Here is a 111,931-nt window from a genome sequence, read left to right on the forward strand (position 1 = left end):
CCTGGCGAAGGTGACCTTGCCGGAATAGCTGCCGCCCGCCCGCTTGGCGCCCTTGAGCAGGGTCGCCACGGTCGCCGGCTCCGCGACGTTCACGAGCTGCCCGAACCAGCCGCCGACGTCGCCGGTCATACCGTCCGGATCCTTGTACCAGCTCTTGCCCTTCGGCATCTTCTCGCGGCTCGACCCGCCCGAGGAGTAGCTCGTGGTGCCGATCCGGATCGTTCGCGCCGGGGCGAAAACGCCCGTGGAACCCGCGCCACCGTCCGCCTCGATGCCCGTCGAGCTGATGTCCGAGGCGACGATCCCGCGCTTGCCGAATTGGAAGGAGCCGGTCCGCCGAAGGAAGGGACTTTTCTCGCCGTCCGAGGTCATGGTGCTGAAGTCGGTGAACTTCACGCCCTTGCCCGTGACGAACTGGCTTTTCAACGCCTTGACCGGGTCCGCGGGAGCGGCCTGGGCAGGGGCCGCGGCCACGACCGTGATGGCGGCGGCCATCGAGATGCCGGCGATTACTCGCTTCATGTGAATTCCTTGGTCACCCGGTATGAAAAGGACATCCTGCCGGACCTTGATCACGACCACATCTCGGGGGTACGCCTGTCCACCGGCCGCCGGGGCACGATGTCCATCGGTCGGCGTTCCGCTTGCTTCCTGCCGCGACCTGCGGAAGGCATCCAGGAGGCACACCGCCTCCTCATCCACCGTGAACGGATGTAAGTTCCCCGCTCACCCGATGTCCGGCCCGACAGGCCCGGATCGCCGGACCGGCCGCCGAGCGGGTCCTGCCGGTGCCCGTCGGGCCGAGAAGGCTCACGTCGTCTCTCCGGTGAGTCCGCTTTCAGCGCGGCGGTGGATCGGAGCGTGGACGGTCGTCGGCGAGGGTGGCCCGGAGCCGGTCGTGTTTGAACTGGTATCTGGCTCCGGCGGTGCGCAGCACATGACGTCGGCGGGCGTCTTCGAGGAACCGCATCCCACGCAGGGGGAACAGCCTCCGCATCCGGAGCTGGGCGAAGAGCAGGCCGGTGCGCCAGATGTCGGAGATCGCCGCGACGGAACCGAGGGCGATCATGATGCCGAACCCGGCGGCGGTGACGATCCCGGCCGTCAGGCCGTGGGTACGGCCGTTCTGGAAGCCCAGCGCCACGCCGATGGGGATCGCGGCGCTGCACGCCACCAGCAGGGCGCGCCGGCGGTCCAGGCGCCAGCGCATGCCGGGAGTGGGCGGGGTGTCGATGTCGGCGATCGGACGGGCCACGCTGACCATGAGCCCGAACCCGAAGGCGGCGATCAGCCCGGCGAACGTTCCGTGCAGTGGTGTCTTGCTCACGCCGTAGGCCAGCCCGATCGGCCCCCCGATGGTCGCGGCGGCCAGCAGATCGGCGCCGCCCGGACGCAGCCTGCCCCACCGGGAGCCGGTGCCGGACGTGGGGCGGACGCGGGTGGCCGCGTGCCCGGCGGCGACCGCCGCGACGATCCCGGAGGCCAGGCCGTACGGGTAGGTGCTCTGGTTGCCCACGGCCATGGTCACCACCATGAAGATCGCCAATCCGGCCGCGGTGTTGAACGCCGGGCGCGGCCGTCGGCGCAGCAGGCGGGCGGGCCGTCCGCCGAAGGCGGTGCCGAGCCTGTCCGTCCAGCCGGGAGGGGGATCGCGCAGCTCGGAGACCAGGCCGGTCAGTAACCCGAAACACCCGCCCATGAGGGCGCCATACCACACGCCGAACGACGTTCCGGTGTCACCGGCGACCGTGTACCGGCCGATCGGGCCGAACACCACGGCGCCGATCCCGCTCATCAGCAGCGTTCCGGCAAGGGCGTTGATCAGGCAGCGCTCCCACATCGGTGCCCAGTGGTGCATCCGCCACCATGCCAGGTCGCCGCGGCCCATCCGGGTGGCCAGGAAGCCGAGCCACCTGCGGGCCTGCTCCGCCGAAGGGCCGGGCCGGTGGGGCGGGTAGGCGGTGGGAACGACGCGATCGAGCAGGTGGTCCTCGGCCTGCTCGCGCGTGGTGAAGTGATCCGGCCGGAGCAGGTCGGCGGCGGCGTGCGGGTCCTCGCGCAGGAGGGTGAGGGTCAGCGGCGTGTCCAGTGCCCGGCTGACCGGGTCGTCGGGGTGCTGCCGGAGCCGGTCGATCAGCCGGCTCATGGGATCGTCATGGGCGGGCGGGTCCGGCCGATGGTCCTGCAGATATCTGATCGCCTGCTCGCCCGCGACCGGCAGGAGCTCCACCGCCGCGGCGCCGTGCAGCGGCCTGGTCTCGGCCTGTACGGCGGTGGTGAAGTCGTCGGTGCGGGCCAGCACCAGCAGCCGGAAGGAACGGCGCTGCCGGTTGATGCGCTGCAACGCCTCCACCTGGCGGGGCCGGTCCATCTCGTCGAAGCCGTCCAGGAGCAGCGAGACCATGCCGTGGCGAACCAGTTCGCCCGCCGCGTCCGGGCCGTATTCGGGCGAGGCGAGGAAGGTGTAGGCGGTGGCGAGTTGCCGGGCGAACCAGTCACCGAGACCGTGACGCCGGGGATCCCAGTCGCAGGCGTTCAGCAGCACCGGAACCGGCGTGCTCATGGCCTGCGGGAGGGGCAGACGGACCCGATGATCCAGCGCCTCCAGCAGTAACAGGATGGCCGTCGCGCTCTTGCCGGTGCCGCGGTGACCCATGACGACGATGCGGCCGGAGCCCAGCCCCGCGTACAGGTCGAACAACCCGGCCAGCTCACCGCCCTCGACCGCCTGTGCCGTCGCCTGCCGGGTGCCGGGCAGCGGCGTGAAGCGGGGCCGCTGCGGATCGTCCAGAGCCACCCGCAACCGGCTGGCGACGGGCCGGGAGGTTCTCACCCAGCGCGGTGGGATCGGCGGCGGGTTGTCCAGTCCGCGATCGGCCGCCTCGTCCTCCCACTGCGCCCGCAGCTTTCTCGCCAGCGCGTTGGCCGCCCTGGCCAGCCGGACGCGATGCTCGCTCTCAGCCGCCGATCCTGAAAGAAGAATGTCGCCCGGATCCGAGCAGCATCGTTCCTGAGTGAAGGGCCGGGGGAGGGCGGTTATCTCCGGACGCCTTTCCTCCGGCAGGCCGGGTTCGGACTCCTCCTTCGTGTCACCTGCCGCGTCCGCCGTTTCATTACTTCCATCGGGTATCGGCTCAGAGACACCGCGCGCGTCCGTGCTGCGAATGGCGGCGTTGACGGTGTCGTACGCCCTGGCTTCGGCGGGCACGGCCCTCCCCGAGCCGGCGGTGGCCGATTCGCGCATCGTCCACGCACGATGAGCGCGACGCGCGAGGTCGAGGAAGGTGGTGTGCTCGCCGTGCTCGACGTCCAGTCCCGCTCGGACGAGCACGGAGGAGATCAATGTCTGGCGCGGGAAATGCCGTTCCTTGCGCCAGTGTCCGACAGTGGAGGGGCTCAGGTCGAGCGCCTTGGCGAGGTCGATGTCCAATGGCTTTCCGTCGCCGTCACGACGGGTCTGCCGTTGTTTCACCTGCTCCGAGCGTCGCGCCGCCTCCTCCACGTACCCGAAGAAGCGGCCGAAGAACTCCGTAATCGTGTCATCTTTTTCGCTCGATGTCCGATTAGTTCCGACCATGCCTCGTTCGACTCCCTGGTTCTCTATGGGCAAGTCAGGACATTTCTCATCCACCGTATCGCGTCCCGGTGCCTCGCCGCTTCTCCCGCAGAACACGTCCGGCCACCGCCCGCAAATGCGATTGCATTTGCAATGCAATCACGTTCGGCCAGGTCACAGGTGTTTCCATTTGCATTTGAGTTGTATTTCGCGAAAGGTCTTTACGATTCGAGCCGGGCGATGATCTCCTTTCTCGGGAAGCAGTCGGACGGCATTCGGCTGAATGGTCCGACCCGGGCGGTCGAAACGCCCGGCCGTCGAGAACGCCGTCCGCGTAGGAACACAAAAGGAGAACTAAAATGCAGAGCACAGGAAAAATCAGATGGGCCGCCGCTTCGGTCGCGACGGTGGCGGCTCTCGCCGGCAGCCTCACGTTGACGGCATCCGCGTCCGCCGAGACCGCCGTCACGCCCGCGGCGAGGACGGCGGTGGCGCTCCAGGCCAAGGTGTCCGCGGTGCCGTGCGGCCTCACCCACTCGACGGGTGACCTGCCCGGCGGCCCCCTGAAGATCGTCTACTACTCGATCCGCAACTGCCACTCCTACACGGTCCAGCGCAAGCTGGACATCGCCGGGACCACGGACGGGTCGTGTCACACCATTCCCGGCGGAGGGACCGTTTCGTCGTCGCGCGTCATCGCGGGCTGGGCGAGCGTCAGAGGGATGAAGGCCTGCTGAGCCCCCGCACCAGGCGCTGAGGGCGTGACTCATCCGCTGCCGGCCGGATGAGTCACGCTCCACCCCCTCGTCCCTCACCGGCCCGATATCCGGTGGCGTCCCCGGGCGCCGGTGGTGAGGATTCCGGTATGTACATCCTCCTGGAGACCGACCGGCTCGTGCTCCGCGCGTTCACCGAGGCCGACACCGACCACCTGCTCGCGCTGGACAGCGACCCCGAGGTGATGCGCTTCATCAACGGGGGTCGTCCGACGAGCCGCGAGGCGATCCTGACGAAGACCCTGCCGCGGCTCCTGCACGACCATCCGTGCTTCGGCACCCGCGGTTTCTGGGCCGCGGAGGAGAGGACCACCGGGGCCTTTCTCGGCTGGTTCGGGTTACGCCCCCTGGACGACCACGATCCTCGCGTGGTCGAACTCGGCTACCGGCTCAACAGGTCCGCCTGGGGGGCAGGTCATGCGACGGAGGGTGTGCGGGCACTGATCCACAAGGGGTTCACGGACCTCGGCGTGGAGCGGGTGACCGCGAACACCATGGCCGTCAACACGCGCTCCCGGCGCGTGATGGAGAAGGCCGGTCTGTCGTTCGTCCGGAACTTCACCGAGGACTGGCCGGAGGTGATCGAGGGTTCCGAGCACGGCGACGTCGAGTACGAGCTCACCCGGGCCGAGTGGGAACGGCTCCGGCGGCCCGGCGCGACGGTGTCACCGTCACGGGCACGTTGACGTTCACGCCGAGTTCCGCCGCGACGCGCGCCGCCCGGGACCCGGTTCGTTCCCGGCCCGCGTCTCAGAGCCTGCCGAGCCCGCGGGCCAGGACGGTTGCGGTCTTCGCGATGGTCGGGTCGTCGGTGGGAAGACCCGGGGTGCGGTTGGTGTAGATCGCCATGATGACGGGGGCCGCACCCCTGGCAGGCCAGATGACGGCGATGTCGTTCCCGCCGCCGAACCCGTCGGAGTTGGTGCCGGTCTTGTCGCCGACGGTCCACGTCCCGGGCAGGCCCGCCCTGATGCGCTCGTCGCCGGTCCTGTTCGCGAGCAGCCAGGCGACGAACCGCTCACGGTCCTTCGCGTGCAACGCCCGGCCGGTCGTGAGCACGCGCAGGTCGCGGCCGATGGCCTCGGGGGTGGTGGTGTCGTGCTTCTCCTTGGGGGTCCAGTCGTTGAGCCCGGGGTGGCGGCGGTCCATGCGGGAGACCGGATCCTTCAGTCCGCGGAAGTATCTCGTCAGGCCCGCGGGCCCGCCGACCAGCGTGAGCAGCAGGTTGGACGCGGTGCCGTCGCTCTGGTTCATGGCCGCCTCGCACAGCCGGGCGACGGTCAGGCCGTCCTTGAGGTGCTTCCCGGTGACCGGCGAGTTGGGCGTCATGTCGGCGGCCGTCCACCTGACGACCCTGTTCATCAGTCCCGGCTCGGAGGTACGTGCCCTGTGCAGCACGTTCGCGCACAGGGGTGCCTTGAAGGTGGACAGCATCGGGAACCGCTCGCCCGCCCGGTACGTCACCGTCCTGCCGGTCGCCGTGTCCAGCGCGTACGCGCCGATGCGCCCCCTGAAGGACCTCTCCAGCCCGCGCAGCTCCCTGCTGACCCGAGCCTGCCCCGGACCCGCGACCTCCGTCCGTGCCGTCCCCGCACCCGTTCCCGTCTCGGTCGAGGTCGTCCCCGCGCCGGGGATGTCACCGGACGACGGCTGCTGCGGCTTCGGCGGTGTGGCGGATCGGGACGGGGCCGACGGTCCGCGGTCGGCGACGGTGGCCGTGCACGCGGAGAGCGCGCCGGCCACGATGACGGAGGTCATCGTGACGGCGATCGGCCGGAGGAACCGCGCGTGATCCATGGTCTGTAGGACGTGCGGGGAACCGGCGGGGTTCCTGGTCCCGGCCGGGCGTGCGGGCGTCACCGATGCCCGCGCGCACGACGCCGAGGACCGGAGCGGCCCCGTGCCTCCCCCGTCGGGCCGACGGGGGAGACGATCACAGACGCTCACGCGGTCGGCCGCTCGACGACCTGAGGTCGGCCACGAGATCCGTCGCCCGACGGGGGAGACGGTCAGGCGGCCGGCTGCTCGTCGATGGAGTCGACGCGGTCGGGGTAGAAGGCGACGTGGTCCTTGATCTCGGCGACGGCCGGGTGCGGCGACTCGTAGACCCACAACGCGTCCACCACCTGCTTGCCGTCCACCGTGACGGTGTAGTAGCTCGCGTCGCCCTTGAACGGGCAGTAGGTGGCGGTGTCGGTCCGCTCCAGCAGCGAGCGGTCGACGTCGTCGATCGGGATGTACTGCACGGGCGGGTACGACGCCTCCTGCAGCGTCAGCACGCGCTGCGAGTCGGCGACCACCCGGCCGGAGACAGAGACGACGACCCGGGCCGGGTTCTCCGTGATCGTGATCGGATGCTTGGCGCTGGGCTGAAGAACGGGCTTGTCGGTCATGGCGGGCACCCCTTTCTCTCGGGACCAGTCTGCCGCAGCCCGGATGCGGGCCGTCGGCCACCGTCCCCGGGACCGCCCGTGGCACGGACGGGGACGGGTCAGGCGGGGCCGACCCCGGAGATCTGGTAGCGGGCCACGTCGGCGTCGCGGATCATCGCGGACCGGTCGTCCTCCGGGCCGGAACCCCGGAACGCCTCCAGGGCCTCCTGTGACTCCCACCGCTCGTAGACGTTGATCCGCCCGGTCTCGACGAGGTCGGCGCCGAGCGTGAAGTCGAGGCAGCCGGACGCGGCGCGGGCCTGCTCGACCACGGTCACGCACCCTCGCAGGTAGTCGTCACGGGCGCCGGGGTCGACGCGGATCCAGCCTGAAACAATGATCATGCCGCCACGGTACGGCCCGCCACCGACAGGATCACCGCCGGACCGGAGCCGGTACGCGGGGGCGGAAGGGCGGACCTCCGAACCGGTCGCGCATATCAGGCGCCCGCGGGGCACGTAGGATCCGACGGCCGGGCAGGTACGGCGGAGACGAGGACGGCGAGGGCACGGTGTGAGTTTTGATCTCGGGGTCTGGCTCGGAGCCGAACCGCTCACCGCGGCCGAGGCCCTCCGCCGGTACCTCCTGCGGACCGGGAGCGAGATCGCCTGCGGTGAGCCGAGTCCGGAGGTGGCGGCCTTCTACGAGGAGCTGACGTCGGTCTTCCCCGACCTGACCGCCGAGAACTACGCGACCTCGCCGTGGTCCGAGCCGTTGAGCGTGGGGGAGGACTTCGTGCTGATGAGCGCGGTCTTCCCCCGGGCCGGGGAGGTGTGCCGGGTGGTGCTGGAGATGTCCTGGCGGCACCCGTTGGTGATCTTCGAGCCGTAGGGGTGCCTCACCGGCCGTCGCGGGCCCTTCGCGCCGTACGGCGCGAAGGCACTGGGCTGCACCGGGTGACGCCGGGCGGCGCGGTGAGGCGCGGTGAGGTCGCTCAGCGGCTGACCGCGTCGCCGGACGGGCGCAGCAGGCCGAGGTCGGAACGGCGGGGAAGGCTCTCCCAGTCTCCGTCGGCGGTGACCGCGAATGCCCCGGCGGCCGACGCCGTGGCCAGGCGCTCCTCCGGGCCGGCTCCCGCGAGGGTCTCGGCGATCCAGCCCGCGGCGAAGGCGTCCCCCGCGCCCACCGGGTCGACCTCGGTGACCCGGTGCGGCTCGGCGTGCCGTACGACGCCGTCGGAGAGTTCCATCGCGCCCAGCGAGCCGCGCTTGACGAGGACGTGGCGCGGGCCGAGGTCGGCCAAGGCGCGGGCCAGGGCGAGCTGGTCGTCGCCCTCGACGACCAGCCGGGCCTCGGCCTCGGTCGCGAACATGACGTCCACCGTCGGGACGATCTCCCGCAGCACGGCGGACGCCTCGGCGGGCGTCCACAGTGCCCGGCGGTAGTTGACGTCCATCGACACGGTCACCCCCGCGTCGCGGGCCTCGGCGATCGCGGCCCGGACCGCCTCGACGGCGGAGGCCGACAGGGCCGGCGTGATGCCGGTGACGTGCAGCACGCGGGCCGAACGGATCATCGAGGTGTCCAGGTCGGCCGGGCAGAGCCGGGATCCGGCGCTCGCCGAGCGGTAGTAGCGCACGTCCACGACCTCGGCCGTGCGCCTGCTCTTGATCATCAGTCCGGTGGGCGCGTCCGGGTCGACCCGCATCCCCCGTACGTCGACGCCCTCGCCCGCCAGCGTCGAGCGGAGCAGTTCCCCGAACTCGTCGTCGCCCACCCTGCCGATCCAGGCCGAGCGCCCGCCGAGACGGGAGACGCCGATGGCCACGTTCGACTCCGCGCCCCCCCACGCCCAGCCCGAAGTCGCGGGCGTGCCTGAGCGGGCCGGTGCGCCGCGCGCTGAACAGTGCCATGCTCTCGCCGAGCGTGACCAGGTCGGTCATGGAAGGTGGCTCCTCACGCAGCGGGGTCGGTGATCGGTCGTACCCGGCCGCCCGCCGGTCCTGGCGGCATGATCCGATACGTCGAATACCAGGTCAAGGGATTGGATAGCGCTTTCTCGCGGCCACCGTGCAGCATAACGTCCCGCACCGGGCGGCCGTCGGGCGGCATGGATCTTCCTCTAATTTTTGCTTGGTGCAGGGCACAACTGTCCCTGGGGGTGCTTGACAGGCCAAAATTGATGCGTGGTCAGGATCGGATCGGTAGAGATGAACGATTGCGAGCAGGGGAAGCTTCCGCCCGTTCTGCGCCAGTTGTTCGCCGACGGAGCCGACGGAGCCGACGGAGCCGACGGAGCTCGCGGGACGAGCGGAGGTGAGGGCAGGAGGCTCTCGGTGGACCTGCCGCCGGGTGAACTGGTCTGGCCCGACCCCGGTTACGCTCAGCTCGCGATCCGTCACCGTCCGGCCTTCTGGCTCAGCGAGGTGACGGTCTCGGGGGAGTACTGGGCGCGGCTGCGGGCCGAGCACGAGCGGTCGGGGCTGTGGCCGGTGCTGCTGGAGGACTCGGTCCAGCCCTGGTCGGCCGGCCAGATCGCCCCGGACGCGGCGGCCGAGATCGACAATTACCACGTCGAGGCGTTCATGGCCGAGGTGTGGTCCGACTGGATCGCCAGGGCCCACGTCGACCAGCTCGAACTGCTCGACCCCTTCGGCCCGGAGTGCCCCGGCCCGGCCCCCGCGGGCAGGCTCGCCGCCGACCCCGGGGTGGTCGCCGACTGGTACGCGGGGATGGTGGCCGAGCGCAGGACGCCGCTCGGGCTCGTCGCGGTCGACCGCGGGGCCGACGCCCTGGCCGTCATGGGCTGGCAGGGTGCGCTGAACCACAACGAGTGGATGGTCCCGCTCGCGGCCGTCGTGCGCAGCTGGGAGGACAGGTTCGGGGTGCGGGTGGTCGGGATGGGGTTCAACACCCTCGACGTCAGCGTGGCGGCCCCGCCGACGACCTTCGAGCACGCCCTGCAGGTCGCCGCGGAGCACTGGACGTTCTGCCCCGACAGCATCCTCCAGGGCGCGGGGACCCTCATCGACTACGCCGAGCAGATCAAGGGACGGAACGCCTGGTCGTTCTGGTGGGACTGAGCCCTCCCGGGGTCCGGGAGGCCGCCGTCCCCGTACCGGGCGGGCCTGCGGGGTGGCGGGACGCGCGTTCGGGCAAACCCAGATGTTGAGTGCTTTAGGGGACTTTTTGCCAACAAGGTAGATCTTCTGGGGTTTTCGTGGCGTTTGCTTTGCTTTGTCTGGTTTCCGTGGGTAGTGTCCCCTGTTATCGGCCGGTGACCTGCCCTTCACAAGAGGGAGCGACCGCCCGACGTCGAATCCCGCAGGCCGGATGCCGCGGGAACCGGGGACCCATTTTCCGGGGTGAATCCGCCGCTCATGCGGCGGTAGGGCAACTCCACCGCCCGAACCCGTCAGCTAACCCGGTAGACGAGCTGGAGAGGAGACCCCCTCATGGATGACCGCGTCACCGCGTCGGTGCACCCCCTGTCCGCGCCGACCCCCTGAACGTTCCCCTGCCCCCCGTCCCCCATCCCCCGTACCTTTCGCGCCGCGCCTGATCGCGGCATTTCCCGGTAGCGCTCTGCGTAACGACTGGTTCGTCCGGTTACGCCTTTTTTCCGATAGCGCGCCCTCGCCCGTGCGCCCCTTTTCGGCGTGTCGCACGCGGTAGCCCCGTTCCCTCGCGAAAGAGCCTTTCCCCCATGAGCCTCTTCTTTGGCATGTACAAGAACCGCCTGGCCGCCGCCACCCTCGTCGGGGCGAGCGTGCTCGCCTCCGCGGGCGTCGCCTGCGCACTGCCCGTCTCGCCGTCCCTCGCCGCCACCGCCCCCGCGGTGAGCGGCCCCGAGGACGGCGTCGAGGCCGTCCTGCTCCACGGATCCACCCGCGCCTCCTACTTCTGGGACGACTCCTCCGGCCGCGCCGGGGACACCGGCCTGCCGGCCAGTGGCAAGCCGATGCAGAAGGGCATGATCGCCAGCCCGAGCTGGCCGCTGCTCACCGAGGGCTACATCCTCTACAAGGGCAAGCGGGCCAAGTTCTTCGTCGGTGACCGCGGCCCCGGGGTGCCCTCCAACCGCGGCATCATGCTCGACATCGACGCCAAGACCTTCGCCGACCTGACCGGCGGCACCTTCAACGCCGGCACGCTCGGCGTGGACGGCAACGGTGGCATGGGCCACATCGACGTCGAGTACGTGATCACCCGGTGGGGCGACGGCGTGGGCAGGAAGAACCACCCCGTGGCCTTCTCCACCGGTGCCTGGGGCCGCAAGGACCCCAACCCGGCCGACCCGCCCAAGACCGTGCTGGCCAAGTCCGGACGGCCGAAGAAGGTCACCGAGACCGAGCAGGTGAGCGCCGCGCCGGTGTCGACGTCGGCCAAGCCCAAGGTCATGGCCGAAGCCCTCTCCGCCGCCGGGCTGAGCGTGCGGGAGCCGGGAGCCGTCGTCTGGTAGCGGTCGTCCCGAGTAGCGGTCGTCCCGACCGGCCCCGCCGGTGCCGGATCCTGTCCAGAATGGCATTCTGTTTCGCAGGATCACCACGGTAGGAGTGCCATGACGACTCTGCGAACCCGGGCGAACGGCATCGAGATCGCCTACGACACCTTCGGCTCCCCCGGAGACCGCCCGCTCCTGTTGATCATGGGACTCGGTTCCCAGATGATCCACTGGGACGAGGACCTCTGCGGGCTGCTCGCCGGACGCGGGCACCACGTGGTGCGTTTCGACAACCGTGACGTCGGCGAGAGCACCCACCTGCACGAGGCAGGAGCACCCGGACCCGGCTGGAACGGCCGGGTCCCCTACCTGGTCGGCGACATGGCCGACGACGCCGCGGGACTGCTGGAGGCGCTCGGCCTGGACTCCGCGCACGTGGCGGGCGTCTCGATGGGCGGGATGATCGCGCAGTCGCTGGCGATCCGCCACCCGCACCGGGTGCGCAGCCTCACCTCGATCATGTCCACCCCCAGCCCGCGGGCGGCGCCCCCGACCGAGGCCGCGATGGCCGCGCTCATGTCGCCGCCCTCGCCCGACCGCGAGGCGGCGATCCGGCGGGCCGTCGCGACCTGGGACGTCATCGGCTCACCCGGCTACCCGGCCGACCGCGAGCGGATCGCGAGGGTCGCCGCCCTGAGCTACGACAGGGCCTACGACCCGCCGGGCACCGCCAGGCAACTGGCCGCGATCATGGCCTCCGAGGACCGCGCCCCGCTGCTGGCGAAGCTGACGGTGCCGGCCCTCGTCATGCACGGGGAGGACGACCAGCTCGTCCCGCTCTCCGGGGGGATCGCCACGGCCGAGGCGATCCCCGGCGCGCGTCTGCTGACCTTCCCCGGCATGGGCCACGACCTGCCCCGCGAGCTCTGGACGGACTTCGCCGACGCGATCGAGGAGCTCACCGGCTCCGCCGACCAGGCCGCCGCCGCGGCGCGCTGAGAACCCGGTGTCCCCGGCCCCGGGGCCGTACACCCCGGGGCCCGGCCGCCGACGAACGGGCCGCCGGCACATGACCCGCCGGGATATAGGCCCGGGAGGCGCCGGGAGGTTCAGACCTCGATCTTCTCCTCGATGCTCCGGAGGGTGTGCCGGGCGAGCGCCAGGTTGGACCGGTTCCGGTCGAGGGCCAGGTACATGAAGAGACCCTTGCCGCTGCGGCCGGTGAGCGGGCGGATCACGTGGTACTGCGTACCGAGCGTGATGAGGATGTCCTCGATGCCGTCCTTGAGGCCGAGCGAGTCCATGGTCCGCATCTTGGCCTTGACGACCTCGGTGTTGCCGGCCGCGGCCACCTGAAGGTCGAGGTCCTTGGAACCGCCGAGCGCGCCCAGCGCCATCCCGCTGCCGTAGTCGACGATGACCGCGCCGATGGCACCGTCGATCGCCATCATCTCCTTGAGAGAGATGTCCATGTTGCCCATTCCTGCCTCCGCTCACTGGATGTTCATTGGGATGTTCATTGGGATATCGACGTACGCGAGGTGATGGCGGCCAGCCGGGCCGCCGTCTTCCTGCCCTCCAGCCTGAGCAACCCGAGGTTGGTCCCCGGGCGCGCCAGCACTGTGAAGACGATCGTGGGGCCGGCGGCGTAGAGGGCCGCGTGGCCGTTGGTGCCGGAGATCAGCGTCTCCTCGAAGGCGCCCTTGCCGGTCATGCCCGTCATCCGACGGCTCAGGGCCAGCAACGCCGAGGAGAGCGCGCCGGTCTGCTCGGTCTCGTCGTTCAGGTCGCTCGCTATGGTCAGGCCGTCGACGCTGCTCGCGATGCTCCCGTCGACGTCGGGGATGCGCTCACGCAGCAGCGCCATCTCACGGCGTACCTGCTCACGCAGTTCCACCGGCACCCTCCTTCCGATCAGCTTCGGCGTCCGCAGCCTTATCGGCATCGAACCGGGCTCATGTCAGTGCCTCCAATGCGTTCCTGAGCCGGATGAGCAGGTTCACGTCGGCGGGGTCCCCGTTCGCCCTGGGCAGCCACTCCGTCGTCCGTACGGAACCCGCCGGGGCGTGCGGGATCTCCGTGGCACCCCTGGCCCGCCTGGGCAGCGAACCCCGCGCGTCGGTCTCGCCGGGAACCTCGGCCGGACCCGAACCCGACCCCGGACCCGCAGCCGGACCCGAACCCGGACCCGAACCCGGACCCGAACCCGGACCCGAACTCGCAGCCACGACCGGAGCCGGAGCCGGAGCCGCGACCGCGGTCGGGACCGGAGCGGGAGCAGAAGCGGGAGCAGGAGCCGAGGCCGGTGTCTGGAGCAGTCCCGAGGAGGCGAGCTGCCGTACGGCCAGCAGCACCGAGTAGGCGGGGCGGCCCAGTCTGCGGGCCAGCTCGGCCGGGGTCGCGGTGTGGTCCGCGCCGACCAGCACCTCCCACTGCAGCGGGCTCAGCACGACCCGCTGGGCGCCGATGCGCCGCAGCGGGACGACCGGGAGCGTGTCCAGCTCCGCCGACGGCCAGGTCCGTTCCAACTGTTCCCTCCTCCGCTCGCACTCCCGGAGCAGGCCGGGCACGTCGACGTGCCACTGCGGCCCGAGCCAGTGCCGCTCCCCGGGCCGGAACCGCGGCCTGCCCGTGGCCGTCTCCAGCAGGAAGTACGCGGCGTCGAGCACCGCGCTCAGCACGCAGAACTCCAGCTTGCCCCTGGTCAGCAGGCCCTGCTCGACCAGCCGCTCACCGCCGGAGACCGGTGGGCCGCCGGTCGTCCCCTCCCGCAGCTCGGCCGTGGCGGCGCGCCTGACGCTCCGCAGGAGCCCGGCGGGGACCCCGGCGCCGGTGACGAGCAGGTCCTCCAGCCGGGGGGCCGCCGCGCTCTGGGCGTAGGTGATCCGCCCGTCGGTGAGGTAGAGGACCCCCGCCCGGCCGAGGCGGAGCGAGCCGGTGGCGCGGCCGGCGGCGAGCCCGCCGAGAACGCCGGGGACGCTGTGGACGCCATGGGCACCGGGGACGCTGTGGGCACTGCGGACGCTCTCGACGCTCGGCATGGGCTCACGTCGATGTCAGACGGCCGGAGAGCACCTGGAGCCGGTGCCTGGCCAGCGCCAGGTTCGAACGGTCCCGGTCGAGCCTGACGTAGATGACGAGCGGGCCGTCGAAGGGCGTCTCCAGCGGCCTCAGCACGTGGTGGCCGCCGTCGGTGGTCACCATCATGTCGTCGATCCGGACGGTGCCGCCGGGGGAGACGACGGCCAGCCCGTCCAGCGTCGCGCGCAGGGTCTCGTTCAGCCCCGCGGCCGACCTCTCCACGCCCTCCACGCCGGTGTGACGGCTCACGCCGCCGGCCGCCACGGCCGTCCCGCTGGTCTGGTCGATGAGGATCGCGTCCAGGGCGCCGGGGATGGCCATCACCTCGGTCAGGCAGTCTTCGATTCCGAGCACGTGCTCTCCCTCGCCGGTGATGTCACGCATCGCCCGGACAGCGTAGGGAAAAGCAGACGGAATACTCCGGCCCATCGCTTGATATGGCCGGAAAAGACATACGATTCATTAACCGGGTGGGAAAAGACGTACTCCGGGTGGAATCAATCCACCGGATCGCCGGTGATGAGAGCCTTCTCGTCCGGCTTGAAAACAAGAATGTTCTTCACGTAGGAATCCACCGCGGCGGGCAGTCCGACGTCGGCCCCGGCCTCCTCCGACATGTACCAGCGGTGGTCGAGCACCTCGTGGAAGAACTGGGCCGGCTCCAGCTTGCCGCGCATCTCCTGCGGGACGGCCCCGACCGTGGGCTGGAAGACCTCGGCCAGCCAGCGGTGGGCCACGATCGCCTCGTCCTCGTGGCGCAGGCCGACCGAGACCCGGAAGGAGTCGAGGTCGTTCAGCAGCCGCCTGGCCTGGTTCTCCTCCACGTCCAGGCCGGTGAGCCGGAGCAGCCTGCGCTGGTGGTGCCCGGCGTCCACCACCTTGGGCCGGACGATCAGGCGGCCGGTGCCGGCCTTGCGGCGGACCATCATCTCGGCGACGTCGAAGCCCAGCGAGTTCAGCCGCCGGATCCGCTGGTCGATCATGTGCCAGTCGACCTCCTCGATGATGTCGTCGGAGGTGAGCTCGCCCCACAGGCGGTGGTAGCGCTCGCAGATGGAGTCGGCGACCCGCTCGGGGTCGATGGTCGGGTGCAGCAGCCCGCCCGCCTCCAGGTCGAGCATCTCGCCGAAGATGTTGGTGTGCGCCACCTCGATGTCGTACAGCCGCTGGCCCTCGCTGATCATCGGGTGCAGCTCGCCGGTCTCGGCGTCGACCAGGTAGGCGGCGAACGAGCCCGCGTCCCGGCGGAACAGGATGTTCGACAGCGAGCAGTCGCCCCAGTAGAAGCCGCTGATGTGCAGCCGTACCAGCAGCACGGCCAGGGCGTCGAGCAGCCGGTTGAGCGTCTCGGGCCGTACCGTCCCGGACATGACCGCCCGGTAGGGCAGGGAGAACTGCAGGTGCTGGGTGATGAGCGCGGAGTCGAGCGGCTCGCCCGAGGCGTCGGCGCGCCCGGTGACCACGGCCACCGGCTCGACGGAGGGGGTGTCCATCCTGGACAGGTCCCACAGCAGGCGGTACTCGCGCTTGGCGTAGTACTCGCTGATCTCCTTGATCGCGTACACCTTGCCCGAGAGCCTGGTGAAGCGCACCACGTGCCGGGAGATGCCGCGCGGCAGGGAGACCAGGCGGTGCTCGGGCCAGTTCTCCAGCGGGACGTCCCAGGGCAGGCGGATGAGGTCCGGATCGCTCGGGGCGCCGGTGAGCTGCAGGGGCATCGGGTCAGTCCTCGCGACGGGGGAAGGTGGGCGGGTCGAGGGCACGCCGGACCACGTCGGCGAGCTGCTCGTCGGTGAGCACGCGCGGCTCGCCGACGGACCTGGCGCGCACGTAGACCTCGCAGAGCCACTCCAGCAACCGGGTCGCCTCGAAGGCGCCGTCCAGGTCGTCGCCGATCGTGACCCCGCCGTGGTTGGCCATCAGCGCGGCGCGCCTGCCGGTCAGGGCCTCCCGTACGGAGGTCGCCAGCTCGGGGGTGCCGTAGGTGGCGTAGTCCGCGACGCGGACGGTCCCGCCCAGCAGCAGGGCGTTGTAGTGGATCGGCGGCAGCTCGCTCATGGTGGTGGCGACCACGGTGCCGAAGACCGAGTGGGTGTGCACCACGGCCCCGGCCCCGGTGGCCGCGTAGACCGCCAGGTGCATGGGCGTCTCGGAGGAGGGGGACAGGTCGCCGTCCACGAGGTGCCCCTCGACGTCGACGACGGGACAGGCCTCCGGTTCCAGCCGGTCGAGGGGGACGCCGCTCGGCGTCACCGCCACCAGGTCGCCCGCGCGGACGCTGAGGTTCCCCGCGGTCCCGACCACCAGACCGGACGCGGCGGCGCGGTGGCCGTACTCACACAGCAGGCGGCGCTGCTCGGCCAGCAACATGTGCCAAAAGTAGGGGCTTGCGGTACCGGGCGGCAAACCCCCATTATCTGGTCTAGACCGGTTGCCGCTCCCAGGTGACCGGAAGGTGCGGTTCCTTTACCTCCCTGACGTGCGAACGTCAATGGTCATCGGGAGAATATCGGCTACCGTGTGCCGTTCTGTCAGCGGATCGTGCTTCCTCGGCGTCCGACGGCTACCGGATAGGTCGCGGGGACATCACGGCTCGGTCTAGACCGGCTGCGAACCCTTGACGGTGGACTCCGGGGTACGTACCTTCGGGCAAACGTTTAGGAAACTTTCCTAATTCATCCCCCGTTCAGGAGGGTTGCATGTCCCATTCGGCCGGTACGCCCGGAGACATCACCCGGCGGCAGATGCTCCGCCGGATCGGCATGAGCGCCCTGATCGCCGGTCCCGGCGCCGGGCTGCTCACCGCCTGCGCCACCGGCGGTGGCGCGGCTCCCGCCTCCAGCGCCTCGCCGGCCGCCTCGGCGGGCGGCGCGGTGTCCGCGAAGAACCCGTTCGGCGTCCCCGCGAACGCGCCCCTGGAAGTTGTGATCTTCAAGGGCGGCCTCGGTGACGGCTACGCCGTGGAGGTCCACGAGCCGCTGTACAAGAAGGCCTTCCCGCAGGCGCAGATCAAGCACGTCGCCACCCAGCAGATCGCGCAGACCCTGCAGCCGCGGTTCGCCGGCGGCGACGTCCCCGACATGATCGCCAACTCCGGCACCGACCTGATGGACAACGCCGCCCTGCAGAAGGAGGGCCAGCTGCTGGAGCTCACCGAGCTCTGGGACGCCCCCTCGATCGACGACCCGAGCAAGAAGGTGCGCGACATGGTCGCGCCGGGCACCGTCGAGTCCGGCCTCATCGACGGCAAGCCGTACCTGATGAACTACGTCTTCTCCGCGTACGGCCTCTGGTACGACTCCGCGCTGTTCGAGGAGAAGGGCTGGACGCCGCCGAAGACCTTCGACGAGTTCAAGACCTTCGCCGAGACGGCCAAGGCCGCCGGGATCACCCCGTTCGCGTACGCCGGCAAGAACGCCGCCTACTACGCCTACTGGATGATCCTCATCTCCGCCGCGAAGATCGAGGGCAACCAGATCCTGGTCGACGTCGACAACCTCGTCGACGGCGTCTGGCAGCGCGACGCCATGAAGCAGTCCGCCGCCGCCTGGGCCGAGATCGGCAAGCACATGGACAAGTCCTTCGAGGGCCTGATCCACACCGAGGTGCAGCTCCGCCAGAACCAGGGCAAGGTCGCGCTGTACCCGTCGGGCTCCTGGCTGGAGAACGAGCAGAAGGCGCAGACGCCCAAGGAGTTCAAGTACGCGCTGACGCCCACCCCCAGCGTCACCGCGGCCGACAAGATGCCGTTCGAGGCCATCCGCGCCGCGGCCGGCGAGGCCTACATCGTCCCGTCCAAGGCCAAGAACCCCCGGGGCGGCCTGGAGTACCTGCGCCTCATGCTCTCCAAGGAGGGCGCCAAGGGCTTCACCGAGAAGTCCGGCAACATCACCGTCGTGACCGGTGCCGCCGACGGCCTGGAGCTGACCCCCGGCAACGCGAGCCTCAGCGCCGCGCAGACCGCCGCGGGCCAGAACATCGTCACCTTCAGCAGCTTCGAGAACTGGTACAAGGAGTTCGAGACCGAGCTGCGCAAGCAGACCAACGCCCTGATGTTCGGCCGCATCTCCGCCGACGAGTTCTGCGAGAAGGTGCAGAAGGCCGCCGACAAGACCAAGGCCGACTCGTCCATCACCAAGCAGAAGCGGACGGTGTAGCTCCCCATGCGGCAGGGCAAGTACCCGTTCATCGTCGGCTTTCTCGCCGCACCCGTCCTCCTCTACGTGGTCTTCGTGGTCAGCCCGTACGTCCAGGCTTTCTACATCTCGCTGACCGACTGGAAGGGCATCTCGGCGAACCCCCGGTTCATCGGCCTGGAGAACTTCACCAGGCTCTTTGACGACGAGGTCTTCTGGGCTGCGGTGCGTCACCACGGTGTCCTGTTGCTTGTCATGCCGCTGGCCACGCTCGTGATCGCGCTGTTCTTCTCCTTCCTGCTCAACCTGGGGGGCGGACAGCACGGCGGCCGGATGGCCGGGATCTGGGGCTCGAAGGTCTATCGTGTGATCTTCTTCCTGCCCCAGGTCCTGGCCGTGGCCATCGTCGGCGTGCTCTTCCAGGCGATCTACCGCCCGGACGAGACCGGCGTGCTCAACAGCCTGCTCGGCAAGGTCGGCATCGACCCGGTCGGCTGGCTCATCGACCCGGACATCGCCCTGCTGTCGATCATCGGCGTGATGGTCTGGCAGGCGGTCGGCTTCTACGTGGTGCTGTTCTCGGCCGGCATGTCGTCGATCCCCCCGGACGTGTTCGAGGCCGCCGCCCTGGACGGCGCCGGCCGGTTCACCCTGTTCTTCCGGATCACGATCCCGCTGCTCTGGGACACCATGCAGGTCGCCTGGGTCTATCTCGGCATCGCCGCCTTCGACGCCTTCGCCCTGGTCCAGGTGCTCTCGGTCGACCGCGGCGGGCCGGACAACTCCACCACGGTGCTGCCGATGGAGATCTGGCGCACCGCGTTCAACTTCTCCAAGTTCGGCTACGCCTCGGCGATGGGCGTGGCGCTGTTCTTCCTGACCATCACGTTCGCCGCCCTCACCCTGCGCGTGACCCGGCGCGAGAGGATCGAGTTCTGATGGCCACGGACACGGCTCGCAAGCCCGCCGCCCGCCCCTCCGCCCCGGCGCACGTCAGGCGCCGCAGGAAGAACCCGATCGGCGCCTTCGGGGTGCTCTCCCACCTGGCGCTGCTGGTCTGGGCGATCCTGATCGTCGGCCCGATCCTGTGGACGTTCCTGTCCTCCTTCAAGACCAACACCGAGATCTTCGGGGACGCCATCACGCTGCCGGCCTCGTTCGGCTGGGACGCCTGGGGACGGGCCTGGGAGAAGGCCCACATCGGGCAGTACATGCTGAACACCGTCTTCGTGGTGGCGTGCGCCACGGCCGGCACCATGCTGCTGGGCTCGATGGCGGCGTACGTGCTGGCGCGCTACACCTTCCCCGGCAACAGGCTGATCTACTTCCTGTTCGTGTCGGGGATGACGTTCCCGGTCTTCCTCGCGCTGGTCCCGCTGTTCTTCGTGGTCAAGAACCTCGGCCTGCTCGACACCCACCTCGGCGTGATCCTGGTCTACATCGCCTACTCGCTGCCGTTCACGGTCTTCTTCCTGTCGGCGTTCTTCAAGACGCTGCCCACCTCGGTGGCCGAGGCGGCGATGATGGACGGCTGCTCGCACACCCGGACGTTCTTCCAGATCATGGTGCCGATGGCCAAGCCCGGCCTGGTCAGCATCACGATCTTCAACATCCTGGGCCAGTGGAACCAGTACCTGCTGCCGATCGTGCTGCTCACCGGCAACGTCGAGGACAAGTGGCTGATCACCCAGGGCGTCGCCAACATCTCCACCAACGCCGGGTACGAGGCCGACTGGCCCGGCCTGTTCGCCGCGCTGAGCATGGCCATCGTACCCGTCATGATCGTCTACATCATCTTCCAGCGCCAGATCCAGTCGGGCCTCACCTCCGGCGCGGTGAAGTGAGCCCGAGCCGTCCGGTGATCACCGGATGACCGGATCCGGTCAAATTACCGGTCCCGCGGAGTAATCCCGGAAGGGGTGCCGGGAGTCGTTCATAGGCGTAAGCGACTCCCGTCCCCTTCCCCCGGAGCACCGGACATCATGGCCCATCCCGACCAGGACTTCCCCTTCCCGTTCTTCGGCGCGGGGCAGGCGAGCTACTACATGTGGGCAGAGGTGCACGTGCGCTTCGCCCGGGAGCCGTCGGCCTCCCAGCGGGCGGTCATCACCGACACCGTCCCGGCCCCGCTGCGCGGGGCGATCGACTGGTGCGAGGGACGCCAGCTGATGGTCTCCAGCGGCCTGTCCCTGCACGGCGCGCTGGTCCGCTCCTACCCGGCCGCCGACGGCGACTCCGACCGGATCGACGACGACGGCTGGCTGCACGCGGCCCCCCTCCCGGGTCGCCGCGCTCAACGCCGACATCGAGGGCTGGCTGCTGCGCATCGACCGGGAGTGCCCGATCCTGGCCGCCCACCGCGCCGAGGACCCGGACGGCGGCGGTACCCGCCTGTCGGACTGGCACGCCTGGAGCCTCACCCGGCTGCCCGGCCTGCTGTCCGAGCTGGAGCCCCTGCTCGGCCGGGCCAGTCACGCCACCTCGATGGCCCGGGGCATCCTGGCCATGGCCCGGCGCGCCGGAACCCTGCCCCGGCTTGGCGTCCTCACCTCGGGCGTGATCTCCTGGCGGGATGAACCTGCTTGACGACTCCGCGGTGCGCGACAGGCTCGCCGCAGTGCCCGAGTGGCGGCGCGAGGGCGACGAGATCCGCCGTACGATCACCGCGGCCGACTTCCCGGCCGCGATCCGCATCGTGGACGAGATCGCGGTCGAGGCCGAGAAGCTCAACCACCACCCCGACATCGACATCCGCTGGCGCACCCTGCACCTGGTGCTGAGCACGCACGACGCCGGCGGCCTGACCGAGCTGGACTTCACCCTGGCCGCCCGGATCGACGAGATAGCCGCCGGCGCCTGAGCACCCGGCCGGCGCCTGAGCGCCGGCCGCGACGGGACGGCCGGAGCCCTCACCGGGGCTCTCACCGGAGCCGGGGGCCCTCACCGGAGCCGAGGCCGGCTGGGTCGGGTCCGGGGACGGGATCGGGTCCGGGGGCAGGGCGGGGCCGAGGACCGTGGCGGGGAGGGCGGGGACCTTCACAGGACGGCGGGGGGACGGTGAGCAAGATCGGCCATTGACGGGTGTGCCCTGCCGTGCGGACGATGAAGGCGTTCACGAGACCCCCTTCTCGTGACGGACGAGCCTTCACCAGCGCAGGGAGCACCCATGCCCCACATCACCCTCCCCACCGACGAGCCCGGGATCCTCGGCCTCTTCCGGTTCCGCCCGGAGACGGCAGGGCCGCTCAACCAACTCGTGGAGGTCCTGCTGCGCGGCGACAGCACGCTGTCGCGCGGGGAACGCGAGCTGATCGCGGCGTACGTGTCGTCGCTGAACAGCTGCCGGTTCTGCTTCTCCTCGCACGCCGCGTTCGCCGCCGCGCAGCTGCCCGAGGGGATGACGCTGGTGGAGCAGGTGCGCGCTGATCCGGACGGCGCGCCGATCCCCGCGAAGACGAAGGCGCTGCTGGCCATCGCGGCGGCCGTGCAGCAGGGCGGGCAGGAGGTCTCCGACAAGCACGTCGAGGCCGCCAGGGCGGAGGGCGCCACCGACCTCGAGATCCACGACACGGTGCTCATCGCGGCGGCGTTCTGCATGTTCAACCGCTACGTCGACGGCCTGGGCACGTTCGCCCCCGACGACCCCGCCGGGTACGCGGAGATGGCCAAGGTCATCGTCGCCGAGGGCTACGGCACCCACTGACCGGAAGCGGCCAACACCCTGGGTGATCGCACGATCACGATTAGGGTGGACGCTGTTCCTCGTCGGCCCGGTCAGGGAGATCATGAATGCGCACCCTGGGAGTTCTCGTCGCCGCCCTGCTGTTCTGCGCGGGCTGCGGTGATCAGGTCGACGCGCAGCACCCGGCCGGGCATCGCTCCGGGGCGGGCCCGAGCGGGAGCGCGAGCGGTGTGACCGACGCCGGGATCCGCCTCGCCGGGGGCGGCACGCTCACCGCCCCGGCGCAGCGCGCCTCCGCGATCGTCTACGACACCACGCTGGTGCCCGCGGGGGCCGAGGTCACGGTCACCGCGGAGTCGGGGGCGGTGCTCTCCACCTCCACGGTCACCGCCAAGGGCATGCTCCCGGCACGTGCCTACGGGGTGCACCTGCACGTCAACCCGTGCGGCCTCAAGCCGGACGACGCCGGGCCGCACTACCGGCACGCCCACACCCACGCGAGCGCCGAGAACGAGGTCTGGCTCGACTTCACCACCGACACCCGCGGCGGCGCCACCGCCACCGCCACCCAGGACTGGGCGTTCACTCCCGGACGGCCGCCCCGGTCCCTGGTGATCCACGCCGAGCCGACCCGTACCGCGGGTGCCGAGGCCGGTAACGCGGGTCCCCGGGTCGCCTGCGTCACCCTCGTCCAACGCTGAGCCCCAACGCTGAGCCCCCGGAGCCGAGGCTTCAACGCCGGGACTTCAACCCCTGAAGCTCCAGCGTCGGGGCTTCGATGCCGAGGCTTCAACGCTGAAGCTCCAGCGTCCGGGCTTCAGCGCCAGGACTTGAACCCCTGAAGCTCCAGCGTCGGAGCTTCGATGCCGAGACGCCGAGACCCGGCACCGGAAACCGGTGCCGGGTCTCGTGTCCGATCCGGACGTCCTCGGGTTCGAGCGTGTCCGGGTTCAGGCATGTTGGGGTTCAGGCGTGACCGGCGGGGATGCTGCCGAGGCGGCCCGCCTGGTAGTCCTCGAACGCCTTGACGAGCTCCTCCTGGGTGTTCATCACGAACGGCCCGTAGTGCGCGACCGGCTCGCCGATCGGCAGGCCGCCGAGCACGATGACCTCCAGGTTGGCGCTGCGGCCGTCCTGGGTGCCCGCCGCGGCGAGCGTGACGGTCTCCCCGTCGGTGCCCAGCCCCGGAAGGGTGCCGAAGCCCTCGAAGACGGCCAGCTGGCCCGACTCGATCGGCTGCCGGTCGGCTCCGACGCTGCCACGGCCGGACAGGACGTACGCGAGCGCGTTGAAGTCCTTGCGCCAGGGAAGCGTCAGCCGCGAGCCGGGGCTGAGCGAGGCGTGCAGCAGGGTGATCGGCGTCCTGGTGGAACCGGGACCGGTGAAGCCGGCGACCTCGCCCGCGATCAGGCGGACCAGGGCCCCGCCGTCGTGACTGCTCAGCAGGACGACGTTGCTCCGGCCGATGTCCTGGTACGCGGGGGCGACCATCTTCTCGCGGCCCGGCAGGTTGACCCAGAGCTGGATCCCGTGGAACAGGCCGCCCTTGTTCACCAGCCACTCCGGAGGGGCCTCCCGGTGCAGGATGCCGCCACCGGCCGTCATCCACTGGGTGTCGCCGTCGGAGATCGTGCCTCCGCCGCCGTGCGAGTCGGCGTGCTCCATCACCCCGTCGATCATGTACGTGACGGTCTCGAAGCCCCGGTGCGGGTGCCAGGGGGTCCCCTTGGGCTCGCCCGGCGCGTAGTCGACCTCGCCCATCTGGTCCATCATGATGAACGGGTCCAGGTACTGCGGCCTGATCGTCGCCAATGCCTTGCGGACCGGGAAGCCCTCTCCCTCGAATCCGCTCGGAGCGGTGGTCACGGCCAGCACCTGACGCTCGCGGACCGCGTCGAGCGGCTGCGGCAGGCGGGGCAGGGTCAGCGGGTTCTCTACGGTCACGGCGGGCATCTCGGGTTCCTTCCTCGGTGTTCGCCGGTGACAACTCAGTTGATGTTTCAACTATTCCTTCGTGGAAGAGGCCGTGGCACCGGGATGCCACGGCCTCGAAGAAGGATCATGATCGGCGGGGTGCGGGGCCCGGCCGGTGCCGACCGGGGAAGGGGACCCGTCGCGGAGGAGAAACCGCGGGTGGGGGTCCCGGGGAGGGGCCCGTCGCGGGGGAGGAGGTGCGGGAGATCACTCGTCGTCGGCCAGGGCGAAGCCGCCCCGACTCAGCGAGATCAGCTCGGCGGCGACCACCTGCTCGTCCAGCGCGGCGCCGGGGTCGGAGGCGAACACGGTGACGACGTGGATCCTCCCCGAGGCCGAGCGGGCCGCGTACGACAGGTTCAGCACGCCCACCTCGGAACCGCCCTTGGCCCAGACCGCGGGCCACTTCTTCCGGTCGAGCTTCAGTCCGAGGTCGTTGACCGACATGATCTCGCCGACCCGGCCGCTCTTCGAACGGAGCAGGCCCGCGTAGGCGCGGCAGACGTCACGGGGCGAGCCGAACCACTCCAGCGTGTCGAGCTCCCTGGGCTTCTCCCAGAGCGTGATGTCCGAGAGCGACTGCTTCGCGACCGTGTTCGCCAGGTAGGCGCGCCGGCCCGCGGCGTCCAGCGCCAGGTAGGCGCGGGCCTGGTCGGGGTGGTTCACGCCCTTGAGCAGGAAGACCTCGCGGGTGGTGAGGAAGGGGGTGTTCCGCCCGGTGTGACCCGACCAGCGACGTACCGTGGCCTCCACGGCCTTGCGGCCGACCGTGTGGATCAGGACGTCGGTGGCGGTGTTGTCGCTGATGGAGATCATCAGCTTGGCGGCCTCGCTGACCGTGGTGGTGCTGCCGTCCGGGCGGGTCGTCAGCCCGTCCTCACCGAGGCTCTTCCACCCGGGCCTGATCGTGATCTTGGTGTTCCAGCTCAGCTCGCCGTCACGGATCTTCTCGGCCACCGCACCCAGCACGTACAGCTTGAAGACCGACCCCAGTGGCCGGACCGTGTCCGGTGCCACGGCGTGCGTGACGTCGCACCTGCCCCGGGAGTCGATCTCCGCGGCCAGGAAGCCGGTCCGCGGGGCGACCTTGCGGAGCCGGGCGTCGAGCTGCTTCCAGGTACGCGGCGCGGCGGGCACGGTGGGGGCCGGAGGGGTGACCCCGGCCAGGTTGATCCTTCCGTCGCCGTCCACGCCGAGCTGGACGACGAAGTCCTTCTCGCCGATCCTCCCGGTCCCGGCCAGCGACGACGGCGTGACCCTGGTCAGTCTTTCCAGGCGGAACCCCTTCGCCGCCTTCAGGAAGGCGTTGACGCCGTCGAGGGTCAGGGAGGAGAGGTAACCGGCGTTGAAGTGCTCCCGCAGTTCGTGCTCGGCCACGGGCGCCCGATCCGTTGCGCCGAGGAGCCAGCGCAGCTGCCGGCCCGCCGGGCTGTCCGGGATCTTCGGCTCGGCGCCGGTCGTCACGGCCGGTACGACGGTGCGGGACGCGGTGGTGCGGGACGCGGTGGTGCGGGACGCGGTGGTGCGGGAGGTGACGGTGCCGGGTACGACCGCGCCGGGTGCGGTTCCGGTGGAGGCAGCGGCCACGGGGGCGATCACGGCGGCGGGGCCGGGGGCGGCGGCCGCGGGCAGGGCCGTCACCGGTACGACGACGGCGACGGCGGTGGCGAGGGCCGGCAGACGCTTCGATCGGGACGGTGACCGCATCAGGTGCTCCTTCGGACGTTCTCCTGCGTCGCGGCAACCTCCCCGGTGATCTCCCCGCGAAACCCGCGAAACCGTACGTCGCACCGGGACCCGGCCCGTTCCCCTCCCCGGCCGGAAGGGGCGCCACCTGGGCGAACGGCCCGGTCGTCGCCGTGGTCCGGTTCACCGTACGTACCCCGAAAATCGGGTGTGGCCGCGTCCTTCGCCCGGTCGTTCCCCGCGGCGGGACGTTCCGTCAGCCGAAGACCGCGGGCGGGGGGACGGGGATGAGGACGGCGTCGCCGTCGTTCAGCGGCCTGGCCCCGGCGATGAACCGGACGACGTCCTCGCCGTCCACGCAGCGGGCCTGGGTGAGGCCGCCCGCGGCCCTGCGGGCCAGGCCGGACACGGGCAGCGGCACGCGGGAGGCGGCGACGATGAGGTTGCCGAAGCGGCGCCCGCGCAGCACACCGGGCTCGGCGAGCAGCACCACCTGCGGGAACGCGTCGCGGACGGTGGCCAGCACCCGGCGGGTGAAGGCCAGGCCCTTGCCGTCGGCGACGTTGATCAGCACGGTGCCGGCCGGGCGCAGGACGCGGGCGACGTCCCGCATGTACTCGGAGGTGGCCAGCTCGATCGGCATCGTGGCACCGCTGAAGGCGTCCAGCACGAGCAGGTCGGCGAAGTCATCCTCGAGACCGGCGGTGGCGGTACGGCCGTCGAGGATCCTGACCTTGAGCCGGGGCACCGACTTGAGCCTGAGGTGGTCCCGGACGAGCTGGACGAGCCCGGCGTCGGGTTCGGCGACGATCTGCCGGGACCCCGGCCGGGTCGCCGCGACGTAGCGGGGCAGCGTGCAGGCGCAGCCGCCGACGTGCACGACGTCCAGCGGGCCCTCGTCCAGCAGGTCGATCACGTGGGCCATCAGCCGGACGTACTCGAAGTCGAGGTAGGCGGGGTCGTCCAGGTCGACGTAGGACTGCGGCACGCCGTCCTTGGAGATCACCCAGCCGGAGGACCGGTCGAGGTCCTGTAGCAGGTCGACCTCGCCGAACGTCACCGGGTACCGTCCCGGCATCGGCTCGCGCGCTTCCCGTCCGGCCATCGGCCCGTTCCTCTCGTCCTGGTGTGCGCCGGCCCTTCCCGGGGAGCCCGGGGAAGACCACGCAGGAAACCGTATGCCCGCCCGGGAGTGAACGGTGACGGTGCGGCCGGGCCGGCGTGGGTACGTCCGTTCCGGGCGGACGTCCGGGCATGTCCGTGCCGGGTGGATCGCCACGAGGTACGGTCGCGCCGAGCCTGCGAGCCGGTCGGGCCTGCCGGGCCTGTCGGCACGGGAACCGGTGTAGGAAGAATCACAACCTACGATCACGTAAGTTACGCTAGCGTAGGTTCATGGCCACCATCACGGAAAGGCTCGCTCCCGCCGAGTCCGTCAAGCCTCGCCTGCGCGGCTGGCTGCACGCCGGGGCGCTGCCCGTGGCGCTCGTCGCCGGCTTCGTCCTCGTCGCGCTGGGACCCACCCTGCAGGCCAGGCTCGCCGCCGCGATCTACGCGATCACCTCCGGGCTGCTCTTCGGCATCTCCGCCACCTACCACCGGGGCACGCTCTCGCCGCGGCTGGAGGAGGTGCTGCGCCGTCTCGACCACGCCAACATCTACTTGATCATCGCGGGCACCTACACGCCGTTCGCGCTGCTCGCCCTGGACGGGCCCGCCGCCGCGGTGGTGCTCGGCGTGGTCTGGACGGGCGCGATCGCTGGGGTGCTCTTCCGCGTGCTGTGGACCGGCGCCCCCCGCTGGCTCTCGACCGCGCTCTACATCGGCCTCGGCTGGACGGCCGTGTTCGTGCTTCCCCAGCTCCTGGCGGGGGCCGGGGTCGTCGCGGTCGCCCTGATCTTCGTCGGCGGGGTGCTCTACACGGCGGGCGGCATCGTGTACGGCATGCGCCGCCCCGACCCCTCCCCGCGCTGGTTCGGCTTCCACGAGGTCTTCCACGCCTTCACCGTCGCCGCCTACCTGGTCCAGTACGCGGGTGTCTCGCTGGTCGTCTACGCGGCGGTGTGACCCCCGCGGGGCGTGTCCGCGATCGACGACGGCCCGTCTTGATACGAAATATCGGGATTTGACCGGGTGATGGTCTCGCCGGGGAGGCGGGCCGGGAAGGGAACGGTCACCGAGGGGCCTGCGGCCGGACGCCGGAGCCCGGTCGCCGGGACACCTGCCGCCGGGGCGCTCCTCGCGGGACACCCGAGACACGGCAGCGCGGCTCGGCGCCGCCCCGCGAACCCGGGCACCAGGCGCCCCGTCGACAGTTCCGGGAGAATCTTCGCCCGATGCGGTTCGAGTACGTAATGTTTCCGGGTACATGTCACTGAAGCGGGGGATCGTCTTTCCGGTGACCCTGGAGGGGACATGGACGTGCACGACCGTCTGGCCCGTCATCTGCTCGTGGACGGCTACCGGCTGGTGCTGGATCTGGACCGGAGCCGGGGAGCCCGGCTCGTGGACGCCCGTACCGGCAGGAGCTATCTGGACTTCTACAGCTTCTTCGCCTCCGCGCCGCTCGGGGTGAACCCGTTCGACGACGATCCGGAGTTCCTGGCGCTCCTCGGCAGGGTCGCGGCCAACAAGCCCGCCAACTCCGACCTGTACACCGTCCACCTCGCGGACTTCGCCGACACCTTCGCCCGCGTCCTCGGTGACCCCGAACTGCCGCACCTGTTCTTCGTGGAGGGCGGCGCCCTCGCCGTGGAGAACGCGCTGAAGTGCGCCTTCGACTGGAAGAGCCGCCTGAACGAGTCGCGGGGGCTCGGCCGGGGGCTCGGCACCCGGGTGCTCCACCTCACCCGGGCCTTCCACGGGCGCAGCGGCTACACGCTCTCGCTGACCAACACCGACCCGGTCAAGACCGACCGCTTCCCGGCGTTCGACTGGCCCAGGATCGCGGTGCCCGCCGTCCACCTCGGCGACGTCGAGGCGGCCGAGGAGAGGTCGCTGGCCGCGGCACGGGCGGCCTTCGAGCGCCACCCCCACGACATCGCCTGCTTCATCGCCGAACCCGTCCAGGGCGAGGGGGGCGACAACCACATGCGGCCGGAGTTCCTGCTGGCCATGGAACGGCTCTGCCACGAGCACGATGCCCTGTTCGTCCTGGACGAGGTGCAGACCGGTGGCGGGACCACCGGCACCCCGTGGGCGTACCAGCAGCTGGGACTGCGGCCCGACGTGGTGGCCTTCGCCAAGAAGGTCCAGGTGGGCGGGATCATGGCGGGCCGCAGGGTGGACACGGTGCCCGGCAACGTGTTCGAGACCAGCGGCAGGATCAACTCCACCTGGGGCGGCGGGCTGGTCGACATGGTCCGCTCCCGCAGGATGCTGGAGATCATCGAACGCGACGGCCTGATCCCGCGCGCGGGCAGGCTCGGCGCCGAGCTGCTCGGCACGCTGCGGGAGATCCAGGCGCGCTTTCCCGGCCTGGTGGAGAACGCCCGCGGGCGCGGCCTGATGTGCGCCTTCGACCTCCCGGACGCCGCCGAGCGCGACCTGCTGGTGGCCAGGCTGAGGAACGAGGAGGGGGTGCTGGTGCTGCCCTGCGGTGAACGTTCGGTACGGCTGCGGCCCGCGCTCTCGATCACCTCCGAGGAGCTGGGGGAGGGCACGTCCGCCATCGCCCACGCCCTGGAGAGCTCCCGCTGCCGTCTCCCGGCCTAAGGCCTGTCTCGAAGTCCGGTATGTAGCGGTGTGTAACGATCGCTAAATAAAGAGATCTCCGGTAGAGGGTTCAACGACCAAGAAGAACCTGAACACCGGAGATCTCGTGACCACCCTAGCGGTGACGCGGCGGTTCGATCTGACCGATGCGCAATGGGCGGCCTTGGAACCGCTGCTGCCGGCGGCCAAGAGGCCGGGGCGGCCCTCGCGGTGGACCAAACGACAGCTGATCGACGGGATCCGGTGGCGGGTACGGGTCGGAGCACCGTGGCGGGACGTGCCCGAATGCTATGGCTCCTGGCAGGCGGTGTACTCCTTGTTTCGCCGGTGGCAGCGCTCAGGTACCTGGCGGCAGATCGTGTGCGGCCTGCAGGCCGCCGGCGATGCCCAAGGGCTGATCGGCTGGCAGGTGGGAGTCGATTCCACGATCTGCCGAGCCCACCAGCACGCGGCCGGGGCATCAAGGACAGCAGACCGGCAGGCCGAGCCGCCCGGCGGGGTGGAGACCGAACCCGGCGATCACGCGCTGGGCCGCTCTCGCGGTGGCCTGTCGACCAAGCTGCACCTGGCGTGCGAGCAGGGCCAGAAACTGTTGTCGCTGGTCCTGACCGCCGGCCAGCGCGGAGATGCACCGCAGTTCGAGGCGGTCATGGCCGCCATCAAGGTGCCCAGAGTAGGGCCGGGACGGCCGCGGACCCGTCCGGACCGGGTACGGGCGGACAAGGCCTACTCCTCCCAAGCCATCCGCTCTCACCTGCGCCGGCGCGGTATCCGCGCCACGATTCCCGAACCGGCCGACCGGGTTCAAGGACGGCTACGACGCGGCAGCCGAGGCGGTCGGCCTCCGGCCTTCGACCGGATCGACTACCGCGATCGCAACACCGTGGAGCGCGGTATCAACCGGCTCAAGCGCCACCGCGCTCTCGCCACCAGATACGACAAGCTCGCCGTCCGTTACCAGGCCACCATCCATATCGCCGCCATCAACGACTGGCTCACCTGCCTTTGAAACAGGCTCTAGGCCTCCCCCTCCCGGAGGGCGTCGGCCGGGCAGGGGGTCCTCTCCCGCCACATGTCGATCGCGGCCCCCCGCGAGTCGGCGCCGAGTTTGGCGTAGATGCGGTTCACATGGTTCTTCACGGTCTTCTCACTGAGGAACAGGTGCTGCGCGATCTGCCCGTTGGAGCGGCCCGTCGCGATCAGTTCCATGACCTCGGCCTCACGCCTGCTCAAACCCGCCGCGACGCTGGGTCCTGCGTCGAACGGGGCGTCGTCGACTCTCATCCGGCCTCCGTGGCTGCAAACACGGTCAGGTCGCCGAAACCCCCGGTTCTTACGGCGTAGCGATAGCAGCGAGCATAACCCGTAATATCCATTTTTAGGGGGTAAGTGAGGACCGGGAAATGCGGAACGGCCGGTCCCTGGGGACCGGCCGTTCTCGTGGGGTGAGTGAGGGGACTTGAACCCCCGGCATCTAGGACCACAACCTAGCGCTCTGCCAACTGAGCTACACCCACCATCGCCGCCGTGGCAGCACATGAAAAGTGTAGCGGTCTTTGGGAGTCGTTTCGTACCGGGTTTCGCGTGAACCGCTTAGGAGTCGCCGGTGGACACGTCCTCGGCCAGCCGCCGCGCGGCGGCGGAATCCGGGCCCGGCTGGGGTACGAAGACCGCCGCGCGGTAGTAGCGCAGCTCCCGGATGCTCTCGACGATGTCCGCGAGCGCCCGATGGCCGCCCTGCTTCTCGGGCGAGGCGAAGTAGACCCGCGGGTACCAGCGCCGGGCCAGTTCCTTCACCGAGGAGACGTCGATCATCCGGTAGTGCAGGAACGCGTCCACCGCGGGCATGTCCCGGGACAGGAAGGAGCGGTCCGTGGAGATGGAGTTCCCGCACAGCGGGGCCCTCTTCGGCTCCCTGACGTGCCCCTTGATGTAGTCGAGCACCAGGGACTCGGCCTCGGCCAGCGTGACCCCGCTCCCCAGCGCCTCCAGCAGGCCGGACGCGGTGTGCATCTCGCGTACCACGTCCGACATCTGCTCCAGGGACTCGGGCGGTGGCTTGATGACCACGTCCACCCCCTCGTCGAGCCGGTTGAGCTCGCCGTCGGTGACCACGCAGGCCACCTCGACGAGCGCGTCCCGGCCGAGGTCGAGCCCGGTCATCTCACAGTCGATCCAGACCAGCAGGTCACTCATAGCCCTCAGGGTAGTCCCCACTCTCACGACATCCTGAACGACTTGATCACCTTGTCGACGACCGAGGTGTCGAGATTGTCCGGTACGGAGATGTAGACCAGCGCCGGAGGCTCGTTCTGGCCCCGGTCGACGATCACGAACGCGGCCCGCTCGCTCTTCCACTTCCAGCCGTTGGCCTCGGCCTGATCGGAGAAGTCGAGATCGAACTCCAGCAACCAGGCGTCCCTGCCGTCCACCTTGATCGCCTTGTCCTCGATGATCTTCCGGGTGTGCGGGGGCGTGTAGAAGGCCGGTTCGATGATCTGCAGCAGCGTCGCGGCGGTCGCGCGCATGCCGGTGGTCCCCTGGTAGCCGTACGACGCGGGAAGCTCGGCGGTCATGACGTTGCCGAGCCAGTCACCGCCCTGGCCGTCGTAGTCCTCCTGGGCGACGGCCACGACCGCGCTGCTCCAGGTGAACCCGAGCCCGCCGCCCACGCTCGGCGGCACCTTCCAGGGCCCCTGCGGCACCTCGTACGACAGGCCGGTCACCGGATCCGTGACGCGCCCGTCCACGGCCTCGGGCAGCACGCCACCCCGGGAGGCCGACGGGCCCGGGCTCGGCTCCAGGCTGGGCTCCCGCGTCGCCGAGGGGGGCGGCGTGTACGGGGTGACGGACGGGCTCGTCACGTTCCTGTTGGACGGGTCGAGCAGGTACATCGCGGCGACCACCAGCACGACGATGAGGACCAGCACCCCGCCACCGCCCAGGATCCACGGGAGCGGGCCGCGCTTGCGCGGCGGCGGCCCCGCCGGGTAGGCCCCGAAGGGCGGCAGCGGCATCTGCGCGGTGCCGTTGGGCGGGCCGCCCCACGCCGGTCCCGGGGTGCCGCCCTGCGCCTGGTGCTGGACGGGCTGCCGGTTCCACGGTCCCCCGGGCCCGGCCTGCCCGGCGGGACCCGTCCCGTACGGCGCTCCCGGTGCTCCAGGTGCTCCCGGTGCTCCGGGCCCGCCCGGCCCCGCCCAGACGGGCCCGGGACCGGTTCCCCCCGGCCCGCCGGGTCCACTCGGCCCGCCCGGTCCACCAGGTCCGCCCGGCCCACCGGGTCCCGCCCAGACGGGCCCCGGCCCGGTGCCGCCCGGCCCCGGCATCGCGGGACCCTGCCCGCCCGACCCCGGCAGCGCGGGCCCCGGGCCGGTGGCTCCCGGTCCGGCCGGGCCTGCCGGCCCGGGGAACGGCCCGGTCCGCCCGGGGCCGGTGTGATGCTGCTGGGGGGAGGGGCCCGTCTGCGGCCCCTGGGGACCGTCCTGCCCGGCGGAGGCGTCCGCCTGATGGGTGGCGTCGGTCCACTGGCTACCGTCCCACCACCGCAGCAGCGGCGAGCCGTAGGGATCGGGATACCAGCCGGAGGGGATCTGCGTGGTCATGGCCGCCAGAGTAGTAAGAACGGCTTTGTGCCGCATTGTGGACCTTGCGGTCACTCGTCAACATTTATAGGTGAAACTGGCTTTGTCCTGGATCTTCCCGGTCGCGGGGGACGGGGAGAGCAGCAGCAGGGTGGCGGTTCCCCGGAAGTCCCCCTCGCCCTTGACCGTCCAGTCCAGGACCACCTCGTGCGAGGTCGTCCCGGCCGCGAGCCGGTCGTTCTGCACGATCGGCTTCCTGCGGTCGCTGCGTTTCCACTGGTAGCGGACCTCTCCCGCCGAGCCGTTGGTGGTCAGGACGCCGACGATGCGGATCTTGGCGTCGCACCTCTGCGTCCCCTTCGGGGCGCTGACGCTGACCCCTGTCACCTCCAGCGGCGTCACCGGGCCGCGGAGCAGCCAGAGCGCCAGTGCCGCCACGACCATCAGCGCGAGGATCGCCGAGGCGAGGACCGTACGGCCGCGACGCCGTCGTTCGCGAGGGGCCGCGACGGCCCTGAGCCGCTCGGCGGGGGGCTGGGTCTGCTGGAGGTCCCGGCCGGCCCGCCAGAGCTGGGCGGCCGTGGTCTCCGAGGGCACCCCCGGGCCGAACCGCATGACCACGTCCTCGCTCCGCTGTTCCGGGGGCGGTCGTTCCGAAGGCGGCGGGCCGTGCCGGTCCGTCTCGCCCGGGACGCGCAGCAGGGTGACGATCTCCCCCTCGTCCGGTACGGACACCGGATACTCGGGCGCCGGATATCCCGGCACCGGCTGGCCGGCCGCCGGATGCCCCGCCGCCCGATACCCGGGACCCGCCCGCCCGGACGCCGGGCGCCCGGCCTCCGGCGCCGACCAGAGGTGGAGGGTCTGTACGAGCCGGTCGCGGGTGGCGAACCCGGCCGGCAGCACCTCACGTCCGGCGACCAGGGCGTCGCGGGCGGGGGCGAGCCCGCGGGCGGAGGCCCTGGCCGCCACCCGCTCCAGCAGCCGGGCTCCCTCCGGGTCGTCCGCGGCCCAGCCGGCGGCCAGCCCGCGGGCGAGCGACGCCCAGGCCGCCACGTCCCGCTCCGGCAGGGACGGCCTGCCGGACAGCGCGTCGGCCAGACCCCGCTTCGCGAGCAGCGCCGACCCGTCCGAGGCGATCACCACGGTTCCCGGGTGGAACTCGCCGTGGGACAGGCCGGCGGCGTGCAGGGCCAGCAGCGCCTGCGCCGTCTCCACCAGCACGGTGGCCGCGCTGCCCGCGTCGGGAGCCGGTGCCCCCGGCACGCCGGACAGCAGGTCGCCCAGCGTCGGCACGACCGGCAGGGACGTGATCAGCCACACCTCGCCCCGGGCCATGAGGAGGTCGGCGACCGGGACCAGGCCGTTCGGGCCGCCCTGCGCGAGCCTGCGGTCGGCGACCACGGCCGCGACCAGCCGCTCACGCGCCGCGGGGTCGGCGACCGTCCGCGGGTCGAACCTGAGCGCGCTCCCCGGCCTCCCGTCGGCCGAGACGACCGACGACCAGACCCCCACGTCGTCGGCCCAGGTGCGACCGGTCAGCCGGAAGCCGCCGAGGTCTCCCCGGTCGCCGCTCATGATCGTGCTGGTCTCCCGCCTACCGGCGTCTCCGGTGCCGTCCCGCCATGCCACGTCCTACCACCAGTGTGAACGGTACGGCGCCGCTCGTCACCAGGCCCAGCGCGAGGAACGCCGCCGGTGCCGTCTCGACCGGTGAGGGCGAGGAGGTGAGCCCGACACCTCCGGTGGGGGTGGCGGTCGTCGTCGTGGGGTCGGGACTGGAGCCGCCGGTCTCGGTGGGGGTGCTCGTCGGCTGTGTCCGGGTCGGGGAGTTCGTCGGGCGGGGCGAGTCCGGCGTGGCGGACGGCTGCCTGGTCGTCGGCGTGCCCGGGCCGGGGTCGCCCAGGGTGGCGTCCTCCTCCGGCGTGGGCTCCTCCTCCGGGGCGGGCGCGGCGGTCGGCCGGGTGGTCGCCCGCCTGGTCGGGCGGGTGGTGGGCCGGGTCGTCGGGCGGGCGGTGGGCGTCGCCGACGGGCCGGTGGTGGTGGCCGGTTCGGTGACCGGCGGCAGGGCCGCGGTGGAGGTGGTGCTCGGGGACGGCGTCGGATCGGCCGTGTCCTCGGCCGGAGGCTCCTCGGCCGGCTCCTCGGTCTCCTCGGCCGGAACGACCGTCTCGGCCGGGGACGGGCTCTGCGTCGTGACGGAACTCTGCGACTTGACCTCGGTGGGGTCGCCCGAGCGCACCAGGAACGTGGCCAGCCCGCCGATCACCGCCACGCAGCCGACCCCGACGAGGATCTTCACGCCCAGCCTGCGGATCGAGGAGGACCCCTCCGAGCGGTCGGCGTCGTCGTAGTCGCGGTCGTGATCGTCGTCGCCGAGCTCGGTCATGGCCAGCGAGGAGTCGACGCCCGGGGACGGCGGGGCGTCCAGCGGGAACAGCGCCGCCAGCAGCCCGGCCATCGCGGCCAGGCGGTGCCGGCCGCGCTCCTGCCAGTCCGGCCCGTACGACTCGGCGGCCACGGCCTCCAGCTCGGTCAGGAAGGCGGCGGCGGTCGGCGGCCGGTCGGCGGGGTGCTTGGCCAGGCCGCGCTCGACCAGGCCGCGCAGGCCCGGGGGCACCTCCTCGATCGGAGGGGGCGCGGTCTGGTGCTGGCGGGCCAGCGCGGCGATGTTCGTGGCCCGGTAGGGCCGGGTGCCGGTGAGGCACTCGAAGAACACCACGGTGGCCGCGTAGACGTCGGTGGCGGGCCCCGCGGGCCCGCCCATCCACTGCTCGGGCGCCATGTACGGCGGCGTCCCGGCCGGGAGGTCGTCGTCGCCCGAACGGACCGCGATGCCGAAGTCGACGAGCTTGCTCGCCCCGTCGGCCTCCACCATCACGTTCTCGGGCTTGAAGTCGCGGTGCACCACCCGCGCGGAGTGCGCGGCGGCCAGCCCCAGGAGCGAGCCCTTGAGCACGACCAGCGCCGCCTCCGGGCCGGTCGGCCCCTCCGAGCGCAGCAGCGCCCGCAGGGCGACCCCGTCGACCAGCTCCATGACGATGGCGGCGCCCTCGCCGGTCTCGACGTAGTCGTAGAGCCGGACCGAGTGCGGGCTGGTCAGCGAGTTGAGCACCCGGGCCTCGTGCCGGAAGCGCGCGACGAAACCGACGTCGCTCCTGAGCTCCTCGGAAAGGTACTTGATGGCCACCATGACGCCGTCGGCGTCGTGACGCGCCATCACCACGCGCCCGGTGGCACCGGCCCCCAGCTCGCGGATCTCGGTATACCCCGGGACTCGCCATGCCGATGGCGTGCCGTACATAACGGTCTCCTCAGTCGTCGGGCCCCCCCACCCTCAACAGACGGACCGCAGCTTAGCCACATATAAACATCTTCCACGCCTTATTTACGAATCATTCTCATGGCCACCTCATGGCCGCGACGCCCGGCGATCAGCCGGTGGAGCCCGCGGGCCCCGTCCTCGCTGGGGAGACGACCGAGACCACGGGTCCGGGTCTCGCGTCGCCGGTGGCGCGCGGCCGGGAGGTGGACCGCGACTCCACGGCCGGGCGCGCGGCGGGGGTGAGCGCGGCCCCGGGGACGGCGCGGGTCGTGCGGCCGGCCGCCGGTTCCGGGACGGGATCGGGAACGGGGGAGGTGACCGGGGCCGGTCTCGGCCTGCGCGCCGGCCCGGCGCAGGCGGGCACGATGCCGCTCGCGGTGCTCGTGACCCCCGAGGGCAGGCCGGTCGCCACCACGCTCCAGGCGGTCCCGCACACCGACCTCGGGAGGGTGAGCGCGACGGCGGGGGCGTAGTCCGTCGCCCCGGACAGCGGCACGACGGTCCTGCGCACGGCCCGGCCCGCGCGCAGGACCACGCGCAGCCGCACCGCGCGGGTGTCCGCGGCCCGTACCGAGACCGAGATCGACGCCGCACCCCGCGCGTCGACGCCCGCCCGCAGGATCTGCACCCGGCGTACCCGCGCCCGGGACGACCCCGGGGCCGCCGGGGTCGGCGTGGCCGTCGGCGGTGCCGGTGAGGAGGTCGCCGCGGGCGTCCGCGAGGGCCTCGGGGAGGCGGGCGGCGAGGTGGTCGTCCCGCCCGTCGGGGCCGGGGTGCCGGTCCTCCCGGTGGGGGCGCCGGGCGAGGGCGGCGCGGAGGAGGGGAGCGGCCCCGCCGAGGTGGTGGCCCCGGTGGGGCCGAGGGGACCCGCCGAGGGCGTGACCGGGGAGGTGACAGGGGCCGAGGGCGACCCCGGCCCGCCGGAGGGCCCCGCGGTGGACGGCGAGGGGAGCAGACGGCCGCGCGCGAGCGGGGAGGACGACGCGGGAGGGGCCGCGGCGGGCGCGGCCGCCTGACGGGGCCGGGCCGGCCGGTCGGAGGCCAGCGCGTACACCCCGGCGCCGCCCACCACCAGCGCCAGGACGGCGGCGCCGGCCGCCGCACCGGCGGGCCTGCGCCGGAGCGAGTCCAGCACGGTGCGGAACAGCGTGGTCCCGGCCGACGGCGCCGGAGGGTCCGCCCCGAGCAGCGCCGGGAACAGCAGCGCCAGCGCGGCCAGCCGGGACCGGCCGCGCTCCTCCCACTCCTCGCCGTAGCCGGCGGTCGCGACGCGCTCCAGCTCGGCGACGAACTCCCGGGCACCGGCCGGCCGGTCCCGGGGGTCCTTGGCCATGCCCCTGGCGACCAGCTCCCTGACCTGCTCGGGCACCTCGTCCACCGGGATCGGCGCGGTCAGGTGCCGGTGCATCAGCACCACCCGCTCACCGGCCCGGTAGGGGCGGTGCCCGGTCAGGCACTCGAAGAAGACGGCCGTGGCGGCGTAGACGTCCGAGGCGGGGGAGGCCGGCCCGCCCGTCCACCGCTCGGGCGCCATGTACGGCGGGGTGCCGGCCGCCGGGGCGCCCTGCCCCGCCCGCACCGCGATGCCGAAGTCGACGAGCTTGCTGACCCCGTCGCGCCGGACGAGCACGTTCTCCGGCTTGTAGTCGCGGTGCACCAGCCCGGCCCCGTGCGCCGCGGCCAGCCCCAGGAGCGAGCCCTTCAGCACGGCCAGCGCCGCCTCGGGCCCCGTCGAGCCGTGCTCGCGCAGGATCGCGCGCAGACTGGCGCCGTCCACGGCCTCCATGACGATGGCGGCCCCGCGGGGGGTCTCCACGTACTCGTACAGCCGGGTCACGTTCTCGTCGGCCAGCTCCACCAGCAGCCTGGCCTCCTCGCGGAAGCCCGCCAGGAAGCCCGGTTCGTCCCGGAGGCGCTCGGACAGGTACTTCACGGCCACCCGGGTGCCCGACTCGTCGTGGCGGGCGAGGACCACCCGCCCGCCGCCGCCCGCGCCGAGCGCGCGCAGCTCGGTGTAGCCGGGCGGTGTCCAGCCGCTGGCCGTCATGACGCCTCCAGGGTCCGCGGGGCCGGATGCGGCCCTCACAGATGGGAGACGCGTGACGCACGGGGCCGGTTGGCCGCCGTCCCTTACCGAACGGGTATGGTTCGGGACGCCACGTGATCGGGGACGGGCAGGTCGGCCGTCATCGCCGGATCGGGTTCCGGTGTCCCCCAGGACTGGTGGAGCGGCAGGACCCCGGCCCAGATCGGCAGCGCGTAGTCCTCCTCCTCGTCCAGCGGCGGGCCCTGGCGCACCTTGACCGACGCCTCGGAGAGCGACAGGGCCAGCACCGCGGTCGCGGCGAGCTCCTTGGGGGTCGGCTTGCGGGTGGCGTCCCAGCGGCCCGGGGCGAGCTGCTCGGTGATCGCCCGCAACGCGGCCAGCCGCTCCTCGGCGTCCTTCACCCGGCGGGGACGGCCGTAGATCATGGCGCAGCGGTAGTTCATCGAGTGGTTGAAGGACGAGCGGGCCAGCACGATGCCGTCCAGGTGGGTCACGGTGACGCAGACCTCCCCCTCCGCCCGCAGCGAGGTGGCCCCGGTCGAACCGTGCAGGTAGAGGGTGTCGTCGATCCGGCCGTAACCGGTCGGGACGACCATCGGGACGCCTCCGGCCACGACGCCCAGGTGGCAGACCAGCCCGGCGTCGAGCACCGCGTACAGGTCCTCGCGACCGGTGCGGCTCCTGTCCTTGGCGCGGCCGAGGGTGGTGCGGGGAGTCGTAGAGAGCATGGCACTACCCTAGGAAGAAGTGGACATGGACACCATGTCCACTCTCGTGCGCTTACAGGAGACCACTTTGCCACGCCCCGCCGTCGACCTGCCCGTGTCCCTGGACCGCGACGCCGGCAGGCCGCTCGCCGTCCAGCTGGGCGACAGCCTCAGGGCCGCCATGCGCGGGGGCGCCCTCGTGTCGGGGGAGCGCCTGCCCTCCAGCCGTGCCCTCGCCCGCCAGCTCGGGGTCAGCCGCACCGTCGTCACCGAGGCCTACCAGCAGCTGTACGCCGAGGGCTGGCTCGACGGCCGGCACGGCTCCGGCACCTACGTGGCGGACGTGATCGTGCCCGCGGCGCCGGTGCCCCCGGCGTCCCCGGGAGTGCTGTCGTCCCCGGTGTCCCCGGTGTCCCCAGTGTCCTCGGTGTCCCCGGCGGGGGATCGCCGCGACGGCCACCGGGGGGTCGCGGAGGCGGTGCCGCCCCCCGGGGACGGGCGCGCCGCCCGGTCCTCGCGGCGGCAGGCCGCACCCCGGACGGGCGAGGGACGCGTGATCGACCTGCGTCCCGGCATGCCGTGGGTCCACGACTACGACAGGGCCGCCTGGCGCCGGGCCTGGCGCGGTGCGGCCGACCTTCCTCCGGCGGTCGACCCCGACCAGCGCGGCCTGCCCCGGCTCCGCGAGGCCCTGGCCGAGCACCTGCGCAGGACCAGGGCCATCCCGGTCGGGCCGTCGAGCGTCATGGTCACCCGGGGCACCGGAAACGGGCTCGACCTGATCGCGGCCACCCTGCTGCGGCCCGGTGACCGGGCCGGTGTCGAGGAACCCGGCTACCGCGTCGCCAGGAACGCCTTCGCCGGGCGGGGCGCGCGGGTGGTGCCCTGCCCGGTCGACGACGACGGCGTGATCGTGGAGGCCCTCCCGGACGACCTGCGCCTGCTCTACACCACCCCGGCCCACCAGTACCCGCTCGGCGGGCGCCTGCCCGTCGCGCGCCGGGAGCGGCTGCTGGCCTGGGCCCGCCGTACCGGCGCGATCGTGGTGGAGGACGACTACGACGCCGAGTTCCGCTACGACGTCGCCCCGCTGCCCGCCCTGTACGGCCTCGACCCCGGGCGGGTGGTGCTGCTGGGCAGCCTGAGCAAGGCGCTGACCCCCGACATCGGCGTCGGCTGGCTGGTCGCCTCACCGGAGCTGGTCGAGGCCGTCGCCGTCACCCGGGACGACCTGGCCGACCGGACCGGCGGCGCGGCCCAGCAGGCGGTGTCGATCCTGCTGGAGCGGGGGGACCTGAACCGTCACCTGCGCCGGATGCGGCTGGAGTACGCGCGCCGCCGCGCCACGGTCGTCGACGTCCTCGGGCCGGGGCTGACCGGCGAGACCGCGGGCCTGCACGTCCTGGTGGAGCTGCCGGAGCACGTGGTCGCCCCCCTGGTCGAGGCCGCCGCCGCCCACGGCGTGCTGCTGGACTCGCTGGAACGCCACTACCACGGGCCGCCGCTGCGGCACGGCCTGGTCATCGGCTACGGCGCGGAGTCCCCGGCGGAGATCCGGCGGGGCCTGTCACTGGTCGCGGAACTCGCGGAAGAACTGGCGGAACGGGCGGAGCCGGCCGGACCCGTGGGACGTACCGGACGCGCGGTGGTGCCGGGACGCGCCGGTCCCACGAGACTCGCGGGGCCCACGGAGCTCGCGGAGCTCGCGGGGCGGGCCGGGCCCGGTGGGAACGTTCCCACCCCGCGATGAGCGTCGTCAGGACTGCAGCGACGTCCGAAGCCTGCCGTAGGTCTTCAAGGCGCGGTCGGCGGTCGTGCGCAGCAGCGGGTTCGCCAGGACCGTGCCGCGCGCCTTGCGCACCGGCACCCGGAGCATCCAGTGCACCCCGGCACCGGCGCTCATCCGGGCGACACGGCCCTCGGCGACCTCGTACTCGCCGTTCTTGAGCTTTTCTTTGTACTCCTTCTCGCCACGGCCCATGTCGATCACCCGGATCCCGGCCTCGGCCGCCTTCTCGGCCATGGCCAGGTGGTGGATCAGGCCGGGGGAGTACTTCGCGAACGAGGTGTCGTAGGCGGGGAACCAGCCGGCGAGCGTGGTGGCGGTGCGCAGCCCGAAGTGCCCGGCGACCGGCTTCCCGTCCACGTACAGCATGTCCAGGACCCCGCCGAAGTGCTCGGTGTCGGTGGCGAGCAGCCGCTCGACCAGCTCCACGATCCAGGGCTTGGCGAACCGGTCGCTGCGGCCGGTGCGGCGGTACTGCTCGGTCTTCCAGCCGAGCAGGGTGCGCAGCGGCGCCAGGTCGGTGACGGCGTAGTCGTGCCGGAGCGGGCCGACGTCGCGCTGGAGCTTGCGGCTCTTGTAGGCCGTCGAGCGGTACGTCTTGCCGGAGCGCACCTTGATCGTCTCGACGTACGCCTCGAAGCCGTCGCGCAGGTCGATGATGGGCGAGGGGTGCCGCTCGTGTCCGGGCAGCAGCAGCGGCTGACCGGCGATCAGATGGTCGAACTCGAAGACGGCCAGGCCGCAGGCCCTGATCAGCGCCTGCGGGTCGATCTCCACGTCCTTGGAGTGGATCAGCCCCTGGGCGTCGGTCAGGCCCGCGGCCACCGGCATGCCGATGCCCAGCGGATGACGTTCGAAGGGGAAGAACCCCACCGTGTCCGGCCCGTCGTGCAGGACCGCCACCCGGACGCGCTCCTGCAGGGCGCCGACGGTGACGGTGAACTCGGGAGAAAGGAACGGGCTGTCGAAGGCCGGGTCGGCCCCCTGCAGTGTCCGCCACCGGTCGATGTCGGCCGGTCCGAGATCACGGGGCTGAACGATTGAGACGCGCATGAGCTCCTACTGGGGTGTGCGGGTTCCCCTACGTCATCCTGAGAAGGATGCCGTAAGCCCAAGCATGCGGGTAGGCACGTAATGTAACGATAAAGGACGCGCCGCATGGTGAAGGCCCGGGGGAAGGCAACGTTTCGGGATCTCATTGTGCGGGCCCGGCTGGCGCGGCTCGCCCGAGTGGCGTTCTAATTGGTGGCCATGAGCACCCCTGGCATCGACCGGTCCCGTCTCGTCGGATGGATGGCGGCCAACGTCCCCGACGCCGGGGAACCGGCCGGGATCTCCCTGATCGCCGGGGGCAGGTCGAACCTGACGTACGTCGTCGAGACCCCCGCCCGCCGCCTGGTGCTCCGCCGGCCCCCGCTGGGACACGTGCTGCCGACCGCCCACGACATGAGGCGGGAGTGGCGGGTGATCTCGGCGCTCGCGCCGACCGGCGTCCCGGTGCCCGAGCCGGTCGCCTTCTGCGCCGACCCCGACGTGATCGGCGCGCCGTTCTACCTGATGGCGCACGTGGACGGCGCGGCCGTACGGAGCCGCCAGGACGTCCGGGATCTCGGACCAGAACAGACCCGGAGGCTGTCGGAGCGGCTGGCCGAGGTGCTCGCCGCGATCCACGCGGTCGACTACGAGCGGGCCGGTCTGGCCGATTTCGGCCGGCCCGAGGGGTACATGGCCCGCCAGCTGGAGCGCTGGGGACAGCAGTGGGAGCGGTCGAGGACCGCCGAGTCGCCCGCCTACGACCGGCTGGTGGCCCGGCTGCGCGAGCGGCTGCCCGCGCGCTCGGCCTCGACGCTGGTGCACGGCGACTACCGGCTCGACAACACGCTCGTACGGCTCTCGCCCGACCCGGAGATCCTCGCCGTCGTCGACTGGGAGATGTCCACCCTCGGCGACCCGCTGGCCGATCTCGGCCTCACCCTGACCTACTGGCACGACCCCGGCGACGAGGAACGGGCCTCGATCCCGGTCGCCGGGGACGTCACCGTGGCCCCGGGCTTCCTCACCGCCCGCGAGTTCGCCGCCCACTACGCCCGGGTCTCCGGGGCCGACCTGACCGACCTGGACTTCTACGTCGCCTTCGGCAACTACAAGCTCGCCGTCATCGTGGAGGGCATCCACGCCAGGTTCAGGCAGGGCAAGACCGTCGGCGAGGGATTCGAGAACATCGGCGCCGCCGTCCCCACCCTCCTCGACCGGGCCCTGCGGGTCCTGGAGGGCTGACCCGCGCGCCGGGCGTCCCGTTCGATCACCGGCACGGCGCCGACCGGCGGATCCACGGTCCGCGGGCACCTACGGTAGAAGTTTCAAGCGTCGCGCAAGCGGCTCTGGATACGCTGGTGAGACGGTCGGTAACGCTTACCTGTGAACCGGTCCCGGGGGCCGTCACGACCGCCGCCACCGTGGAACGCTACATTCGTTGACCTGCGAGGATCGAGGAACCGGTGATACCGACTAGCGGACGGCACCAGCGACGGCGCCCGGCCTGGCCGGTCGCACTGGGGGCGTTGGTCGTGACGGTGGTGCTCGTGGTGAGCATCATCACCCTGGCGGCCAGGCCCGACGTGCCCCGCGGGCAGAAGATGACCATCCCCCCGTCACAGGCGGCCCCGACGCTGGAGCAGCCCCCCACCGTCGAGCAGTGGCCGCGCTGGGGCATCACCCATACGCAGTTCAGCGCCGACAACGCGAGCCGCAGGGTCGCCGACGCGGCCTCGCACGTCCTCGGCCGGGTGCCGTTCCTGCAGAACCAGCACATCATGGGCTGGGGCGCCGGGAACCCCGAGCCCGCGCCGGGCAAGAACGACTTCCGCGACCTGGACCGCCGCATCATGTTCATGGCCGGTTCCAAGGCCCTTCCGATCATCACGCTCTGCTGCTCGCCCGACTGGATGAAGGGCGGCACCAGCGGCCGGACCGACTGGTCGCAGCTGGAGACCGCGCCGCTGCGCGAGCACTTCGACGACTACGCCGAGCTCGCCGCGACCGTGGCCAGGCGTTACCCCACGGTCAAGCACTTCATGGTGTGGAACGAGCTGAAGGGTTTCTGGAACCCGGCCCAGAACCGGTGGGACATCGAGGGCTACACCGACTTCTACAACAAGGTCTACACGGCGCTCAAGGCCGTCGACGAGGACATCCAGGTCGGCGGCCCGTACGTGTCGGTGGGCAGCAGCAGCACCGTCGCCGCCGGAGCGGAGCTCCAGGGCCCCTGGGGCAGCATCGACCAGCGCGACCTGGAGGCGATCCAGTACTGGATCCAGAACAAGAAGGGCGCCGACTTCATCGTGGTGGACGGCGCCTCGGTCACCAAGGAGGCCGGGGCCTACCCCGACGAGTTCACCGCCCTCGGCAAGTTCGGCGTCCTCAGCACCTGGCTGCGGCAGAAGAGCGGCGGCCTGCCGGTCTGGTGGGCCGAGTGGTACGTCGAGCCCAACAGCAGGGACTGGACCGAGGAGCGCCGGATCGCCGTCCAGACGGCCGCGATGATGGAGTTCGCCACCAGCGGCGTCACCACCTCGCTCTACTGGAACCCCCAGCTCAAGTCCGCCGGTGGCGACGAGCCCTGCCCGGGCTGCCTCTGGCATCCCGACACCGGCGCCGAGCTGCCCATGGCGGGCGTCCTGAGCGGTTTCGCCAAGTGGTTCCCGCTCGGGGTCACGCTGCAGGCGGTCGCCTCCTCCGACCCGAGGGTGCGCGTCCTGGCCCAGGAGCGTCAGCTCGTGATGGTCAACACCGCGAACGCGGCCGTGAACACCGTCGTGGACGGCAGGCAGGTGCAGCTGAGGCCGTACGAGGTCAGGTGGAGCGAGCGCGCCGTGGCCTGACGGCCGTCCGGTCCTGCGAGTACGGCCGTTCGGCCGGTCGTCCGGTTTTCCCGGGATCCCGTCAGGTCCTGCGGGTACGGTCGTCCGGCCGCCGGGACACTACGATCACCAGGATGAGAATCGACCTGGTCACGATCGTCGTGGACGACTACGACCCGGCCGTCGCGTTCTTCGTCGAGGCCCTGGGGTTCGATCTCGTCGAGGACTCGCCCTCGCTGACGAACGACGGCCGTCCGAAGCGCTGGGTCGTCGTCCGCCCTCCCGGCGGGGAGACCGGCATCCTGCTGGCCCGTGCGGACGGCGCGCACCAGGCCGCCGTCGTCGGGAACCAGATCGCCGGCCGGGTGGGCTTCTTCCTGCGGGTGGACGACTTCGACGCGGCCCACGCGCGGATGACGGCGGCCGGGGTCGAGTTCGTGACCGTGCCGCGCACCGAGCCCTACGGGCGGATCGCGGTCTTCACCGACATCGCCGGGAACCGCTGGGACCTGCTCGGCCCCGCCTGAGCCCTCACCCGGTTCCCCGGCCGTCGTCCGGTGCGGAGGGTGGCCCGAGGATCGGGGAGACCGGCGGGCGGCCGGGCCGGCGCCAGTTGGTGAACCAGCGCAGCAGCCACTCCGTCGGCCCGTACCGGTGCCGTCGCAGCCACCACCGGCTCCATACGGCCTGGACGGCGAAGACCGCGACGCCGATCGACACCGCAGGGAACGGGCCGAGCCGGTCCACCAGGCTCAGCCCGTACCCGGTGAAGATCAGTGAGCCGACCAGCGACTGCCCCAGGTAGTTCGTCAGCGCCAGCCTGCCCGGGGGTGCGAGGAGATCGTTCAGGCGCTGCCTGTGCGGGAGCAGCCGCAGCAGGGTGGCGGCGTAGGCCGCGGCCAGCAGCGGCGCGGTGACCAGGTTCACCGACTGCCCGACCATGTGGTACGCGTGCCCCCCGCCCGACCAGGTGGAGTGCGCGTAGACCAGGGCCCCGGCGAACCCCGCGGTGAACCCCGCCCACTGCAGCCGCCGCAGCGCGGTCGCGTACCCCGACAGGTCGGAGAGCAGCCTCAGCTTGCCCAGGGCCATCCCGACCAGGCAGGCGGCGAGCACCGTGGGCCCCTGGAAGAAGACCCGCAGCAGCAGGATCTTGGCCAGCCGGTGCAGGTGCTCACCGATGATCATGGATGCGGAGCCGTGCAGGGCACGGTCGGACAGGGCCGCCTCGGCGGCGTTCTCGGAGACCGCCCCTGAGGCGTCGGCACCCAGCATCGCCAGCCCGGCCAGCAGCAGCACGCCCGCGGCGAGTGCGACCGTCAGCGCCACCGCCGCGATCACCGCGGTACGCGGGGTGATCCGCCGCACCACCAGCAGGACCAGCCCCACCACCGCGTACGTGGCCAGGATGTCACCGGGGAACAGCAGGACGCCGTGGGCGACGCCAAGCAGCAGGAGCCCTCCCAGGCGGCGCAGGAACCGGGGTGCGAACGCCGTCCCGGCCCGGTCGGCCGAGTCGACCTGGAGGGTGAAGCTGTAGCCGAACAGGAACGCGAAGAGCAGATAGAACTTGTTCTCGAAGAGCACCGAGACGAACCAGCGCGTCCCCCAGTCCAGCGGGGTGGAGAACATCGGCGCGGCCAGCCCCGCCATCCGGTACCCCGAGGCCAGGTAGGTCATGTTGACCACCACGATGCCGAAGAGCGCGAAGCCGCGGAGCGCGTCGACCGCCTCGATCCGGCGTCCCGAGGCCCGTGCCGGGGCTCCCGCCCCGCCGCCACGGGGTTCCCCTGCGAGCATCCGATTCGTCCTTCGTGCGTTCCGGGACGCGAGTCCTCCCTGCGAAACGTGCCCAGTATGGCCCGGGACGGCCGCGGGCCGGAGGACCTTGTCCTTTATTGGAGTTGGTAGCCGATGACCACGAAGCGTTCGGCGATCACGCCCACCGCCAGCACGAACGCGGGTATCGCGACGAACAGGATGCGCCTGCGGGTCCTGTTCGCCCGTCCGCGGCCGCGCAGCAGGAACACCTCGTAGGCGAAGAGCGCGATCCACGTCACCCCCAGCGCCGCCAGGCCGACCGGCGTCAACGGCGAGGTCGGGTCGTTGCCGCCGACCGGCGCCGCGCGCTCGGGGATCGTGGTGCCCTTGGGGAAGGACCGCAGCGTGTACACGGCCGCGTCCTCGCCGTTGAAGACCCGCTTGAGCTCCTTGTTGGCGTCCAGCGCGGCACGGAAGCGCGGCGCCCAGTCCGTCGGGAAGCCGTGGTTGAGCTGCAGGTAACCGGCCTGGCCGCGGGTGGCCACCAGGTAGGTGTTCGGCGGCGACGTGCGAAGCTTGGCGATCACCGAGGTGAGCTGGGCCGGATTCTTGTCCACCAGCACCTGCTCGTAGGCGATCCTGTCGAAGTCGCGCTCGCCCCACGGGATGCTCGGCGTGACCTCCTCGCCGAGCAGCGGGACCAGGTACAGGACGCGGGCGCTGGGCTCGTCGTGCTCGTAGACGTAGTGCATCGCCGCGACCTCGCTGGCCGAGACCCGCTCGAACTGCTCGTTGCCGTAGCGCGCCACCAGGAAGACCATGGCCAGCGCCATCGCGCACCCCGCGGCCAGCAGCAGCGAGATCCGGCGCGTCAGCTCCGGGTTGAACCGGATGTTGCGCTTGCGGATCGGCACCGTCTCCTCCGGCGCGTCCTCGGTGCCCGCCGGGAGGTTCGGGAAGAAGGCGTACGCGGCCAGGATGCAGGCGCCGGGAAGCGCGAACAGGTAGATCCGCAGGCCGATCTCGCCGCCGTAGTTCTGCAGGCCCAGGGCCAGCACCGGGATGCACAGCAGCAGCAACGCCGCGCGGTCGCCCACGCCGCGCCGCAGCCGCCGGAACAGGCCGGCGGCGGCCAGGGTCAGGATCACGCCGCAGATGCCGAGGCGGGCCATCAGGACGAGCGCGTGCTTGGGGTCGCTGCCGTCGATCCGGTCGCCGGTGTTGCTCTGCAGGTTCTCCAGGATCCGGCCCAGACCGCCGAAGAGCTGGTCGATGTGGCCGCTCCAGAAGGTGACCGTCTGGTAGCTGATCCAGGCCAGCACCATCAGGCCCAGGAAGAACGGGAGCCCCCAGCTCAGCGAGGAGCGCCGGAGCAGGATCAGGCCGGTCAGCGCGCCGAGCATCATGAACGGCGTGATCTGGTGCGAGGCGGTCGCCGTGGCGAACAGGCCGATCAGCACGATCAGCATGATCGTCCGGTCGTAGACGCCGGTCGAGTGGGGCAGCTCCCCGGGCGTCAGGCCGTCCAGCCGGGCCAGCAGCCGCCGGACGGGCCCCTTGACCGGCATCGGCCTGGTCCGCGGCTCGACCTTGCCGAACCAGCGCAGCACGATCGCCACGAAGGCCAGGTAGATCGCGTACGTGAAGCCCTGCGAGGAGAAGTAGTCCTGGCCGATCCACTGGACGATGACGAACAGCAGCGCGGCGAACCAGCGGGCCCTGGTGGTGGCGACCACCTGGCGCAGGATCAGCACGAACGGCAGCAGGTACAGCAGGTTCGACAGCAGCGGGGTCCACCGCATGATCGTCGTCAGGTCGGTGACCCCGGCGGCCTTGGTGACGAACCCCACCAGCGCGAAGAACCCCGGCCAGGCCAGGCGGGCGTCGAGGATGGCCGACGCCTCGCCCGTACGGTTGATGTACTCGACGAACCCGGCGTGCACGTAGGCCGTGTGGAACCTGGCCTCGTCCTCGATCAGGGCCGCGCCCCCGTGCAGGGCGAAGGTGATCGCCGCGATCTGGAAGAGCAGCAGGAACTTCCGGTCGGTGTTCTGCGCGATCGTGACGAAGAACGCCACGAGCATCAACAGGATCGCCGCGAACGCGGTCGGCGGCATGGCCGAGATCAGGCCCACACCGTCGATCTTGTTCAGGTCGACGCCCCAGAGCGGACCCGGCGGCACGCGCAGGGCCAGCACGTACATGATCAGGCCCTCGACGGTCAGGAGGGGCGGCAGCCACACCATGGCCGTGCGCACCAGGGACGCCATCCGGGAGGGGGCGGCCGCGGGGGCCGGGCCTCCGGCGCCGGCGGGCGCCGCCGCGCTCCGATCCGTCGCATGACCGGCCGGCGCGTACGCGACCGCCGGGGGGCGTACGGCGGGGACGGTCTCCGGGAGCCCGGAGGTCTCCGGCTCCTCCTCGCTCTCCCAGGGCCACGCCAGGGGGGCCGGGCGCCCAGGGTCCTCCGGCGCCTGCCGCTTCGGGGGCTCGGTCGTGCGGGGTTCGGATCGCGCCTCCGCGGGCCCGGTGTCCTCGTCCGAGGGGTCGTCGTCCTCGTCGGGGAAGCCGGTGTCCTCGCCCGGGGGGTCGTTGTCCTCGTCCATGGAGCCGGGCTTCGCGTCCGGGGCCCGGGGCGCGAGGCGTCCGGCCGGGTCCGGACGGAGCGGGGCCGAGGGAAGGCGGATCTCCGCGGTGTTGTCGCTCGTGTCCTCGGCGTCCTCGTCGGCGTCGCCGTCCGTGGCGTCGTCTGCGACATGGCCGGGGGCGTCGGCTCCGGGGACGCCCGCTCCGGGGGCGTCGTCGGTCCGGGGCGGGGGGAGGGGACGCAGGGGGAGCCGGATGACGGCGGTGACGTCGGGGTCGTAGTCGGGTTCGTCCTCGGGCTCATCCTGGAGATCGTCCCGAGCCGCGTCGCCCCGGTTCTCGTCGTGGACCTCGTCCCCAAGGTCGTCCTGGGCCTCGTCCCGGCTCTCGCCCTGGGGTTCGTCCCGGTTCTCGTCCTGAACCCCGTCCCGGGCTTCGTTCCGGATCCTGTCCCGGGCTTCGTTCCGGGCGTCGTCGTGAGCGTCGTCGTGGGCGGTGTCCCGGTGGTCGTCCTCGGGGGCGTCCGCGACGGGGGCGGCGAAGGTCCGGCCGGGAGGTTCACCGGTGATCTCGTCGTCCGGCGTACCGGGCCGATCCTCGTCACGCCCGTCACCGGTCTCCGTGCCGGTGTCCGAGCCGGTCCCCGCATCGGTCTCCGCGCCGGTCTCCGCATCGGTTTCCGTGCCGGTCTCCACGTCGTCCTCGGCGCCGGGCTCCCCGGCCGACTCCCCGGCAGGGTCCTCGTCGGCGTCCCGGTCGCGGGGACCGCGGCCGTCAGGGACGTCATCGCCGGATCCCGTGTCATCGCCGGATCTCACGCGGTCGGGGACGACATCGGGAGCCTCGGGAGCCCCGGGAACGCCGTCGTGGCCCTCGGGGGGTGCCGTGCCGCCGGGCTCGCCGCCGGTCGCGGCAGGCGTTCCGTCGGAAGGCGCGGGAGGGGTGAGACCGGTCCTCCCGGTCTCGGCGGCCTCCGCCGCCTTCGGCGTCGTCACGTCATTACCTGCCCGTTGCCTCACGTCTAACATCATGGCGGCTGCGCGGACCGAGGTGCGACGAACAAGCGAGAAGTTTCGTCATGTTTGGGTGTTTTGCGTAGATCCTTGAACGGCAAAACCACGACCAGGATTCTCACCCGATGGCACCCGTCCCGCCGTCCGGCACCCCGCGGGGAGGGTGCCGACATCGGCGGTGACCGTCCCGGGACACCCCGGGCGGACACCGGTTCCGCCGACCGTCCCGGAGATCACGCGCCCCGGGACGACCGGTCTCACACCTGGCCGCGTACCCGGCGCAGGCCGTACCGGGTACGCCTGACGACGGCGTACCCCTTCGTCAGGACCCGTTCCCGCATGTAGATCAGGGGGACCTGGTTGCCCTCGACCGCGCGGCTGAACATCCGCATCGACGTGCCCTCGGCCACGGTCAGGCGCGGCAGCGCGAGCACGTCGTGCCGGTCGGCGGCGATGGCGTTGCTCACCGCGCAGGCGGCCCAGTACCCGGCCCGCCTGACCTCGCGCCGCACCCGCACGTTGGAGTAGCCGTACGGGTAGGCCATCGTCGAGACCAGGGAACCGATCTTGTCCTCCAGCAGGGCCTTGTTGCGCCGCAGCTCCTGGCGGAGCTCGTCCTCGGGCAGCTGGTCGAGCTGGGGGTGGCTGTGGCTGTGCCCGCCGATCTCCACACCGCAGGAGGCGGCCTCACGGGCCTGGCTCCACGACAGCATGCTGTCCAGCGGCCTGCCCGCCGCGTCCTTGCCCGCGTCACGGACCCACCCGCTGGTCAAAAAGACCGTGGCGGGGAAGTCGTACCGTTCGAGCAGGGGCAGCGCCTCGCTGTGGAAGTCGGCGTACCCGTCGTCGAAGGTCACCACGACCGGCCGCTCCGGCAGGGCACGGCCGTTGTTCCTGTGCAGCGAGGCGACCAGGTCGGCCACGGTCAGCGGGGTGAACCGCTTCTCCTTGAGGTAGGCCAGCTGGTCGGCGAAGACCGAGGGCCGTACCGACAGCGGCTTCGTCTCGGCGTTGGGCCGGTCGGAGATGGAGTGGTACATCAGGATCGGTACACGGATCATGCACGCCCCCGCTTCTTCTTCAGCCGAAGGGACCCGACAACGTAACCCCAGGTGGTCCAGGCGAGACCGACGACGATCGCGCCGGCCCTGCCCAGACCGGACACGTCACCCCGGAGGGCCTCGCCGACACCGCGCAGCGCGCCCAGCGGCAGCGCCTTCAGCGCGTGCGCCCGCTCGCTCGCCAGCCCGTCGCCCGCCCCCACGCTCTGCGTGACCAGCGCCTTGGACAGGCCCTCGGCGTAGCAGCGCGAGCGGAAGTAGCCGAACGTGGCCCGAGCGGCGGGCACCTTGTGGCCGATCACCGCGGCCGGCTCGAACAGCATGCCCGAGCCCGGCATCCGCTGCGAGAGCCGGATGCAGAACTCGGTCTCCTCACAGCCCAGCGGGCGGGGCTTGCGCCCCTGCACGCTGCGCCCGATACCGGTGTGGAAACCGCCGACCGCGCCGATCGACTCCCTGCGGAAGGCCGCGTTCCCGCCCATCACGTTGCGGATCCGCGCCCGCTCCGTGGGCATGCCCCGGTAGCTGCAGCCCACGGTCCAGTCGAACTCGTACGGATACCAGCCGGGCCGGTGCCCGGTGCCCCACAGCGGCCTGGTCAGCCCGCCCACCCCCACGATGGTCGGGTCCTGGAAGCCCTCCTCCAGCGCTTCCAGCCAGCCGGGTTCCGCTATGGCGTCGTCGTCCAGGTAGGCCACGATGTCGCCGGAGGCGATCTGCGCGCCGGTGTTCTTGCCACCGGACAGGCCCTTCTCCTGAGCGTTCTCCACCACGATCGCGCCGGGGTACTCCTTCTTCAGCCGAAGATGGAGCTCCGGGTTGTAGTCGACGACCAGGATGATCTCGTGCGGCCTTCGGGTCTGGTTCTCGACCGACTCGACGGCCTCGCGGATGTCCTCCCAGCGATCCTCGGTGTAGACGCAGATGACGACACTGCTTCTCATGGCTACGCAGCGCCCTGGTCGGCGGCGCGGGCGGCGGCGGCCGGCTCGTGCACGACCGGGGCCGGGGTGCTCCGCCACTCACGGATGATGGTCTTGAGCACCCGGATGCCGTCGCGGACGGCGTGCAGGTTGCTCTCGCCGTGGATGCGGCAGCGCTCGTGGCTGGGGACCTCGTGCACCTTGAGGCCGGCCTTGAAGGCCCGGATGTTCATCAGGGTCTCGATCTCGAAGCCGTCACAGTCGAGGTTGAGGACGTCCAGGTGACGGGCCCAGAACGCGTTGTAGCCATAGCACAGGTCACTGTAGCTGGTGCCGTACATCTTGTTGACCAGCCTGGTCAGCGCCTTGTTGCCGAACGTGCGGGTGAAGGTCAGGTCGTCGCTGCCGCCCCCGGCCGCGTACCGCGAGCCCTTGACGAAGTCGGCGCCGGTGACCAGCGCCCCCACGAACTGGATGATCTCGCGGCCGTCGGTGGAGCCGTCGGCGTCGATCATCACGATGATGTCGCCGGTGCAGGCGGCGAAACCGGCCGAGAGCGCGTCCCCCCTTGCCCTTGCCGGTCTGGTGGACCACGCGGACGTTGGGACGCAGCTTCCTGGCCACGGCGACGGTGTCGTCCTTGGAGTTGCCGTCCACCAGGACGATCTCGTCGATCCACTGCGGCAGCGTCGCGAAGACGTGCGGAAGGTTCTCCGCCTCGTTCATGGCCGGAACGACGACGCTGACGGTGGGGGAGATCGCCATGTGCGGGGTGATGGGGGTGAACCGCTCGATGGGAGGCACCGCCCTGAGCGGTGGCTTGCCGTTGTAGTGCTTGGTGATCTCGGGACTCATGATGACGAATGTCCTTCGCGGTCGGTCGTCAGAGATGACTGGCGGACGGACCCGTGGCCATGACCGATCGGGACGACCGGGGGGAATGGCGAATGCGGTGAGGGATGCATGCGAGGGTCCTGGCGGGTGATGTGGCGTGACGGGAGCGGTTTAACCCACTCCCCATGGTTCCTTGACGACCGGCGTACCGGATTGGTTCTGCGAGGGGGTGCGCATGCGGCCGAAACCCTTCAGCACGCGGTCGGCAAGCCTGTACAACTGCGGGCGATCGGTGACGATCGTTCGTGCCTTGTTGACCGGGGTACGGCCCAGCCAGTGGACCGCGGCGGCGGGGGAGGGGCGCGAGACGCGGCCCTCCGCGACGAACAGGTCGCCGCTCTTCAGCCAGCTCTTGTACTCCCGCCCGCCCTTGCCCATGTCGACCTGCCGGAGCCCGGAGGCGGCGGCATGCTCGGCCATGTGCAGGTGGTGGACGATACCGGGCGAGTACTTGGCGAACTCGGTGTCGTAGGCCGGGAACCAGCCCACCAGGGTGGTGGCCGTCCGCAGCCCGAAGTGCCCGGCGACGGGCCTGTCCCCGGCGTAGACCATGGTCAGGACGCCCGCGAAGCTCTCCGACCTCTCGGCGTGCATCTCGTCGAGAAGCTGGACGATCCACGGCTGGGCGAACCGGTCGACCCGCCCGGTCCTGCGGTACTGGTCGGACTTCCAGTTGGTGAGCGTGCGGAGCGTGCCCGCGTCGGTCGAGTACCACTCGAACCGGATCTCGCCCTGCTCACGGCCGAGCTTGCGCTCCTTGTAGCGGACGGTCTTGAGGTTCTTCGGCGAGTTGGCCTTGACCCGCGCGATGTAGGTCTCGAACCCCACGCTGAGGTCCATCACCGGCGCGGGCCGCACGTCGGACTCGTACGGGGCGAACGTCGGCTGGCCGGGCACCAGGTGGTCGAAGTCGAAGACGGAGAGCTTGCAGGCGCGCAGCAGGGTCCGGACGTCCAGCTGCAGCCCGGGCACGGAGATCAGCCCGTGGCAGGTGGTGAGGAAGCCGCCCAGCGGCTTGCCGATCCCGAAGTTGTGGCGCTCGTAGGGGAAGAACCCCACGATCTTGCCACCGTCCTGGATGACCGCGACGCGGACGTAGTCGCGCAGGCGGCCCATGGCCAGGGCGAACTCGACGGAGAGGAAGGGGTTGTCCAGGGAGGGGTCGGCAACCTGCAGCTCGCGCCACCGGGAGATCTCCGACGCTCCGAGGTCTCCCGGGCGAACGACGACGATGTTCACCGTCACCTGACCCCCTGTTCGGTCTGCAAGCTCCCGCTCCCCCGATACAACACGCGTAGTACGTAGATGAAGCCGCCGAGCACCGCGATCGTCGCCACTCCGGCACGGGGCGACCATGCGTCAAAGGTAAGCATGGCAGCGGCCAGGAGAACGTTGACCACCAGGCTCGCGGCTGCCCCCACTGATAGTGCCTCAAGAGGGTCACGATCACGCAACAGTCCTACCACCGCGGCGCCCGGAACCACCAACAGGAACAGGGGGGTGAGAACCAGGCGTAAAGGCGTGTCGATGCCCGCTAAGGCGATCACGGCTCCCGTGACGCATGCCAGGACGAGCGCCCACATGAGCACCCTGCGGTTGATCGACATCTTCCGGACTCCAGGTTGGTGATGAAGTGACTGATCGCGTCCTCATGTGACCAATCACTTCGCATGGACGTCAATGCCGACGCTCGGCACCAGCCCATGGTTTACCGGATCCCTGGAAGAAGTCTCGGCGTTGGGTAAAACGAGGGGAAGGAATCAGTCGGTCTCCACCTCCGACTCCGTACCCGCCGAGGCGGTCGGCGTCGGCTCGGGGCCGGGGTCCTCGGGAGGGTCCGAGGCCTCGGGAGCAGGGCTTTCCCACGAGACGGAGCAGGCCGTGTTGCCCCCGGCCGACCTGAACGCCACCCGGCCGGACCCGCTCTCCGAGGGGTCGGAGGCGGTGACCCAAATCACGCCCGAGGACCCCGCCCCCAGCCGTCCCTGCGACGGCTGCACGCTCAGGCCGCCGGAGGTGGTGGCCGACCAGGAGAGCGCGGCGCCGCGGGCCGCGAGCCGGATCTGCCCGGCCCCCTGGCCGATGTCGGACGGGCAGGAGACGACCAGCCGTCCGGTCACGGGACGCCGGGGGGCGGTGCGGGTGGGACGGGGCCGCGCGGCCGTGCTCCTGCGCACCGGTGCCGCCCGGGTGGCCGAGGGGGCGGGCGCGGCGGTGCCCGGCCCCTCGGTGGGGGTCGGCCCGGCCTCGTCCGGCTCCTGCCGCTCCTGCGGGTCCTCCCCGGTGGTCTCCGGTGACGGCTCGGGCGTCGGCTCCGGCCCGGGCTCCGTCGTGATCAGCGCGGGTCGCGTCGACGGCGCGGCCTGCGGGTTCTCCGGAGCCCCGCCGGTCAGCTCCTGCCCGCCCACCACGACCACCGCTCCGGTGGCCGCCAGCAGGCAGACCGCGGCCAGCAGCAGGGGACCGCGCCGTGGCCTGCGCCTGCGCCGCTGGACCTGCGTCCCCCCGTGCCGCCCCTCTCCCGCCGAGCCCATCGCGCTCGCCGAACTTCCCGGACTCGGTGCACGACGGGCCGCGGCGCCTCCGGTGGGGGTGTCCTCCCAGGCGTCGTCCGGCTCGTGCGTCCCGTCCGCCCGGCCCTCTCCGGTGCCTGCGGAGGCGTGCCAGATCTCCGTGGCCGGTGTGGCACCGTCCGCCTCCGCGAGCCAGGCCCCGATGCTCTGCTCCGAGGGCCATGCCTCGAGGTCCTGCCCGGCCCGCCCGGCCGGCTCGGCGGGCCCGGTCCGCCCGGCAGGTTCGGCGGGCCAGGCGCTCCCGGCCGGTTCCGCGGGCCAGGCGCGCGCGTCCGGCTCCACCGGCCAGGGCCGCGCGTCCTGCTCGATGGGCCAGGATCGCCCGGCCGGCTCCACGGGCCACGGCGGCGCGTCCTGTCCGGCCGGGGCCGCGTGCCGGAAGCGCTCGTCCGCGACCGGGACGCCCACGGCCGGGGTGCCGGTGGCCGGGGTGCTCGAGCCCGGGGTACCCGATGTGCCCGGGGTGTCCGGGGTGTCCGGGGTGGGTGTGGCCGCGCCCGGCCGGTGGGCGCCCACGTCGCGGGCTCGCCCGTCGTCCGCACCGCGGGAGCCGCGAGAACCCCGGGAACCCCGGGAACCCGTGGAACCGGGGGAGTCCGTGCTTTCCCTGCGGCCCATCCAGCGGCGGCCCCCGGACCGCCGGGGAGCCGCCACCGGGAAACCGGCCCGGTCGAAGTGGTCGTTCTCGGCGAGGACGGCGTCGCGCGCCTCGCGCAGCCGCGGGTCCACGCAGGTCTCGATCACCCGGCGGCGCAGCGAGAGCGGCGGGTAGGCCAGCGGGACCAGGTCCAGCAGCCGTCCCGCCGAGACGTGCCGGTCCCTGCGCTCCACGCAGACCTCGCAGCGGCCGATGTGGGCCGAGAGCCGCCTGCGCAGCATCGTGGTGAGCGGCCCCTCCCAGCAGTCCACCATCGCCGACAGGTCCGGGCAGTGTGCCCGGCCGACCTTGGCGAGCACCACGGCGGCGGCGGCGTTCTCCAGGTGGTCCCTGGCCCGGCCGAGACGCGCCGCGACCTGCCGCGAGCTCAGCCCGAGCACCGCGCCGACCTCGCCGGTGCCGAGGTCGTGCCGGAGCGAGAGCTCCAGCACCTCGCGCTCCTGCACGCTCAGCTCGGCCATCGCCTCGTGCACCAGCGCGGCCAGCTCCCGCTCGTTCGGGTCGTCGTGCACGTCGGGCGGAGCCGTCGTCGTCCGTGGTCCCCGCGCGACGGCCGCGCACCGGACTCGGACGAGCGCGTACAGCCAGGCGCGCAGGCGGCCGGGCTCGCGCAGGCGGTCCACCCTGCCCTGAGCCGTCACCAGGGCGTCGTGCACGGCCTCCGCGGCGGCCTCACGGTCGCCCAGCAGCGAGTGGGCGTAGTCACCGAGACGTTCGGAGTAGGAGTCGTAGAGGCTCGCGGGCGCCGTTGTGCCGGCACGCCGCAGCGCCTCAACGAGATTCTGATCGTCGGTTCGGCCGACGGTCGGCCATCCGGGCACGGACATTCCTCCCCGCGGGACGGGCTCGTTCCCGGGCATCACCCCTGCCCGGTCCAGGCCCCACACGCGTAGGACGCCACCTCCCCGCAACCGGTTGACCGGATGGGTGGAATGTATGCCCACCCGGTATGACCTGGTAAAACTGCCTACGAAAGGGACGGATGTGACGGTTGTCGTACCGGATGATCGTGGTGCGCGAGGGTCAGCAGTTGGGCGAGCAGAGCCGCCGCTTCATGCCCTCCAGGAAGAACTTCCTGACCTCCAGGATGTCCTTGGCGATGTACGCGTCACCGGCGGTCGCCTTGGCCAGGGCGTCCATCTGGCGCTTGCCCTTGGGTGCGTCCGGACCGAAGGCGATGATCAGCACGCTGACCGGCTTCTCCGGGTCGAACTGCTCCCTCAGCCGCCTCAGGATCTGCTGGTTGCCGATCCCGCCGTCCGGGTCGTCGTTGCCGGCCCCGTCGGTGAGGATCAGCACCGTGTTGATCTTGTCGCTCTGGTACTCCTTCGTCATCTGCTCGTAGGCGGCGGCCAGGGTGTCGTTGAGCCCGGTGTCGCCGGTCGAGCGGGCCCGGGTGGACACCAGCCTCTGGTTGATCACGTCCCTGCGCAGGCCCCCGTCCAGCTCCTCGGTGAGCGGGCCGACCGGGACCGTCCTGCGGTAGTCCACCCCCCTGCCGTTCAGGTGGGTGGAGAACTCCCACAGGCCCAGCTCGCTCTTGACCGGGAAGAGCCTCATGCCCTCGACGGCGATCCGCGTGATCGCCTGCATCCGGGTCAGGCCGGTGCCGGGCACCGGCAGGGCCATGGTCCCCGAGACGTCCAGCAGGGTCAGCAGCCTGGTGCCGAGTTTGATCCGCGACCAGGTCTGGGACATCCTCGCGACCGTCTTGGCGTCGGGAACCGCGATCGCCTTCGGAGCCGTGGCCTGGAAGCCCCCGGAGCCGACGACGGCCTTGGCCCCCTTGCCGTCGGGGCTGCGGAAACCCAGCTCCTGAAGGGTCTTGCGGGCCTGCTCGCCGCCCAGCTCCTTGCGGAACGCCTCGGCCGCCTTGCGGACCGTGGCGTCCGCGGTGGTGATCACCACCGGGTAGTCCAGGTCGACGGTCCCCTCGGCCGGGTACAGCGGCACCGCCGGGACCTCGGGCTTCCTGGTCCTGTTGAACGTCCACACGCTCTGTTCCGAGGCGATGCCCAGGGGGACCTTGCTGCCCTTGACGCCCAGGCTGGACAGCAGCGCGCCCTGGTCGCGGACCGTCGAGGTCGAGCCCGACAGGTTCTTGAGCGCGCCGACGAGCTGTTCCTCGCCCACTCCCGAGGCCGTGGCGACCCCGGCGGCGGCCAGCAGCGCGCCGAGCCCGGCCGCGTTGAGCGAGGGGTCCGGCACGAGCACCCGGACCTTGCGGCCGGGACCGTCCACGTTGGCCACGTTGGCGGCGTCGATCATGCCGCCCCAGCTCGCCTCGCCGAAGCTTTTGCGCAGGACGGGCACCACCGACCCCGAGGCCACCATGACGATGGGGGAGCGGGCCACGGACGTGCTCGCCTCGGGCACGTCGGGGTTCCTCGCCCGCAGGTTCGTCACCCACAGCGCCGAGTCCGGGATCCACAGGTCCATCGCGGGGGCCTTGCCACCGGCACCGCCCAGCGCCGAGGCCACGGCCGAGGGGAGGCCCTTGGTCACCGTGACCGTGGCGCACCGGCCGTCGATCTCGTGGGCCGCCCGGGTGAACCGCTCGGCGATCCGGGAGACGGCGGGCTGGATGTCCGGGGCCGCGGTGACCCGCAGCGGCAGGGCGTCGCCCGCGCACCCGCGGTCGCGATTGATGATCACGAACGCGGCCACGCCGAGCAGTACCGCCAGGGCGACGGAACCGGCCAGCGGGACCAGGACCCCGCCGCGGCCGGTGCGGCGGCGTCGTTGCTGGGGCTCGGGGTAGGGGGTGTAGCCGTCCTCGAGTTCATCCGTCCGGTGACGTCCGCCCACGATGCCCTCTTAGCTGTCGATGTCATGGAGCCGGAGCGGGCCACCCTACCGGGAGGTCCTCCGCAATATTCACGGAACTGTACTTGGAACGGTTACTGTGGCAAAACACGCATTTTGCTGGTGCTATCACCACGTGTGCCGATCCGGGCACCGTGCGTCCCGATCGTCCATCCCCAGCTCAGTGGCAACACGGGTCCCCGCGCCACGCCCTGGCCCCCTCCCGCGCCGCCACCGCCGCCAGCAGCACCGCCATGGCGGGATCGATCCACCACCATCCGGCCGCGTTCAGCGCGAGCCCGGCGAGCACCCCCGCCGCGAGCGCGGCGCACATCAGGTTCTGGGTGCCCTCGCCGGCCGTCGCCGCCGACCCCAGCCGGGCGCCCAGCCGCCGCTTGGCCGTGCCCAGCAGCGGCATGCCGACCACGCTGGCCGCCGTCACCACGATCCCCAGCGTGCTCGGCACGGCGCGATGGCCCGCGTCCAGGTCGTGCGCCACGTGCAGCACCAGGTACGGCGCCAGCAGCCAGAAGCTGACCGCGACGGCCTTGCGAGCCCGCTCCTCGGCGTGCGCGGAGGAGGTCCTCGTACCGGTGAAGCGCCAGACCACGATCAGGCTCGCCGCCGCCTCCACCAGGGCCGTCGCGCCCCAGCCGATCAGGGCGACCGAGTGCGCGTCCAGCCCCGCGGCGATGCCGAGCACGCTCTCGGCGCCCAGCCAGACCAGGGTGGCCAGGGACAGGGTGCGGGCCCTGCGGGCGTCGCGCAGCCACTCGGCGCGGGGCGGCGCCGGCGCGGTCTGCTCGGTCAAGGCGGCCTCCGGGTGCCCGACCGGGAAACCGATCGGTGGCGCTGGGTGACGTTCGGTGACGATGGGTAATGTATACGTCGCGCGACGGGGTGACGCCGGGAGGCGGGGTTCCCGCCGCGGCGGCGCCGTATCCTCGTCAGGCCGCCGCGCCACGGGACCGGAGGCCGCCAGCAGAACCGTCGGGGGGAAGTCCGTGCCGTTCACGCCCAGTCACGTCGCCGCGGTGCTGCCGCTGATCTCCTCGGAACGGATCCGCCGCCTGCTCGACCCCTGGGCCCTCGCGCTGGGGGCCATGGTGCCCGACCTGCCGATCTTCTTCCCGTTCCTGCCGGACTACATGATCTGGCACTCCCTCAGGGGCGTCGTGACCATCGACCCGTTCGCCGTGGTCGTGCTGCTCGCCGTCTTCCACCTGCTGCTCCGCGACCCGCTGACCGCGCTGCTGCCCCCCGCCCTGGCCGGCCGCGCCGCCGCGCTGACACCCGGCATGTACGGGTGGCGCAGGCTGCCCGCCGTGGTCGCCGGAGGCGTCGTGGGAGCCTTCACCCACAAGGTCTGGGACTCCTTCACCCACTCCTACAGTGCAGCGCTGTGGGGCTGGAGCTGGCTGGACGGCCGGGTCGGGGACGTGATCTCCGTCTTCCGCCTGCTGCAGTACACCTCCACCGTGGCCGGCCTGGCTGTGGTGGTCTGGTGGGCCTGGCGCGGGCTGAGCGCCATGGAGCCGAGGCCGGTGCCCGAACGGCTGGTCCTGCCCGCCGGGGAGCGCGCGGCCGTCCTGGTGGCCACCGCCGTGTCGATCGTGCTGGGCGCGATCGCCTGGACGATCGCCTTCCCCTCCGGGACCAAGGCCGAGCTCATGACGCGGGTCGGCGCGGGAGTGGTCGTCGGCTGCTCGGCCATGCTGCTCGTGTACGCGCTGATATGGCAGCTCAGGCGCGCCATGGCAGTATTCGAGGGTGCCTGAGCCCACCCGCCCCCGGCCCGCCGCCGATCCGGCCGATCCGTCCGACCGGCCCTCCGACCGGCCCTCCGATCCGGTCGCCCGTCCGGTCGACCGACCTGCCCGTCCGGTCGGCAGGCCCGCCGATCCGGCCGGTCACCTGGCCGACTACGCCGGCCTGCGCGACGTCGAGCTGCGCAAGAGCCTGGAGGCCGAGCACGGCCTCTTCATCGCCGAGGGGGAGAAGGTCATCCGCCGCGCGGTCGCGGCGGGTCACCCGGTGCGTTCCGTGCTGCTCACCCCGCGCTGGGCCGAGCCCCTGGCGGACCTGCTGGCCCCCCTCGGCGACCGGGTGCACGTCGTCGACGACGCCACCATGGAGGGCGTCGCCGGTTTCCAGGTCCACCGGGGGGCACTGGCCGCGATGGAACGGCTCCCCATGCCCGAGGTGCGGGACGTGCTGTCCGGCCGGGCGGCACCTGGAGGCGTCCCGGTGCCGCCCCGCCGCATCCTGGTCCTGGAGGACCTCGTCGACCACGGCAACGTCGGCGCCATCTTCCGCTGCGCCGCCGCGCTGGGCGTGCAGGCGGTGGTCCTCTCCCCCCCGCTGCGCCGACCCCCTCTACCGGCGTTCGGTGAAGGTCTCCATGGGCGCGGTCTTCGCGATCCCGTACGCCCGGATGACCGACTGGTACGCGGGCCTGGCCGAGCTGCGCGAGGCGGGCTTCCGGACGCTGGCGCTCACCCCCGACCAGTCCGCCGTGCCCCTGGACCGGGTCGCCATGGCCGACCGGGTGGCGCTGCTGCTCGGCTCCGAGGGGGACGGGCTCTCCTCCCGCTGGCTGCGCGAGGCCGACGAGGCGGTCTGCATCCCGATGAGCCCGGAGGCGATGGGGCTGGGCGTCGACTCCCTCAACGTGGTGGCCGCCGCCGCCATCGCCTGCCACGGCCTGATGCGGGCCGCGCAGACGTCCCCGGACCGCGGCTGACCGTCCCGGAGCGCCGGGCCGACGGAGAGGCCCGGACGGATCCCGGCCGGGCCTCCTCGTGCGGCCCTCGTGCGGCCCTCGTGCGGCCCTCGTGCGGCCCTCGTGCGGGCTCGCGGCCGGAGCGCCGGGACGGTCGGCCGGTCACTTCGCGTCGGACTCCCACGGCTGCGGCGGTGCCGGCTCGCCCGCCCACTCCAGCAGCCGCTCCGCGCTCCTGAAGCGCCGGTCGCCGTTGGTCTCGCCGAGGATGACGCCGACGAGCCGGCGTCCGTCGGCGTCGGCGGCGAACGACAGGCAGTACCCGGCGGCCCGCGTGTAACCGGTCTTGAGCCCGATGACCCCGGGTGTCCTGCCGAGCAGCTTGTTGGAGTTGATCCAGGTGTGCGCCCTGTGCACCTTCGTCCTGGACACCACGTGCCTGCCGGTGGAGGCGATCGTCCGCATCACCGGGTCGCGCAGCGCGATGTCGGCGAGCTTCGCCTGGTCCAGCGCGGTGGAGTGACCGGGAGCCGGCTTCGGAAGGCCGTCGGCGTTGGTGTAGACGGTGTCGGCCAGCCCCATGGAGCGGGCCGTGGCGTTCATCCTCGCCACGAACCTCCTGGTCCCCGGCCCGTAGACACGGGCCAGCGCGTGGGAGGCGTCCGCCCCGGAGGGGAGCATCACCGCGTACAGCAGGTCCCTGACGGTCAGCCGCTCCCCGGCGCGCAGCGAGGCGTGCGTCGCGCCGTTCACCGCCGCGTACCGCACGTCCTCGGCCCGGATCGTGACGATGTCGTCCAGCCGCGCCGTCCTCAGCATGACGTACGTCGTCATGATCTTCGTCAGGCTGGCCACCGGCATCCGTTTCGCGGCCTGCCTGCTCAGGTGGACCGTTCCCGCGACGGGGTCGAACAGATACGCGGCCCTTCCGGGAACGGCCGGCACGTCACCGCGCCGCTTCCCGGCGGCGACGGCCGGGGCGGAGGCGGCGGACGGCGAGGACGCCGCGAGCGCCGCCGGAGCGGTGATCGGCGCGGGTGCGCCCCGGCCCCCGGCCGGGGGATGCGCCGGGGCCAGGTGGGCCGGGGCGGACGTCCCGGTCGCCGAGGTCAGGGCACCGGCCGGAGAGGCCGTGGCCAGGACGGTCGCAGTGGCCAGCGCGGCATGGGCGATGAGCCGGATTCCCCCGTTATGCATGAGGACATGGTGACAGAGACGACCTGTCATGTTCGAAAGTCAGCCATTTACCATCGAAAATCGGTATCGGTGTCACATCAGACGGCGGTGATCCGCTCGGCCTCGGCGTCGGCCTCGCGGCGGGCGGCCCGCAGGCGCCGGCGCCGCCGGACGAGGACGACGATCACCGCGATCACCGCCAGCGCGGCCAGGGCGGCGAGCAGCGGAGACCGCGCGGCCAGCACCAGCCAGCCCCAGATCACCGAGTACAGGCCGAAGGACGTCACCGGCACCCAGGTCAGGCAGCCGAGCGCGCTGGCCACGACGTACCAGGGGTAGGAGATCCGCAGCACACCGGCCACCCAGGGCAGGGTATGGCGCAGGCCGGGCACCCAGAAGCAGGCGTAGACGGCGAGCGCGCCCCACTTCCGCACCACGTTCTCGACGCGGGTGATGTTCTCCTGGCCGATCCTGAGACCCAGCCGCGAGGCGTAGAGCCGGGAGCCCAGCACGTGGCCGATCCAGTAGTACGCCTGGAACGCGCCGAACAGGGCCACGCCGCCGACGATCACCCAGAGCCACAGGGGCATGCCCAGGAAGGACGCGGAAGCGGGATCGGGGATGCCCGCCACAACAGGTCGCACTCCGAACATCACCACCAGGGTCGTCTCACCTGCCTGTACCGATATTAGGCCAGGCTTACCTGGAGCGGCCGGGCGGAGTCCCCGAACGCCCGTTTCCCCGCGCCGGTTCAGCCCGCGACGTCGGGGCTGCCCTCGGCGATCCGGGCGAGTGCGGCCAGGTGGTCCTCCAGGGCGCTTCTTCCCTCCGCGGTGAGCGCCACCCAGGTGAGCCTGCGGGCATCCGCCCGGACGGGCGAGCTCTCCTTGCGCACCGTGACGAAGCCGGCCTCGGCGAGCACCCTGAGGTTCTTGGACAGGTTCGCGTCGTTCAGCCCGAGGGTGTCCCTGATGACCGCGAACTCGAGTTCCGACATGCGCCGCAGCAGCCCGCAGACGCGCAGGCGCACCGGTGAGTGGATGACCTCGTTGAACGCGGGGGTGGGCGGGGCGCTCACGCGCGCCCGGTGGCGTCGTGGACGAGCTCGTCGCGCAGGACGTCGTCGTAGCGGCGGCCGAGCACGAGGGTCGCGCCGAAGGCGAGGGCGGCCGGCACCAGCCCCCATCGGGGGTCGGTACCGGTGAACCTGACGACCAGGGCGGTGAGCATGGCGAGGATGAGCACCCCGGATATCACCCTCAACAGGCGCTTGCCGCGGGGACCCGCCGGCTGGGTGATGAAGATCCCGTAGCGCCGGCTGTAGGCGGTGACGAGCAGGAGGATCGCGACGATGCCGAGGGCCACGACGACGAAGGACACCGCCCCCGGCAGTGCCTGGGCGGCGGTGAGCACCCCCACGATCAGACCGAGGGCGAGGTGGTACCACCAGGGCGTGACCACCCGTTCGGCGAGCCTGGCGCCGTCAAGGCCGAGGCGGTCCAGGGCGTCGCGCGCCTGGGACGAGGTGAGGGGACCCCCGAAGCCGTCCGGGCCGCCGGGACGAAAGTCGTTTTCCATGTTGGCAAGTCTAGCTTTGACTTGCGCATTTGGAAAGTCATATGCGCGGACGTGGGCGACGGCCGGGCGGCCCTCGAGGCTCGGCGGCGCGCCGATCCGCCGGTGCCGCCGGGCATCGGGGACCGCCGACGGACCGGCGCGCCCCGGGCGGGGGTGGACGGCTCCCGGACGCCCGGCGCCCGCTGCAAGCGGACGTCAACTCCAGGGCAAGCACCGCGGCGTACACCTGGGGGTAGCGAAGAAAGGTGTCCGTCATGAGTCCGCGTGGCAGTGTGGTCCCGGTACTGGCCGGTGGGGTCGCGAGCGTCGTCAGGCTGCTCGTCGCCACCTTCGCCTTCGCCGGCGTCTACCTGGGCGTGTGGGGCACGCCCGGCGTCCCGGCCCAGGCTCCGGTGTCGGCCTCGGCCGAGGTGACGGCCCGGGTGGCGGTACGCACGGTGGTGCTCTCCTCACGATCGACCCCGGCCGACGCGACCCCGGCCGTGAGGACCCCGGCCGCAAGGACGAACGCCGGCACGGACGCGACCCCGAAGACCCCGAACACCCCGAAGACCTCGGTCGCGAAGGACCCGGCCGTGAGGACCCCGGCCGCAAGGACGAACGCCGGCACGGACGCGACCCCGAAGACCCCGAACACCCCGAAGACCTCGGTCGCGAAGGACCCGGCCGCGAGGACCCCGTCCGCCGGGGACCGGACGGCGGCGGACCCGGCCGCCACCGGACGGGCCGTGGTGGCGGGCAGGATCGCCGTCGGCGAGGGCGGCGCGCTCGGCCCCTGCGACAGCCCGTACCTGGCCCGGACGGTCGTCGGCAACGAGGACCCGCGGGCCGTCGTCTCCTACGCCTGGCGCCTGGAGCGGTGGAGCGCGGCCACCCACCGCTGGCACACCTACCTCAACGCCGGGGCCGGTTTCACCGGCGAGGACCAGGTCGTCGAGTGGCGCCCCCGGATCGTCGGCAACCCCGGCTGGTACCGCGTCGTGCTCTCGGTCGGGGACGAGCGCCCGCTGCGCAGCGAGCGGTTCTTCGTCACCTGCTGACCGGCCGCCACCCCGTCGCGGGCCCGCGAACCGAGGCGTCCCGGCCCGGCCCCGGGCGGCTCAGCCGCCCAGGGAACGCTGTGCCGCCTCCACCCAGCGGCTCACGCCGACCCGCTGGGCCACCGCGAGGGCGTTCTCGTAGTGCGGCCTGACCGCGTCGGTGAAGCCCAGCCGCAGCGCCAGGTCGCCCAAGGTCAGGGCGACCGGCCAGAGCGCCACCACGCCGGTGCCCGCGCCCGCGATCCGGTCGGCGAACGGCTTCAGCGTGTCGTACGCCTCGACCATCCGCTCCCGGTCCTCCAGCAGCATCCCGGCCAGGGCCCGCCAGACCATCGCCAGCTCGTAGAGGAAGTCCGGCCGGACGGGCGTCTTCACCGCGATGACGGCCCTGGCGTCGCGGTGGTGACCGGCCGAGGCGAGTGCCACCGCGTAGGCGTCCAGCGTCCACTTGGCCCCGCGCTGGTGTGCCTCGGCCAGCGGCTCGACCATCTCGGCGGCCCGCCCGTTGACCAGGTGCAGGCAGAAGGTGGTGATCAGCGGCAGGTCCTGGCGGCCCTCCAGCATCCCGGCCTTGGCGGTCAGCCGGGCGGCGTCGCGATAGGCGCGCGTCGCCCCGGCGAAGTCACCGGCGATCATCAGGCGCTGCCCGGCGTACCAGGCGACCACGGCGGCGGGCGCGGACAGGCCGTACTGCCTGGCCAGCTGCTCGGCGGTGGCCACGTGCGCGTCGGCCTCGGCGAACGCGCCCGAGGCGGCCGCGCACTCCATCAGCACCAGGTGCGCCAGGGCCTGCACCGAGACCTGCCCGCTCGCCCTGCCGACCTCCAGCAGCTCCCTGCCGATGACCTCGCGCTCACCCACCGGCGTGATGGCGTACGACTGGCGCAGCCGCCCGCTCAGCGCGGTCGCCAGCAGGGCCGGGTCGCCCGAGCGCCGGGCCAGCTCCTCGGCCTCCAGCGAGGCCTGCTCGCCGCGCGGGGTGGCCGAGCCCTCCAGCTCCAGGGCGAGCGTGGCCAGCAGGCTCGCCCGCAGCGACTGCTCGCCCGCGGGCAGCTCGACCAGCGCCTGCTCGGCGACGTCGACGATCTCCCAGGCGGTACGGGTGAAGTCGCGGGCCATGCCCTTGTGCGGCACGGCCAGTGAGGCGGCCACCCGGGCGGTGAGTTCGAGGTTGCCCAGCGGCAGCGCCGCGTCCATCGCCTCGCGCCGCCGCCTGCGGGCCGCGGCCATGTCACCGCAGAGCGCCAGGGCCTTGATCAGCCGCAGGGTGAGCAGCAGGCGGTCGCGGGTGCTCTCGGGGGTGTGGGTGATGCCCGACCGGTCGAAGGCGGCGATGGCCTGCTCCCACAGGGTCGCGGCCTCGCGGTGGGCGAAGCGGCGCTCGGCCTGCTCGGCGGCGAGCCCGGCGTAGTGCACCGTCTTGATGGCGGTCTCGCTGGTCCCCGCGGAGGCGTAGTGGTGGGCCAGCGCGGCCACGTCGCCGGGGTTCCTGCGCTCGATCACCGCGGCCACCGCCGCGTGCAGCCGGGAGCGGCGCAGCCGGGAGGCGTCGGAGTACAGGGTGTCGCGCACCAGGTCGTGGTCGAAGCGGAGCATGCCCGGCCCCGGTTCGGTGACCAGGCCGGCCAGCAGCGCCGCCTCCACCGCGTCGACCACGGCCTCCTCGTCACCGGCCACGTCGACCAGCACGTCCACGTCCACGTCGCGGCCGATCACCGCGGCCTGCAGCAGGATCTGCTGGGCGGACTGCGGCAGGCGGGAGATGCGCCGCCGCAGCACGTCGCGGACGCCCGAGGGCACACCGGAGATCACCTCGGCGGCCGTGGCGCGGTCGCTGACCGCCTCGGCGTCGAGCAGGCGGACCGTCTCGCGGACGAAGAACGGGTTGCCGCCGGTGCGCTCGACGATGCTGTTCACCGCGTCCTCGTCGACCTCGCGCACGCAGGTGGCCCGCACCAGCTCGGCCACCGCCTTGGTGTCCAGGCCGGTCAGGCCGACCCGGACCGGGCCGAGCCTGGCCAGCGCGGCCAGCACGTCGGCCTGCTGGTCGGTCAGCTCGCTGTCGCGGCAGGTCACCACGAGCAGCACCCGGCTGGTGGCCAGCAGGCTGGGCAGCGCGCGCAGCAGCGCCAGCGTCTGGTCGTCGGCCCAGTGCAGGTCCTCCAGGGTCAGCAGGATCGGCGTCTCCTTGGCGACCGCGGCGAGGTAGCCGCCCACCGCCCGGTGCAGCCGGAAGCCCCCCGAGGCCTGGTCGTCGTCGGGCTCGGGGGCCGCGTCGTCCAGGAGCGGGGCCAGCAGCGAGGCGTACTCGCCCGGACCGGCCGCGTTCACCAGGGTGCGCAGTATCTCCACCCAGGCCCAGCCCGGGGGCGTGGCGCTGCTGTCGGGGCAGGCGCCCGAGGAGATGCCCCAGCCGTCCTGCGACAGCCGCCTGATGAGCTGGCGGACCAGGGTGGTCTTGCCCGCCCCGGCGTCCCCGCTGATGATCGCGACGGTGAAGCGGCCCGTCCTGGCGGCCGCGGTGGTGAGCCTGCCCAGCTCGGCGTCGCGGCCGACGAACGGCTCGGGCTCCAGCGGCGGGAGCTCCACCGGGGCGACCGTCGGCCTGGGCGGCCAGGTGTCGGCGGACACCGCCTGCGGGCGCTGCCTGGCCTGCGGTGACACGGCGAGCTGCAGGCCCGGGTCCTGCGACAGGATGTCGGACTCCAGCTTGCGCAGCGCGGGCCCGGGGTCGATGCCCAGCTCGTCGGAGAGGATCGTGCGCGCCCTGCGCAGCGCGGCCAGCGCGTCGCCCTGGCGCCCGCACCGGTACAGGCCCAGGGCGAGCAGCCGCCAGCCCTCCTCGCGCAGCGGGTGCTCGGTGGTCAGCGCCTCCAGGTCGGGCACGGACTCGGCGGGCAGGCCCATCCTCAGGCCGCTGTCGGCGTGCCGCTCGCGGGCCACCAGGCGCAGCTCGGTGAGCCGGTTGACCTCGGCCTCGGCCCACGGCTGGTCGGCGAAGTCGGAGTACGGCGTGCCGCGCCACAGGCCCAGGGCCTTCTCCAGGCGGGCCCGCGCAGGGGCCGGCTCGTCGGCCTCCAGCCGCTCGCCGGCGCTGCGGACCAGCGTCTCGAAGCGCAACGCGTCGACCTGGTCGGGGGCGGCGCGCAGCGCGTACCCCGAGGCGACGGTCACCAGCAGCCGGTTGGGCCCGCCCCGCGGGCGGCCGGGCTCCAGCACCCGCCGCAGCCGGGAGATGTACACCTGAAGGCCGGACTGCGCGCCCTTGGCCGCGTCGTCGTCCCAGAGGTCGTACAGCAGCGAGTCGACGGGCACCACCTGACCGCGTGCCACGAGCAGGCGGGCCAGGACCGCACGCTGGCGCAGCCCGCCCAGGTCGAGCTCGTCCTCGCCGGAGTACGCCTCGACCGGGCCCAGAACTCGGAACGCCACCATGTCAGCCGTCACGCTATGCGGGCCTTCGGATCGCGCACAAGGTATTTCCCAATCTAGCGGCTGATCGACTCCTTTTCAGGGGCCGGTGCGGCGTTCTCACGCCGGCGCAGGAACGTCCACGCGCCGAGCGCCAGCCCGCCGAAGGGGATTTCGACAGTGTAGGTCCAGAAGCCGAAAAGCAGTGCGGCGGCGGTGGCCGAGTCCAGCGGGGCACCGAAGAAGACCAGGGCCCCGATGGTCCCGGCCTCCATTATCCCCGTACCGCTCGGGGTGACCAGGGCCGTGGTGAGGACCCGGGAGAGGGCGAACGCGGCGATCGACTGGGCCAGCCCCGGGTACGCGCCGGTGGCCTGCAGGCAGACGACCAGGATCAGCCACTGGAACCCCAGGAAGAAGGCCATGCCCAGGGTCAGCCCGGCCCAGCGGTGCCGTACGACCTCGGAGGTGTCGGCCCGCAGCCTGCCCAGCGCCTCGGAGGCGGCGCGCTCACCGGGCCGGACGCGGCGCGGCAGCAGCCGGGCCAGCACGTCCAGGCCCCGGCCCAGCAGGGCGGCGGCGCGGTCCCAGTAGAGCGCGGCGGCCACCACCGCGACCAGGACGAGGATGGAGAGCGCGCCCGCCCAGCCCGCGCGGGTCACCGCGGGGCTGAGGGCCTGCCCGCTGAGGAGCAGGGCCACGATGCCCGCCGCGGGCAGCAGGAAGCGGAACAGCGTGTTCCAGATGCCGGTGGTCAGGGTGGAGACCACCACCGCCCTGGCCGGGAAACCCCACCCCTTGGTCATCGCGAACGTCACGGCGACCCCGGCCGCACCGCCGAAGGGCAGCAGGTTGCTCACCGCGCTGCCGCCCGCGTTCAGCGTCAGGGCCTGCAGGTGGTTCAGGCCGGGCAGGGAGGCGGTCAGCACGAACGTGTAGGACAGCAGGCTGAGCAGCCAGACCGCGGCCATCAGCGCGATCTCCCCGGGCCCCAGCGCGGCGAACTGGGCGCCGATCTGCGGCCAGGAGACCTGCTTGCCGGTCAGGGCGCCCACCACCTGGGGCATGAAGACCACGAGCGTGACGGCCAGCGCCAGCGACGCGACCGACAGCCCGACCTGCACCCACCTGTTCCTCATCTGCCACACCCCCTCGTCATGGGACGACCCCGACCAAGTCTGCCGGTCCCGTCCTCATCCTTTGGGAGGAACTTCGAAGGGGTGCCTCAGCCGGGAGCCCAGGGGGGCGTCCCGGCGGACGTACCACTCGGTGCCGAAGATCAGGCGGTAGAGCGGCCGAGGGATCTTGAGCATCACCCCGAGCGTGCGGGTGTCGGCGCCGGTGGCCTGGGAGGCGTGGGCGGCCATGCTCGCCCGCTTCTGCCGGGCGAAGCGCCGCACGGCGACCCGGTGGGTGATCACGTCGCCGGGGGAGTAGGCCCGCTCGAAGGCCCGGATGTCGAGCTGCGGGTAGAACCGCCGGGCCAGCCTCAGCCCGCGCAGCAGCGGGTCGCGGTTGACCGTGGCCTCCAGCACGATCGCGGTCCCGGCGATCTCGGCGGCCCGGCCGCCGACCCGGTGCACCTGGACGTGGTCGGGGTGACCGTAGCCGCCCGCGGGGTCGTAGGTGGTGAGCAGGTCGGCCTTCTCCTCGGTGAGGACGGCGGCCAGCCGGCCCGCGGCCTCCTCGACGTCGGCGTCGATGAAGGCGCCGTCCGGGCGGTCGTCGGCGACCCCGCCGCCGGGGGCGAGCCCGGAGTCGGCGTAGCCGAGGTTCACCACCCGGGCGCAGCCGAGCGCCGCCGCCGAGGCGTACAGCTCGGCCATCCTGGTGGCGCCCAGCGCCTCGCCGGGTTCGACGTCGGCCTGGCCCCGTTCACCCGAGGTCGCCACGACGAGCACCACCCGGTGCCCCTCGGCGGCGAGCATCGCCATGGTGCCCGCGGTCAGCAGGGCCTCGTCGTCGGGGTGGGCATGGAAGAACACTGCTGTCCTGGCGGTGCTGATCGGGTTCACTCCGTTCGCGGCTCGGATGTGCCCTCATGGGCACGCAGGCATGATCTCACGCGGGTCTACGCTGGCACGGTGAGGATCCTCCACATCAGTGACTGTTACCTGCCACGCCTGGGCGGGATCGAGGTACAGGTCGCCGATCTGATCCGGATGCAGCGGCAGGCGGGTCACCAGGTCGAGGTGGCCACGGCCACCCCGGGTGAACCCCTGACCGGAGTGCACAGGATCGTCGCGCGCCTCCCCTTCGACCTGCCGGTCCACCCGCTGGGGACGGGGTACCTGCTCCGCCTGATGAGGGCGCGGCGCCCCGACGTGGTGCACGTGCACGCCGGGGCGGTCTCGCCGTTCGCCTGGATGGGCGTGCGGGCGGCGGCGCGGGCCGGGCTGCCCGTGGTCGTCACCGTGCACAGCATGTGGGACCCGGTCACCCGCGCCGTGTACCGGGGGCTGCGGCTGCTGTCGGGCTGGCACCGCTGGGGCCTGGTCGGCACCGCGGTGAGCGAGGCCGCGGCCCTGCCGATCCGCGCGGTGGCCGGTCCCCGCGTGCCGGTGCACGTGGTCTCCAACGGCCTGGACGTCTCCGGCTGGCGCTCGGTACGCCCCGAGCCGGGGGAGGGGCTCGCGCCGGTGCACGTGGTGGCGGTGGGACGGCTGGCGCCCCGCAAGCAGCCGCTGCGGCTGCTGCGTCTGCTGCGCCAGGCCCGCGCCCAGGTGCCGGCGGAGATACCGATGCGGGCCACCGTCGTCGGGGACGGCCCGGCCCGGTCCCGGATGGAGCGCTACCTGAGGGTCAACGGGATGACCGGCTGGGTCGCGCTCCCGGGCCGCTACAGCCGGGAGCGGATCCGCGAGCTGCTCGCCTCGACGGACGTGTTCGTCGCGCCCGCGCCGCGCGAGTCCTTCGGGCTGGCCGCGCTGGAGGCCAGGGCGGCCGGGGTGCCGGTGGTGGCCCGCGCGCAGAGCGGGGTGGCCGACTTCGTCCGGCCGGGCAAGGAGGGCCTGCTCGGGCGGAGCTTCGACGAGCTGGTCACGTCGGTGGCCAGGCTGGTGCGGGACCGCGAGCTGCGCGCGTCGATCGCGGCCCACAACCGGGAGACCGAGCCGGTCCGCAGTTCCTGGCCGGCCGTGCTGGAGGGTTTCGAACGCTGCTACGAGCAGGCCCGCTCCATCCGGAGCTGACGGGAGCACGGCGGAGCACGGCGGAGGGCGGCCGATCGCGGAAGGCGGCCGATCGCGAGGGATGACCGGCCGTGAGGGGGACCGGCTGTGAAAGGCGATCGGCCGCGCAAGCCGACCGGCCGCGCAAGCCGACCGGCCGCGAAGGACAGCCGGTTGCGAAAGGCAGGAAAAACCCGAAGGCCCCCGTCGTGCGGTGGCGGGGGCCTTGCGGGGTGTCCGGTACGGCCGCCGCGCCGCACTGCCCCCCCGCAGGCGGAGCGGCGGCCGTACCCTGCCTTCCCGGCCGGGCCCGGGTGCCTCCCCGTCGTCGGGAGGCACGGGCACCGGCGGGAGGGCCGTCAGGAGCAGGCGGCGGCGAACTTGGTGCCGGCCTCCTGGATCTTCGACACCAGCGGCTCCATGGCGGAGGCCGCGGCGGCCGGGTCGTTGGCGTCGATCTTGACCGCCTCGAACGAGGCCCCCAGGTCGGTCAGGGCGGTGGCCACGTCACCGTCGGCCTTCGCCGCCAGGGCCTTGAGGTCGCCGCCGAGCTTGGCGGTCGCGGCGTTGATCTTCCCCGCGTCGCCGGCGGCACCGGCGACCGAGGTGTTGAAGTCGGTGAAGGACTTCGACCATGCGGCGTTCTTGCAGACCTCGTCGTTGGCCGAGCCGCCACAGGCGGCGGTCATCGAGATGAGGGCGGCTCCCGCGACGGCGACGGCGATGCGGCGGGAGGAAAGTGCGCGGAACAATTTGTACCCTTCATTGCAGTTCGTGACAGTGGAGACCCTAGAAGGGTGACCTTGCGGGCCACTTTCACGTTGCTTACAGAAGTGACTCCTGTGACCCGGCGTGATTCCATCCGGCCGCTGGGTAAGAGATGGGAATGGCTGAGGCGAACGTCGATCCGGGCTCCGGTCAGCACTCGCTCAAGCGGGTCATCGGCCGCAAGGTGCTGCTGCTGTTCGTGGTGGGCGACATCCTCGGCGCGGGCATCTACGCGCTGGTCGGCAAGGTCGCGGGGAACGTCGGAGGGGCGCTGTGGGTGCCCTTCCTGGTGGCCTTCGTGCTGGCCGCCCTGACGGCGACCGCCTACGCCGAACTCGTCGGGAAGTACCCGCAGGCCGCGGGGGCGGCGCTCTACACGAACAAGGCGTTCAACATCCCGTTCGTCACGTTCATCGTGGCGTTCGCGGTGCTGATGAGCGGGATCACCTCGGCGAGCGCCGCGGCCCGCGCGTTCGGCGGCGACTACCTGGCGGAGTTCGTCTCGATCCCGGTCATCGTGGGGGCCTTCATCTTCCTCGGCCTGATCACGCTGGTGAACCTCGCGGGCATCTCCGAGTCCGTCAAGGTGAACGTGGTGCTGACGATCGTCGAGATCTTCGGGCTGCTGGTGATCGTCGCGATCGGGATCTACGCCCTGATCGCCGGTGACGGCGAGCCGTCCCGAGCCCTGGAGTTCCACCCGGCCAACGGCGCCTTCCTCGGCGTCCTGGGCGGAACGGCCCTGGCCTTCTACGCGCTGCTGGGCTTCGAGGACTCGGTCAACCTCGCGGAGGAGGCCAAGGAGCCGCAGCGCGACTTCCCCCGCGCGCTCTTCGGCGGCCTGGCCGTCGCGGGGGTCATCTACCTGGCGGTGGCGTTCACCGCCACCATGCTGGTCGACACCAAGACGCTGGTGGACTCCTCCGGCCCGCTGCTGGAGGTCGTCAAGGTGGCCGGGCTGGCGTTCCCGCCCAAGCTGTTCGCCCTGATCGCGCTGCTCGCGGTGGGCAACACCGCGCTGATCAACATGCTGATGGCCTCGCGCCTGGTCTACGGCATGGCGCGGGAGGGGATCGTGCCGCGGGTCTTCGCGACCGTGCACGCGTCGAGGGCGACCCCGTGGGTCTCCATCGTCTTCACGGTGGGCGTGGCCGCGGTGCTGGTCGCCACCGGGGACGTGAAGAACCTCGCGGACACCACCGTGCTCCTGCTGCTGTGCGTGTTCGCGATGGTCAACGTGGCCGTGCTGGTCCTCCGCAGGGACCCGGTGGACCACGATCACTTCCGGGCGCCGAGCTGGATGCCCGTCCTGGGGGCACTGGTCTGTCTCGTACTGGTCCTGCCCATCACCGGCAGGGCGGCGGACGTCTACCTGCGAGCGGGGGTCCTGCTCGCGATCGGGGCACTCCTGTGGTTCGTCAACCGGTTGTTCCTGTCAGAACGGAAGAGCGCGTCCTGAGGGGGTGCGCAGGTCGAGGGGCACGGGTTTCCGGGGCGGGCGAGGCTTGGTGAGAATCAGGACCTTTTTCATGTCGACTCCCTCTTTGTTGGAGTTTGAGAGAGACTACGTCAGTTGACCGACTTTTTCTGTGATTTTTTGCCGGGTACGCTCCGGGCCACGCCGGGACGGCCCGGGAGGAGCCCGAGGTCGGAGACGGTACGCGGCCCGGCGAGGGCCGCCCGCGGCGCGGCCGGTGGCCTCAGCGCCGGAGACCTCGGCGGCGGTGGCCTCAACGCCGGTGGCCTCTGCGCCGGATGTCTGGGCGGCGGTGGCCTCAGCGGCTGAGGTCTCAGCGCCGGAGGTCTCGCCGGAGGAGGTCTCAGCGGCGGAGGACGAACGCCTTCTCGTCGTCGCCCACCCCGACCGAGCCCACCGCCCAGAGCGTGCCGGTGCCCGGCACCCGGGTGAGGCCGGTGGCGGCGATGTCGTCGGTCCCCTCGTACTGCTGGCCGGAGGCGTGGGCGCGCAGCAGCGGGCCGTACTCGCGGGACCAGGAGGTCCCGTCGAAGTGCAGGACGAGCACCTGCCCGGCGTGGTCGGCGTCGACGCCGCTGATCCACACGTCGCCGGGGCCGGTGGCGGTGACGCCGTGCAGCGCCCCGCGGGCGACCGGGACCTCGACCCGGGCCCAGCGGTTCCCGTCCCAGCGCATGACCAGGGGGCGGGAGTCCCCGGCCGGGGGCCGGGCCTGCGGGGAGGCGGAGACGTGCCCGACCGCCCAGACCTCCGTCGGCGAGACCTGCCAGACCCGGTTGAGGACGCCGCCGGGAACCGGGGGCGTCCCGGGGCTCTCCCACGATCCGGCCGTGCCGTGCCAGACCAGCGGGGTGCGGGCGGTGCTCGTCCCCACCGCCCAGACGTGACCCTGGCGGGAGGTGATCCCCCGCAGGGTGCCCTCGGTGCTCAGCGCGTTGCGGAACTCGCCGCCCCCGCCCTCCAGCACGACCGCGCCCGAGGGGCCGTTCGCGGCGAACCAGGCGCCGCCGCCGCTCGCGGCGACGTCGGCCAGCCGGTAGTCCTCGGCCACCCCGAAGGGCCGGTACGGGGTCCAGCCCCGCCCGTCCCAGTGGGCGGCGAATGCGCTCGGGCCGTTGCCCACCACCCACACGTCACGCGGCCCGCCCGCGCTGACCCCCTCCAGGTGATGGGCGCCGGTGTCGTCCCCCACGGCCACCTCGCGCCAGCGGCTCCCGTTCCAGCGCAGCACGGCGGGGGTGCCCTCCCGGTCCTCGGCGCCGTCCTGGTACCCGACGGCCCAGGCGTCGCGGGGCCCGGTCGCGGCCACGTCGAGCAGCGCCGTGCTCCCCGGCAGGTCCGCCCCCTTCACACCCGTCCAGGCGGAGGAGGCCTTGACCTCCCCGGTGGCGGAGGGATCGGCGGTGGCCGAGGGGTCGGCGGCGGGAGCGGACGAATCGGTCCCGCCCGGCGAGGGCACGGGCGGGGTGCCGTCCCGGGGGGTCGCGGGCAGGGGCGTGGCGGTGCCCGGTGCCGGAGCGGCGGTGGGGGAGGGCGTCGTGCGGCCCGCGCCGCAGGCGGCCACCAGGAGCGTTCCGACGACCAGGGCCGCCACCGGGCGCGGATTCGGCATGTCCTCATTGTCGCCCATGCCGCCGTCCCCGGGCCGTGCCCGTCAGGATTAGAACCTCCTGGCCGGGGCACCTGGGACGTAGGCGGAGAGGATACCGATGTCAAGGGCCGAAGAAGAGGCTACGAGGTTTCGCGTCCGGGCCGACAGGCACGGCCGGGTCACCGCCCTGCACGCGGTGGGTGCGCTGGACTACGCCTCCTCCCCGCTGCTGAAGAGGGAGGCCGACGCCGCCCTGGGCGCCATGGACCATCCCCGGCTGGTGATCGACCTCAGCGAGGTCACCTTCTGCGACTCCACCGGGTACGGCGTGCTGATGTACGCCCTCACCCGGGTCCGCCGGCTGGCCGGCTCGCTCGTGCTGGTCGGCACCTCCGCCGTGATGCGGAACCGGCTGAACCGCCTCGGGGTGGCCGAGCTGTTCGAGACCCGCCGTACCGTCGAGGAGGCCATGGAGACGTTCCCCGAGGCGACGTGAGCCCGTGCCGGCGACGGGGGCGAAGGGGCTCCGCCGTACCGGTCCGATCCGCGCCGTATGAGACAGTTGTGTGCTTGCGCAGGATCGTTCAGAGGGTTGGTCATGTTCGCGGGAAATGAGCCGGAGCCGGTCTTCACCGCCACGTCCGGGCTGCACGGTACGACGCTCGTGATCAGGGCGAGCGGGGAGCTGGACCACTACCGGACCCCGGTGCTGCGGGAGGAGATGTCCAGGGCCTGGAACACCCTGCGCTCACCGATCCTCATCCTGGACCTGTCGGCCCTGACCTTCTGCGACTCCTCGGGGATCGGCGAGCTGCTCCAGGTGCGTCACCACGGCCTGACCGAGGGCGTGCGGGTGATCCTCACCGGTGTCCAGGGGAATCTGGCCCGGCGGCTCACCCTGGCCGGGCTGCTGCCGGTGTTCGAGGTGTTCCCCTCGGTGGCCGACGCGCTGGAGGCCGCCTGAGGCGTCCCCGGCCGGGGAGGGCACGGCCGGGTTCGTGACACGGGGTTCCGGACGGGGGTCCGGACGGTTTTCGGACGGGGTCAGGCCGCGGTGGCGTGCTCCTCGCGGAGCCGGACCGGGGCGGCGACGCGGCCGTCGCGCTCGCGCAGGATGGTGCGGAGCACCCGAAGGCCGTCGCGGACGGCGTGCAGGTTGCTGGCGCCGTGGATGCGGCTGCGCTCGTGGCTGGGCACCTCGTGGATGACGAGACCGGCCTGGGCGGCGCGGATGTTCATCAGGGTCTCGATCTCGAAGCCGTCGCAGTCGAGGTCGAGCGCGTCGAGGTGGCGGGCCCAGAAGGCGTTGTAGCCGTAGCACAGGTCGGTGTACGAGGTGCCGTACAGCCAGTTGGTGATCTTGGTGAGGGCGGTGTTGCCCAGCGAGCGGATCGGGCTGATGTCGTCGGACCCGCCTCCGGGGGCACAGCGGGACCCCTTGGCGAAGTCGGCTCCCTCGACCAGCGCGGTCACGAAGGAGTGGATCTCCCGGCCGTCGGTGGACCCGTCGGCGTCGATCATGACGATGATGTCGCCGGTCGCGGCGGCGAACCCCTCGGTGAGGGCGTTGCCCTTGCCCTTGCCGGTCTGCCGGACGACGCGGAGGCCGGGACGGAGGGACCTGGCGACGGCCACCGTGTCGTCGACGGAGTTCCCGTCGACGAGGATCACCTCATCGATCCAGGACGGCAGGGTCGCGAAGACGTGAGGCAGGTTCTCCGCCTCGTTCATGGCGGGGACGACCACACTGACACTGAAGGCGAAAGGAACGCTTTTCATGGTCGAACGATGCACCGGGGCGCCTGCAGGCCACTTGCCAACCTCTTGCAAGCCTGACGCAGACATACGGTCCTGAAGCATGACCTCTCCTTTTGGACAGTGGGAAGGTCACTTTACGGACCGTCAAAAAGGGAGTATACGTCCCGACGGAGTGCGCAGGTCGAGGGGGGTGACCTCCCGGGGAGGGCGTGGACGTTGCACGACCTGGATCTTTTTCACTGCTCCGCCTCCGTGCTCTTCGTGATCACCAAGTGGTACCCATGCGGCGGCAAAGAATCACCTATCTCCGTATCACGTGAAGAACACTGGCCACACGCTCCGCTGCCGTCGCCACGTCCTCGGCGTGCCCGATGCGGCCCGCCCAGGACAGCCAGAACCACCACTCGCCGTCCTCCTCGTGGGCCGCGAGCACGTCCTCGGTCCTGGCGGGCACCATCGGGTTGATCACGTGCAGCCTGGGATAGAGCCCGGTGGGCGACCTCAGGCGTACCTGGAAGGCGTGCGCCTCCAGTTGTGCGGCCAGCCGCCGCAGGTGGTCGACGGCCTCGCCGCTCTCTGCCCTCATCCGGATCACTCCCGCGGACGCCGATGGTTGCTTCTCTGCAGCGTGCGGTTTCGCGGCATCCGAGGCAATCGGTCCTTTCGCGACATCCCCCCGGATCAGTGGAATAGAGCAGAAACCGGCCGCTGTTCCGTGGGGAAACCACGAATAAAGGGAATGCAACGCACAGGTGCGCTAAGAGCATGGTGCGCTCTTGTTAATGTTGCGTGAACAGTCCCGGGAGGAGCGCCGTGGCCCGAGGTGAGCATTCGCCCGCGTGCGCGCGCCGCTGGCGCGAACAGGCCGCGTCGCGGCAGTGGACCCACTGGCAGACCACGCAGGCCATCCACGGATGCTGCGGGGTCAGCCTCCTCAAAGCCCACCGGCTGGCCAGGGGATGGTCGGCCAGGCAGTCCGTCCAGGAGCTGGAGGAGCTGTGCGAGCGCCAGAGCCTGGGTGAGGCACGGGCCAGCATCGACCTGCTCAACGCCTGGGAGAACAACCGGGCCAGGCCGCGCCCGCAGACCATCGACCTGCTGGCCCGACTCTACCGTGCCAACGCCGTCCGGCTCGGCCTGGCCGGCGACTACTGCGACGACGGCGGCGAGGGCGGCTCCAAGGTGGTGGTCGTCTCCGGCGGGGAGGCCCGCTCGCCGTACCGGGCCGAGGAGCGGGAACGGTCCGAGGAGGACATGGAGCGGCGCGCGCTGTTCCACCACGCGCTGCTCGGATCCGGGTCGGTGATGACCGGCCGTCTGCTGGCCGAGGTCGAGCGCACCCGCCAGGACCTGGACCGCACGCTCGCGGTCACCACGGTCTCCGAGGAGCAGCTCGACCGGCTGGACGAGCAGGTGCTGAGCTACCGGCGCGAGTACATCAGCAGCGCCCCGCTGCCGATGCTCTACCGGCTGATGCTGGAGCTGTCGGACGTGCGGACGCTCTCGCTGGCCCGCCAGCCCGCGATGACCCAGCGCCGCCTGCTCAACGCGACCGTCATGCTGGCGCTGCTGGCCGCCGACGCGCTGATGAAGCTCGGCGACACCCGCCAGGCCCACGCCTGGTACGGCACCGCGCGCAACGCCGCCGACGACATGGGCGACGTGCGGCTGCGCGCCCTGGTCAGGGCACAGCAGGCGATGCTGCCGTACTACTACGGCGACCTGGCCGAGACCGTGCGGCTGGCGCGCGAGGCCCGGATGCTCGCGGGCAGTGCGCCCAGCTCCCCGGCCGCGCTCGGCGCGGCGGCCGAGGCGCGGGCGCTGGCCAGGATGGGCGAGCACAAGGCCGCCAGGGTCGCCCTCGCCGAGGCGGAACGGATCTTCGCCAGGATGCCTCCCGAGGGCCACGACCACCTGGCCTTCCGCTTCTCCGAACGGCGGCTGCAGTTCTACCGCATCGGCACCCTGATCGAGCTGGGCGAGGACGTGGACTGGAAACCGGTCCCCATCGGGCTCTCGGGGCCCCCGGGGCCGTACGCCATCGACCCGGTGCTCATCCTGCTCGACCAGGCCGCGCACGTCCTGCGCCACGGCAAGGTCGACGACGCCTGCGAACTGGCCGAGAAGGCCCTGCTGCAGGTCCCTCCCGAGCACCGCACCTCGATCGTGGTCAACCGCGCCCGGGCGCTGCTGTCGGAGGTGCCGCAGACCCGGCACCGGGCGGCGGCCGTACGCCGCCTGGCCGATCTCGTCGCCGCCACGGCACCGGTCAGCTGATGGGCTCGCTCGCCGAGGAGGCGTTCACCGTCCTGCGCGAGGTCTGCGAGGACCTCGGCATCGACCACCGGGACGCGGAGCTGCTGCGGGTGCGCAGCAACGCCGTCTTCAAGCTGCGTGGCGAGATCGTGGTCAGGATCGCCACCGCGCCCAACGCGCTGACCCGGCTGCCGCTGGTGCTCGCGGTGGCCCGCTGGCTCGCCGAACAGGGCTTCCCCGCGGTGCGCCCGGCCGACGAGATCTCCCCACAGCCCGTGGTGCACGACGGCAGGGTCGTCACGTTCTGGCACTACGTCCCGGCCAGCGGGCGGCCCACCACCACCGAGCTGGGCGGGATCCTGCGCAGCCTGCACCTGCTGCCGGTGCCGCCGGTGGCGCTGCGGCGGTTCGCCGACCCGCTCTGCGAGGTACGCCGCGCCGTGGACCGCTCCGAGGAGCTCACCGGCTGCCAGCGCGCCTGGCTGAGCGACCGCATCGCCGAGCTGACCGAGCGCTGGTCGGACCTGGAGATGGACGACGCGCCGGTGCTGCTGCACGGCGACGCCTGGATCGACAACCTGCTGCGCTGCGCGGACGGCCACGTGGTGCTCTGCGACTGGGACGGCGTCGCGGTCGGCCCCCGCGAGTGGGACCTGGTGCACACCTACCACGGCCAGCGCCGCTTCGGCCTGACCGCCGCCGACGTGGACGCCTTCGCCGACGCCTACGGCAGCGACCTGCGTTCCTGGCCGGGCTACTCCACGCTGATGGAGGTCCGGGACGTCTACGCGGTGGGCATCCACATCCGCAACGCCTCCGCCGACCCCTTCTCCCGGCGCGAGCTGCCCCGCAGGCTCGACTCCCTCACCCGGGGCGAGCACAACGCCCGCTGGTACATGGCCGAGCCCGTCACCGTCTCCCCGTAGGGATTCCCCTGGCGGTCTTGAAAGGGGGGACGCTTTCGCGCGACCGGCCCGTGCCCTCCGGGCGACCGGCCCGTGCCCTCCGGGCCGGGGGCCGCCCGCTGGCCTAGGGTGGGCGTGTGAGGGCTCCCACGGTCACCGGGAAGGTCATGGCGATCCTCGGCGCGTTCCTGCCCGGGGACGTGCGGCTGACGCTCACCGAGATCTGCCGCCGGGCCGAGCTGCCCCTCGCCACCGGCCACCGCCTGGTCAAGGAGCTGGTGGAGGGCGGGTTCGTCGAGCGGCTCCCGGACGGGTCCTACCGGGTCGGGACGCTGCTGTGGCAGATCGGCGCCCAGGCCGGCGGGCCGAGGGAGCTGCGCGAGCTGGCCCTGCCGTACATGGAGGACCTCTACGCCACCACCCGCGAGAACGTGCAGCTCGCGGTGCTGCACCACGACCGGGCGCTGTACGTCGAACGGCTGCGCGGGCGCACCTCGGTGCCGATCGTCTCGCGGGTGGCCGGGGACCTGCCGCTGCACGCGACCGGGGTCGGCAAGGTCCTGCTGGCCTTCGCCGCCCCCGAGACGGTGGACCGGGTGCTGGCCGGGGAGCTCACCTCGCACACGCCGAACACCGTGGTCGACCCGGTACGGCTCCGGGCCGAGCTGGAGGAGGTCCGCCGCACCGGGGTCGCCTGCACGCAGGAGGAGATGTCGGTGGGCACCTGCTCGGTCGCGGTCCCGGTACGGGGACCGGACGGCACGGTGGTGGCGGCGCTGTCGCTGGTGGCCTGGCGGCACAACGCCGACCTGCGCAGGCTGGTGCCCGCCGTGCTGGCCGCGGCCCGCGACCTCTCCCGCGACCTCGCCGCCTCGGGCCGGTGACGGACCCGGGACACCACCCGGTCCGTAGGGGCCGCGCGGGCCGGTTCGGGTGGTTCAGGTGGTTCGGACGGGCCGGTGGTACGGGTGGCTCGGGTGGGACGTGCTCAGGGGTCGTGCCGGGCGGCTTCAAGGGTCGTGCCGGGCGGCAGGGGTTTTCCGCTGAGCGGAAGGGCCGGGTATGCGCGGGGGAGCCGTAGGCGATGCTCGGGGAATGCGAACTCAGGTAGGGATCGTCGGCGCCGGGCCCGCCGGGCTGCTGCTGTCCCACCTGCTCCACCTGCGGGGCATCGACTCGGTGGTCCTGGAGTCGCGGAGCAGGCGGTACGTCGAGCAGCGGGTGCGGGCGGGCGTGCTGGAACAGGGCACGGTGGACGTGCTCGACGAGGCGGGCGTGGGGGAGCGGATGCGCGCCGAGGGGCTGCCGCACCACGGCATCGAGCTGCGCTACGGCGGCGGCGGGCACCGCGTCCCGTTCGAGCGGCTCGTCCCCGGCCGGGCCATCACCGTCTACGGCCAGCAGGAGGTCGTCAAGGACCTCATCGCCAGGCGGCTGGCCGACGGCGGGACGATCCTCTTCGACGTCCCGGACGTCGCCCTGCACTCGCTGGAGAAGGACCCGTACATCACCTTCTCGGGCGAGCGCCTGGACTGCGACGTCATCGCCGGGTGCGACGGCTTCCACGGCGTCTCGCGGCCGTCGATCCCCGAGGGGGTGCTGACGGTCTTCCAGCGGGAGTACCCGTTCGCCTGGCTCGGCATCCTCGCCGAGGTCCCGCCCTCGGCCGAGGAGCTGATCTACGCCCACAGCGACCGGGGGTTCGCGCTGCACAGCATGCGCTCGCCGGAGATCAGCCGCTTCTACCTCCAGGTCCCCCCGGAGACCTCCCTGGACGACTGGCCGGACGAGCGGATCTGGGCCGAGCTGCGGGCCCGCCTGGAGACGGTCCCGGGATTCACCCTGGCCGAGGGGCCGATCATCTCCAGGGACGTGTCGGCGATGCGCTCGTTCGTCGCCGAGCCCATGCGGTACGGCGCCCTCTACCTGGCCGGTGACGCCGCCCACATCGTGCCGCCCACCGGCGCCAAGGGGCTCAACCTGGCCGTCGCGGACGTCCGGCTGCTGACCGCCGCGCTGGCCGAGTTCTACGCGACGGGCTCGACCGCCCTGCTGGACGCCTACTCCGGCAGCTGCCTGAAGCGGGTCTGGCGCGCGCAGCACTTCTCCTGGTGGATGACCACCCTGCTGCACACCTTCGACGACGACCCCTACGGGCGGCGCCTGCAGCTGTCCCACCTCGACTACGTCACCTCGTCCGAGGCCGCCGCGACCACGCTCGCGGAGAACTACGTCGGCCTGCCCTTCGACTTCGGAGCCCGCCCGTGACCGCCACCGACCGACCGCCCGTCCCCACCGGCCCGTCCCCGTCCCCGTCCCTGTCCCCGTCCTCCTCCTCTCCGGCTCCCGCCGACCCGCACCCGCCCCACCTCAGCCCCGGGTACCGCAGCACCGTGCTGCGGGCCCCCTCGCATCCGCCGCTGCGTCCCGCCCTCGACCCCGAGGCCGCGGAACTGCTCGACCCCGTCTACGGCCACCGGCCGGTCGGGGAGCTGGACCACGACCTGACCCGGCAGCACGCGGGCGAGCCGATCGGCGAGCGCATCATCGTCACCGGCCGGATCCTCGACGGCCGGGGCAGGCCCGTACCGAACACGCTGGTGGAGGTGTGGCAGGCGGCCGCCACCGGCAGGTACGCCCACCCGCTGGACCGGCACCCGGCCCCGCTCGACCCCAACTTCACCGGGTTCGGCCGCTGCCTGACCGACGCCGAGGGCCGCTACCGGTTCGTCACGATCAAGCCGGGCACCTACCCCTGGCGCAACCACCCCAACGCCTGGCGGCCCGCGCACATCCACTTCTCGGTGTTCGGCACCGCCTTCACCCAGCGGCTGATCACCCAGATGTACTTCCCCGGCGACCCGCTGTTCCCCCACGACCCGATCCTGCAGTCCGTCCCGGACCCCAGGGACCGCGAGCGGCTGGTCAGCGCCTTCGACCTGGACGTCACCGAGCCGGAGTGGGCGCTCGGCTACCGCTGGGACGTCGTCCTGGGCGCGACCCCCTTCGAGGAGGAGTGATGGTGCCGACCCCGTCGCAGACCGTGGGCCCGTTCTTCGCCCACGCCCTGCCGTACGCCGAGGGGCCCCTCGTGGTGCCCGAGGACCATCCGGACGCGATCGAGCTGCACGGCCGGGTCACCGACGGCGCCGGGGAGCCGGTGCCCGACGCGCTGCTGGAGATCTGCCAGCCCGGCCTGTTCGGACGGTGCGAGACCGGTGCCGACGGCTCCTACCGCTTCCGCACGGCCGCAACGGACGGCTACATCCCCCTGCTGGTCTTCGGGCGCGGCCTGCTCAAGCCGGTCTGGACCCGGGTCTACCTCAGCGCGGACGCGCCGTTCCTGGCCGAGGTGGACCCGGCGCGGCGCGGCACGCTCGTCGCCCGGAAGGAGGGGGAGCGCTCCTACCGGTTCGACGTCCGGCTCCAGGGCGAGGACGAGACCGTGTTCTTCGCCTTCTGAGCCGTTCCGGGTACTTCTGGGAGCCGCCGGACGGTCACTTGCCGATCGACGACATGTCCGCGTACCGCTCGCCCCTGACCGCGCCCGCGGGCACGGCCGCCTCCAGCGCGTCGAGCTGGGCCGGGGTCAGCGTGATGTCGGCCGCGGCGGCGTTCTCCTCCAGGTAGCGCAGCCGCTTGGTGCCCGGGATGGGGACGACGTCCTCGCCCCGGGACAGCAGCCAGGCCAGGGAGAGCTGGGCCGGGGTGCAGCCCACCTCGGCGGCGATGTCGCGGATCCTCGCGACGAGCGCCTCGTTGGCCGCCCCGGCCTCCCCGGTGAAGCGGGGGTGGTGCTTGCGGAAGTCGTCGTCCGACAGCTTCTCGGCCGGCTCCAGCGTGCCGCCGAGCAGCCCCCGGCTGATCGGCGAGTAGGCAACCAGCGTGACGCCCAGCTCCCGGGTGACCGGCAGGATCGCCTCCGGGTCGCGGGTGAACAGCGAGTACTCGTTCTGCAGGGCGGAGATCGGGTGCGTGGCGTGCGCCCTGCGCAGCGTCTCGGCGTTCACCTCCGACAGCCCCAGACGGCCGACCTTGCCCGCCTCGACCAGCTCGGCCATCGCGCCGACGGTCTCCTCGATGGGCACCCCGGTGTCGCGGCGGTGCAGGTAGTACAGGTCGATGTGGTCGGTGCCCAGCCGCCTGAGCGAGGCGTCGGCGGCCCTGCGCACGTACTCGGGGCTGCCGTCGATACGCCGGTCGGCCAGGGTCTCGCCCCGGACGATGCCGAACTTGGTGGCCAGGAACACCTCGTCCCTGCGGCCGGAGATCGCCCGTCCCACCAGCTCCTCGTTGTGGCCGCTGCCGTACATGTCGGCCGTGTCGAGGAAGTTCACCCCCAGGTCGAGGGCACGGTGCAGGACCGCGATCGACTCGCTCTCGTCGGCCGTGCCGTAGAACTCCGACATGCCCATGCAGCCGAGCCCGATGGCCGAGACCTCCGGGCCGCCCCGGCCGATATGACGCTTGTTCATGAACGCTCCTTGGTGTCGTACATCTCGATCTTCATGTCGAGGACCCCCAGATCCTCGGTGAGGCGCGCGATCCGCTCCCTCACCCGCTCGCGGTGGGCCGCCAGGATCCTCCGCCGCTCGGCGGAGGTCTCCGGCCCCCGCCTGCGCAGCTCGGCGTAGTGACACATGTCGGCGATCGGCATGCCGGTCGAGCGCAGCCTGGTGAGGAAGACGAGCCAGTCGAGGTCGGGCTCGGTGTAGACGCGGTGCCCGCTCACGCTCCGGTCCACCTGGTGGATGAGCCCGATGCGCTCGTAGTAACGCAGCGTGTGCGCGCTCAGCCCCGAGGTGCGCGAGGCCTCCTGGATGGTGATCCCCATGGGACAACTGTGCTCCTTCGAGCGCGCTCGAAGTCAAACGGGGCCTCCTGAGGCCGGCCCCCCGCCCGGAGGCACCCCCGAGGCCGGCCCCCCGCCCCGGGGCGACCCTGAGGGGGCAGGCCCTACCCCGGTCCGGTTCCGCCCAGGTCAGGGGCGTGACGTGACCGGCGTCCCGGTGTGTCCGGCCCCCGGTGGTCCCGGGGTGTCTCCGGGGTCGTTCAGGGGCGGCCGGGGGCTGTCTCCGATGTCCGGCGACCCCGCCCGCCGCCATCGTTGAGGCCATGGGAAGTCAGGCGTTCACGGGATCCATGGTCATCCTCGGCGGTCACGCGGCGATCGGCGCCGGGGCCACCACGATGCTCGGGCTGCACGTGGTCACCGGTCTCGACCCGGTGCATACCGTGATCAGCGAGTACGCGTTCGAGGCGGACGGGTGGCTGCTGCCGCTCTCCCTCACCCTCTTCGCGGCCGCCGCGACGGTCATCGCGGCCATGCTCGGCAGGGACGCAGGGAACCGCGGGGCCGCGCTGCTGGTCGGCACCTGGGGCCTGTGCATGCTGCTGATCGGCGCCTTCCCCACCGACGAGCCCGGCCTGCCGCTGTCGATGTCCGGTGGCATCCACCGCTACGCCGCGTTCGTGGCCTTCCTCACCATGCCGGTCGCCGGGCTGATCATGGCGCGGCGGCTCGCGTCCGGCCGGTACGCCCGCGCGGTCCGCCTGCTCAGCCTGGCCTCGCTGGGGGTGCTGGTCCTGGTGATCCTCCCGTACGTGCTGCGGACGTTCGGCATGGAGGTGACCAACGACGACATCCCCGCCGGGGTGACCCAGCGGCTGGTGGTGGGCCTGGAGGTCGCCGTGCTGACCCTGCTGGGCCTGGTCGCCGGAACCACCCGGCGGGTGGCCGCGACCCCTCGGCGGGTGGCCGTCACCTCCCGGAGGGTCGTCGCGACCTCCCGGCGGATGGCCGGGGTCTCCTAGCGGGTCGCCGGGGTCTCCTGGCGGGTCGCCGGGATCTCCCGGCGGGGCGCCGCGACGGTGATCCCCCCGACGCCCCGGGTCCTGGGTCCCAGGTCCCGCGTCCTGGGGCCCGACGCGGACCGGCCGCCTTCGGGGTCGCGTGGCCGGTTGACGGCCCGGTCCGCCCGCCCTACCTTCGCAGGAAGCGACCGCTCGGTAGGTGACCGCCGGTCGGGCCACCCCGGAAGGACGCGCATGCCGGTCGTGAACACCGTCCGAGGTCCCGTCGACGTCGCCGACCTGGGGCAGACCCTGATGCACGAGCACGTCTTCGTGATCTCCCCCGAGCACGTCGACAACCACGGCAGGGGCGCCTGGTGGGACGAGGAGTTCCGGGTGGCCGATGCGGTCGCCAAGCTCAGGGCGGTGGCGGCCAAGGGGGTGCGGACCATCGTCGACCCGACCGTGTGGGGGCTGGGCCGCTACATCCCGCGCGTCCAGAGGGTGGCCGAGCAGGTGCCGGAGCTGAACATCGTCGTCGCCACCGGGATCTACTCCTACGACGAGGTCCCGTTCCACTACCTGCACCGCGGGCCCGGCCTGATGATGGACGTGCCCGAGCCGATGGTCGAGGACTTCACCCGCGACATCGCCGACGGCATCGCCGACACCGGCGTCCGGGCCGCGTTCCTCAAGTGCGTGGTCGAGGGCAAGGGCCTCACCCCCGGCGTCGAGCGGATCTGCCGGGCGGTCGCCAGGACCCACGTGGAGACCGGCGTGCCGATCACCGTGCACACCAACCCCTCGGCCGGGACCGGGCTGCTCGCCCTGGAGCTGTTCCGCCGGGAGGGGGTGGACCCGGCGAAGGTCGTGCTCGGGCACTCGGGCGACACCAACGACCTGGACCACCTGATGCGGCTGGCCGACACCGGGGCGACGCTCGGCATGGACCGCTTCGGGCTGGACGCGTACAACCCCACGGCCTCCCGGGTCGCCACCATCGTGGCACTGTGCGAGCGCGGGTACGCCGACCGGATGGTGCTCAGCCACGACACCGCGTGCTTCATGGACTACTTCGGCGGGGCCTGGGACGAGGGCATCCCGCTGGCCGCCCCCAACTGGCGGTTCGACCACGTCCACGACGACGTGCTCCCGGCCCTGCGCGAGGCCGGGGTGACCGACGAGCAGATCGACCGGATGCTCGTCGACAACCCCCGGCGCTACTTCTCCTGACATTTCGTCGTTTGTCATACGCCTCCCGTACGCTCCGTGAAACCGACCGACGCGAGGGGTGGAGCATGACCGCACGCAGCACGTACCTGGAGCTTTCGGAGGAGGACGGGAGCTCGCACAAGTTCTACGAGGTCGTGCTCGACGGGACCGAGGTGACGATCAGGTACGGCCGCATCGGCGAGCCCGGCCAGACCAAGGCGTCGGCCTTCGCCAGCGCGGAGAAGGCCGCGGCGGCCGCCGCGAAGAAGATCGGGGAGAAGGTCCGCCGGGGGTACGCCCCTGCCGTGCAGGGGGTGCGCCAGCGCCGCGCGGTCACCCGGCGCAGCGTGCAGAGCAGCCGCTCCACCGCCACCCAGGCGCCGGTGCTGTGGCGCTTCGCCAGCGGCGCGGCCGCGTTCGGCATCTTCGTCGACGCCGAGCGCTGCTGGGTCGGCAACCAGCGCGGCGACGTCTACACCGTCACCCACGACGGCACCGTCACCGGCCGCTTCCGGCTGCCGGACGGGGTCAAGTGCATCGTCGCCGACGACTTCTGGATCTACGCGGGCGCCGACGACGGCAAGGTCTACGACCTCGGCGGCAAGGTCCCGCGGGTCGCGTACGAGATCGCCGAGGACGTCGACATCTACTGGCTCGACATCCACGACGGCGTGCTGGGCGTCTCCGACCGGGCCGGCCGGATCACCACCATCGACCACGAGGACGAGTTCCAGTGGGCCCGCACCGGCAGGGGCGACTCGGCCTGGATGGTGCGCTGCGACGACGAGGCCGTCTACCACGGCCACTCCACCGGGGTCGCCCGCTACGACGCCGCCGACGGCGCGCCGGTCTGGGAGACGCCCGTCAACGGCGCGGTGCTCTTCGGCTGGCAGGAGGCCGACGCGGTGTACGCGGGCACCGCGCGCGGCGCCGTGCACCGCCTGCGCAAGTCCGACGGCGTCTCCCAGGCGGTCTACCGCTGCGACGCCACCGTCTTCTCCTGCGCCACCGCCCCCGGCGGCCGGTACGTCTTCGCCGCCGACAACCACTCCTCGGTGTACTGCTTCGACGAGGGCGGCGAGCGGCTGTGGAAGCTGGCCACCGGCTGCGGGTCGGCCTTCTCCATGCAGTACCTCGACGAGCGCCTCTACATCGTGACCACCGACGGCACGCTGGCCTGCATCGACGCGAGCGAGGAGGCGATCAGGGCGGCCCAGGCCGGCACCGTCCCCACGCCGGTCGACGTCAAGGCCGCCGCGGGACTGGCCGTGGTGGAACCGGCCACGACGCTGGAGACCGTGACCTTCGACGCCGTCCCCGACGGCGGCGACGGCGTGGTGGTCGAGTGCTTCCGCGAGGGCGAGCGGCTGCGGGTGCGGGTGGTCAGCGAGGGCTACGACGTGCGGCGCAACATGCAGTTCCCCAAGGGCGTGCGCGAGGCCGGGGCCCGCTACCTCGTCGAGGGCGTCCGCCTCTCCGAGCGGGGCGGCTTCTACCGGGCGTACGGCGACATCAGGCGCCTGCTCTGAGACCACGGCGGGCCGGAACGGGGACGTTCCGGCCCGCGGGCGGGGTCAGGCCGGGATGTTCCACTTCTGGTTGGCGGTGCCGCCGCAGGTCCAGATCTGCAGGCGGGTGCCGTTGGCGCTGGACTGGCCGGTGGCGTCCAGGCACTTGTTGGCGGCGGGGTTGACCAGGTCGCGCGCGCCGCTGTGGACCCATTGCTGGGCGGAGGTGCCGTTGCAGTCGTAGAGCTGGATCTGTGCTCCGTCGGCGGTGGAGGCCGCGGTCACGTCCAGGCACTTGCCCAGCGCGCGGATCGTGCCGTCGGTGCCGATCGTCCACTGCTGGGCGCCGGTGCCGTTGCAGTCGTAGAGCTGGACGGCGGTGCCGTTGGCGCTGTTGGCGCCCGCGACGTCCACGCACTTGCCGGCGATGCCGGTGATCTGACCGGTGCGGCCACCGGTGCCGCCCTGGGCGTAGACGCGGACGTAGTCGACGGTGAGCTGCTGCGGGAAGGTCGTGGACGCGTCCGGGGAGCCGGGCCAGTTCCCGCCCACGGCCAGGTTGAGGATCATGTAGAACGGGTGGTCGTAGACCCAGGGGTTGCCCCTGGTGTCGGCGGGCGTCTTCCTGGAGTACTGCACGCCGTCGACGTACCAGGTCACCGAGCCGGGCTCCCAGTCGACGGTGAAGGTGTGGAAGGCGTCGGCGAACGCCTGCCCGGCGGGGAGGTCGTAACTGCCGCTCAGCGGGCTGCCCCCCGAGTAGCCGGGGCCGTGCAGGCTGCCGAGCACCTGCCCGGGGACGCTGCCGACGTTCTCCATGATGTCGATCTCGCCGTTGGCCGGCCAGCCGGCACCCCCGGTGCCCAGCATCCAGAACGCCGGCCACATGCCCTTGCCGCGCGGGAGCTTCATCCGCGCCTCGTAGCGGCCGTAGGTGCGGGTGAACGTCGCGGCGGTGGTCAGCTTGCCGGAGGTGTACTCGCAGGAGCCGTACCAGCAGCCGTATCCGGACGGGTTGCCCTTACGCGCGGTGATGACCAGGTTGCCGGCGCCGTCGTGGGCGATGTTCTGGGTGCCCGTGGTGTAGTACTGCCGCTCGTTGTTGCCCCAGCCGCCGCCGCCCACGTCGTGGCGCCACTTGGCGGCGTCCGGGGCGGTGCCCGCGGCGGCGTTGAACTCGTCGGACCAGACGAGCGGGCCGGGAGCGGCCGAGGCGCGTGCGGTGACGGCCTGGGGGCCGGTCGCGCTCGCCGGGGAGGGGACCAGGGCCGCGGAGGTGAGGGCGAGCAGCGTCGCCGTCAGCAGGCCGCCGATCCGCGCGAGCGGTCCGCGCGCGCGTCGCGGGCCGCCGGGAGAGGCCGGGGAGGGGGTCGGGACGGTGGAGGTCATGGGCTGTTCCTTTCGGACCGGTGTCGACCGGCGGGGGGTGCCATGGTCTAGAAGCCTGCGGTGACGCGGGTGAAGTCCCACTCGGCCTGGGCGATGCCGCTGCAGTTGGAGGTCACCCCGCCGCCCGGGCAGGGACGGTCGCGGTTGACCGACCAGTAGGCGAACCGGGTCAGGCCCTTGGAGCGGGCCCAGTCGCGGATCTGGGTCCAGGCCGCCACCGTGGTCAGCTCCTGCTGGTCGGACAGGCCGTTCATGCCGGAGATACCCATCCGGGCATACGCCTGCGCGTCGCTCCAGCCGTTGGCGGCCTTGAGCGCGTTCTTCAGCCCCTCGGAGGCGTTGACGGTGTCGGTGTAGATGTTGGAGCTGCCGAAGTCGAACGGCATGATCGTGTAGTTGTCGATCGGCACCGCCAGCGCCCTGGCCTGGTTGATCAGCCGCAGGCCGTGGGTGTTGGGGCCGGTGGTCGTGGTGCCGAAGGTCACGGCGATCTTCACGCCCGGATTGTTCTGCTTGACGATCTTCAAGCCGTTGAGAATGCGGTCCTGGACGGTGTAGTTCTCGAACTCGTCGCTGTTTTCGATGTCGAAGTCCACCACCGCGGGGCCGACGGCGTTGATGACCTGCTGCACCGCACCGGCGAACGCGGCCGGGGTGGCGCAGTTGGGGCCGAGCTTGTTGCCCGACCAGCCACCGAAGGAGATCTGCACACTGCCACCCGCGGCCTTGATCTGGCTGATCGCCTGCGCGTCGGCGCCACCGGTCAGCGGCCGGTTACCGTCCCAGGCCGGGGTGCAGCCCCCGCTGGACAGGATGAACGCCATCGTGAACGACTTCACCCCGGTCGCACTCATCACCGCGGCAGGACTGGGCGGGCTGCCCCAGCCCATGTACAGGTAAGGCGCCCCGGGCATCTTCCCGGCCGGGCCGGGGTCGGTGCCGCCGTCGGCCGGGGCGTTCCACTTCTGGTTGGCGGTGCCGCCGCAGGTCCAGATCTGCAGGCGGGTGCCGTTGGCGCTGGACTGGCCGGTGGCGTCCAGGCACTTGTTGGCGGCGGGGTTGACCAGGTCGCGTGCGCCGCTGTGGACCCATTGCTGGGCGGAGGTGCCGTTGCAGTCGTAGAGCTGGATCTGTGCTCCGTCGGCGGTGGAGGCCGCGGTCACGTCCAGGCACTTGCCCAGCGCGCGGATCGTGCCGTCACCGTTGCGGCTCCACTGCTGGGCCGCGGTGCCGTTGCAGTCGTAGAGCTGCACGGGGGTGCCGTTGGCGCTGTTGGCGCCCGCGACGTCCACGCACTTGCCGGCGATGCCGGTGATCTGACCGGTGGCCGCGGCGGCCGGTGGTGCGGCCAGCACGCCGGTGACGGCGAGCAGGAGGGCGGTGACCGTTCCGCCGAGGGCGGCCGAGAGCGAGACGCGCCGGCGCCGGGGAGGCCGGGGGGAGGGTCGGGTGGCGTCCATGCGCGGACTCCTTCCGTCGTGGGAGGTGACGTCCCGGCGACGACGCGACCCGCTGCGCGGGGAGAGCGTGACCGGCGCCACGACCCTGTGGGGGGTGACGTGCGAATGCCGCCGGACGCGGTGAGCGTGTCACGTACCGTGGGCGGCCCGGTGGGCCTGCCGCGCGGGGTGCGCACGACGCGTCCTGGCCCTGCCGCGACGGATACGGCGGGGAGAACGGCTCGGCGGGCGGGTGCGCGGTCCGCGCGCCGCCCGGGCGGGGTGGGGTCAGGCCGGGGCGCCCACCGGCGTCCGGTTCGAGGGGGAGCGAGTCATGGGGGGTCCCTTCGAGGCAAGGTCTCGCTTGCCGGAACCATAGGTCAGCCTTCGTTCTCGGGTCAATACAAGCAGTAAAAAAAGCGGCGTCATCGGGCCGGGACGCGGGCGGGGGGTGTGTGAGCTGCGCGGCGGTGCCGGTCCTGACCTGGGGGAGGGGCACGCCCCGGGACGTTCCTGTCAGGGACGGTCGTCAGGGAGCCGTGCCGTCGGCGTCGCCCGGCGCCCCTCCCGATCTTCCGTATGGTGTGATGTCCGGTAGGTGGCGGTTTCCGCGTGCCACCCGGCGGCAGGGCGGCGACGGGGCCGCACGCGTCCGACATCGAGGGTGCGCTCATGCTTCGTGGAGAGAAGGTCCTGATCAGGGCCGTCACCAAGGAGGACCTGGTCCCGCTGCACCGGCTGCACGAGGACGTGGAGACGGTGGTCGGCGCAACTCCGACGCCCTGGCTCCCCCAGACGGCCGAGCAGGCGATCGCCCGGTACGAGAAGCGGGAGCCCGACCCGGCCAACGTCGAGTTCGCCGTCCAGGCCGTGTCCGGGGAGTTGGCCGGCATCGGCGTCGTCTGGGGCGTCGACACCCTCAACCGCAACGGGCACCTGGGCATGTCGCTGCTCCCCGAGGCGCGCGGCCACGGGTACGCCCCCGACGCGCTGAGGCTGCTGTGCGACTACGCCTTCCGCATCCGCGGCCTGCACCGGCTCGGCCTGGAGACGCTCGTCACCAACACCGCGATGATCGCCGCCGCGGAGAGGGCGGGCTTCCGGCGCGAGGGCACGCTCCGCGGCAACGCCTGGGTGGCCGGGGCCTTCGTCGACGAGGCGCTGTTCGGCCTGCTGGCCGCCGAGTTCACCGGCCCGCGCGCCGGAGGGGATCTGTGAGAGCGTTGTCGTCGTCCCGGGCCGGATCCCGGGTCCGCGTACCGGAGGTGTCCCGTTGAAGACCTGGCTCCCGATCGGCCTCGGCGTCCTGCTCGTCCTGGTGGGCGGCCTGTGGGCGCTCCAGGGTCTCGGCTACGTGGGCGGCAGTTTCATGAGCGGCGCCCGCGAGTGGACGTGGATCGGGCTGGCGGCGTTCGCCGCCGGTGTCGTCCTCGTCGTCTCCGTCCTGCTCCGGCGCCGCCGCTGACCCCGCCCTCGCGGGCGGGGCCTGCGGCGTCCGGACCCGCTCGGGGGTGCGTGGCGCCCCACGGGCCGGGGTGCGGTCAGGGGCGTTTGCCCGAGCCGTCGAGCCCGGCCCGGCGCAGGGCGTCGGCCATGGCGCCGCCCGGCGCGTTGCGCGGCTGCCCCCCGCGGTCCTGCCGCTGCCGGTCGCCGCCTCCGCGTCCCTGATCTCCGCGTTCCTGGCCCCCGCGTCCCTGCCTGCCGCCACCGCCCTGGCGCTGCCCGCCGTCGCCGCGCCCGTCGCGGCCCTGCTGGTCACCGCCGCCCTGCTGGTCACGCCGGCCGCGCGGGCCCGCGGGCTTGACGTCGTCCTCCAGGCGCAGGGTGAGCGAGATGCGCTTGCGTGGGATGTCGACGTCGAGCACCTTCACCCGGACGATGTCACCGGGCTTGACCACCTCGCGCGGGTCCTTGACGAAGTCGTACGAGAGCGCCGACACGTGGACCAGGCCGTCCTGGTGCACGCCGACGTCGACGAACGCGCCGAAGGCGGCCACGTTGGTGACCACGCCCTCCAGCAGCATGCCGGGGGTGAGGTCGGAGAGCTTCTCCACGCCCTCCTTGAACGTCGCGGTCTTGAAGGCCGGGCGCGGGTCGCGGCCCGGCTTCTCCAGCTCGGAGAGGATGTCGGTGACGGTCGGCAGGCCGAAGGTGTCGTCCACGAACTCCTGCGGGCTCAGCGTCCGCAGCACCGTGCCGTTGCCGATCAGCGTCGAGACGTCGCCGCCGGTGCGCTTCAGGATGCGCCGGACCACCGGGTACGCCTCCGGGTGCACGCTGGAGGAGTCGAGCGGGTCGTCACCCCCGCGGATGCGCAGGAAGCCCGCGCACTGCTCGAAGGCCTTCGGGCCGAGCCTGGCCACGTCCTTCAGCGCCCTGCGGGAGCGGAACGGGCCGTTGGCGTCCCGGTGGGCGACGATGTTCTCCGCCAGGCCCGAGCCGATGCCCGACACCCGGGTCAGCAGCGGCGCGGACGCGGTGTTGACGTCGACGCCGACGGCGTTCACACAGTCCTCGACCACCGCGTCGAGCGAGCGGGAGAGCTTGGTCTCGGCGAGGTCGTGCTGGTACTGGCCGACGCCGATCGACTTGGGGTCGATCTTGACCAGCTCGGCCAGCGGGTCCTGCAGCCGCCGGGCGATCGACACGGCGCCGCGCAGCGACACGTCCATGCCGGGCAGTTCCTGCGAGGCGAACGCCGAGGCGGAGTAGACCGACGCGCCCGCCTCCGACACCATCACCTTGGTCAGGCCGGGGACCAGCTTCACCAGCTCGGCGGCGAGCTTGTCGGTCTCGCGCGAGGCGGTGCCGTTGCCGATCGAGACGAGCTCCACGTCGTGCTTCTTCGCCAGCGCGGCCAGGGTGGCCAGCGACTGGTCCCACTGGCGGCGCGGCTCGTGGGGGTAGATCGTGGCGGTCTCCAGCACCTTGCCGGTCGCGTCGACCACCGCGACCTTCACGCCGGTGCGCAGCCCGGGGTCCAGGCCCATGGTGGAGCGGCTCCCGGCGGGCGCGGCGAGCAGCAGGTCGCGCAGGTTGGCCGCGAACACCCGCACCGCCTCCTCCTCGGCGGCCTGCCACATGCGCATCCGCAGGTCGATGCCGAGGTGGACGAGGATGCGGGTGCGCCAGGCCCAGCGGACCGTGTCGGCCAGCCACGCGTCGGCGGGCCGTCCCCGGTCGGCGATGCCGAAGCGGTGCGCGATGCGGCCCTCGTAGGTGCCGGTGGGCTCCGGCTCGGGCTCCAGGGTGAGGGTGAGGATCTCCTCCTTCTCCCCCCGGAACATCGCCAGGATCCGGTGCGAGGGCAGCTTGGTGAACGGCTCGGCGAAGTCGAAGTAGTCGGAGAACTTGGCGCCCTCCTCCTGTTTGCCCTCGCGGACCGCCGCGACCAGGCGTCCCTTCGTCCACATCCGCTCGCGCAGCTCGCCGACCAGGTCGGCGTCCTCGCCGAACCGCTCGACCAGGATGGCGCGGGCGCCGTCCAGTGCGGCCGCGGCGTCGGCCACGCCCTCGCCGACGAACGCCTCCGCCGCGGCCTTCGGGTCCACCGACGGGTCCGCCAGCAGTCCGTCGGCGAGCGGTTCGAGACCGGCCTCCCGGGCGATCTGCGCCTTGGTCCGCCGCTTGGGCTTGTACGGGAGGTAGATGTCCTCCAGCCGGGCCTTGGACTCGGCCGCCATGATCTGCGCGCGCAGGGTGTCGTCGAGCTTGCCCTGCCCCTCGACGGACTCCAGGATCGCGGTACGCCGCTCCTCCAGCTCCCGCAGGTAGCGCAGCCGTTCCTCCAGCGTGCGCAGCTGCGTGTCGTCGAGCATCTCGGTGGCTTCCTTGCGGTACCGGGCGATGAACGGCACGGTGGCCCCGCCGTCGAGCAGGTCCACCGCCGCCCGCACCTGGCGCTCGCGCACACCCAGCTCTTCGGCGATCCGCTGATGAATAGACGTGGTCACGATCTCTCTTCCTCCGTGGTGGCAGGGACCAAGCTACCGCCTCGCCCGCCGCACGGCCGGATGTCAGCTCGTGGAGGAGATCACCGAACCCTGGTAGGTGGACTCGATGAACTTCTTCACCTCGGGCCCGGCCAGGAGCTCGGCCAGCTTCTTCACCCGGGGGTCGTTCTCGTCGCCCGGACGGACGACCAGCCCGTTGGCGTACGGGTTGCCGTCGGCCTTCTCCAGCACCAGCGAGTCCCCGGCGGGCTTGAGATCGGCCTCCAGGGCGTAGTTGCCGTTGATCACCGCGGCGTCCACGTCCTCGAGGGAGCGCGGGAGCTGGGCCGCCTCCAAGGGCTTGAACTGGAGGTTCTTGGGGTTGTTCGCGACGTCGCGCTCGGTGGCGGCGGTCCCGACGCCCTCCTTGAGGGTGATCACGCCGTTGTCCTCGAGCAGCTTGAGCGAGCGGCCCAGGTTGGTCGCGTCGTTGGGCACCGCGACCGTGGCGTCATTGGCCAGCTCGGTCACGGCCTTGATCTTCTTGGAGTACAGCCCGAGCGGCTCCAGGTGCACGGCCTGGACGAAGGTCAGCTCCCCGCCGCCCTTGGACTTCAGGAAGTCCGCCAGGTACGGCCGGTGCTGGAAGTAGTTCGCGTCCAGCTGGTCCTCCTGGAGCTGCACGTTCGGCTGCACGTAGTCGGCGAACTCGACGATCTCCACCTTGATCCCGGCCTTGGCGGCCAGGTTGTCGCTGACGTACTTGAGGATCTCCGCGTGCGGCACCGGGCTCACACCGACCTTCAGCGGCGCGTCCGCGGCGGCCGGCGCCCCCGACGCCCCCGACGTCGCCGCGGTGCCGCCGCCGGTCCCGGTGGAACCCCCGCAGGCGGCCAGGGTCAGTGCCAGTACGGCCGCGGCCGTGGCCCCCATCAATCTGCGCATCCCCGTGATCTCCTTGTCTCTGTGAAAGCCCGCGGGTCGTCCGTGTGGGAACCCGTGGGTCGTCTGTGTGAAAGCCCGCGGGTCGTCCGTGTGGGGCCCCCGTGGGTCGTCTGTGTGAAAGCCCGGGCGTCCGTGTGGGACCCCGCGGGTCATCTGTGTGAGAGCCTGCGGGCGACGGCGTCGCCGAGGATCTGGATGAGCTGGACCAGAACGATCAGCAGGACGACGGTGACGACCATGACGCCGGTGTCGAACCGCTGGTAGCCGTACCGGATGGCGAGATCGCCGAGGCCGCCGCCGCCGATCGCGCCCGCCATCGCGGAGTAGCTGATCAGCGCGACGACGGTGACGGTCAGCCCGGCGACCAGTTCCGGCAGGGTCTCGGGCAGCAGGACCTTGGTGACCACGGTGACCCGCCGCGACCCCATCGCCTGCGCGGCCTCCACCACCTCGCGGCCGACACCGCGCAGCGCGGTCTCCACCAGCCGGGCGTAGAACGGGACGGCCCCGAGCGTCAGCGGGACGATGGCGGCCACGGTGCCGATCGTGGTGCCGGTGATCAGCCGGGTGAACGGCAGGATCGCCACCATCAGCACGATGAACGGCAGCGAACGCCCCACGTTCACGACCGCCCCGAGCACGGCCTTCACCGCGGGCATCGGGGTCAGGCCGCCGCGGTCGGTGGTGACCAGCAGCACGCCGATCGGCAGGCCGAGCACCGCCGTCAGCAGCGTCGACCAGAACACCATCTGCCCGGTCTCCAGGGTGGCCTGCCCCAGGATCGGCAGCAGCTCCTCGAACGTCACGGTCCCTCCACCAGTACGCCGCGACCGCGCAGGTGGTCGAGCGCGGCGGCGGTCTCCCTGCCGTCGAGCCCGACCCGCAGCCGGCCCACGGACACGCCGCGCAGCTCCTCCAGCGAGCCGCCGAGAATGTTGACGTCCACGTCGAACTTCCGCACCAGGCTGGACAGCACCGGCTCCCCGGCCTGCCCGGCGGCGAAGGTCAGGGTGACGCTGCCCGGTGGCGCGGGCTCGGGCAGCGGGAAGATCTCCCGCGTCAGCAGGGACCCGGGCCGGGCGATGAGGTCGTGGACGAGCCCCGACTCCAGCACCTTCCCGTCCCGCATCGTGGCCGCCGAGTCGCACACGCTCTTGATCACCTGCATCTCGTGCGTGATCAGCAGGATCGTCAGCCCCAGCTCGGTGTTGAGGCGCCGGAGCAGGGCCAGGATCGACTGCGTGGTCCCCGGGTCGAGGGCGCTGGTCGCCTCGTCCGACAGCAGCACCTTCGGCCGGCCCGCGAGCGCCCGGGCGATGCCGACCCGCTGCTTCTGCCCGCCGGAGAGCTGGGCCGGGTACGCCCCCGCCTTGTCCGACAGCCCGACCAGGTCCAGCAGCTCGGCCACCCGTGTCCGGCGCTCGGCGCGCGGCACCTTGGCCACCTCCAGCGGGAACGCCACGTTCGCGGCGACCGTACGGGAGGACAGCAGCGCGAAGTGCTGGTGGATCATCCCGATCCGCTGCCGGGCCTCGCGAAGCTCGGCGTCCCCGAGGACGGTCAGGTCCTGCCCGTCGACGGTGACGGTGCCTCCGGTGGGCCGCTCCAGCAGGTTGACACAGCGCAGCAGCGTGCTCTTCCCGGCCCCGCTCTGCCCGAGGACGCCGAAGATCTCGCCCTCGCGCACGTCGAGGTCGACCCCGTCGAGCGCGACCACGCCGGTGCCGTACACCTTGCGAAGGTCGGAAACATGTATCACGGGTAGGTTATACCTGAAATATCGGTACAAATCTAATCAATACTCCGGCCGGGGAGGCCGGATCGGCCGTTCGGGAACGACCGCTTCCCCGTGGGTCCGGGGCTTCCGGGGCGGTGCCCGGGGACGGTTTCAGGGGTGGTTCCGATGGCGGGGACGGGCCGGGAATGCCCGGCCGATGAAAACCGTTATCACCCGCATCGTGCGAGATGTCTTCCCGAGAGGAGCCCGCGATGGCCCGCAACGAGGCACGCCCGGTGGTCAGGCTGAGGTCCACCGCGGGCACCGGCTACACCTACGTGACCCGCAAGAACCGGCGTAACGACCCCGACCGGCTCACCGTCGTCAAGTACGACCCGATCGTCCGCCAGCACGTCCCGTTCCGAGAGGACCGATAGACCATGAAGAAGGGCATCCACCCCGGCTACCGCCCGGTCGTCTTCCGCGACCCGAGCGCCGGCTACGCCTTCCTGACCCGTTCCACCGTCCGGACCGGCAGGACGATCGAGTGGGAGGACGGGAACACCTACCCGGTGGTCGACGTCGACGTCTCCTCGGCGAGCCACCCCTTCTACACCGGCCGCGGCCGGGTCCTCGACACGGCCGGCCGGGTCGAGCGCTTCAGGCAGCGCTACGGCGGGCGCTGAACCCCGGCCTGCCGAAGAGGGTGTCGTCCGGGGCCGGACAGGGCGGGTCGCCTGGACTCCGCGCCTCCCGGCCCGGGGCCGCGAGGAGCCCGTCCGGGGCCGTGAGCCGTCGGCCGGGCCGTGGGGTCCGGGGGGCCCGGGGTCCGGGGTCCGGGGTCCGGGACGGTTCTAGCCGCAGGTGATGTCGGTGAAGGCCGGGGGAGTGGCGGCGGTCCCGATGAAGCCGATCTCGGAGATCTTCTTGCCCGGCTGCAGGGGCGGGTCCTCGGCCGGGGCGTGGATCATCGCGACCGGCCCGCTCTGCATGTGCGTCCCCTTCCACGCCTGGGTGATCGTGACCCCGTGCGGCATCATCCACTGGATGTACCAGCCGCCCAGCGGCAGGTCGCCGTTGTTCTTGATCGTCGCCGCCCCCCGGTAGCCGCCCGGCCAGGTCTCCACCAGGGTGACCGTCGCGCGGCACTCGGCCGCGGACGTGATCTGGGGATGCGGGGTGCCGCCCGTCGAGGACGACGAGGGCGACGAGGACGGGGACGACGGAGCCGCGGAGGACGCGGAGGAGGGTGAGGGCGGGGGCGCCGGGACGGCGCCGGAGGGGGTGGCCAGGGCCGCGTTCTGCGGGGCCGTGTTCTGGGCGCTCCCCGCGGGCGGGTGCGTGCCGGCGTGCCCGCCCTCCGCCGTACGACCGGCGCAGGCCGCCACCGGCAGGATCGCCGCCGCCGTGAGCGAGAGCAGACCGAGCAGCGACGTGATCCTCATGGTGGGCGGCACGGGACTTCCTTCGGGCGGGGCGCGGTGGCGGTGGGGGCCCACGGCGGGGCGGGACGGTCGTGAACGAGGTCCCGGCCGGTGTCCGTCGACACCGGCCGGGACCCCTCTCCCGTTATGGACTGGTGCAGGTCACGGCCGGGGTGCCGCTGCTGCCCGACGCGGTGAACCCGAAGGTCGTCGAACCGCCGCCGGCCAGTGTCCGGTTCCAGTCGACGTTCCTCACCGTGACGGTCGATCCCGACGTCGTGTGCGTGCCGTTCCACACGCTGTTGACGCTGCTGCCGGAGCCGAGCGTCCACCTGGCCGTCCAGCCGTTGAGGGCCGCCGAACCGGTGTTCTTCACGGTCACCTCACCCTGGAAACCACCCGACCAGGAGCTGACGGTCTTGTAGGTGGCGGTGCAGGGGCCGCCCGGGTCGGGCGTCGGCGTGCTGGTCGGGGTGACCGTCGGGGTCGGTTCCGGGGTCGGGGTGACCGTCGGCGTCGGGCTGGGGGTGGAGCCGGGCCTTCCGACACCGGTCACCTCGCCCCTGCCGCCGTCGAAGACCACGTCGGAGCAGTTGTAGAACGTCTCCGCGGAGTCGGAACGCTTCCACACCGAGTAGATGATGTGGCGGCCCGTCTTGTTCGAGGGGAGCGTGGCGTTCCAGTAGTAGTTGGCGTCGTTGGTGCCCGGCGAGCCGACGCTCTGCGGGTGGTCCGCCGTGTGGAAGGGCTCACTCTCCAGGTCGTCCCAGGTCAGCGCCCGGTTGGGGTTCCAGCCGTCCTTGGTGATGTAGAGGTAGAACCAGCCGGGGTGGGCGGCCCACTTGTTGTACTTGAACTGCAGGTTCGAGCCCGCGGTCAGGTGCGTGACCGGCCAGTCGGCGCTCGGCAGGTCGAACCCGCTGTAGCCGGGGTTGCCGCCGCTGCACACCTTGCCGTCGGGGATGAAGCCCCGGGTCCGACCCGCGCCGTCCGAGCGCAGCAGGCTGAACCAGTTGTAGAGCGAGTTGTCCCCGCTCTGGGCCACCGCGGCCTTGCACGCCGGGTTGATGGGCACGATGTTCCCCTGCGGGGAGAGGCCGTCCTGCCAGCAGAAGAAGGTCCGGCTGCCTGGCACCATCATGGCGCCGTGCGCCGATGCCGATTGGGGAACGAGAACGACGGCGAGAAGCGCGGTCATCAATGTGGCCACGCCGGCGACAGCCATGCTTCGCCATTTACTCACAGGATTACCCTCCCTTTCGAGGGATGAAGGGTCGCTGATCGACGGCGGTGAGCGCTCACGCGAGACGGACTCTAGGTGGCTGTTTCCGGGGTGTAAACGCACCCTCTCTCCCGCACCGTGACGACGTGTCGTCCTGCGAGGTCAGGAGGGTCGCGAGGCGGTCCCGCCGGATGAAAGATTCACCCCCGTCGTTCCCCCGCGGTGGCGGCGAGCCGCTCCAGCGCGGGGCCGGTGAGGCGGTACCGGTCCCACTCCTCCAGCGGTTCGGCGCCGAGCGAGCGGTAGAAGGCGATGCTGGGGGTGTTCCAGTCCAGCACCGACCACTCGAAGCGGCCGTAGCCGCGCTCCACGCAGATGCGGGCGAGTTCCGCCAGCAGGTCCCTGCCGTGGCCGCCCCCGCGCCGGTCCGGGTGGACGTAGAGGTCCTCCAGGTAGATCCCGTGCCTGCCGAGCCAGGTCGAGTAGGACACGAACCAGAGGGCGAACCCCGCGACCTGCTCGCCGTCGGCGGCGATGTGGCAGAACACGCTGGGCGAGGGGCCGAAGAGCGCCTCGTGAAGCCGGTCGGCGGTGGTCTCGACCTCGTCCAGTGCCTTCTCGTACTCCGCGAGTCCGCGGATCATGTCGATGATCGCCGGGACGTCGTCCGGCGTTGCGGGGCGAATCATGCCCGAAGTCTAGGGCGAGGCCACCGGCGTCCCCGAAAAGGGATTTCCGCTGATAAATGGCTTTGTAAGGGGGCGTGTGGTCGTGCCGGTCACCCCTCCCGTAGGTTGTCTGCTGATCGAAGCACGGGTCGTTGAGAAAGGCGGGTCACCATGTCGACAGAGCCCAGCGGGGAGCGGTTGGCGGAGCTGAGGCAGGCGTTCACCGCCATCGACACCGACGGCGACGGTTTCATCACCGAACGGGAGTTCGCCGAGCACTTCCCGGCCCTGCCCCCCGAGGCCCTGGGCTCGCTGAACCGCGACGGCGACTCCGACGGCGACGGCCGGTTCTCGTTCGAGGAGTTCGTCCGCCTGGTCGCCGCCGGCTGATCAGGCGCGGGCGAAGCCGAGCAGGGCCACGTCGTCGCGGTTCTCCCCGTCCTCGACCAGGGTGAGCAGCGACTCCATCATGGCGCCGAGATCGAGCCGCGAGGCCTTCGCCATCTCCCCGCGCAACCGGTCCATGCCCTCCAAGATGTTCCACGACCGGTTCTCCACGATGCCGTCGGTGTAGAGGAGCAGCCGGTCACCGTGTCCCAGCCGCGCCGTCCCGGTCGAGAAGACGGTCGAGGGCATGGCGCCGATCAGCGGGGAGAGGGCCCCGCCGAGGAAGTCCGCCTGCCCGCTCGCGGTGCAGAGCAGGGCGGGCGGGTGGCCCGCGCTGGCGTACTCCAGCCGCCCGTCCGCCAGGGAGAGCCGCACGCACAGCACGGTGGCGTGCATGCGGTCGTGCCGCCCGGCGGTCATCCGGTTGAGCCGGCCGAGGGTACGCCCGGGGTCGGGATCCTCCAGCGCGTACGCCCTGAGCGCGTTGCGCATCCGGCCCATCGAGGCCGCGGCCCGCAGCCCCTTGCCGACGATGTCGCCGATGACCAGCACCACCTCCTCGTCGGAGATCCTGACGACGTCGTACCAGTCCCCGCCGACCCCGGCCTCGTCGCTGCCGGGCACGTACCGGCCGACGATCACGGTGCCGCCGATCTCGGGGACGTCCGGGAGCAGGGCCAGCTGCAACGTGGTCGCGATCCGGTGCTCCTGCTCGAACTGCTCCAGGTCCCGCAGCCGGGCCGAGGTGAGCTGGGCGAGCTGGCGCAGCACGGTGTCGTCCGTCGTCTCCTCGGGGGGACCACCGGAGACCGCGATCCGCACCGTCCCGGCCGGCCCGGTCCCGTCGCCACCGGGCGCGTCACCGGTGACCGTCACCCGCACCCCGGAGGTGTCGGCCAGCAGCTCCCCGTACCTCTCGGCCACCCTGAGCACGTCCGCCGCGCTGGAGGCGCCGTTGAGCGCGAGCGCCGCCTCGGTCAGCTCCCGCAGCCGGCGGTTGTGCCGGGACCGGATGGCCGACAGCCGCAGCACACCCCGCACGCGGGTGAGCAGCTCGCGCGCGGAGAAGGGTTTCACCAGGTACTCGTCGGCACCCGCGATCAGGCCGGTCAGCGACTCCTCCTGCCCGGCCCTGGCCGACAGGAGCATGATCGGGACGCTCCGGGTGACCGCGTCGGCGCGGAGCCTGCGGACCATCTCCAGGCCGTCCATGCCGGGCATCATCACGTCCGCGACGATCATGTCGGGGAGCCGCTCCCGGGCGGCCCGCAGGGCGGCGGCCCCGTCGGCCACGGCCGTCACCTCCCAGTGCGGGCTGAGCAGCCTCACCAGGTAGCGGCGCAGGTCCTCGTTGTCGTCGGCGACCAGGATGTGCTCGGTCCCGCGCGGCTCCACCGGCGGCGCGGCCCCGTCCGCGGCCGGCCGCCCCGAGGACTCGCCGGGCAGCGGCAGCCAGTGCGAGACGTGGTCGGAGCCGGACTCGTACGGGTTCGCCGCCTCGCCCACCTGCGCCGGGGGAAGGTGCGCGGACCCGTACGGCAGCCTGATCGTGAAGGTCGTCCCCTCGCCGACGACGCTGCTCGCCTCGATGCGCCCGCCGTGCAGGGTGACCAGCTCGTGGACCAGGGCCAGGCCGATGCCGGTGCCCTCGTCGCTGCGCGCAGGGGAGCCGGGGACCCGGTGGAAACGGTCGAAAAGGTGGGGGATCTCCTCGCCGGAGATGCCGATGCCGGTGTCGGAGACCGTGACCACCGCGTGGTCGCCGCCGGAGCGCACGCCGACCGTGATCCCCCCGGCGAAGGTGTGCTTGACCGCGTTGGAGAGCAGGTTGAAGATGATCCGCTCCCACATCCGCCGGTCGAGGAAGACCGGTTCGGGCAGCGGCTCGGACTCGACGTCCAGGGTGAGCCCGACGCTCTCGGTCGCCGAGCGGAACACGCTCACCAGCTCGCCGGTCTGCGCCACCAGGTCGGTCGGCCGGTGGTAGGCGCGGGTCCGGCCCGAGTCGATGCTGGTGACGTCCAGCACGTCGTCCAGGAGGGTGAGCAGCCGCACCGCGTTGCGGCGGGCGGTCCGCAGCACCGCGTTCTGCTCCGGGGCGACGGAGGGGTCCTCCAGCAGTTCCTCCAGCGGTCCCAGGATCAACGTCAGCGGGGTGCGCAGCTCATGGCTGACGTTGGCGAAGAACGCGGTCTTGTCGGCGTCGAGCCGGGCGAGCCTGCGCGCCTGGACGCGCTCCCGCTCGTGGGTCGCCGCCGCGGCCAGCGCCCGCGACACGCTCGCCGCGATCGTCTCGAAGAAGTCGTCGTACGCCTGCAGCCGGGGGTTCACCCCGCACACCAGCAGCCCCAGCGTCTCGTCGCCGGAGGTGAGGGGCAGGGCGACGGCGGGTCCCCGCGCGCCGAACCGCTCACCGGGCACGGCGATGACGCCTCGCGAGGACCGCGTGAACCCCCCGTCACCGTCGGCGGTGCCGTCGAGGGTGACGTCGATCCGCTCGGGGGCCGTCCCGTCCGGTACGACGATCCGCAGCCCGCCCGCGGCACCGTTCCCGGCCGGGCCGCTCCCGTCCCCGCCGAGGCCCCTGAGAGCTGTAAGACCCGCAGGACCGTTGGGATCGACCGGACCGGTGGGATCGGGGCCGGTGGAGCCGGTGTCCTCGGCGAGGTAGGCGAGGGCGAACGGGACGTCGTCGCGCGCCTCGGCGAGGGCCGACAGCGCGGCCCGCGCCACCTCCTCGGGGGTGCCGCCGGCGGCCGCCTCGCCCACCCGGCTCATCGTGCGCATCCTGCGCTCCCCGAGCACCCGCCCGGTCGTCTCGCTGACCAGGCACATCACCCCGCCGACCGTTCCGTCCTCGACCCGGATCGGGCCGTAGGAGACGTCGAAGTAGGTCTCCTCCAGGAAACCGTGGCGCTCCAGCAGGAACAGGTGGTCCTGGGCCCAGAAGGGCTCGCCGGTCTCCCGTACGTCGTCGAGCAGGGGTTCGAGGACGTCCCAGGTCTCGGACCAGTTCTCCTCGGCGGGCCGGCCGAGCGCCGCCGGGTGCTTCGCGCCGATGGTGGGGATGTACGGATCGTTGTAGAGCGCGACATAGTCCGGACCGGCGAAGATGACGATCTGCGCGCGGGAGGACAGCGCGATGTCGACGGCGGCTCTCAGTGCCGCCGGCCAGCTCTCCATCGGGCCCAGCGGTGTGGCGGCCCAGTCGTGGGCCCCGATCCGCCGCCCCATCTCCCCGCCGGCGGGGCTCACCTGCTGCATTTCACTCCCTGACCGTCAGGTACTGTGACGATACCTGGTGGAGCGACGGCTTTCGCGGTGAGGATATGGCCATTCGTCTGGAGCGAAGGATCGACCCCGATGGTTCTCCCGTGCTCGTTCCTGCCGGCGACCTGGACCGGGACTCCGCCGAGCAACTGGCCGCCGCGGTGGACGCGGACCTGCGGGAATCCCCCGCCCTGCTGGTCGTCGAGCTGACGCACGTGCCGTTCTGCGACTCCTCGGGGATCGTCGCCCTGCTCGACGCCCACGCCGACGCCGAGCGCGCCGGGGTGGAGTTCGTCCTGACCGGGGTGGGCGAGCATCTGCGGCAGCTCTTCCGGATCTCCGCCCTCGACCAGGTGATCCGGATCGTCGAGGAGTCCCATGGGTGACGGGAGCGGTGCCGACATCGCTCGCGTGACCTTCCCGATCTCCGGGGATCTCGCCTCCCTCAGGGCGAAGGTCCGTGCCTTCCTGGTCCGGGCGGAGTTCGACGAGGTCACCGAGAAGAACTTCGTTCTCGCCCTGAGCGAGGCGGCCAACAACGTGCTCGACCACTCCGGCGGAACCGGCACCCTCACGATGCGCCACCTGGAGGGACGGGTCGTCGCGGAGATCCACGACGACGCGGGTCTGCTGATCGATCCCCACGCGGGCATGAAGCAGCCCCCTGTGGGATCCCGCCGTGGCTACGGGATCTGGCTGATGCGCACGCTGTGCGACTCGGTGGAGATCCTGCACGACCCGGGGGGATCGACGGTACGGCTCACGATGCTGCTTCCGCACTGACCGTTCCGCACTGACCGCTTTGCGCTGACCGTTCCGCGCCGGCCGCTTCCTACCGGCTCGCCGGGATCAGCGCGCGACCGGGACGCCTCCGCCGGACACCTCGCGCAGGGACTCCTCAAGGGTGGAGTCGATGGGGAACGCGTCGCGCAGCCGGGTCAGTTCGAGCAGGCGGCCGAGGAAGCCGTGCACGCCGACCAGGCGCAGCCATCCCTTCCGCTCGTAGGTGCGACGCAGGCTCGTCAGCAGCACCCAGATGCCCGTGGAGTCGCAGAACTCCAGATCCGTGGTGTCGATGACCAGGTAGACGTGACCTCGTCTGATGAACTCCGCGAGCCTCTCCTCCAGCCGCGGCGCCGAGGACTTGTCCAGATCTCCGGTCAGGGTCACCACGGAGAAGTGGGGACGCGTGTCCACGGTGACGGATAGTCGAGTCATATCGCCCCGCTGTCTACGGCAGATTGGGGACAGCGCCCGGTCGGGAGCCGTACAAGGACGGGTGCCATTCGCCTCCACCGTACGCCCGTGGCTCGTGACAGTTCAACGCCTGATGGCATACCACCGGTGATCGGAAGCCATCGGCGCCGCCGTCCGCACGCCCTCCCGCACCCTCGCCGTGCCGTCACCGGCGGCCGGTTGACCTGCCGGGGAGGCCGCCGTTTGCCCGCTCCGGTCGCGGGCACGGCGAGAGGGCGGCCCACCGATCCGGCGGGGACGGCACGGACCGCGACAGACGGCCGGAAGCGGCCGGAAGCGGCCAGGAGCGGTAGGGAACGGGGAGAGTGAAGACGGTGAAGACGGTGAAGACGCAGTCCTGCGAACCGGACACGGCGAAAGGGAACGGTCATGTTGCGTGATCTCGTCAAGGGAGCCGTGGGGGGCGTCCTCGCCACCGCGACGATGAGCGCGGTGATGCTCGCCGGCGACCGCGCGGGCCTGATGGGCGACCAGCCGCCCAAGAAGATCGTCCGTGCCTTCATGCCCGGGAACCGGCACCGTCCCAAGCGCGGTGAGGGGGTGCTCGGCGCTCTCACGCATTTCGCCTTCGGGAGCGCGTGCGGGGCCGCGTTCGGCGCGGTCTTCGGGAAGGAACGCGCCCCGATACCGATCGGGGTGGGGTATGGGCTGGCGATCTGGCTGGTCAGCTACCAGGGCTGGGTGCCGATGCTGAGGATCATGCCGCCGATCTCCGACGACCGGCCGGGACGCCCGGCGGTGATGGCCGCCGCTCACGTCGTGTACGGCGCGACGCTCACCCTCGCCGTGAACGGCATGAGCCGCTCCACCGGCCCTGCCGGACCGGGGAGCGGCGATCCGCGCGGATGAGCGCGGGGTTCGCGGGGACCGCGGATCCGGCCGTCCCCGCGAACGAGGTCCCGTCCGAGGACGAGACCCCGTCTACGAGGCGGGGACCGAGGCCGAGGCGGACTGCCCGGCCGAGAGGGTCTGCCGCATCGGCTTGCCCACGGTACGCGCCGCGGTCATGTCAGGCATCTCCGGTACGTCCACCGGGTTGATCCGGCCGCCGTGCTCGTCGTGGTGGTCGGCGTCGGCGTCGTCGAACCATACGCCGCCGTCCGCGAGGTAGCGGAAGCGAATGGGCTGCCGGGCGGGCACGACGACGCTCACCTGGTAGGCGCCGTTCTCCTTGCGCTCCATGGGGTGGGCGTAGGGGTCCCAGTCGTTGAAGTCGCCGACCAGGGAGACCCCGCCATGGCCCGGGTTCTCCGTTACGGTGAAAGTCAGCTTGACCTGGCCGTTCTTGGTCGGCTTACCGCGCTTGATCACTGAAATCCTCCTGACATCACTGTCTCTGTACGTAATGCGCCGTGATCTCGATTGCGGAAAGCGTGAAGATCACGCCAACTACCGGACCGCGCCGACAGAGACGTGACGCGATCAGAGGCCGACGCCCGGTCACGGCCGAGCCGTCGATCCATATGGTTCGTTACCGCCCATAGCGGCTGGACAACCCGGACACGCCAAGTTTTGAGCGCCATCACGTCCGACCTTGACCAGGTCATGGCGGGCGACCGGCCCGCGACCGCGAACCGGCGCCCGTACCGGCGGGTACGAACGCGCCGGGTGCTCGTGCCCGCGGATCCGTGACGACCGCGGACCGGCACCCGTGGGTCCGTGGGTCCGTGGGTCCGTGACGACCGCGCGAGGTGCTCGCGCCCGTGGGTCCGTGACGACCGCGTGGCGGTGCTCGTGCCCGTGGGTCCGTCACGGCCGCGCGTCGGCGAGGATGGTGGGGTGCAGCAGATACGGCCGATATCCCCGTCGTCACTGGTGGAGGAACTCGCCGACCGGGTGGCCGCGCGGCCCCGCGGGGAGTGGGTGCGCGTCGCGCTCGACGGAGCCCCGGCGGCCCGGCCGGGCGACCTCGCCGACGCGCTCGCCGGCCCGCTCAGGATCCGCGGCCGGGAGGTGTTCCGCGTCTCGGCCGCCGACTTCCTGCGCCCGGCCTCGCTCCGCTTCGAGTTCGGCCGTACCGACCCCGACTCCTTCTACACCGACTGGTTCGACCACGGAGGGCTGACCCGCGAGGTCCTGGGGCCGCTGGATGCGGGAGGGTCGGGCAAGGTGCTGCCCACCCTCTGGAACAGCGTCACCGACCGCGCCACCCGCGCGTCCTACGTCACCGTGCCGGCGGGCGGGGTGCTGCTGCTGGACGGCCCCCTGCTGCTGGGCCGGGGGCTGCCGTTCGAGCTGACCGTGCACCTGCGGCTCTCGCCGGGTGCGCTCGCCCGGCGCACCCCCGACGACGAGCGCTGGACGCTGCCCGCCTACGCCCGCTACGAGGAGGAGGTCGGGCCCGCGGAGATCGCGGACGTGGTCGTCCGGGTCGACGACCCACGCCATCCCGCCCTGGTCGCCCCGGCCTGACCCGGTCCGGGGAGACGGGAACATGACGGCGGGGCGCGTCCCTCGACGCGCCCCGCCGTCCGATCATCCGGTGGTGCCGCTAGACACCCGCCCGTGAGGGCATCCTGCCCTCGGAGTAGGAGCTGCGGAGCTGCTCCGGCTCGGAGGGCTGTGCCTCGTCGCGGACCTCCTCCATGCGCAGCGCGACCCCCATCGCGAAGAAGGTGGGCGCCCACTCCCCGATGAAGATCCCCCATCGGTCCGCGCGGTCGATACCCGCCTTCTCCGACGAGTGCGACGTCGCCCAGACCGCGATCGACACGCCGATCGAGGCGATACCGGCGACGTACATCGCGCCGGACTTCACGCCCATCTTGTGAAGCATTTTGATCATTTCGTCCCCCCCGATGATGGTTCGTTCTTATGGTTACCCCCTGGGATGATGGATAACCGAATGTCACGAACCGCAGGTGAGGGCTTCACCGGGGACGGGGGCACGCGGCCCGGGTCACTCCTCGCGCAGGCGTTTGAGCAGGTCCTCGCGTCTGGCGTCGAGGGAGGCGATGATGACCTCCTGCTCGTCGGCCTGATTGATCATCATCGACTGCTCCGTGGGGTCGGTGGGACCGACGTCCCCGACCTGACGGCGCATCTCGGCGACCTCGGTGCGCATTCTCTCCAAATCCGCTTCCACCTGACGCAGTTCTTCTTGAAGGCTCATTCGCTCCCCATACCCCTGCTTCGGGCTTCGACTCCACGACCGCGCACGTGACGGCGCCCTCCGCGGGCCGCGGGGCCGGGGTGCGCGCCGGACGCGGAGCGGCCCCCGAGGTCACGTGGACCCGGGGGCCGGTCGCGCCGGGGGCGAGGGGTGGTTCGTCCCCGGCCCTTCACGCTCCCCGTCGCGGGGGCGTCAGGGCGTTCCGGTGGTGTCAGTCGTCCTGGCCGTCGGCCTGCTCGTTCTGGTCGTCCTGCTCGGCCGGTTCGGCCTGCTCGTTCTGGTCGTTCTGGTCGTCGTCCTGGCCCGCCTGCTCGGCCTGGTCCTCGGCCTGGTCGGCGGCCCGCTCGGCGGCCGTGCTGGTCTCCTGGTCCTGCTCCAGGATCGCGCCGCTGGTGGCGTCGATGTCGAACTCGTGCTCGACGTCGCCCTGGAGGAGCTCGACCTCCCAGGTGGTGGGGGTCTCCCCGCCGTCGAACTCGGCCTTGACGAGCTTGGCGCCGGGCACCTTGTCCTGGGCGATCTTGACGGCCGCGTCCCGCTTGATCTTGGCCTCGGCCTCACCGGGCTGCGGGGCGGTGGGGGCGGTCTCGGTGCCGGGGGTCGTGTTCACCGGGGCGGGGGAGGTCGCCGTGCCGCTCGGAGCCGGGGTGGGCGTGGCGGTTCCGGCGAACGCCACCGCGCCGCCTCCGGCGACGACGGCGAGAAGTCCGGCGCTGGCAATGGTGATCTTCGTCGTGTTTCGCATGTCCACCACTGTGCCGGGGACCTCGTTAGCGTCACGCTGCGGCAACCCTAAAGGCAGGTTAAGGCCGGCCGGGTCACCGGATCGCGGTGCGACGGGCCGGTGAGGGGCCGGTACGAGGGCGGGATGAACCCGGCGCGCCGTTCCTGCGTACCTGCGGATGAAAGCGACCCTGGAACCGGCGGTGCGGGCCGGGGCGGCGCTCCCCGGCCCGTGGCCGGACGCGGGCCGCCGCCGTCCCTCGTGCCGCCGTCGCGGATCCGCGCGCTGGAAGGATTGGGATGGACGACATCACGGCCTCCGTCGGCACTCTTCGTCTCCGGGACGGGGTCTCGTGCCCGTCGTGGTGCGAGCGGGAGCACTTCACCACCTACATCACTCACGCGGCCGACATCGCCGAGCTGCGCAACCCGGACGGGTCGACGGTGACGGTCACCCTCTCCCAGCACGTCCAGCCGGGGTACGTGGGGGAGAGGGTGGTGCGGGTCTACACCTGCCTGGGTGAGGAGACCGGCATCGCGGACCTTCCGGCGGAGGCGGCGGAGTCGGTCGGCAGGTCGATCGTGGCGTTCTCCCCCGAGGGGCCGATGCGCGCCTACGGCAGGGCCCTGCAGCGGGCCGCCGCGCACCTGCTGCTCCCCGGGCTGAAGGTGTCCCGTCACCGGAAGGGGGACGCGCCGGAGAGGTCCGCCCGGGGCCGGGCCGAGTCGCCCTCCCAGGAGAAGCTGTTCCGGATCGCGTTCCTGTCCGGCTACCTCAACGTGACGAGGGCTCCGGGGCCGGTGAGCGGGGGCGTGGTCGAGCGACGTCTCAGCCAGGTGCTCTCGCCGCGGGAGACGAGCGAGCTCTGCGACATCGTGCGCGGGATGCTCTCCCGGCGTACCGCCACGAACCGGGGCGTCCTTCCGGGGGAGAACGACGGGTCCGGCTCGGCGGGCTCGGCGGGTGCGATGGGCTTGATGGGTGCGGCGGGCTCGGCGGGCGGTGTCGGTGGCGCGTACGGGCTCGCGGTGGGACAGTGACCCGCCGGGGTTTTCGGACGCCGTACCGTTGTCCTGGAA

Annotated in this window: 106 protein-coding genes, 1 tRNA gene, 3 pseudogenes and 1 riboswitch (1 of these 111 running past the window's edge); of the genes and pseudogenes, 46 read left to right on the forward strand and 64 right to left on the reverse strand. The window is 72.0% G+C overall.

Annotated features, from left to right (window positions below; translation table 11 throughout):
• The 3 genes and pseudogenes from ABD832_RS15745 to ABD832_RS15750 all read right to left on the reverse strand — a co-directional run.
• On the reverse strand, positions 1 to 522 hold the 5' portion of the coding sequence (locus ABD832_RS15745) for a hypothetical protein (protein WP_344895007.1). The gene continues 261 nt to the left of window position 1, outside the view; 522 of the gene's 783 nt are visible here — the first part of the coding sequence; its start codon is at positions 520 to 522; the stop codon falls past the left edge of the window.
• A 172-nt stretch (positions 523 to 694) separates the two neighbouring features.
• Positions 695 to 817: pseudogene (locus tag ABD832_RS42505) on the reverse strand (hypothetical protein); the annotation flags it as partial.
• Between the two features lie 21 nt (positions 818 to 838).
• On the reverse strand, positions 839 to 3,577 hold the full coding sequence (locus tag ABD832_RS15750; RefSeq protein WP_344895009.1) for an NACHT domain-containing protein: 2,739 nt from the start codon (positions 3,575 to 3,577) through the stop codon (positions 839 to 841).
• 338 nt (positions 3,578 to 3,915) lie between these two features.
• Here ABD832_RS15750 and ABD832_RS15755 point away from each other — a divergent pair, with 338 nt between their 5' ends.
• Positions 3,916 to 4,293 (forward strand): hypothetical protein, encoded by a 378-nt coding sequence (locus ABD832_RS15755; protein WP_344895012.1) that lies wholly within the window; start codon positions 3,916 to 3,918, stop codon positions 4,291 to 4,293.
• Between the two features lie 128 nt (positions 4,294 to 4,421).
• Complete coding sequence (locus ABD832_RS15760; protein WP_344895015.1) at positions 4,422 to 5,018, forward strand: GNAT family N-acetyltransferase; 597 nt, start codon at positions 4,422 to 4,424, stop codon at positions 5,016 to 5,018.
• A gap of 64 nt (positions 5,019 to 5,082) precedes the next feature.
• Here ABD832_RS15760 and bla read toward each other — a convergent pair whose 3' ends face one another.
• The 3 genes from bla to ABD832_RS15775 all read right to left on the reverse strand — a co-directional run bounded on the left by bla (position 5,083) and on the right by ABD832_RS15775 (position 7,108).
• A complete protein-coding gene (bla, locus tag ABD832_RS15765; RefSeq protein WP_344895018.1) occupies positions 5,083 to 6,129 on the reverse strand; it encodes a class A beta-lactamase in 1,047 nt (348 codons plus the stop codon).
• A gap of 212 nt (positions 6,130 to 6,341) precedes the next feature.
• Positions 6,342 to 6,725, reverse strand: a complete 384-nt coding sequence (locus ABD832_RS15770; RefSeq protein WP_344895020.1) for a DUF427 domain-containing protein — start codon at positions 6,723 to 6,725, stop codon at positions 6,342 to 6,344.
• Between the two features lie 98 nt (positions 6,726 to 6,823).
• On the reverse strand, positions 6,824 to 7,108 hold the full coding sequence (locus ABD832_RS15775; RefSeq protein ID WP_344895023.1) for a putative quinol monooxygenase: 285 nt from the start codon (positions 7,106 to 7,108) through the stop codon (positions 6,824 to 6,826).
• Positions 7,109 to 7,277: 169 nt separating this feature from the next.
• On the opposite strand from ABD832_RS15775, the gene ABD832_RS15780 reads away from it, so the two are divergent.
• Positions 7,278 to 7,595, forward strand: coding sequence for a hypothetical protein (locus ABD832_RS15780; protein WP_344895026.1), 318 nt, complete (start codon positions 7,278 to 7,280; stop codon positions 7,593 to 7,595).
• 103 nt (positions 7,596 to 7,698) lie between these two features.
• On the opposite strand, the gene ABD832_RS15785 is transcribed toward ABD832_RS15780, so the two are convergent.
• A complete protein-coding gene (locus ABD832_RS15785; protein ID WP_344895029.1) occupies positions 7,699 to 8,532 on the reverse strand; it encodes a sugar kinase in 834 nt (277 codons plus the stop codon).
• 508 nt (positions 8,533 to 9,040) lie between these two features.
• On the opposite strand from ABD832_RS15785, the gene ABD832_RS15790 reads away from it, so the two are divergent.
• From ABD832_RS15790 to ABD832_RS15800, 3 genes are all read left to right on the forward strand, one after another.
• Complete coding sequence (locus ABD832_RS15790; RefSeq protein ID WP_344895032.1) at positions 9,041 to 9,787, forward strand: DUF4253 domain-containing protein; 747 nt, start codon at positions 9,041 to 9,043, stop codon at positions 9,785 to 9,787.
• A 220-nt stretch (positions 9,788 to 10,007) separates the two neighbouring features.
• Positions 10,008 to 10,153, forward strand: a riboswitch (cyclic di-AMP (ydaO/yuaA leader).
• A 257-nt stretch (positions 10,154 to 10,410) separates the two neighbouring features.
• Complete coding sequence (locus ABD832_RS15795; protein WP_344895035.1) at positions 10,411 to 11,166, forward strand: hypothetical protein; 756 nt, start codon at positions 10,411 to 10,413, stop codon at positions 11,164 to 11,166.
• Between the two features lie 99 nt (positions 11,167 to 11,265).
• On the forward strand, positions 11,266 to 12,147 hold the full coding sequence (locus ABD832_RS15800; RefSeq protein WP_344895038.1) for an alpha/beta fold hydrolase: 882 nt from the start codon (positions 11,266 to 11,268) through the stop codon (positions 12,145 to 12,147).
• A 110-nt stretch (positions 12,148 to 12,257) separates the two neighbouring features.
• Here ABD832_RS15800 and ABD832_RS15805 read toward each other — a convergent pair whose 3' ends face one another.
• The 6 genes from ABD832_RS15805 to ABD832_RS15830 form a co-directional block, all read right to left on the reverse strand.
• Positions 12,258 to 12,629 (reverse strand): hypothetical protein, encoded by a 372-nt coding sequence (locus ABD832_RS15805; RefSeq protein ID WP_344895041.1) that lies wholly within the window; start codon positions 12,627 to 12,629, stop codon positions 12,258 to 12,260.
• A gap of 35 nt (positions 12,630 to 12,664) precedes the next feature.
• On the reverse strand, positions 12,665 to 13,045 hold the full coding sequence (locus ABD832_RS15810) for a roadblock/LC7 domain-containing protein (protein WP_344895044.1): 381 nt from the start codon (positions 13,043 to 13,045) through the stop codon (positions 12,665 to 12,667).
• Positions 13,046 to 13,103: 58 nt separating this feature from the next.
• A complete protein-coding gene (locus tag ABD832_RS15815; RefSeq protein WP_344895047.1) occupies positions 13,104 to 14,189 on the reverse strand; it encodes a DUF4388 domain-containing protein in 1,086 nt (361 codons plus the stop codon).
• A 4-nt stretch (positions 14,190 to 14,193) separates the two neighbouring features.
• Positions 14,194 to 14,583, reverse strand: coding sequence for a roadblock/LC7 domain-containing protein (locus ABD832_RS15820; protein WP_344895050.1), 390 nt, complete (start codon positions 14,581 to 14,583; stop codon positions 14,194 to 14,196).
• 143 nt (positions 14,584 to 14,726) lie between these two features.
• Positions 14,727 to 15,947 (reverse strand): DUF4032 domain-containing protein, encoded by a 1,221-nt coding sequence (locus ABD832_RS15825; RefSeq protein WP_344895053.1) that lies wholly within the window; start codon positions 15,945 to 15,947, stop codon positions 14,727 to 14,729.
• 4 nt (positions 15,948 to 15,951) lie between these two features.
• Positions 15,952 to 16,599 (reverse strand): class II aldolase/adducin family protein, encoded by a 648-nt coding sequence (locus ABD832_RS15830; RefSeq protein ID WP_344895056.1) that lies wholly within the window; start codon positions 16,597 to 16,599, stop codon positions 15,952 to 15,954.
• 329 nt (positions 16,600 to 16,928) lie between these two features.
• On the opposite strand from ABD832_RS15830, the gene ngcE reads away from it, so the two are divergent.
• The 7 genes from ngcE to ABD832_RS15865 all read left to right on the forward strand — a co-directional run bounded on the left by ngcE (position 16,929) and on the right by ABD832_RS15865 (position 22,748).
• Entirely contained in the window at positions 16,929 to 18,386 is a 1,458-nt protein-coding gene (gene ngcE, locus ABD832_RS15835; RefSeq protein ID WP_344895059.1) for an N-acetylglucosamine/diacetylchitobiose ABC transporter substrate-binding protein, read from the forward strand.
• 6 nt (positions 18,387 to 18,392) lie between these two features.
• Complete coding sequence (locus ABD832_RS15840; RefSeq protein ID WP_344895062.1) at positions 18,393 to 19,304, forward strand: carbohydrate ABC transporter permease; 912 nt, start codon at positions 18,393 to 18,395, stop codon at positions 19,302 to 19,304.
• Positions 19,304 to 20,209, forward strand: coding sequence for a carbohydrate ABC transporter permease (locus tag ABD832_RS15845; RefSeq protein WP_344895065.1), 906 nt, complete (start codon positions 19,304 to 19,306; stop codon positions 20,207 to 20,209). Before ABD832_RS15840 ends, ABD832_RS15845 begins: the two co-directional genes overlap by 1 nt.
• Before the next feature lie 138 nt (positions 20,210 to 20,347).
• Positions 20,348 to 20,941 carry a hypothetical protein gene (locus tag ABD832_RS15850; RefSeq protein ID WP_344895068.1) on the forward strand — a complete coding sequence of 198 codons (594 nt, stop codon included), beginning with the start codon at positions 20,348 to 20,350 and terminating at the stop codon, positions 20,939 to 20,941.
• A complete protein-coding gene (locus ABD832_RS15855; RefSeq protein WP_344895070.1) occupies positions 20,938 to 21,225 on the forward strand; it encodes a 4a-hydroxytetrahydrobiopterin dehydratase in 288 nt (95 codons plus the stop codon). Before ABD832_RS15850 ends, ABD832_RS15855 begins: the two co-directional genes overlap by 4 nt.
• A 306-nt stretch (positions 21,226 to 21,531) precedes the next feature.
• On the forward strand, positions 21,532 to 22,068 hold the full coding sequence (locus tag ABD832_RS15860; RefSeq protein ID WP_344895073.1) for a carboxymuconolactone decarboxylase family protein: 537 nt from the start codon (positions 21,532 to 21,534) through the stop codon (positions 22,066 to 22,068).
• An 86-nt stretch (positions 22,069 to 22,154) separates the two neighbouring features.
• A complete protein-coding gene (locus ABD832_RS15865) occupies positions 22,155 to 22,748 on the forward strand; it encodes a superoxide dismutase family protein (RefSeq protein ID WP_344895076.1) in 594 nt (197 codons plus the stop codon).
• A 265-nt stretch (positions 22,749 to 23,013) separates the two neighbouring features.
• Here ABD832_RS15865 and ABD832_RS15870 read toward each other — a convergent pair whose 3' ends face one another.
• The 3 genes from ABD832_RS15870 to ABD832_RS15880 all read right to left on the reverse strand — a co-directional run bounded on the left by ABD832_RS15870 (position 23,014) and on the right by ABD832_RS15880 (position 26,812).
• Positions 23,014 to 24,000 carry a pirin family protein gene (locus ABD832_RS15870; protein WP_344895079.1) on the reverse strand — a complete coding sequence of 329 codons (987 nt, stop codon included), beginning with the start codon at positions 23,998 to 24,000 and terminating at the stop codon, positions 23,014 to 23,016.
• Positions 24,001 to 24,228: 228 nt separating this feature from the next.
• Positions 24,229 to 25,728, reverse strand: a complete 1,500-nt coding sequence (locus ABD832_RS15875) for a serine hydrolase (RefSeq protein ID WP_344895082.1) — start codon at positions 25,726 to 25,728, stop codon at positions 24,229 to 24,231.
• A gap of 235 nt (positions 25,729 to 25,963) precedes the next feature.
• On the reverse strand, positions 25,964 to 26,812 hold the full coding sequence (locus tag ABD832_RS15880) for a spermidine synthase (protein WP_344895085.1): 849 nt from the start codon (positions 26,810 to 26,812) through the stop codon (positions 25,964 to 25,966).
• A 290-nt stretch (positions 26,813 to 27,102) separates the two neighbouring features.
• On the opposite strand from ABD832_RS15880, the gene trhA reads away from it, so the two are divergent.
• The 3 genes from trhA to ABD832_RS15895 all read left to right on the forward strand — a co-directional run bounded on the left by trhA (position 27,103) and on the right by ABD832_RS15895 (position 30,430).
• A complete protein-coding gene (gene trhA / locus ABD832_RS15885; RefSeq protein ID WP_344895088.1) occupies positions 27,103 to 27,774 on the forward strand; it encodes a PAQR family membrane homeostasis protein TrhA in 672 nt (223 codons plus the stop codon).
• 348 nt (positions 27,775 to 28,122) lie between these two features.
• Entirely contained in the window at positions 28,123 to 29,421 is a 1,299-nt protein-coding gene (gene lat / locus ABD832_RS15890) for an L-lysine 6-transaminase (RefSeq protein WP_344895091.1), read from the forward strand.
• Positions 29,422 to 29,542: 121 nt separating this feature from the next.
• Positions 29,543 to 30,430, forward strand: a complete 888-nt coding sequence (locus ABD832_RS15895; RefSeq protein WP_344895986.1) for an IS5 family transposase — start codon at positions 29,543 to 29,545, stop codon at positions 30,428 to 30,430.
• Positions 30,431 to 30,438: 8 nt separating this feature from the next.
• Here ABD832_RS15895 and ABD832_RS15900 read toward each other — a convergent pair whose 3' ends face one another.
• From ABD832_RS15900 to ABD832_RS15935, 8 genes are all read right to left on the reverse strand, one after another.
• Positions 30,439 to 30,705, reverse strand: coding sequence for a helix-turn-helix domain-containing protein (locus tag ABD832_RS15900; protein ID WP_344895094.1), 267 nt, complete (start codon positions 30,703 to 30,705; stop codon positions 30,439 to 30,441).
• A gap of 157 nt (positions 30,706 to 30,862) precedes the next feature.
• A tRNA-His gene (locus tag ABD832_RS15905) sits at positions 30,863 to 30,938 on the reverse strand.
• Between the two features lie 76 nt (positions 30,939 to 31,014).
• The gene (gene orn, locus ABD832_RS15910; protein ID WP_344895097.1) at positions 31,015 to 31,617 is read right to left on the reverse strand and encodes an oligoribonuclease; all 603 of its coding nucleotides are present in this window, start codon (positions 31,615 to 31,617) and stop codon (positions 31,015 to 31,017) included.
• 23 nt (positions 31,618 to 31,640) lie between these two features.
• Entirely contained in the window at positions 31,641 to 33,023 is a 1,383-nt protein-coding gene (locus ABD832_RS15915; protein WP_344895100.1) for a DUF2510 domain-containing protein, read from the reverse strand.
• Between the two features lie 57 nt (positions 33,024 to 33,080).
• On the reverse strand, positions 33,081 to 34,634 hold the full coding sequence (locus ABD832_RS15920; protein WP_344895103.1) for a protein kinase family protein: 1,554 nt from the start codon (positions 34,632 to 34,634) through the stop codon (positions 33,081 to 33,083).
• Complete coding sequence (locus tag ABD832_RS15925; RefSeq protein ID WP_344895106.1) at positions 34,600 to 36,306, reverse strand: serine/threonine-protein kinase; 1,707 nt, start codon at positions 36,304 to 36,306, stop codon at positions 34,600 to 34,602. The genes ABD832_RS15920 and ABD832_RS15925 overlap by 35 nt, the downstream gene beginning before the upstream one ends.
• Positions 36,307 to 36,436: 130 nt before the next feature.
• Positions 36,437 to 38,374, reverse strand: a complete 1,938-nt coding sequence (locus ABD832_RS15930) for a serine/threonine-protein kinase (protein WP_344895109.1) — start codon at positions 38,372 to 38,374, stop codon at positions 36,437 to 36,439.
• Between the two features lie 83 nt (positions 38,375 to 38,457).
• On the reverse strand, positions 38,458 to 39,102 hold the full coding sequence (locus ABD832_RS15935) for a pyridoxamine 5'-phosphate oxidase family protein (RefSeq protein WP_344895112.1): 645 nt from the start codon (positions 39,100 to 39,102) through the stop codon (positions 38,458 to 38,460).
• A gap of 67 nt (positions 39,103 to 39,169) precedes the next feature.
• Between ABD832_RS15935 and pdxR the strand changes: the two genes are divergently transcribed.
• Entirely contained in the window at positions 39,170 to 40,831 is a 1,662-nt protein-coding gene (pdxR, locus tag ABD832_RS15940; protein WP_344895115.1) for a MocR-like pyridoxine biosynthesis transcription factor PdxR, read from the forward strand.
• A gap of 6 nt (positions 40,832 to 40,837) precedes the next feature.
• On the opposite strand, the gene ABD832_RS15945 is transcribed toward pdxR, so the two are convergent.
• The gene (locus ABD832_RS15945; protein ID WP_344895118.1) at positions 40,838 to 41,920 is read right to left on the reverse strand and encodes a GNAT family N-acetyltransferase; all 1,083 of its coding nucleotides are present in this window, start codon (positions 41,918 to 41,920) and stop codon (positions 40,838 to 40,840) included.
• A gap of 198 nt (positions 41,921 to 42,118) precedes the next feature.
• On the opposite strand from ABD832_RS15945, the gene ABD832_RS15950 reads away from it, so the two are divergent.
• The 3 genes from ABD832_RS15950 to ABD832_RS15960 all read left to right on the forward strand — a co-directional run bounded on the left by ABD832_RS15950 (position 42,119) and on the right by ABD832_RS15960 (position 45,254).
• Complete coding sequence (locus ABD832_RS15950) at positions 42,119 to 43,144, forward strand: phosphotransferase family protein (RefSeq protein ID WP_344895121.1); 1,026 nt, start codon at positions 42,119 to 42,121, stop codon at positions 43,142 to 43,144.
• A gap of 308 nt (positions 43,145 to 43,452) precedes the next feature.
• A complete protein-coding gene (locus ABD832_RS15955) occupies positions 43,453 to 44,748 on the forward strand; it encodes a GH39 family glycosyl hydrolase (RefSeq protein WP_344895124.1) in 1,296 nt (431 codons plus the stop codon).
• Between the two features lie 113 nt (positions 44,749 to 44,861).
• The gene (locus ABD832_RS15960; RefSeq protein WP_344895127.1) at positions 44,862 to 45,254 is read left to right on the forward strand and encodes a VOC family protein; all 393 of its coding nucleotides are present in this window, start codon (positions 44,862 to 44,864) and stop codon (positions 45,252 to 45,254) included.
• Positions 45,255 to 45,258: 4 nt separating this feature from the next.
• Here the strand turns inward: ABD832_RS15960 and ABD832_RS15965 are convergent, their stop codons facing one another.
• From ABD832_RS15965 to ABD832_RS16015, 11 genes and pseudogenes are all read right to left on the reverse strand, one after another.
• Positions 45,259 to 46,527 (reverse strand): DUF418 domain-containing protein, encoded by a 1,269-nt coding sequence (locus ABD832_RS15965; protein WP_344895130.1) that lies wholly within the window; start codon positions 46,525 to 46,527, stop codon positions 45,259 to 45,261.
• 95 nt (positions 46,528 to 46,622) lie between these two features.
• The gene (locus tag ABD832_RS15970) at positions 46,623 to 50,069 is read right to left on the reverse strand and encodes an ICP22 family protein (protein WP_344895133.1); all 3,447 of its coding nucleotides are present in this window, start codon (positions 50,067 to 50,069) and stop codon (positions 46,623 to 46,625) included.
• A gap of 275 nt (positions 50,070 to 50,344) precedes the next feature.
• Positions 50,345 to 51,148: a polysaccharide deacetylase family protein gene (locus ABD832_RS15975; RefSeq protein WP_344895135.1), complete on the reverse strand. Its 804-nt coding sequence runs from the start codon at positions 51,146 to 51,148 to the stop codon at positions 50,345 to 50,347.
• Entirely contained in the window at positions 51,145 to 52,092 is a 948-nt protein-coding gene (locus ABD832_RS15980; RefSeq protein ID WP_344895137.1) for a glycosyltransferase family 2 protein, read from the reverse strand. The genes ABD832_RS15975 and ABD832_RS15980 overlap by 4 nt, the downstream gene beginning before the upstream one ends.
• Before the next feature lie 2 nt (positions 52,093 to 52,094).
• The gene (locus ABD832_RS15985) at positions 52,095 to 52,586 is read right to left on the reverse strand and encodes a glycosyltransferase family protein (RefSeq protein WP_344895139.1); all 492 of its coding nucleotides are present in this window, start codon (positions 52,584 to 52,586) and stop codon (positions 52,095 to 52,097) included.
• A gap of 106 nt (positions 52,587 to 52,692) precedes the next feature.
• Positions 52,693 to 52,926: pseudogene (locus tag ABD832_RS15990) on the reverse strand (glycosyltransferase); the annotation flags it as partial.
• A 150-nt stretch (positions 52,927 to 53,076) separates the two neighbouring features.
• Positions 53,077 to 54,210 carry a GNAT family N-acetyltransferase gene (locus tag ABD832_RS15995; protein WP_344895142.1) on the reverse strand — a complete coding sequence of 378 codons (1,134 nt, stop codon included), beginning with the start codon at positions 54,208 to 54,210 and terminating at the stop codon, positions 53,077 to 53,079.
• Positions 54,207 to 54,572 (reverse strand): hypothetical protein, encoded by a 366-nt coding sequence (locus ABD832_RS16000; protein ID WP_344895145.1) that lies wholly within the window; start codon positions 54,570 to 54,572, stop codon positions 54,207 to 54,209. The genes ABD832_RS15995 and ABD832_RS16000 overlap by 4 nt, the downstream gene beginning before the upstream one ends.
• 153 nt (positions 54,573 to 54,725) lie before the next feature.
• Complete coding sequence (locus ABD832_RS16005; RefSeq protein ID WP_344895147.1) at positions 54,726 to 57,017, reverse strand: RNA polymerase sigma factor; 2,292 nt, start codon at positions 57,015 to 57,017, stop codon at positions 54,726 to 54,728.
• A gap of 202 nt (positions 57,018 to 57,219) precedes the next feature.
• Positions 57,220 to 59,004 (reverse strand): substrate-binding and VWA domain-containing protein, encoded by a 1,785-nt coding sequence (locus tag ABD832_RS16010; protein WP_344895150.1) that lies wholly within the window; start codon positions 59,002 to 59,004, stop codon positions 57,220 to 57,222.
• Positions 59,005 to 59,182: 178 nt separating this feature from the next.
• Entirely contained in the window at positions 59,183 to 59,812 is a 630-nt protein-coding gene (locus tag ABD832_RS16015; protein WP_344895153.1) for a cation diffusion facilitator family transporter, read from the reverse strand.
• Positions 59,813 to 60,005: 193 nt separating this feature from the next.
• Between ABD832_RS16015 and ABD832_RS16020 the strand changes: the two genes are divergently transcribed.
• Together ABD832_RS16020 and ABD832_RS16025 are read left to right on the forward strand one after the other, a co-directional pair.
• Complete coding sequence (locus ABD832_RS16020) at positions 60,006 to 60,779, forward strand: DUF4184 family protein (protein ID WP_344895155.1); 774 nt, start codon at positions 60,006 to 60,008, stop codon at positions 60,777 to 60,779.
• 136 nt (positions 60,780 to 60,915) lie between these two features.
• Positions 60,916 to 61,744, forward strand: a pseudogene (locus tag ABD832_RS16025) (TrmH family RNA methyltransferase).
• 141 nt (positions 61,745 to 61,885) lie between these two features.
• Here ABD832_RS16025 and ABD832_RS16030 read toward each other — a convergent pair.
• The 4 genes from ABD832_RS16030 to ABD832_RS16045 all read right to left on the reverse strand — a co-directional run bounded on the left by ABD832_RS16030 (position 61,886) and on the right by ABD832_RS16045 (position 64,477).
• Positions 61,886 to 62,920 carry a D-alanyl-D-alanine carboxypeptidase family protein gene (locus ABD832_RS16030; RefSeq protein WP_344895158.1) on the reverse strand — a complete coding sequence of 345 codons (1,035 nt, stop codon included), beginning with the start codon at positions 62,918 to 62,920 and terminating at the stop codon, positions 61,886 to 61,888.
• Between the two features lie 77 nt (positions 62,921 to 62,997).
• On the reverse strand, positions 62,998 to 63,552 hold the full coding sequence (locus ABD832_RS16035) for a DedA family protein (protein ID WP_344895161.1): 555 nt from the start codon (positions 63,550 to 63,552) through the stop codon (positions 62,998 to 63,000).
• Positions 63,553 to 63,650: 98 nt separating this feature from the next.
• Complete coding sequence (locus ABD832_RS16040; RefSeq protein WP_344895164.1) at positions 63,651 to 63,977, reverse strand: transcriptional regulator; 327 nt, start codon at positions 63,975 to 63,977, stop codon at positions 63,651 to 63,653.
• On the reverse strand, positions 63,974 to 64,477 hold the full coding sequence (locus tag ABD832_RS16045; RefSeq protein WP_344895167.1) for a hypothetical protein: 504 nt from the start codon (positions 64,475 to 64,477) through the stop codon (positions 63,974 to 63,976). Before ABD832_RS16045 ends, ABD832_RS16040 begins: the two co-directional genes overlap by 4 nt.
• 254 nt (positions 64,478 to 64,731) lie before the next feature.
• Between ABD832_RS16045 and ABD832_RS16050 the strand changes: the two genes are divergently transcribed.
• A complete protein-coding gene (locus ABD832_RS16050; RefSeq protein WP_344895170.1) occupies positions 64,732 to 65,517 on the forward strand; it encodes a hypothetical protein in 786 nt (261 codons plus the stop codon).
• 60 nt (positions 65,518 to 65,577) lie between these two features.
• Here the strand turns inward: ABD832_RS16050 and ABD832_RS16055 are convergent, their stop codons facing one another.
• The 3 genes from ABD832_RS16055 to ABD832_RS16065 are packed head-to-tail and all read right to left on the reverse strand — an operon-like array spanning position 65,578 to position 70,943.
• Positions 65,578 to 68,952 carry an ATP-binding protein gene (locus ABD832_RS16055; RefSeq protein WP_344895173.1) on the reverse strand — a complete coding sequence of 1,125 codons (3,375 nt, stop codon included), beginning with the start codon at positions 68,950 to 68,952 and terminating at the stop codon, positions 65,578 to 65,580.
• 53 nt (positions 68,953 to 69,005) lie between these two features.
• Positions 69,006 to 70,067 (reverse strand): lysylphosphatidylglycerol synthase transmembrane domain-containing protein, encoded by a 1,062-nt coding sequence (locus ABD832_RS16060; RefSeq protein WP_344895176.1) that lies wholly within the window; start codon positions 70,065 to 70,067, stop codon positions 69,006 to 69,008.
• Positions 70,068 to 70,121: 54 nt separating this feature from the next.
• Positions 70,122 to 70,943, reverse strand: coding sequence for a PIG-L family deacetylase (locus tag ABD832_RS16065; protein ID WP_344895179.1), 822 nt, complete (start codon positions 70,941 to 70,943; stop codon positions 70,122 to 70,124).
• A gap of 69 nt (positions 70,944 to 71,012) precedes the next feature.
• Between ABD832_RS16065 and ABD832_RS16070 the strand changes: the two genes are divergently transcribed.
• A complete protein-coding gene (locus ABD832_RS16070) occupies positions 71,013 to 72,119 on the forward strand; it encodes a glycosyltransferase family 4 protein (protein ID WP_344895182.1) in 1,107 nt (368 codons plus the stop codon).
• Between the two features lie 338 nt (positions 72,120 to 72,457).
• On the opposite strand, the gene ABD832_RS16075 is transcribed toward ABD832_RS16070, so the two are convergent.
• The gene (locus ABD832_RS16075; protein ID WP_344895185.1) at positions 72,458 to 72,850 is read right to left on the reverse strand and encodes a hypothetical protein; all 393 of its coding nucleotides are present in this window, start codon (positions 72,848 to 72,850) and stop codon (positions 72,458 to 72,460) included.
• Positions 72,851 to 72,984: 134 nt separating this feature from the next.
• On the opposite strand from ABD832_RS16075, the gene ABD832_RS16080 reads away from it, so the two are divergent.
• Positions 72,985 to 74,325: an APC family permease gene (locus ABD832_RS16080; RefSeq protein ID WP_344895188.1), complete on the forward strand. Its 1,341-nt coding sequence runs from the start codon at positions 72,985 to 72,987 to the stop codon at positions 74,323 to 74,325.
• A 361-nt stretch (positions 74,326 to 74,686) separates the two neighbouring features.
• Here ABD832_RS16080 and ABD832_RS16085 read toward each other — a convergent pair whose 3' ends face one another.
• The gene (locus tag ABD832_RS16085) at positions 74,687 to 75,955 is read right to left on the reverse strand and encodes a hypothetical protein (protein WP_344895191.1); all 1,269 of its coding nucleotides are present in this window, start codon (positions 75,953 to 75,955) and stop codon (positions 74,687 to 74,689) included.
• Positions 75,956 to 76,052: 97 nt separating this feature from the next.
• Between ABD832_RS16085 and ABD832_RS16090 the strand changes: the two genes are divergently transcribed.
• Entirely contained in the window at positions 76,053 to 76,430 is a 378-nt protein-coding gene (locus ABD832_RS16090; protein WP_344895194.1) for an STAS domain-containing protein, read from the forward strand.
• A gap of 102 nt (positions 76,431 to 76,532) precedes the next feature.
• Positions 76,533 to 76,898, forward strand: a complete 366-nt coding sequence (locus ABD832_RS16095; protein WP_344895198.1) for an STAS domain-containing protein — start codon at positions 76,533 to 76,535, stop codon at positions 76,896 to 76,898.
• Positions 76,899 to 76,978: 80 nt separating this feature from the next.
• Here ABD832_RS16095 and ABD832_RS16100 read toward each other — a convergent pair whose 3' ends face one another.
• A complete protein-coding gene (locus ABD832_RS16100; RefSeq protein WP_344895201.1) occupies positions 76,979 to 77,713 on the reverse strand; it encodes a glycosyltransferase family 2 protein in 735 nt (244 codons plus the stop codon).
• Positions 77,714 to 77,993: 280 nt separating this feature from the next.
• On the reverse strand, positions 77,994 to 78,278 hold the full coding sequence (locus ABD832_RS16105; RefSeq protein WP_344895204.1) for a hypothetical protein: 285 nt from the start codon (positions 78,276 to 78,278) through the stop codon (positions 77,994 to 77,996).
• A gap of 227 nt (positions 78,279 to 78,505) precedes the next feature.
• Between ABD832_RS16105 and ABD832_RS16110 the strand changes: the two genes are divergently transcribed.
• The 6 genes from ABD832_RS16110 to ABD832_RS16135 all read left to right on the forward strand — a co-directional run bounded on the left by ABD832_RS16110 (position 78,506) and on the right by ABD832_RS16135 (position 84,316).
• Positions 78,506 to 79,969 carry a helix-turn-helix domain-containing protein gene (locus ABD832_RS16110; protein WP_344895206.1) on the forward strand — a complete coding sequence of 488 codons (1,464 nt, stop codon included), beginning with the start codon at positions 78,506 to 78,508 and terminating at the stop codon, positions 79,967 to 79,969.
• Positions 79,969 to 80,874, forward strand: coding sequence for a phosphotransferase enzyme family protein (locus ABD832_RS16115; RefSeq protein ID WP_344895209.1), 906 nt, complete (start codon positions 79,969 to 79,971; stop codon positions 80,872 to 80,874). Before ABD832_RS16110 ends, ABD832_RS16115 begins: the two co-directional genes overlap by 1 nt.
• Positions 80,875 to 80,990: 116 nt before the next feature.
• Complete coding sequence (locus ABD832_RS16120; RefSeq protein WP_344895212.1) at positions 80,991 to 81,737, forward strand: IclR family transcriptional regulator; 747 nt, start codon at positions 80,991 to 80,993, stop codon at positions 81,735 to 81,737.
• A 211-nt stretch (positions 81,738 to 81,948) separates the two neighbouring features.
• Positions 81,949 to 83,121, forward strand: a complete 1,173-nt coding sequence (locus tag ABD832_RS16125; protein WP_344895215.1) for a 4-hydroxybenzoate 3-monooxygenase — start codon at positions 81,949 to 81,951, stop codon at positions 83,119 to 83,121.
• A 50-nt stretch (positions 83,122 to 83,171) separates the two neighbouring features.
• Entirely contained in the window at positions 83,172 to 83,873 is a 702-nt protein-coding gene (pcaH, locus tag ABD832_RS16130; RefSeq protein WP_344895988.1) for a protocatechuate 3,4-dioxygenase subunit beta, read from the forward strand.
• Positions 83,873 to 84,316 carry a peptidase associated/transthyretin-like domain-containing protein gene (locus ABD832_RS16135; RefSeq protein WP_344895218.1) on the forward strand — a complete coding sequence of 148 codons (444 nt, stop codon included), beginning with the start codon at positions 83,873 to 83,875 and terminating at the stop codon, positions 84,314 to 84,316. The genes pcaH and ABD832_RS16135 overlap by 1 nt, the downstream gene beginning before the upstream one ends.
• Positions 84,317 to 84,350: 34 nt before the next feature.
• On the opposite strand, the gene ABD832_RS16140 is transcribed toward ABD832_RS16135, so the two are convergent.
• The gene (locus ABD832_RS16140) at positions 84,351 to 85,328 is read right to left on the reverse strand and encodes an aldo/keto reductase (RefSeq protein WP_344895221.1); all 978 of its coding nucleotides are present in this window, start codon (positions 85,326 to 85,328) and stop codon (positions 84,351 to 84,353) included.
• Complete coding sequence (locus ABD832_RS16145; protein WP_344895224.1) at positions 85,325 to 85,687, reverse strand: MerR family transcriptional regulator; 363 nt, start codon at positions 85,685 to 85,687, stop codon at positions 85,325 to 85,327. The genes ABD832_RS16140 and ABD832_RS16145 overlap by 4 nt, the downstream gene beginning before the upstream one ends.
• Before the next feature lie 281 nt (positions 85,688 to 85,968).
• On the opposite strand from ABD832_RS16145, the gene ABD832_RS16150 reads away from it, so the two are divergent.
• The 3 genes from ABD832_RS16150 to ABD832_RS16160 all read left to right on the forward strand — a co-directional run bounded on the left by ABD832_RS16150 (position 85,969) and on the right by ABD832_RS16160 (position 89,387).
• A complete protein-coding gene (locus ABD832_RS16150; RefSeq protein ID WP_344895227.1) occupies positions 85,969 to 86,667 on the forward strand; it encodes a DUF998 domain-containing protein in 699 nt (232 codons plus the stop codon).
• A 234-nt stretch (positions 86,668 to 86,901) separates the two neighbouring features.
• Positions 86,902 to 87,879, forward strand: a complete 978-nt coding sequence (locus tag ABD832_RS16155; protein ID WP_344895230.1) for a phosphotriesterase family protein — start codon at positions 86,902 to 86,904, stop codon at positions 87,877 to 87,879.
• A 65-nt stretch (positions 87,880 to 87,944) separates the two neighbouring features.
• Positions 87,945 to 89,387 carry a WGR domain-containing protein gene (locus tag ABD832_RS16160; protein ID WP_344895233.1) on the forward strand — a complete coding sequence of 481 codons (1,443 nt, stop codon included), beginning with the start codon at positions 87,945 to 87,947 and terminating at the stop codon, positions 89,385 to 89,387.
• 45 nt (positions 89,388 to 89,432) lie between these two features.
• Here the strand turns inward: ABD832_RS16160 and ABD832_RS16165 are convergent, their stop codons facing one another.
• Complete coding sequence (locus ABD832_RS16165) at positions 89,433 to 90,755, reverse strand: ricin-type beta-trefoil lectin domain protein (protein WP_344895236.1); 1,323 nt, start codon at positions 90,753 to 90,755, stop codon at positions 89,433 to 89,435.
• Positions 90,756 to 90,802: 47 nt separating this feature from the next.
• Positions 90,803 to 92,215: a ricin-type beta-trefoil lectin domain protein gene (locus tag ABD832_RS16170; protein WP_344895239.1), complete on the reverse strand. Its 1,413-nt coding sequence runs from the start codon at positions 92,213 to 92,215 to the stop codon at positions 90,803 to 90,805.
• Positions 92,216 to 92,866: 651 nt separating this feature from the next.
• Between ABD832_RS16170 and ABD832_RS16175 the strand changes: the two genes are divergently transcribed.
• Positions 92,867 to 93,412 carry a GNAT family N-acetyltransferase gene (locus ABD832_RS16175; protein WP_344895242.1) on the forward strand — a complete coding sequence of 182 codons (546 nt, stop codon included), beginning with the start codon at positions 92,867 to 92,869 and terminating at the stop codon, positions 93,410 to 93,412.
• A gap of 55 nt (positions 93,413 to 93,467) precedes the next feature.
• Positions 93,468 to 93,659, forward strand: a complete 192-nt coding sequence (locus ABD832_RS16180; protein WP_344895245.1) for a hypothetical protein — start codon at positions 93,468 to 93,470, stop codon at positions 93,657 to 93,659.
• 76 nt (positions 93,660 to 93,735) lie between these two features.
• On the opposite strand, the gene ABD832_RS16185 is transcribed toward ABD832_RS16180, so the two are convergent.
• The 4 genes from ABD832_RS16185 to ABD832_RS16200 form a co-directional block, all read right to left on the reverse strand.
• Positions 93,736 to 96,147, reverse strand: a complete 2,412-nt coding sequence (locus tag ABD832_RS16185) for a Tex family protein (protein WP_344895248.1) — start codon at positions 96,145 to 96,147, stop codon at positions 93,736 to 93,738.
• Positions 96,148 to 96,210: 63 nt separating this feature from the next.
• Positions 96,211 to 97,071, reverse strand: coding sequence for a MetQ/NlpA family ABC transporter substrate-binding protein (locus tag ABD832_RS16190; protein WP_344895251.1), 861 nt, complete (start codon positions 97,069 to 97,071; stop codon positions 96,211 to 96,213).
• A gap of 149 nt (positions 97,072 to 97,220) precedes the next feature.
• Positions 97,221 to 97,820: a methionine ABC transporter permease gene (locus ABD832_RS16195; RefSeq protein ID WP_344895991.1), complete on the reverse strand. Its 600-nt coding sequence runs from the start codon at positions 97,818 to 97,820 to the stop codon at positions 97,221 to 97,223.
• Positions 97,821 to 97,873: 53 nt separating this feature from the next.
• Entirely contained in the window at positions 97,874 to 98,830 is a 957-nt protein-coding gene (locus ABD832_RS16200; protein WP_344895253.1) for a methionine ABC transporter ATP-binding protein, read from the reverse strand.
• A gap of 230 nt (positions 98,831 to 99,060) precedes the next feature.
• On the opposite strand from ABD832_RS16200, the gene rpmG reads away from it, so the two are divergent.
• The gene (gene rpmG / locus ABD832_RS16205) at positions 99,061 to 99,225 is read left to right on the forward strand and encodes a 50S ribosomal protein L33 (protein WP_344895256.1); all 165 of its coding nucleotides are present in this window, start codon (positions 99,061 to 99,063) and stop codon (positions 99,223 to 99,225) included.
• A gap of 3 nt (positions 99,226 to 99,228) precedes the next feature.
• Entirely contained in the window at positions 99,229 to 99,474 is a 246-nt protein-coding gene (locus tag ABD832_RS16210; RefSeq protein WP_344895259.1) for a type B 50S ribosomal protein L31, read from the forward strand.
• Between the two features lie 168 nt (positions 99,475 to 99,642).
• On the opposite strand, the gene ABD832_RS16215 is transcribed toward ABD832_RS16210, so the two are convergent.
• The 3 genes from ABD832_RS16215 to ABD832_RS16225 all read right to left on the reverse strand — a co-directional run bounded on the left by ABD832_RS16215 (position 99,643) and on the right by ABD832_RS16225 (position 102,123).
• Positions 99,643 to 100,245, reverse strand: coding sequence for a cellulose binding domain-containing protein (locus ABD832_RS16215; RefSeq protein WP_344895262.1), 603 nt, complete (start codon positions 100,243 to 100,245; stop codon positions 99,643 to 99,645).
• A 112-nt stretch (positions 100,246 to 100,357) separates the two neighbouring features.
• Positions 100,358 to 101,437, reverse strand: a complete 1,080-nt coding sequence (locus tag ABD832_RS16220) for a lytic polysaccharide monooxygenase auxiliary activity family 9 protein (protein WP_344895265.1) — start codon at positions 101,435 to 101,437, stop codon at positions 100,358 to 100,360.
• Between the two features lie 197 nt (positions 101,438 to 101,634).
• Positions 101,635 to 102,123: a GNAT family N-acetyltransferase gene (locus ABD832_RS16225; protein ID WP_344895268.1), complete on the reverse strand. Its 489-nt coding sequence runs from the start codon at positions 102,121 to 102,123 to the stop codon at positions 101,635 to 101,637.
• Between the two features lie 150 nt (positions 102,124 to 102,273).
• Here ABD832_RS16225 and ABD832_RS16230 point away from each other — a divergent pair, with 150 nt between their 5' ends.
• The gene (locus ABD832_RS16230; protein ID WP_344895271.1) at positions 102,274 to 102,492 is read left to right on the forward strand and encodes an EF-hand domain-containing protein; all 219 of its coding nucleotides are present in this window, start codon (positions 102,274 to 102,276) and stop codon (positions 102,490 to 102,492) included.
• Here the strand turns inward: ABD832_RS16230 and ABD832_RS16235 are convergent, their stop codons facing one another.
• Entirely contained in the window at positions 102,493 to 105,753 is a 3,261-nt protein-coding gene (locus ABD832_RS16235) for a SpoIIE family protein phosphatase (protein WP_344895273.1), read from the reverse strand.
• 110 nt (positions 105,754 to 105,863) lie between these two features.
• On the opposite strand from ABD832_RS16235, the gene ABD832_RS16240 reads away from it, so the two are divergent.
• Positions 105,864 to 106,145 carry an STAS domain-containing protein gene (locus tag ABD832_RS16240; RefSeq protein WP_344895276.1) on the forward strand — a complete coding sequence of 94 codons (282 nt, stop codon included), beginning with the start codon at positions 105,864 to 105,866 and terminating at the stop codon, positions 106,143 to 106,145.
• The gene (locus tag ABD832_RS16245) at positions 106,138 to 106,542 is read left to right on the forward strand and encodes an ATP-binding protein (protein WP_344895278.1); all 405 of its coding nucleotides are present in this window, start codon (positions 106,138 to 106,140) and stop codon (positions 106,540 to 106,542) included. The genes ABD832_RS16240 and ABD832_RS16245 overlap by 8 nt, the downstream gene beginning before the upstream one ends.
• 66 nt (positions 106,543 to 106,608) lie before the next feature.
• Here the strand turns inward: ABD832_RS16245 and ABD832_RS16250 are convergent, their stop codons facing one another.
• Positions 106,609 to 106,956, reverse strand: coding sequence for an STAS domain-containing protein (locus ABD832_RS16250; RefSeq protein WP_344895281.1), 348 nt, complete (start codon positions 106,954 to 106,956; stop codon positions 106,609 to 106,611).
• A 429-nt stretch (positions 106,957 to 107,385) separates the two neighbouring features.
• On the opposite strand from ABD832_RS16250, the gene ABD832_RS16255 reads away from it, so the two are divergent.
• Positions 107,386 to 107,865, forward strand: a complete 480-nt coding sequence (locus ABD832_RS16255; RefSeq protein ID WP_344895284.1) for a DUF6789 family protein — start codon at positions 107,386 to 107,388, stop codon at positions 107,863 to 107,865.
• A gap of 72 nt (positions 107,866 to 107,937) precedes the next feature.
• Here the strand turns inward: ABD832_RS16255 and ABD832_RS16260 are convergent, their stop codons facing one another.
• Positions 107,938 to 108,327: an isoamylase early set domain-containing protein gene (locus ABD832_RS16260; RefSeq protein WP_344895287.1), complete on the reverse strand. Its 390-nt coding sequence runs from the start codon at positions 108,325 to 108,327 to the stop codon at positions 107,938 to 107,940.
• Between the two features lie 468 nt (positions 108,328 to 108,795).
• Here ABD832_RS16260 and ABD832_RS16265 point away from each other — a divergent pair, with 468 nt between their 5' ends.
• Complete coding sequence (locus ABD832_RS16265; protein ID WP_344895290.1) at positions 108,796 to 109,428, forward strand: nucleoside/nucleotide kinase family protein; 633 nt, start codon at positions 108,796 to 108,798, stop codon at positions 109,426 to 109,428.
• A 79-nt stretch (positions 109,429 to 109,507) separates the two neighbouring features.
• Here ABD832_RS16265 and ABD832_RS16270 read toward each other — a convergent pair whose 3' ends face one another.
• From ABD832_RS16270 to ABD832_RS16280, 3 genes are all read right to left on the reverse strand, one after another.
• Positions 109,508 to 109,801: a hypothetical protein gene (locus ABD832_RS16270; protein ID WP_344895293.1), complete on the reverse strand. Its 294-nt coding sequence runs from the start codon at positions 109,799 to 109,801 to the stop codon at positions 109,508 to 109,510.
• 114 nt (positions 109,802 to 109,915) lie between these two features.
• Positions 109,916 to 110,101 (reverse strand): hypothetical protein, encoded by a 186-nt coding sequence (locus ABD832_RS16275; protein WP_344895297.1) that lies wholly within the window; start codon positions 110,099 to 110,101, stop codon positions 109,916 to 109,918.
• Between the two features lie 238 nt (positions 110,102 to 110,339).
• Entirely contained in the window at positions 110,340 to 110,873 is a 534-nt protein-coding gene (locus ABD832_RS16280) for a PepSY domain-containing protein (RefSeq protein ID WP_344895300.1), read from the reverse strand.
• Positions 110,874 to 111,151: 278 nt separating this feature from the next.
• Between ABD832_RS16280 and ABD832_RS16285 the strand changes: the two genes are divergently transcribed.
• Entirely contained in the window at positions 111,152 to 111,892 is a 741-nt protein-coding gene (locus ABD832_RS16285) for a hypothetical protein (RefSeq protein ID WP_344895303.1), read from the forward strand.
• Positions 111,893 to 111,931: the final 39 nt, after the last annotated feature.

Origin of the sequence: Streptosporangium longisporum (assembly GCF_039534895.1) — a bacterium.
GTDB lineage: Bacteria > Actinomycetota > Actinomycetes > Streptosporangiales > Streptosporangiaceae > Streptosporangium > Streptosporangium longisporum.

Bases quoted from the DNA above. Each gene is read 5' to 3' on its own strand.
- ABD832_RS15770 (WP_344895020.1), bottom strand. From the start codon at position 6,725: ATGACCGACAAGCCCGTTCTTCAGCCCAGCGCCAAGCATCCGATCACG.
- ABD832_RS16255 (WP_344895284.1), top strand. From the start codon at position 107,386: ATGTTGCGTGATCTCGTCAAGGGAGCCGTGGGGGGCGTCCTCGCCACC.
- ABD832_RS15775 (WP_344895023.1), bottom strand. From the start codon at position 7,108: ATGATCATTGTTTCAGGCTGGATCCGCGTCGACCCCGGCGCCCGTGAC.
- ABD832_RS16000 (WP_344895145.1), bottom strand. From the start codon at position 54,572: ATGTCGATCAACCGCAGGGTGCTCATGTGGGCGCTCGTCCTGGCATGC.
- ABD832_RS15805 (WP_344895041.1), bottom strand. From the start codon at position 12,629: ATGGGCAACATGGACATCTCTCTCAAGGAGATGATGGCGATCGACGGT.
- ABD832_RS15925 (WP_344895106.1), bottom strand. From the start codon at position 36,306: ATGTACGGCACGCCATCGGCATGGCGAGTCCCGGGGTATACCGAGATC.
- ABD832_RS15795 (WP_344895035.1), top strand. From the start codon at position 10,411: ATGAGCCTCTTCTTTGGCATGTACAAGAACCGCCTGGCCGCCGCCACC.
- ABD832_RS15860 (WP_344895073.1), top strand. From the start codon at position 21,532: ATGCCCCACATCACCCTCCCCACCGACGAGCCCGGGATCCTCGGCCTC.
- ABD832_RS16155 (WP_344895230.1), top strand. From the start codon at position 86,902: ATGCCGGTCGTGAACACCGTCCGAGGTCCCGTCGACGTCGCCGACCTG.
- ABD832_RS15875 (WP_344895082.1), bottom strand. From the start codon at position 25,728: ATGCGGTCACCGTCCCGATCGAAGCGTCTGCCGGCCCTCGCCACCGCC.
- ABD832_RS16190 (WP_344895251.1), bottom strand. From the start codon at position 97,071: ATGCGCAGATTGATGGGGGCCACGGCCGCGGCCGTACTGGCACTGACC.
- ABD832_RS16085 (WP_344895191.1), bottom strand. From the start codon at position 75,955: ATGCCGAATCCGCGCCCGGTGGCGGCCCTGGTCGTCGGAACGCTCCTG.
- ABD832_RS15960 (WP_344895127.1), top strand. From the start codon at position 44,862: ATGAGAATCGACCTGGTCACGATCGTCGTGGACGACTACGACCCGGCC.
- ABD832_RS15975 (WP_344895135.1), bottom strand. From the start codon at position 51,148: ATGATCCGTGTACCGATCCTGATGTACCACTCCATCTCCGACCGGCCC.
- ABD832_RS16095 (WP_344895198.1), top strand. From the start codon at position 76,533: ATGTTCGCGGGAAATGAGCCGGAGCCGGTCTTCACCGCCACGTCCGGG.
- ABD832_RS15965 (WP_344895130.1), bottom strand. From the start codon at position 46,527: ATGCTCGCAGGGGAACCCCGTGGCGGCGGGGCGGGAGCCCCGGCACGG.
- ABD832_RS16100 (WP_344895201.1), bottom strand. From the start codon at position 77,713: ATGAAAAGCGTTCCTTTCGCCTTCAGTGTCAGTGTGGTCGTCCCCGCC.
- ABD832_RS15865 (WP_344895076.1), top strand. From the start codon at position 22,155: ATGCGCACCCTGGGAGTTCTCGTCGCCGCCCTGCTGTTCTGCGCGGGC.
- ABD832_RS15855 (WP_344895070.1), top strand. From the start codon at position 20,938: ATGAACCTGCTTGACGACTCCGCGGTGCGCGACAGGCTCGCCGCAGTG.
- ABD832_RS15870 (WP_344895079.1), bottom strand. From the start codon at position 24,000: ATGCCCGCCGTGACCGTAGAGAACCCGCTGACCCTGCCCCGCCTGCCG.
- ABD832_RS16060 (WP_344895176.1), bottom strand. From the start codon at position 70,067: ATGAGGAACAGGTGGGTGCAGGTCGGGCTGTCGGTCGCGTCGCTGGCG.
- ABD832_RS16270 (WP_344895293.1), bottom strand. From the start codon at position 109,801: ATGATCAAAATGCTTCACAAGATGGGCGTGAAGTCCGGCGCGATGTAC.
- ABD832_RS15825 (WP_344895053.1), bottom strand. From the start codon at position 15,947: ATGCCCCTGCAGCTCACCGGCGCCCCGAGCGATCCGGACCTCATCCGC.
- ABD832_RS16080 (WP_344895188.1), top strand. From the start codon at position 72,985: ATGGCTGAGGCGAACGTCGATCCGGGCTCCGGTCAGCACTCGCTCAAG.
- ABD832_RS16125 (WP_344895215.1), top strand. From the start codon at position 81,949: ATGCGAACTCAGGTAGGGATCGTCGGCGCCGGGCCCGCCGGGCTGCTG.
- ABD832_RS16160 (WP_344895233.1), top strand. From the start codon at position 87,945: ATGACCGCACGCAGCACGTACCTGGAGCTTTCGGAGGAGGACGGGAGC.
- ABD832_RS16090 (WP_344895194.1), top strand. From the start codon at position 76,053: ATGTCAAGGGCCGAAGAAGAGGCTACGAGGTTTCGCGTCCGGGCCGAC.
- ABD832_RS16165 (WP_344895236.1), bottom strand. From the start codon at position 90,755: ATGACCTCCACCGTCCCGACCCCCTCCCCGGCCTCTCCCGGCGGCCCG.
- lat (WP_344895091.1), top strand. From the start codon at position 28,123: ATGGACGTGCACGACCGTCTGGCCCGTCATCTGCTCGTGGACGGCTAC.
- ABD832_RS15915 (WP_344895100.1), bottom strand. From the start codon at position 33,023: ATGACCACGCAGATCCCCTCCGGCTGGTATCCCGATCCCTACGGCTCG.
- ABD832_RS16045 (WP_344895167.1), bottom strand. From the start codon at position 64,477: ATGGAAAACGACTTTCGTCCCGGCGGCCCGGACGGCTTCGGGGGTCCC.
- ABD832_RS15840 (WP_344895062.1), top strand. From the start codon at position 18,393: ATGCGGCAGGGCAAGTACCCGTTCATCGTCGGCTTTCTCGCCGCACCC.
- trhA (WP_344895088.1), top strand. From the start codon at position 27,103: ATGGCCACCATCACGGAAAGGCTCGCTCCCGCCGAGTCCGTCAAGCCT.
- rpmG (WP_344895256.1), top strand. From the start codon at position 99,061: ATGGCCCGCAACGAGGCACGCCCGGTGGTCAGGCTGAGGTCCACCGCG.
- ABD832_RS16195 (WP_344895991.1), bottom strand. From the start codon at position 97,820: ATGGTGTTCTGGTCGACGCTGCTGACGGCGGTGCTCGGCCTGCCGATC.
- ABD832_RS16030 (WP_344895158.1), bottom strand. From the start codon at position 62,920: ATGCATAACGGGGGAATCCGGCTCATCGCCCATGCCGCGCTGGCCACT.
- ABD832_RS15930 (WP_344895109.1), bottom strand. From the start codon at position 38,374: ATGACGGCCAGCGGCTGGACACCGCCCGGCTACACCGAGCTGCGCGCG.
- ABD832_RS15980 (WP_344895137.1), bottom strand. From the start codon at position 52,092: ATGAGAAGCAGTGTCGTCATCTGCGTCTACACCGAGGATCGCTGGGAG.
- ABD832_RS16210 (WP_344895259.1), top strand. From the start codon at position 99,229: ATGAAGAAGGGCATCCACCCCGGCTACCGCCCGGTCGTCTTCCGCGAC.
- ABD832_RS16140 (WP_344895221.1), bottom strand. From the start codon at position 85,328: ATGAACAAGCGTCATATCGGCCGGGGCGGCCCGGAGGTCTCGGCCATC.
- ABD832_RS15945 (WP_344895118.1), bottom strand. From the start codon at position 41,920: ATGCGCGTCTCAATCGTTCAGCCCCGTGATCTCGGACCGGCCGACATC.
- ABD832_RS15755 (WP_344895012.1), top strand. From the start codon at position 3,916: ATGCAGAGCACAGGAAAAATCAGATGGGCCGCCGCTTCGGTCGCGACG.
- ABD832_RS16230 (WP_344895271.1), top strand. From the start codon at position 102,274: ATGTCGACAGAGCCCAGCGGGGAGCGGTTGGCGGAGCTGAGGCAGGCG.
- ABD832_RS16175 (WP_344895242.1), top strand. From the start codon at position 92,867: ATGCTTCGTGGAGAGAAGGTCCTGATCAGGGCCGTCACCAAGGAGGAC.
- ABD832_RS15815 (WP_344895047.1), bottom strand. From the start codon at position 14,189: ATGCCGAGCGTCGAGAGCGTCCGCAGTGCCCACAGCGTCCCCGGTGCC.
- ABD832_RS15935 (WP_344895112.1), bottom strand. From the start codon at position 39,102: ATGCTCTCTACGACTCCCCGCACCACCCTCGGCCGCGCCAAGGACAGG.
- ABD832_RS16115 (WP_344895209.1), top strand. From the start codon at position 79,969: ATGGGCTCGCTCGCCGAGGAGGCGTTCACCGTCCTGCGCGAGGTCTGC.
- ABD832_RS16150 (WP_344895227.1), top strand. From the start codon at position 85,969: ATGGGAAGTCAGGCGTTCACGGGATCCATGGTCATCCTCGGCGGTCAC.
- ABD832_RS16280 (WP_344895300.1), bottom strand. From the start codon at position 110,873: ATGCGAAACACGACGAAGATCACCATTGCCAGCGCCGGACTTCTCGCC.
- ABD832_RS15900 (WP_344895094.1), bottom strand. From the start codon at position 30,705: ATGAGAGTCGACGACGCCCCGTTCGACGCAGGACCCAGCGTCGCGGCG.
- ABD832_RS15760 (WP_344895015.1), top strand. From the start codon at position 4,422: ATGTACATCCTCCTGGAGACCGACCGGCTCGTGCTCCGCGCGTTCACC.
- ABD832_RS15880 (WP_344895085.1), bottom strand. From the start codon at position 26,812: ATGGCCGGACGGGAAGCGCGCGAGCCGATGCCGGGACGGTACCCGGTG.
- ABD832_RS16225 (WP_344895268.1), bottom strand. From the start codon at position 102,123: ATGATTCGCCCCGCAACGCCGGACGACGTCCCGGCGATCATCGACATG.
- ABD832_RS15800 (WP_344895038.1), top strand. From the start codon at position 11,266: ATGACGACTCTGCGAACCCGGGCGAACGGCATCGAGATCGCCTACGAC.
- ABD832_RS16245 (WP_344895278.1), top strand. From the start codon at position 106,138: ATGGGTGACGGGAGCGGTGCCGACATCGCTCGCGTGACCTTCCCGATC.
- orn (WP_344895097.1), bottom strand. From the start codon at position 31,617: ATGAGTGACCTGCTGGTCTGGATCGACTGTGAGATGACCGGGCTCGAC.
- ABD832_RS16135 (WP_344895218.1), top strand. From the start codon at position 83,873: ATGGTGCCGACCCCGTCGCAGACCGTGGGCCCGTTCTTCGCCCACGCC.
- bla (WP_344895018.1), bottom strand. From the start codon at position 6,129: ATGGATCACGCGCGGTTCCTCCGGCCGATCGCCGTCACGATGACCTCC.
- ABD832_RS16170 (WP_344895239.1), bottom strand. From the start codon at position 92,215: ATGGACGCCACCCGACCCTCCCCCCGGCCTCCCCGGCGCCGGCGCGTC.
- ABD832_RS16235 (WP_344895273.1), bottom strand. From the start codon at position 105,753: ATGCAGCAGGTGAGCCCCGCCGGCGGGGAGATGGGGCGGCGGATCGGG.
- ABD832_RS16050 (WP_344895170.1), top strand. From the start codon at position 64,732: ATGAGTCCGCGTGGCAGTGTGGTCCCGGTACTGGCCGGTGGGGTCGCG.
- ABD832_RS15750 (WP_344895009.1), bottom strand. From the start codon at position 3,577: ATGGTCGGAACTAATCGGACATCGAGCGAAAAAGATGACACGATTACG.
- ABD832_RS16055 (WP_344895173.1), bottom strand. From the start codon at position 68,952: ATGGTGGCGTTCCGAGTTCTGGGCCCGGTCGAGGCGTACTCCGGCGAG.
- ABD832_RS15850 (WP_344895068.1), top strand. From the start codon at position 20,348: ATGGCCCATCCCGACCAGGACTTCCCCTTCCCGTTCTTCGGCGCGGGG.
- ABD832_RS15845 (WP_344895065.1), top strand. From the start codon at position 19,304: ATGGCCACGGACACGGCTCGCAAGCCCGCCGCCCGCCCCTCCGCCCCG.
- ABD832_RS15985 (WP_344895139.1), bottom strand. From the start codon at position 52,586: ATGATCGACGCCGACGGCTCCACCGACGGCCGCGAGATCATCCAGTTC.
- ABD832_RS15830 (WP_344895056.1), bottom strand. From the start codon at position 16,599: ATGTTGCTGGCCGAGCAGCGCCGCCTGCTGTGTGAGTACGGCCACCGC.
- ABD832_RS16035 (WP_344895161.1), bottom strand. From the start codon at position 63,552: ATGTTCGGAGTGCGACCTGTTGTGGCGGGCATCCCCGATCCCGCTTCC.
- ABD832_RS16105 (WP_344895204.1), bottom strand. From the start codon at position 78,278: ATGAGGGCAGAGAGCGGCGAGGCCGTCGACCACCTGCGGCGGCTGGCC.
- ngcE (WP_344895059.1), top strand. From the start codon at position 16,929: ATGTCCCATTCGGCCGGTACGCCCGGAGACATCACCCGGCGGCAGATG.
- ABD832_RS16220 (WP_344895265.1), bottom strand. From the start codon at position 101,437: ATGGCTGTCGCCGGCGTGGCCACATTGATGACCGCGCTTCTCGCCGTC.
- ABD832_RS16145 (WP_344895224.1), bottom strand. From the start codon at position 85,687: ATGGGGATCACCATCCAGGAGGCCTCGCGCACCTCGGGGCTGAGCGCG.
- ABD832_RS16285 (WP_344895303.1), top strand. From the start codon at position 111,152: ATGGACGACATCACGGCCTCCGTCGGCACTCTTCGTCTCCGGGACGGG.
- ABD832_RS15950 (WP_344895121.1), top strand. From the start codon at position 42,119: ATGAGCACCCCTGGCATCGACCGGTCCCGTCTCGTCGGATGGATGGCG.